The 114,433-nt window shown below is 70.0% G+C and carries 97 protein-coding genes and 16 pseudogenes (2 of these 113 only partly in view); 61 read left to right on the forward strand and 52 right to left on the reverse strand.

Annotated elements, in window-relative coordinates:
- A protein-coding gene (locus ACIP4Y_RS32555; RefSeq protein ID WP_401399338.1) for a hypothetical protein crosses the window boundary here: on the forward strand, nt 1-131 show its 3' end. 343 nt of this gene lie to the left of the window's left edge; the window shows 131 of its 474 coding nt (coding positions 344-474); the start codon falls outside the window, past its left edge; its stop codon occupies nt 129-131.
- 260 nt (nt 132-391) lie between these two features.
- Here ACIP4Y_RS32555 and ACIP4Y_RS32560 read toward each other — a convergent pair whose 3' ends face one another.
- Nucleotides 392-751 carry a hypothetical protein gene (locus ACIP4Y_RS32560; RefSeq protein WP_401399340.1) on the reverse strand — a complete coding sequence of 120 codons (360 nt, stop codon included), beginning with the start codon at nt 749-751 and terminating at the stop codon, nt 392-394.
- Between the two features lie 259 nt (nt 752-1,010).
- Between ACIP4Y_RS32560 and ACIP4Y_RS32565 the strand changes: the two genes are divergently transcribed.
- Entirely contained in the window at nt 1,011-1,586 is a 576-nt protein-coding gene (locus tag ACIP4Y_RS32565) for a GNAT family N-acetyltransferase (protein WP_401399341.1), read from the forward strand.
- On the opposite strand, the gene ACIP4Y_RS32570 is transcribed toward ACIP4Y_RS32565, so the two are convergent.
- The 4 genes from ACIP4Y_RS32570 to ACIP4Y_RS32585 form a co-directional block, all read right to left on the reverse strand.
- On the reverse strand, nt 1,553-4,291 hold the full coding sequence (locus tag ACIP4Y_RS32570) for a GDSL-type esterase/lipase family protein (RefSeq protein ID WP_401399343.1): 2,739 nt from the start codon (nt 4,289-4,291) through the stop codon (nt 1,553-1,555). The genes ACIP4Y_RS32565 and ACIP4Y_RS32570 overlap by 34 nt on opposite strands.
- A gap of 300 nt (nt 4,292-4,591) precedes the next feature.
- Complete coding sequence (locus ACIP4Y_RS32575; protein WP_401399345.1) at nt 4,592-6,340, reverse strand: serine/threonine-protein kinase; 1,749 nt, start codon at nt 6,338-6,340, stop codon at nt 4,592-4,594.
- Between the two features lie 138 nt (nt 6,341-6,478).
- Complete coding sequence (locus ACIP4Y_RS32580) at nt 6,479-9,787, reverse strand: hypothetical protein (protein ID WP_401399346.1); 3,309 nt, start codon at nt 9,785-9,787, stop codon at nt 6,479-6,481.
- Nucleotides 9,788-9,881: 94 nt separating this feature from the next.
- A complete protein-coding gene (locus ACIP4Y_RS32585; protein WP_401399348.1) occupies nt 9,882-10,235 on the reverse strand; it encodes a hypothetical protein in 354 nt (117 codons plus the stop codon).
- A 465-nt stretch (nt 10,236-10,700) separates the two neighbouring features.
- Here ACIP4Y_RS32585 and ACIP4Y_RS32590 point away from each other — a divergent pair, with 465 nt between their 5' ends.
- The 3 genes from ACIP4Y_RS32590 to ACIP4Y_RS32600 all read left to right on the forward strand — a co-directional run bounded on the left by ACIP4Y_RS32590 (nt 10,701) and on the right by ACIP4Y_RS32600 (nt 13,256).
- The gene (locus ACIP4Y_RS32590; protein WP_401399350.1) at nt 10,701-11,537 is read left to right on the forward strand and encodes a hypothetical protein; all 837 of its coding nucleotides are present in this window, start codon (nt 10,701-10,703) and stop codon (nt 11,535-11,537) included.
- Between the two features lie 291 nt (nt 11,538-11,828).
- Nucleotides 11,829-12,452 (forward strand): TetR/AcrR family transcriptional regulator, encoded by a 624-nt coding sequence (locus ACIP4Y_RS32595; RefSeq protein ID WP_401399352.1) that lies wholly within the window; start codon nt 11,829-11,831, stop codon nt 12,450-12,452.
- A 267-nt stretch (nt 12,453-12,719) separates the two neighbouring features.
- Nucleotides 12,720-13,256 carry a cysteine hydrolase family protein gene (locus ACIP4Y_RS32600; protein ID WP_401399354.1) on the forward strand — a complete coding sequence of 179 codons (537 nt, stop codon included), beginning with the start codon at nt 12,720-12,722 and terminating at the stop codon, nt 13,254-13,256.
- A 93-nt stretch (nt 13,257-13,349) separates the two neighbouring features.
- Here ACIP4Y_RS32600 and ACIP4Y_RS32605 read toward each other — a convergent pair whose 3' ends face one another.
- Nucleotides 13,350-14,243, reverse strand: coding sequence for a LysR family transcriptional regulator (locus ACIP4Y_RS32605; protein WP_401399356.1), 894 nt, complete (start codon nt 14,241-14,243; stop codon nt 13,350-13,352).
- A 133-nt stretch (nt 14,244-14,376) separates the two neighbouring features.
- On the opposite strand from ACIP4Y_RS32605, the gene ACIP4Y_RS32610 reads away from it, so the two are divergent.
- Nucleotides 14,377-15,735, forward strand: a complete 1,359-nt coding sequence (locus ACIP4Y_RS32610) for an MFS transporter (protein ID WP_401399357.1) — start codon at nt 14,377-14,379, stop codon at nt 15,733-15,735.
- Between the two features lie 727 nt (nt 15,736-16,462).
- Here ACIP4Y_RS32610 and ACIP4Y_RS32615 read toward each other — a convergent pair.
- From ACIP4Y_RS32615 to ACIP4Y_RS32625, 3 genes are all read right to left on the reverse strand, one after another.
- Nucleotides 16,463-16,645, reverse strand: a complete 183-nt coding sequence (locus ACIP4Y_RS32615; RefSeq protein WP_401399359.1) for a hypothetical protein — start codon at nt 16,643-16,645, stop codon at nt 16,463-16,465.
- Between the two features lie 57 nt (nt 16,646-16,702).
- The gene (locus tag ACIP4Y_RS32620) at nt 16,703-17,278 is read right to left on the reverse strand and encodes a hypothetical protein (RefSeq protein ID WP_401399361.1); all 576 of its coding nucleotides are present in this window, start codon (nt 17,276-17,278) and stop codon (nt 16,703-16,705) included.
- Nucleotides 17,279-17,748: 470 nt separating this feature from the next.
- Nucleotides 17,749-18,615 carry a GNAT family N-acetyltransferase gene (locus ACIP4Y_RS32625; RefSeq protein WP_401399362.1) on the reverse strand — a complete coding sequence of 289 codons (867 nt, stop codon included), beginning with the start codon at nt 18,613-18,615 and terminating at the stop codon, nt 17,749-17,751.
- Between the two features lie 170 nt (nt 18,616-18,785).
- On the opposite strand from ACIP4Y_RS32625, the gene ACIP4Y_RS32630 reads away from it, so the two are divergent.
- The 3 genes and pseudogenes from ACIP4Y_RS32630 (at nt 18,786) to ACIP4Y_RS32640 (ending at nt 22,983) form a co-directional block, all read left to right on the forward strand.
- Nucleotides 18,786-20,990: an MMPL family transporter gene (locus ACIP4Y_RS32630; RefSeq protein WP_401399364.1), complete on the forward strand. Its 2,205-nt coding sequence runs from the start codon at nt 18,786-18,788 to the stop codon at nt 20,988-20,990.
- A 36-nt stretch (nt 20,991-21,026) separates the two neighbouring features.
- Nucleotides 21,027-21,749, forward strand: a complete 723-nt coding sequence (locus ACIP4Y_RS32635) for an LmeA family phospholipid-binding protein (RefSeq protein ID WP_401399366.1) — start codon at nt 21,027-21,029, stop codon at nt 21,747-21,749.
- Nucleotides 21,750-22,133: 384 nt separating this feature from the next.
- A pseudogene (locus ACIP4Y_RS32640) lies at nt 22,134-22,983 on the forward strand (sigma-70 family RNA polymerase sigma factor).
- A gap of 54 nt (nt 22,984-23,037) precedes the next feature.
- On the opposite strand, the gene ACIP4Y_RS32645 reads toward ACIP4Y_RS32640, so the two are convergent.
- On the reverse strand, nt 23,038-23,424 hold the full coding sequence (locus ACIP4Y_RS32645; RefSeq protein ID WP_401399368.1) for a winged helix-turn-helix transcriptional regulator: 387 nt from the start codon (nt 23,422-23,424) through the stop codon (nt 23,038-23,040).
- 102 nt (nt 23,425-23,526) lie between these two features.
- On the opposite strand from ACIP4Y_RS32645, the gene ACIP4Y_RS32650 reads away from it, so the two are divergent.
- Nucleotides 23,527-24,150 (forward strand): NAD(P)-dependent oxidoreductase, encoded by a 624-nt coding sequence (locus tag ACIP4Y_RS32650; protein ID WP_401399370.1) that lies wholly within the window; start codon nt 23,527-23,529, stop codon nt 24,148-24,150.
- Nucleotides 24,150-24,566 (forward strand): nitroreductase family deazaflavin-dependent oxidoreductase, encoded by a 417-nt coding sequence (locus ACIP4Y_RS32655; RefSeq protein ID WP_401399565.1) that lies wholly within the window; start codon nt 24,150-24,152, stop codon nt 24,564-24,566. Before ACIP4Y_RS32650 ends, ACIP4Y_RS32655 begins: the two co-directional genes overlap by 1 nt.
- Before the next feature lie 60 nt (nt 24,567-24,626).
- Here the strand turns inward: ACIP4Y_RS32655 and ACIP4Y_RS32660 are convergent, their stop codons facing one another.
- Nucleotides 24,627-25,694 carry a hypothetical protein gene (locus tag ACIP4Y_RS32660; protein ID WP_401399372.1) on the reverse strand — a complete coding sequence of 356 codons (1,068 nt, stop codon included), beginning with the start codon at nt 25,692-25,694 and terminating at the stop codon, nt 24,627-24,629.
- 445 nt (nt 25,695-26,139) lie between these two features.
- Between ACIP4Y_RS32660 and ACIP4Y_RS32665 the strand changes: the two are divergent.
- Nucleotides 26,140-26,247: pseudogene (locus tag ACIP4Y_RS32665) on the forward strand (IS630 family transposase); the annotation flags it as partial.
- Nucleotides 26,248-26,449: 202 nt separating this feature from the next.
- On the opposite strand, the gene ACIP4Y_RS32670 reads toward ACIP4Y_RS32665, so the two are convergent.
- Nucleotides 26,450-26,914, reverse strand: a complete 465-nt coding sequence (locus ACIP4Y_RS32670) for a hypothetical protein (protein WP_401399574.1) — start codon at nt 26,912-26,914, stop codon at nt 26,450-26,452.
- Between the two features lie 363 nt (nt 26,915-27,277).
- A pseudogene (locus tag ACIP4Y_RS32675) lies at nt 27,278-27,656 on the reverse strand (transposase family protein); the annotation flags it as partial.
- A gap of 263 nt (nt 27,657-27,919) precedes the next feature.
- Here ACIP4Y_RS32675 and ACIP4Y_RS32680 point away from each other — a divergent pair.
- From ACIP4Y_RS32680 to ACIP4Y_RS32695, 4 genes and pseudogenes are all read left to right on the forward strand, one after another.
- A complete protein-coding gene (locus tag ACIP4Y_RS32680; protein ID WP_401399374.1) occupies nt 27,920-28,348 on the forward strand; it encodes a hypothetical protein in 429 nt (142 codons plus the stop codon).
- A 140-nt stretch (nt 28,349-28,488) separates the two neighbouring features.
- Complete coding sequence (locus ACIP4Y_RS32685) at nt 28,489-28,806, forward strand: CU044_2847 family protein (protein WP_401399375.1); 318 nt, start codon at nt 28,489-28,491, stop codon at nt 28,804-28,806.
- A gap of 25 nt (nt 28,807-28,831) precedes the next feature.
- Entirely contained in the window at nt 28,832-32,932 is a 4,101-nt protein-coding gene (locus ACIP4Y_RS32690) for a trypsin-like peptidase domain-containing protein (RefSeq protein WP_401399377.1), read from the forward strand.
- 441 nt (nt 32,933-33,373) lie between these two features.
- A pseudogene (locus ACIP4Y_RS32695) lies at nt 33,374-34,122 on the forward strand (transposase family protein).
- Between the two features lie 448 nt (nt 34,123-34,570).
- On the opposite strand, the gene ACIP4Y_RS32700 reads toward ACIP4Y_RS32695, so the two are convergent.
- On the reverse strand, nt 34,571-35,050 hold the full coding sequence (locus tag ACIP4Y_RS32700; RefSeq protein WP_401399379.1) for a hypothetical protein: 480 nt from the start codon (nt 35,048-35,050) through the stop codon (nt 34,571-34,573).
- A 290-nt stretch (nt 35,051-35,340) separates the two neighbouring features.
- Between ACIP4Y_RS32700 and ACIP4Y_RS32705 the strand changes: the two genes are divergently transcribed.
- Together ACIP4Y_RS32705 and ACIP4Y_RS32710 are read left to right on the forward strand one after the other, a co-directional pair.
- The gene (locus ACIP4Y_RS32705) at nt 35,341-39,039 is read left to right on the forward strand and encodes a helix-turn-helix domain-containing protein (protein WP_401399382.1); all 3,699 of its coding nucleotides are present in this window, start codon (nt 35,341-35,343) and stop codon (nt 39,037-39,039) included.
- Between the two features lie 2 nt (nt 39,040-39,041).
- Nucleotides 39,042-39,293 carry a hypothetical protein gene (locus ACIP4Y_RS32710; protein WP_401399384.1) on the forward strand — a complete coding sequence of 84 codons (252 nt, stop codon included), beginning with the start codon at nt 39,042-39,044 and terminating at the stop codon, nt 39,291-39,293.
- Between the two features lie 307 nt (nt 39,294-39,600).
- On the opposite strand, the gene ACIP4Y_RS32715 is transcribed toward ACIP4Y_RS32710, so the two are convergent.
- From ACIP4Y_RS32715 to ACIP4Y_RS32730, 4 genes are all read right to left on the reverse strand, one after another.
- A complete protein-coding gene (locus tag ACIP4Y_RS32715) occupies nt 39,601-40,092 on the reverse strand; it encodes a hypothetical protein (protein ID WP_401399385.1) in 492 nt (163 codons plus the stop codon).
- Between the two features lie 242 nt (nt 40,093-40,334).
- Nucleotides 40,335-40,691, reverse strand: coding sequence for a hypothetical protein (locus ACIP4Y_RS32720; RefSeq protein ID WP_401399387.1), 357 nt, complete (start codon nt 40,689-40,691; stop codon nt 40,335-40,337).
- A gap of 59 nt (nt 40,692-40,750) precedes the next feature.
- The gene (locus ACIP4Y_RS32725) at nt 40,751-42,070 is read right to left on the reverse strand and encodes a hypothetical protein (protein ID WP_401399389.1); all 1,320 of its coding nucleotides are present in this window, start codon (nt 42,068-42,070) and stop codon (nt 40,751-40,753) included.
- Between the two features lie 353 nt (nt 42,071-42,423).
- Nucleotides 42,424-42,834, reverse strand: a complete 411-nt coding sequence (locus ACIP4Y_RS32730) for a DUF4345 domain-containing protein (RefSeq protein WP_401399566.1) — start codon at nt 42,832-42,834, stop codon at nt 42,424-42,426.
- 91 nt (nt 42,835-42,925) lie between these two features.
- On the opposite strand from ACIP4Y_RS32730, the gene ACIP4Y_RS32735 reads away from it, so the two are divergent.
- From ACIP4Y_RS32735 to ACIP4Y_RS32810, 16 genes are all read left to right on the forward strand, one after another.
- Nucleotides 42,926-43,579 carry a TetR/AcrR family transcriptional regulator gene (locus ACIP4Y_RS32735; protein ID WP_401399391.1) on the forward strand — a complete coding sequence of 218 codons (654 nt, stop codon included), beginning with the start codon at nt 42,926-42,928 and terminating at the stop codon, nt 43,577-43,579.
- Nucleotides 43,580-44,469: 890 nt separating this feature from the next.
- Nucleotides 44,470-45,219 carry an alpha/beta fold hydrolase gene (locus tag ACIP4Y_RS32740; RefSeq protein WP_401399393.1) on the forward strand — a complete coding sequence of 250 codons (750 nt, stop codon included), beginning with the start codon at nt 44,470-44,472 and terminating at the stop codon, nt 45,217-45,219.
- 64 nt (nt 45,220-45,283) lie between these two features.
- Nucleotides 45,284-46,540, forward strand: coding sequence for an acyl carrier protein (locus tag ACIP4Y_RS32745; protein ID WP_401399395.1), 1,257 nt, complete (start codon nt 45,284-45,286; stop codon nt 46,538-46,540).
- Nucleotides 46,537-48,063, forward strand: a complete 1,527-nt coding sequence (locus ACIP4Y_RS32750; RefSeq protein ID WP_401399397.1) for a class I adenylate-forming enzyme family protein — start codon at nt 46,537-46,539, stop codon at nt 48,061-48,063. Before ACIP4Y_RS32745 ends, ACIP4Y_RS32750 begins: the two co-directional genes overlap by 4 nt.
- Nucleotides 48,053-49,315, forward strand: a complete 1,263-nt coding sequence (locus tag ACIP4Y_RS32755) for an alanine racemase (RefSeq protein WP_401399398.1) — start codon at nt 48,053-48,055, stop codon at nt 49,313-49,315. Before ACIP4Y_RS32750 ends, ACIP4Y_RS32755 begins: the two co-directional genes overlap by 11 nt.
- A gap of 10 nt (nt 49,316-49,325) precedes the next feature.
- Nucleotides 49,326-49,601 (forward strand): acyl carrier protein, encoded by a 276-nt coding sequence (locus ACIP4Y_RS32760; protein ID WP_361464873.1) that lies wholly within the window; start codon nt 49,326-49,328, stop codon nt 49,599-49,601.
- Nucleotides 49,598-50,833, forward strand: a complete 1,236-nt coding sequence (locus ACIP4Y_RS32765; protein WP_401399401.1) for an acyl-CoA dehydrogenase family protein — start codon at nt 49,598-49,600, stop codon at nt 50,831-50,833. The genes ACIP4Y_RS32760 and ACIP4Y_RS32765 overlap by 4 nt, the downstream gene beginning before the upstream one ends.
- Nucleotides 50,826-52,001, forward strand: coding sequence for an acyl-CoA dehydrogenase family protein (locus tag ACIP4Y_RS32770; RefSeq protein ID WP_401399403.1), 1,176 nt, complete (start codon nt 50,826-50,828; stop codon nt 51,999-52,001). The genes ACIP4Y_RS32765 and ACIP4Y_RS32770 overlap by 8 nt, the downstream gene beginning before the upstream one ends.
- Nucleotides 51,998-52,699 carry a 4'-phosphopantetheinyl transferase family protein gene (locus ACIP4Y_RS32775; protein WP_401399405.1) on the forward strand — a complete coding sequence of 234 codons (702 nt, stop codon included), beginning with the start codon at nt 51,998-52,000 and terminating at the stop codon, nt 52,697-52,699. The genes ACIP4Y_RS32770 and ACIP4Y_RS32775 overlap by 4 nt, the downstream gene beginning before the upstream one ends.
- Complete coding sequence (locus ACIP4Y_RS32780; RefSeq protein ID WP_401399407.1) at nt 52,696-54,243, forward strand: amino acid adenylation domain-containing protein; 1,548 nt, start codon at nt 52,696-52,698, stop codon at nt 54,241-54,243. Before ACIP4Y_RS32775 ends, ACIP4Y_RS32780 begins: the two co-directional genes overlap by 4 nt.
- Entirely contained in the window at nt 54,240-54,800 is a 561-nt protein-coding gene (locus ACIP4Y_RS32785; protein WP_401399409.1) for a flavin reductase family protein, read from the forward strand. The genes ACIP4Y_RS32780 and ACIP4Y_RS32785 overlap by 4 nt, the downstream gene beginning before the upstream one ends.
- Nucleotides 54,797-56,143 carry an MFS transporter gene (locus ACIP4Y_RS32790; RefSeq protein WP_401399411.1) on the forward strand — a complete coding sequence of 449 codons (1,347 nt, stop codon included), beginning with the start codon at nt 54,797-54,799 and terminating at the stop codon, nt 56,141-56,143. The genes ACIP4Y_RS32785 and ACIP4Y_RS32790 overlap by 4 nt, the downstream gene beginning before the upstream one ends.
- Nucleotides 56,140-57,330, forward strand: a complete 1,191-nt coding sequence (locus tag ACIP4Y_RS32795) for a glycosyltransferase (RefSeq protein ID WP_401399413.1) — start codon at nt 56,140-56,142, stop codon at nt 57,328-57,330. Before ACIP4Y_RS32790 ends, ACIP4Y_RS32795 begins: the two co-directional genes overlap by 4 nt.
- A gap of 134 nt (nt 57,331-57,464) precedes the next feature.
- Entirely contained in the window at nt 57,465-58,184 is a 720-nt protein-coding gene (locus tag ACIP4Y_RS32800; RefSeq protein ID WP_401399415.1) for an HAD family hydrolase, read from the forward strand.
- 325 nt (nt 58,185-58,509) lie between these two features.
- Complete coding sequence (locus tag ACIP4Y_RS32805; protein WP_401399417.1) at nt 58,510-58,809, forward strand: hypothetical protein; 300 nt, start codon at nt 58,510-58,512, stop codon at nt 58,807-58,809.
- Between the two features lie 1,002 nt (nt 58,810-59,811).
- Complete coding sequence (locus ACIP4Y_RS32810) at nt 59,812-61,245, forward strand: hypothetical protein (RefSeq protein WP_401399418.1); 1,434 nt, start codon at nt 59,812-59,814, stop codon at nt 61,243-61,245.
- Nucleotides 61,246-61,258: 13 nt separating this feature from the next.
- Here ACIP4Y_RS32810 and ACIP4Y_RS32815 read toward each other — a convergent pair whose 3' ends face one another.
- Nucleotides 61,259-62,032, reverse strand: a complete 774-nt coding sequence (locus ACIP4Y_RS32815) for an HAD family hydrolase (RefSeq protein WP_401399419.1) — start codon at nt 62,030-62,032, stop codon at nt 61,259-61,261.
- 296 nt (nt 62,033-62,328) lie between these two features.
- Between ACIP4Y_RS32815 and ACIP4Y_RS32820 the strand changes: the two genes are divergently transcribed.
- The gene (locus tag ACIP4Y_RS32820; protein WP_401399421.1) at nt 62,329-63,642 is read left to right on the forward strand and encodes a caspase domain-containing protein; all 1,314 of its coding nucleotides are present in this window, start codon (nt 62,329-62,331) and stop codon (nt 63,640-63,642) included.
- 39 nt (nt 63,643-63,681) lie between these two features.
- On the opposite strand, the gene ACIP4Y_RS32825 is transcribed toward ACIP4Y_RS32820, so the two are convergent.
- The 7 genes and pseudogenes from ACIP4Y_RS32825 to ACIP4Y_RS32855 all read right to left on the reverse strand — a co-directional run bounded on the left by ACIP4Y_RS32825 (nt 63,682) and on the right by ACIP4Y_RS32855 (nt 67,771).
- Nucleotides 63,682-64,014, reverse strand: a complete 333-nt coding sequence (locus tag ACIP4Y_RS32825; protein WP_401399423.1) for a DUF3140 domain-containing protein — start codon at nt 64,012-64,014, stop codon at nt 63,682-63,684.
- Between the two features lie 6 nt (nt 64,015-64,020).
- A complete protein-coding gene (locus ACIP4Y_RS32830) occupies nt 64,021-64,248 on the reverse strand; it encodes a DUF2945 domain-containing protein (protein WP_401399424.1) in 228 nt (75 codons plus the stop codon).
- 191 nt (nt 64,249-64,439) lie between these two features.
- Nucleotides 64,440-64,802, reverse strand: coding sequence for a hypothetical protein (locus ACIP4Y_RS32835; protein WP_401399425.1), 363 nt, complete (start codon nt 64,800-64,802; stop codon nt 64,440-64,442).
- A gap of 64 nt (nt 64,803-64,866) precedes the next feature.
- Entirely contained in the window at nt 64,867-65,151 is a 285-nt protein-coding gene (locus ACIP4Y_RS32840) for a transposase (protein WP_401399427.1), read from the reverse strand.
- 187 nt (nt 65,152-65,338) lie between these two features.
- Nucleotides 65,339-65,932: pseudogene (locus tag ACIP4Y_RS32845) on the reverse strand (IS630 family transposase); the annotation flags it as partial.
- A gap of 115 nt (nt 65,933-66,047) precedes the next feature.
- Nucleotides 66,048-66,941, reverse strand: a complete 894-nt coding sequence (locus ACIP4Y_RS32850; RefSeq protein ID WP_401399429.1) for an SDR family oxidoreductase — start codon at nt 66,939-66,941, stop codon at nt 66,048-66,050.
- Nucleotides 66,938-67,771, reverse strand: a complete 834-nt coding sequence (locus ACIP4Y_RS32855; RefSeq protein WP_401399431.1) for a DUF1990 domain-containing protein — start codon at nt 67,769-67,771, stop codon at nt 66,938-66,940. Before ACIP4Y_RS32855 ends, ACIP4Y_RS32850 begins: the two co-directional genes overlap by 4 nt.
- 327 nt (nt 67,772-68,098) lie before the next feature.
- Here ACIP4Y_RS32855 and ACIP4Y_RS32860 point away from each other — a divergent pair, with 327 nt between their 5' ends.
- Complete coding sequence (locus tag ACIP4Y_RS32860) at nt 68,099-68,821, forward strand: DUF1990 family protein (RefSeq protein ID WP_401399432.1); 723 nt, start codon at nt 68,099-68,101, stop codon at nt 68,819-68,821.
- A 691-nt stretch (nt 68,822-69,512) separates the two neighbouring features.
- Here ACIP4Y_RS32860 and ACIP4Y_RS32865 read toward each other — a convergent pair.
- Nucleotides 69,513-69,773 carry a helix-turn-helix domain-containing protein gene (locus tag ACIP4Y_RS32865; protein ID WP_401399434.1) on the reverse strand — a complete coding sequence of 87 codons (261 nt, stop codon included), beginning with the start codon at nt 69,771-69,773 and terminating at the stop codon, nt 69,513-69,515.
- 383 nt (nt 69,774-70,156) lie between these two features.
- Complete coding sequence (locus ACIP4Y_RS32870) at nt 70,157-71,191, reverse strand: NADP-dependent oxidoreductase (RefSeq protein ID WP_401399436.1); 1,035 nt, start codon at nt 71,189-71,191, stop codon at nt 70,157-70,159.
- Between the two features lie 100 nt (nt 71,192-71,291).
- On the opposite strand from ACIP4Y_RS32870, the gene ACIP4Y_RS32875 reads away from it, so the two are divergent.
- The gene (locus ACIP4Y_RS32875; protein ID WP_401399437.1) at nt 71,292-72,185 is read left to right on the forward strand and encodes a LysR family transcriptional regulator; all 894 of its coding nucleotides are present in this window, start codon (nt 71,292-71,294) and stop codon (nt 72,183-72,185) included.
- 158 nt (nt 72,186-72,343) lie between these two features.
- Here ACIP4Y_RS32875 and ACIP4Y_RS32880 read toward each other — a convergent pair whose 3' ends face one another.
- Nucleotides 72,344-73,513, reverse strand: coding sequence for an MFS transporter (locus ACIP4Y_RS32880; RefSeq protein ID WP_401399439.1), 1,170 nt, complete (start codon nt 73,511-73,513; stop codon nt 72,344-72,346).
- A gap of 290 nt (nt 73,514-73,803) precedes the next feature.
- Between ACIP4Y_RS32880 and ACIP4Y_RS32885 the strand changes: the two genes are divergently transcribed.
- The gene (locus ACIP4Y_RS32885) at nt 73,804-74,640 is read left to right on the forward strand and encodes a helix-turn-helix domain-containing protein (protein WP_401399441.1); all 837 of its coding nucleotides are present in this window, start codon (nt 73,804-73,806) and stop codon (nt 74,638-74,640) included.
- Nucleotides 74,641-74,919: 279 nt separating this feature from the next.
- Here ACIP4Y_RS32885 and ACIP4Y_RS32890 read toward each other — a convergent pair whose 3' ends face one another.
- Nucleotides 74,920-75,060, reverse strand: a complete 141-nt coding sequence (locus tag ACIP4Y_RS32890; RefSeq protein ID WP_401399442.1) for a hypothetical protein — start codon at nt 75,058-75,060, stop codon at nt 74,920-74,922.
- 26 nt (nt 75,061-75,086) lie between these two features.
- Here ACIP4Y_RS32890 and ACIP4Y_RS32895 point away from each other — a divergent pair, with 26 nt between their 5' ends.
- The 4 genes from ACIP4Y_RS32895 (at nt 75,087) to ACIP4Y_RS32910 (ending at nt 77,783) form a co-directional block, all read left to right on the forward strand.
- The gene (locus tag ACIP4Y_RS32895; RefSeq protein ID WP_401399443.1) at nt 75,087-75,575 is read left to right on the forward strand and encodes a hypothetical protein; all 489 of its coding nucleotides are present in this window, start codon (nt 75,087-75,089) and stop codon (nt 75,573-75,575) included.
- Between the two features lie 491 nt (nt 75,576-76,066).
- Nucleotides 76,067-76,618, forward strand: coding sequence for an RNA polymerase sigma factor (locus tag ACIP4Y_RS32900; protein WP_401399445.1), 552 nt, complete (start codon nt 76,067-76,069; stop codon nt 76,616-76,618).
- 257 nt (nt 76,619-76,875) lie between these two features.
- Nucleotides 76,876-77,649 (forward strand): FliA/WhiG family RNA polymerase sigma factor, encoded by a 774-nt coding sequence (locus ACIP4Y_RS32905; protein ID WP_401399568.1) that lies wholly within the window; start codon nt 76,876-76,878, stop codon nt 77,647-77,649.
- Nucleotides 77,646-77,783: a hypothetical protein gene (locus tag ACIP4Y_RS32910; RefSeq protein ID WP_401399447.1), complete on the forward strand. Its 138-nt coding sequence runs from the start codon at nt 77,646-77,648 to the stop codon at nt 77,781-77,783. The genes ACIP4Y_RS32905 and ACIP4Y_RS32910 overlap by 4 nt, the downstream gene beginning before the upstream one ends.
- Nucleotides 77,784-77,847: 64 nt before the next feature.
- Here ACIP4Y_RS32910 and ACIP4Y_RS32915 read toward each other — a convergent pair whose 3' ends face one another.
- Entirely contained in the window at nt 77,848-78,465 is a 618-nt protein-coding gene (locus tag ACIP4Y_RS32915) for a hypothetical protein (RefSeq protein ID WP_401399449.1), read from the reverse strand.
- A 519-nt stretch (nt 78,466-78,984) separates the two neighbouring features.
- Nucleotides 78,985-79,722 (reverse strand): dienelactone hydrolase family protein, encoded by a 738-nt coding sequence (locus tag ACIP4Y_RS32920; protein ID WP_401399450.1) that lies wholly within the window; start codon nt 79,720-79,722, stop codon nt 78,985-78,987.
- Between the two features lie 39 nt (nt 79,723-79,761).
- Here ACIP4Y_RS32920 and ACIP4Y_RS32925 point away from each other — a divergent pair, with 39 nt between their 5' ends.
- From ACIP4Y_RS32925 to ACIP4Y_RS32940, 4 genes are all read left to right on the forward strand, one after another.
- Nucleotides 79,762-80,007 carry a hypothetical protein gene (locus ACIP4Y_RS32925; protein WP_401399452.1) on the forward strand — a complete coding sequence of 82 codons (246 nt, stop codon included), beginning with the start codon at nt 79,762-79,764 and terminating at the stop codon, nt 80,005-80,007.
- 598 nt (nt 80,008-80,605) lie between these two features.
- The gene (locus tag ACIP4Y_RS32930) at nt 80,606-80,968 is read left to right on the forward strand and encodes a MarR family winged helix-turn-helix transcriptional regulator (protein WP_401399570.1); all 363 of its coding nucleotides are present in this window, start codon (nt 80,606-80,608) and stop codon (nt 80,966-80,968) included.
- Complete coding sequence (locus ACIP4Y_RS32935; RefSeq protein ID WP_401399453.1) at nt 80,965-82,398, forward strand: MFS transporter; 1,434 nt, start codon at nt 80,965-80,967, stop codon at nt 82,396-82,398. Before ACIP4Y_RS32930 ends, ACIP4Y_RS32935 begins: the two co-directional genes overlap by 4 nt.
- A gap of 33 nt (nt 82,399-82,431) precedes the next feature.
- Entirely contained in the window at nt 82,432-82,725 is a 294-nt protein-coding gene (locus ACIP4Y_RS32940; protein WP_059130497.1) for a DUF1330 domain-containing protein, read from the forward strand.
- A 352-nt stretch (nt 82,726-83,077) separates the two neighbouring features.
- Here the strand turns inward: ACIP4Y_RS32940 and ACIP4Y_RS32945 are convergent, their stop codons facing one another.
- Nucleotides 83,078-84,034 (reverse strand): hypothetical protein, encoded by a 957-nt coding sequence (locus tag ACIP4Y_RS32945; RefSeq protein WP_401399455.1) that lies wholly within the window; start codon nt 84,032-84,034, stop codon nt 83,078-83,080.
- Between the two features lie 105 nt (nt 84,035-84,139).
- Between ACIP4Y_RS32945 and ACIP4Y_RS32950 the strand changes: the two are divergent.
- Nucleotides 84,140-84,343: pseudogene (locus ACIP4Y_RS32950) on the forward strand (4-oxalocrotonate tautomerase family protein); the annotation flags it as partial.
- Nucleotides 84,336-85,363: pseudogene (locus ACIP4Y_RS32955) on the forward strand (zinc-binding dehydrogenase). The pseudogenes ACIP4Y_RS32950 and ACIP4Y_RS32955, both read left to right, overlap by 8 nt.
- Nucleotides 85,364-85,886: 523 nt before the next feature.
- Here the strand turns inward: ACIP4Y_RS32955 and ACIP4Y_RS32960 are convergent.
- The 6 genes from ACIP4Y_RS32960 to ACIP4Y_RS32985 all read right to left on the reverse strand — a co-directional run bounded on the left by ACIP4Y_RS32960 (nt 85,887) and on the right by ACIP4Y_RS32985 (nt 91,834).
- Nucleotides 85,887-86,300 carry a hypothetical protein gene (locus ACIP4Y_RS32960; RefSeq protein ID WP_401399457.1) on the reverse strand — a complete coding sequence of 138 codons (414 nt, stop codon included), beginning with the start codon at nt 86,298-86,300 and terminating at the stop codon, nt 85,887-85,889.
- A 256-nt stretch (nt 86,301-86,556) separates the two neighbouring features.
- Entirely contained in the window at nt 86,557-87,210 is a 654-nt protein-coding gene (locus ACIP4Y_RS32965) for a DUF6338 family protein (RefSeq protein ID WP_401399459.1), read from the reverse strand.
- 6 nt (nt 87,211-87,216) lie between these two features.
- On the reverse strand, nt 87,217-87,456 hold the full coding sequence (locus ACIP4Y_RS32970; protein WP_401399460.1) for a hypothetical protein: 240 nt from the start codon (nt 87,454-87,456) through the stop codon (nt 87,217-87,219).
- A 55-nt stretch (nt 87,457-87,511) separates the two neighbouring features.
- On the reverse strand, nt 87,512-90,217 hold the full coding sequence (locus tag ACIP4Y_RS32975; RefSeq protein WP_401399462.1) for a CHAT domain-containing protein: 2,706 nt from the start codon (nt 90,215-90,217) through the stop codon (nt 87,512-87,514).
- A 528-nt stretch (nt 90,218-90,745) separates the two neighbouring features.
- The gene (locus ACIP4Y_RS32980; protein WP_401399464.1) at nt 90,746-90,907 is read right to left on the reverse strand and encodes a hypothetical protein; all 162 of its coding nucleotides are present in this window, start codon (nt 90,905-90,907) and stop codon (nt 90,746-90,748) included.
- Between the two features lie 459 nt (nt 90,908-91,366).
- Nucleotides 91,367-91,834 carry a hypothetical protein gene (locus ACIP4Y_RS32985; RefSeq protein ID WP_401399466.1) on the reverse strand — a complete coding sequence of 156 codons (468 nt, stop codon included), beginning with the start codon at nt 91,832-91,834 and terminating at the stop codon, nt 91,367-91,369.
- A 67-nt stretch (nt 91,835-91,901) separates the two neighbouring features.
- On the opposite strand from ACIP4Y_RS32985, the pseudogene ACIP4Y_RS32990 reads away from it, so the two are divergent.
- A pseudogene (locus ACIP4Y_RS32990) lies at nt 91,902-92,777 on the forward strand (IS5 family transposase).
- Nucleotides 92,778-92,977: 200 nt separating this feature from the next.
- On the opposite strand, the gene ACIP4Y_RS32995 reads toward ACIP4Y_RS32990, so the two are convergent.
- The 5 genes and pseudogenes from ACIP4Y_RS32995 to ACIP4Y_RS33015 all read right to left on the reverse strand — a co-directional run bounded on the left by ACIP4Y_RS32995 (nt 92,978) and on the right by ACIP4Y_RS33015 (nt 96,321).
- The gene (locus ACIP4Y_RS32995) at nt 92,978-93,400 is read right to left on the reverse strand and encodes a TipAS antibiotic-recognition domain-containing protein (protein ID WP_401399468.1); all 423 of its coding nucleotides are present in this window, start codon (nt 93,398-93,400) and stop codon (nt 92,978-92,980) included.
- Nucleotides 93,401-93,552: 152 nt separating this feature from the next.
- Nucleotides 93,553-93,714: a hypothetical protein gene (locus ACIP4Y_RS33000; RefSeq protein WP_401399470.1), complete on the reverse strand. Its 162-nt coding sequence runs from the start codon at nt 93,712-93,714 to the stop codon at nt 93,553-93,555.
- A gap of 189 nt (nt 93,715-93,903) precedes the next feature.
- Nucleotides 93,904-94,032 (reverse strand): annotated as a pseudogene (locus ACIP4Y_RS33005) (site-specific integrase); the annotation flags it as partial.
- Between the two features lie 107 nt (nt 94,033-94,139).
- A pseudogene (locus ACIP4Y_RS33010) lies at nt 94,140-94,871 on the reverse strand (IS5/IS1182 family transposase); the annotation flags it as partial.
- Nucleotides 94,872-94,926: 55 nt separating this feature from the next.
- Complete coding sequence (locus tag ACIP4Y_RS33015) at nt 94,927-96,321, reverse strand: MFS transporter (protein WP_401399571.1); 1,395 nt, start codon at nt 96,319-96,321, stop codon at nt 94,927-94,929.
- Nucleotides 96,322-96,474: 153 nt separating this feature from the next.
- Here ACIP4Y_RS33015 and ACIP4Y_RS33020 point away from each other — a divergent pair, with 153 nt between their 5' ends.
- The 3 genes and pseudogenes from ACIP4Y_RS33020 to ACIP4Y_RS33030 form a co-directional block, all read left to right on the forward strand.
- A complete protein-coding gene (locus ACIP4Y_RS33020; RefSeq protein WP_401399471.1) occupies nt 96,475-96,864 on the forward strand; it encodes a winged helix-turn-helix transcriptional regulator in 390 nt (129 codons plus the stop codon).
- Between the two features lie 296 nt (nt 96,865-97,160).
- Nucleotides 97,161-97,421: a hypothetical protein gene (locus ACIP4Y_RS33025; RefSeq protein WP_401399573.1), complete on the forward strand. Its 261-nt coding sequence runs from the start codon at nt 97,161-97,163 to the stop codon at nt 97,419-97,421.
- Nucleotides 97,396-97,653, forward strand: a pseudogene (locus ACIP4Y_RS33030) (IS5/IS1182 family transposase); the annotation flags it as partial. The gene ACIP4Y_RS33025 and the pseudogene ACIP4Y_RS33030, both read left to right, overlap by 26 nt.
- Nucleotides 97,654-97,795: 142 nt before the next feature.
- Here the strand turns inward: ACIP4Y_RS33030 and ACIP4Y_RS33035 are convergent.
- The 3 genes from ACIP4Y_RS33035 to ACIP4Y_RS33045 all read right to left on the reverse strand — a co-directional run bounded on the left by ACIP4Y_RS33035 (nt 97,796) and on the right by ACIP4Y_RS33045 (nt 99,026).
- Nucleotides 97,796-98,224: a VOC family protein gene (locus tag ACIP4Y_RS33035; protein WP_401399473.1), complete on the reverse strand. Its 429-nt coding sequence runs from the start codon at nt 98,222-98,224 to the stop codon at nt 97,796-97,798.
- A gap of 110 nt (nt 98,225-98,334) precedes the next feature.
- On the reverse strand, nt 98,335-98,583 hold the full coding sequence (locus ACIP4Y_RS33040) for a hypothetical protein (protein WP_401399475.1): 249 nt from the start codon (nt 98,581-98,583) through the stop codon (nt 98,335-98,337).
- 143 nt (nt 98,584-98,726) lie between these two features.
- Nucleotides 98,727-99,026, reverse strand: coding sequence for an antibiotic biosynthesis monooxygenase family protein (locus ACIP4Y_RS33045; RefSeq protein WP_401399477.1), 300 nt, complete (start codon nt 99,024-99,026; stop codon nt 98,727-98,729).
- A 391-nt stretch (nt 99,027-99,417) separates the two neighbouring features.
- Between ACIP4Y_RS33045 and ACIP4Y_RS33050 the strand changes: the two genes are divergently transcribed.
- Nucleotides 99,418-100,140, forward strand: coding sequence for a dienelactone hydrolase family protein (locus tag ACIP4Y_RS33050; RefSeq protein WP_401399479.1), 723 nt, complete (start codon nt 99,418-99,420; stop codon nt 100,138-100,140).
- Nucleotides 100,141-100,311: 171 nt separating this feature from the next.
- Nucleotides 100,312-100,636: pseudogene (locus tag ACIP4Y_RS33055) on the forward strand (TetR family transcriptional regulator); the annotation flags it as partial.
- A gap of 247 nt (nt 100,637-100,883) precedes the next feature.
- On the opposite strand, the gene ACIP4Y_RS33060 reads toward ACIP4Y_RS33055, so the two are convergent.
- From ACIP4Y_RS33060 to ACIP4Y_RS33070, 3 genes and pseudogenes are all read right to left on the reverse strand, one after another.
- Complete coding sequence (locus ACIP4Y_RS33060) at nt 100,884-101,156, reverse strand: hypothetical protein (RefSeq protein WP_401399481.1); 273 nt, start codon at nt 101,154-101,156, stop codon at nt 100,884-100,886.
- Between the two features lie 282 nt (nt 101,157-101,438).
- Nucleotides 101,439-102,081: pseudogene (locus tag ACIP4Y_RS33065) on the reverse strand (IS5 family transposase); the annotation flags it as partial.
- 143 nt (nt 102,082-102,224) lie between these two features.
- Nucleotides 102,225-102,404: pseudogene (locus tag ACIP4Y_RS33070) on the reverse strand (IS5/IS1182 family transposase); the annotation flags it as partial.
- Between the two features lie 203 nt (nt 102,405-102,607).
- On the opposite strand from ACIP4Y_RS33070, the pseudogene ACIP4Y_RS33075 reads away from it, so the two are divergent.
- Nucleotides 102,608-102,946: pseudogene (locus tag ACIP4Y_RS33075) on the forward strand (transposase); the annotation flags it as partial.
- On the opposite strand, the gene ACIP4Y_RS33080 reads toward ACIP4Y_RS33075, so the two are convergent.
- Nucleotides 102,939-104,348, reverse strand: a complete 1,410-nt coding sequence (locus ACIP4Y_RS33080; RefSeq protein WP_401399483.1) for a PLP-dependent aminotransferase family protein — start codon at nt 104,346-104,348, stop codon at nt 102,939-102,941. The pseudogene ACIP4Y_RS33075 and the gene ACIP4Y_RS33080 overlap by 8 nt on opposite strands.
- An 83-nt stretch (nt 104,349-104,431) precedes the next feature.
- Here ACIP4Y_RS33080 and ACIP4Y_RS33085 point away from each other — a divergent pair, with 83 nt between their 5' ends.
- The 3 genes from ACIP4Y_RS33085 to ACIP4Y_RS33095 all read left to right on the forward strand — a co-directional run bounded on the left by ACIP4Y_RS33085 (nt 104,432) and on the right by ACIP4Y_RS33095 (nt 111,640).
- Nucleotides 104,432-105,193 (forward strand): metallophosphoesterase, encoded by a 762-nt coding sequence (locus ACIP4Y_RS33085; RefSeq protein ID WP_401399484.1) that lies wholly within the window; start codon nt 104,432-104,434, stop codon nt 105,191-105,193.
- A 323-nt stretch (nt 105,194-105,516) separates the two neighbouring features.
- Nucleotides 105,517-105,774: a cupin domain-containing protein gene (locus ACIP4Y_RS33090; RefSeq protein WP_401399485.1), complete on the forward strand. Its 258-nt coding sequence runs from the start codon at nt 105,517-105,519 to the stop codon at nt 105,772-105,774.
- Nucleotides 105,775-107,932: 2,158 nt separating this feature from the next.
- A complete protein-coding gene (locus tag ACIP4Y_RS33095; RefSeq protein WP_401399486.1) occupies nt 107,933-111,640 on the forward strand; it encodes a hypothetical protein in 3,708 nt (1,235 codons plus the stop codon).
- Between the two features lie 57 nt (nt 111,641-111,697).
- On the opposite strand, the gene ACIP4Y_RS33100 is transcribed toward ACIP4Y_RS33095, so the two are convergent.
- Complete coding sequence (locus ACIP4Y_RS33100; protein ID WP_401399488.1) at nt 111,698-112,498, reverse strand: alpha/beta fold hydrolase; 801 nt, start codon at nt 112,496-112,498, stop codon at nt 111,698-111,700.
- 142 nt (nt 112,499-112,640) lie between these two features.
- On the opposite strand from ACIP4Y_RS33100, the gene ACIP4Y_RS33105 reads away from it, so the two are divergent.
- The 3 genes and pseudogenes from ACIP4Y_RS33105 to ACIP4Y_RS33115 all read left to right on the forward strand — a co-directional run.
- Nucleotides 112,641-113,525: a helix-turn-helix domain-containing protein gene (locus ACIP4Y_RS33105; protein ID WP_401399490.1), complete on the forward strand. Its 885-nt coding sequence runs from the start codon at nt 112,641-112,643 to the stop codon at nt 113,523-113,525.
- Nucleotides 113,526-113,717: 192 nt separating this feature from the next.
- Nucleotides 113,718-113,867, forward strand: a pseudogene (locus ACIP4Y_RS33110) (alpha/beta hydrolase); the annotation flags it as partial.
- A gap of 215 nt (nt 113,868-114,082) precedes the next feature.
- Nucleotides 114,083-114,433: the beginning of an HD domain-containing protein gene (locus tag ACIP4Y_RS33115; protein ID WP_401399492.1), read on the forward strand. It continues 471 nt past the right edge of the window; the window shows 351 of its 822 coding nt (coding positions 1-351); its start codon is at nt 114,083-114,085; its stop codon lies beyond the right edge, outside the window.

Genomic DNA, 114,433 nt, shown 5'->3' on the forward strand with positions numbered 1-114,433 from the left:
CCGTGATCAACCCCGACAGCTCCGTCTCATTGTCCGGCGCGACCAACACCCAGACCACCTGCCTCAGTCACACGGACCTGCTCATCGACGCGACGGTCTACGCCCAAACCCGGGACATGGTCAACCGATAACGTGCCCTTGGCAGTCGGCGGGGACCATGGTCACCACAGCCGCCACCGCGGTCCCGCCGGCACCGTGTCCCACGGCTGTGCCGCAGCAGCCGGTTTCCGTGCGCGGACCACATCCGGACCCATCGGACCGACGACCAGCGACTGCGGCAGTTCCTCCCCAACATGTTCCGGCGCCTGTAGGTGAGCAGCTGCCGCCCCCATGCGGCGCAGGCTCCTGCGCACGGGCAAGCGCCCCAGCCTGATACCGGACCGCGGGCTCCTCAGGCCAGGGGCAGCTGGCCAAGCGGCCGGCCACGGTCGGCCTGCGCCTCCAGCAATGCGGCCACGTCCGGCCCCATCGTGAAGACGGGGCCGTCCCAGCACGCCGGGACCGCCACGGGTGTGAGGCGCACCTCGGTGCCGTGGACGCGCGCGGCGTCGAAGAGGGTCTGCAGCATCTGCATACTGGCCAGGTCGAGCGCGCCGATGCGGGCATGCCATGTCCGGGTCTCCGGATCGTACGAGGCGATCGTGCGAAGCCTGTCGAGTTGCTCTTGCCATTGGGGATCGGCGGCCGGCGCTGTCCGGATGGTGGCTTCCAACACCCGGGCTTCGCTAGGGGAATTCGGCAAACGGGTCATGCAAGGCACGGTAGACGTCGCCACTGACAACTCGCCCGGTCAGGTGGATCCGCACGTTCTCGTCCGCACAGGCGGTGATGACGGGGTCGGGGCCGGTGGGCAGGAGTTCCAGTACGAGGTAGTGTCCGGCGGATCTCCCCGGCGCCGGCCACCGGGAATCCGGCCGGCGCACGTCTTGACGTGTGGAAGAGTCAGACGCCATTGCCCATGCCGGCCGTACGAGCCGAGCCCTGGGATAGAGAGGATCAGGAGTCTTTCCATGTCTGATGAGATCACGCTGCGCCCGGTGACCGCCGACGATCTCGATCTGTTCGAGCGCGAGTTCAATGGGCCGGAAGGGACGGGCCAGTACCAGTGGTTCGGTTTCGGGTCACCGGCCGGCTTGCGTCGGCGGTTCGCAGAGACCAGTTTGCTCGGTCCCGACGGCGACGTGCTCTCCGTCGCGGAAGCGGGCCGCACGGTGGGCCGGGTCGAGTGGTTCGCCAGCGCCTGGGGGCGGCCCGCCACCTCCACCTGCTGGACCCTGGCCATCGGCCTGGTGCCGGCTGCACGCGGCCGCGGCACAGGCACTCAGGCCCAGCGGTTGTTGGCCGAGTACCTGTTCGACCACACCAGGGCCGAACGGCTCCAAGCCTGGACGGACTGCGCCAACCTCGCCGAGCAACGTGCTTTGGAGAAGGCGGGCTTCGTCAGGGAGGGCGTGCTGCGCTCCGCGCAGTGGCGCGGCGGCCAGTGGCACGACCAAGTGATCTTCTCCATGCTCCGCGCGGAGCGGTCCGGCGGCACTTCCGGCGTCGGCGCTCACCCTGTCGTCCGCGTCCAGATGATGCCTTGATACTGCTGGAAGGCCGGGTCGGTGTAGTAGCTGCCCGTCACCACGCAGGCTGCGGTGCCGCAGCTCGACGCATACAGATACTGGCTGGGGTCCTCGCCTGCGTCGGCCGGCAACCGCGTGGGACTGTCCGCCGTCCAGACGCCGTCCGGGGAAGACGCGGAACGGTGCAGAAGCACGTTGCGAGTGGTCTTGGCGGCGGAGTCCCAGTACGACACGAGCGCGGCGCACTGTGACGGCCCACAGCCGACCTGCTCGAAGTGGTTGAAGTAGGGCGGCTGAGGGTTGCGCGTGAGATGACCCGGGTCCTCGTCGGCCACCCAGGTGACGCTGTCGGCAGTGGTCCACAGCACCGTGACGACACGGCCGCCGACGGCCTTGTAGGACCCGGTGAGGGCACACAGGCTCCCACCGCACGACGCCTGCCGGTAGGTCGGACCGGCGCTGTCACCGACACTGCCGAGCGGTGCGGGCTGCTGCACGCTCCATCCGTCCTGCGCGGTCCAGACCCACAGAAGGTTGCGGAAGACGCCCTGCCGACCGTAGTAACTGCCCGGTGCGAGGCATGTGTCGCCGCCGCAGGACATCTGGAACGCCTGGCCGGGATACGTCGTGTCGGCGGGCGACGGCGGCGTTTGCCCCGCGTCCCACCCTGTCGACGGCTGCCAAGTCCAGATGATGCTCCGCCAGTCCTGCTCGCCCAGCCGGTACAGGCCGATCGCCGCACAGACCGAGGAACCGCACGACACAGCCACGTAGTTGGGTTCCAGCGTCGCGCCCGCGGGCAGCTGCGCCTGGCGCATCACCCACTCGGACCGCGGTGTCCACGTCCATAGCAGCTCGTGCGCAACCCCGGCGGTGTCGTTGTAGTGCGCGGTGACGGCGCAGACGCCCCGGCCGCACGCGAACAGCTGGTCCCCCGAATCGGCGTTCTCGTCCGTCCCCGGCGGCAGGGGTGCACTGGCCGCCTTCCACCCGGTTCCCCGGGTCCACGTCCACAGCACCTCGCGCCCGGCGGAGTCCCCGCGACCCAGGTACCAGCCCGACCCACCGCACACATCGATCCCGCAGCTGAGCGAGTTGGGGCCGGACAGCAGCGTGTCCGCGTCGGCGGGCAACGGGGCTTTCTGCGCCGTCCACACTCCGTTCAGCAGTGTCCAGAAGACCTGCGCGGTGGCCCGCCCGGTCGAGGCGTAGACCGTAGTACCCCCGACGCAGTCGCCTTGGCCGTCGCACTGCACGGACGCGAGGTCGACCTGCCCGGCTTCACGGTCCACCCCGGACGGGTAGGGGGCGTCCCTCGTCTCCCAGGCCCCGTCACGCAGTTGCAGCAGGGCATAGTGGCGGTGCCCGCTGGTGTCCGTGTACAGCGCGTGTCCGGCGCACACAGGGCCACCGCAGGACACGGTCGGCACGGCTCCTGACGGACCGCCGTGTCCGGCCGGCAGCGGCGCCCGTGACGACGACCAAGCCCCGGCTCGGGCGGCGGAGTTCACCAGCAGATCCGCGTCGGCCTTGGCGGAGGTGCCCGACGCGTCCACGAAGCGGACGCCGAACTTGGAGTGGCCGCTGCTCTTGGGCACACCGCCGATGGTCGCGCCGCGCAGTGTCAGCCCCAGGGGCAACGCACCGGACGTCACAGACCAGGTCCCGGGACGGTTGTCGGCAGTGGCGAGCCGAGCGGAGTAGGAGCGGCTCGCGACGGCGTCCGGCAGATGCGGCGACGAGATCACGGGGTAGGTCTTGGACGTGGGAACGCCCTTGGTCCGCGCCAGCAGCCTCCCCTCGTGCGCCCAACCCGTCTGGTTGGGGTGATACCAGGTCTTGTACGTCGCCAGGGAGGCGTCGATCACGGGCTGGACCATCCACCGCCCGGTGTTGTTCTTGTTGGCGTAGAGCCCGTGGTAAGGGGGTCCGTTGAACAGGGCCTGCGTACTGACGAACCGGAGACTTCCGCCGGCGGTCGTCGCATTCAGGCTCTTCACGACGGCCGCCTGCATGGCGTCCGCTCGGCTGCCCAGCGTGCGCAGCCGCTGACCCACCTTCACCGTCGGCGCACTGCCGGACTTGAGGCTGTAGCTGCTGTCGCCTTCGAGCAAGGGGTAACCCAACAAGACGATCGAGGCGCCTGCATTGGCCTTCGCCCGGACGTCCTTGAGGACCGTGGTGATCCTGCGCTGGAGCGTTCCGTCGCCCAGCATGCTCTCGGCCCGGCTGAGGTTGGAAGCGCAGTGCGCGGCCGTCCTCGTCTTCGCGACCAGGCAGAACTTGACGATGTCGCTGAAGTAGGCGTCATTGCCTCCGATCGTCAGGAAGATGAGGTCGTAGCTGTGGTCGACCGCCGAGAGCTCCGGTGGCCTGCCGTCCTTGGAGTTGTGGAAGTCCGCAGTGACCGCACCGCTGCACGCCACGTTGGTGACGGCGGTGGGTTGCGCATACGGGCTGGCCCGGATGATCGAAGCGAATACTTCAGCGTAGTTGGCGTGCGAGCGGTAGCAGCCGGCCGCCCCGTAGTAGCCCCCGGCACCGTTGCCGGCCGAGTACGAGTCGCCCATGACGAGGATCCGCATGGTGGGCCGCGCCACGCCCGCGAGACCGTGCTGGCCGTTAGCCACGGGCGGAGCGGTGCTGCCCGGGGGTCGTGGGGCCGGAGTGCCAGGGACCGCGCCTGCTGGAGCAGCCCACGTGCCCAGGAAGAGGGCCGACACCGTCATCATGACACCGCACAGCCGCCGAGCCACAGACCGAGCCGACACGTGGTCCCCCATCCCTCGCCCGCCCCGGACGCCCGTGACCGCGCAAGCGACTCGAAAGCGTCAGATCGTGAGGGGAACCGTAGCGCAGTGTGCGGTGACGGGTACCGCTTCGGCACCATGAGATGAGCAGGGCGAACCAGGCTGAGGAGCGCGGCCTGTTGGGGGGTCTGGATGCTCACGCTCTGCGCCGGCAGGGATGTCGGCACCCGGACGGCCCCGGCCCACCGCCGGACCGTTCGACCTCGCCGCGCCTCAGGAGGTGCGGCGACTGCGGTGAACGGCCTCGGGCGCGCCCGCGGACTGGGCGCCCTCCTCGCCGAGGGTGATGGTGTCGGCGTCGGTGAGCTGGACCACGTACAGGTGGCCGGTCTCGCACTGCAGTGAAGTGTCCGAGCGGTCGGTGGGGTGACTGGTGACCGCTTCGAAGGTGGCCGTCGTGCCGCGCACGGCCCGCAGTGCGAGGGCCTCCGTGCAGCCGACCTCTCGGCCGGTGCCGACCTCGGTGATGTTGCTGACCTGCTTACCGGCCAGTTCGCCCACGGCGGCGGTGTGCAGGGTGAGGGTCACCTTGAAGGAGTTGGTGCGCGGATGCAGTTGGCCGTCGGCGTGCGGGGTGCCCGGGCCCGTGCCGGTCCACACGCCGGCCCACTTGGCGGAGAGGGCAGGAGCGGAGGCGCTGGGGAGAGGCCGGGAGGACGGGGTGCCGTCGCCGCGGGCGGCCGTGTCGAACGGGTGCAGCAGCAGGATGACGGTCGCCACGGCGACGACGGTGAGGGCACAGGCGGCGGCCATCCAGCGGACGCGGCGGCGCGCGCGGATGTACGCGGGGTGGTGGGCGCCGTACGACGGCGAGGCGGACGGTCCGGTGGAGGAGTCCGGGGGCCCGGGCGGGTACGGTCCCGCGATGGCGGCGGGGGGATACGGCGCGGCCGTGTCAGGGGCGGGACGGCCGGCGGAGGGCGGGACCACCGCCTCGGCGGCCGTCGGCAGGCCCGGTATCCCGGGCCCGGGCGCCGTCCGGGCCGTCGAGGCCGGGTGGTCCGGCGGCGCCGCGCACCGGTGGGCGACCTCCGCCTCCCTCGCCAGGAGGTCGGCGCCTAGTCCGGGCGGGAGAACTCGCTCCCAGGCACCGGCCGCCGGCGCAGTCCCGGCTCCGTACGCCCCCGCCCGGGGATCGCCGACGTCCCCCTCCCCCCGCAGCGATGCTGCCAGCTCTGCGCTTCGTGGCCGGTCCTGCGGATTCTTGGCCAGACAGCGGGCGACGAGTTGCGCCAGGCCGGCCGGTACGCCGTCGAGGCGTGCGTCCTCGTGGACGATGCGGTAGAGGAGCAAGGGTGCCGAGGGCTGCTCGCCCGGTAGTTCGAACGGGCCGGTGCCGGTCGCGGCGAAGACGAGGACGGCGCCCAGGGAGAAGACGTCACCCGCTTCGGTGACGGTCCCCTGCACCGCCTGTTCGGGGGCCAGATAACCGGGAGAGCCGATGACACCCCCGGTACCCGTGTGGCGGGAGTCGTCGGCGGCACGGGCGATACCGAAGTCGATGAGCATGGGCCGGGCACGACCGAGGAGGACGTTGGACGGTTTGACGTCCCGGTGGGTGAGGCCGCAGGCGTGCACAGCGGCCAGCGCGGCAGCGAGTTCGCCGGCCAGGACACGGAGAGTGGCAGGCGGCAGCGGACCGTGGGCGGTGACCCAGTCCGCGAGGGCGGGTGCGGCGACGTACTCGGTGGCCAGCCACTGCGGGCGGTGGCCGGGCGGGCTGAAGTCCACCACCGAGACGGTCCACGGAGACCGGACCCGGTCGCTGGTGCGGATCTCCCTGGAGAAGCGCTTCTCGAAGTCCGGGGCGGCGGTGAGGTCGGGGCGAACCGTCTTGAGCGCCAGCGGGCGGCCCGCCGGCGTGCGCGACAGGTAGACCTGGCCCATGCCGCCCGCACCGAGCCGCGCCAGCAGCGGGTAGCCGCCGATCATGGCCGGATCCGTGGACTCCAATGGCTGCACGTACGCCTCCCCCTGGTCACCGCACCCCGTAACCGCAGCAGAATACGGTCTTGTTGACCGTCGGTACTCGGCGGCAGTGCCGCACGGGGTCGCCGCGACTCGATGCCGGTCAGCGGCAACGCCGCAGGGACGCAGACCCTAGCCTTCCGCCAGGACGAGGTGTGCCAGGAGGGGCAGGTGCTCCGCCACCACACCGGCGATCTCCTCGGTCATCTGCTCCCACAGGCCCCAGCACAGCGCCTCGACCAGCACGAGCCGCCCCTGCGGGCAGGGCCCGAGCGACTGGGCGATCGCTGCGAGCGCCTTGCCGCGGTGCTCGGGCGCGGTGAGGGCGTCGGCCAGGGCGCGGGCTGCCGCGCGGGCACCCACCCGGCAGAGCGCCTTGACCACGGCCGGCGTGGCCGCCTCGCGCAGGACAGGGGTGCTGATCTCCTCGAGCAGCGCGGCGGCACGGGCGACGTCCCCCGTGGCTGCGGTGCCCGCCGCGAGGTGGCCGAGGGCGTGCTCGTCTCCTTGCCTGTCGATGATCAGCTCTGCTGCGGCCAGATCACCGGCGTCCACTAGCTTTTTCACGACACCGGTGAGAATTTCGTCGACCGCGTCCTCCGGCAGGCCGCCCTTCAGCCCGAGCACCGCGTCGGTATCGCCCGCCGCGAGGAGCGCTCCGGCGGCGGCGTACGTGTCCCAGCGCCGGCGGGAGGGGCTGTCGGCGGTGCCTGCCCGGCCCAGGATCTCCTGAGCCAGCTCAGCCGCTCCGTCCGGTTTCCCGGTGCGGCCGAATGCCTCGGCCACCCGTCGCAGGCCCTCGGTCCGCTCGGCGGGATCGGCGAGGCTCCGGCTCAGGTGGAGTACGCGGCGCAGGAGTTCGTCCCCCTCCGCGGGGCGATCCGTATGGTGCAGGCCCTCGGCTACCTTCGCGAGCTTGAGGACGCGTGCGTAACCGGAGGAGGCGTCGGCGGCCTGTTCGGCGCGGTGGATGAGGCGGGTGGCATCGTCCCGCTGCCCGGACCGGCCGGCCGCGACGGCCAGCTCGATGAGGGTGCCCACCCCGGGCCCTCGCCCCCTCCGCGCTGCGTTCGTCGCCCGCTTGACCACCTCGTGGGCGTGTTTCTCCTGGCCCGCCCGCAGCAAGAAGTCGGCGGTGTCGGCCGACAGCGCCACCCGCCAGTGGAGGGAGGACACCTCGTCGGTGGCGGCGCGGGCTTGCCGGGCCAGGCGCAGCGTCCGCGCCGGGTCACGGGCCCCCGCCGTCATCCTGCCGGCGGCGTTGAGGACGCGCGCCCGGTAGAGGGGTTCCGTGATCCTCTCGGCCAGGTTCAGGGCCCGGTCGAGGTCACCGGCTTCCGCGGCCGCGATGCCGATCTCGACCAGGCCGTCCTCCGGATCATTCAGGAAACGGCTGACCAAGTCGATCGCCTGCTGGTGGTGTCCGGTCGCCTCCAGGCCCGCAGCGACGTGGGGGTAGACCCAGTTCACGCCGTCGGGGTCGTCGATGTCCGCCGCCAGCCGGGCCGACGTCACGGCGAACTCGGCGGCCTGCGCGGCGAGCCCCGGCGCCGTGGACATCCCCCGGGCGAACAGGGCAAGGTACTGCGCACGCCGGACCGCGTCACCGAAGTCGGCCGAACGGGACAGGACACGCTCCGCCAGCGCCAGGGCCCGGCGATGCTCGCCGAGCCGGGAGAGCGAGGCGGCCAGCGAGGCGCCCAGGACGCTCCGTGAGACGGTGTTGGGCACCGCCATGACCGCGTCGACGGCCTCCAGCGCCCAGGAAACCGCATCGGCGCTCCGGGCACCGGCCTCCTCCCGGGCCGCCGCGGCGTTCCTCGCCGACCCGGCCAGGGCTCCGACGGCGGCGACGAGAGCTTCCGCCCTGCGCTCCGGGTCGCTGATGCGGCGGGCCGGCCGCAGGGCCTCGGCGGGCCGGCCGGCGTCCGCCAGGCCCTTGGCGATCGCCGCCAGGAAGCGGTCCCGGTCTTCGGTGCTGTTCGCTCCGTCGAGCAGAGCGGCCGCCTGGTCCGGGCGCGCGACGACGGCCAAAGCGCCGGCGAGGGCGCTCAGGGCGGCCACCCGGTTCCACGCGTCGCGCTGCGACTCGGCCAGATGAACGGCGCGCGCCGGGTGCCCGCACCGGGCCCACAGGGCGATCAGGTCGGAAGAGAGAGGCGCCGTCCGATCGTGCAGCCCGTCTCGCGCGGCGGCAAGCCGCAGGGCCACGGACACGTCCTGATCGCCGCGGTGCCCGCCGTCTGTTATCACCAGGTCGAACGCGGCCGACATCGCGCTGAGCGACTCCAGGTCCGCCCCGGACGCCCGCCACAGCCGCTCCTGCCACCGGGTGTCGCAGGCCAGCGCCACCAGCCTGGAAGTGTCCCCCTGTTCGCGCAGCAACTGGGTGTAGCCGCGCAACAGGTACTCGGGTGTCCCCTCCGGCCACCCCGCGCGCCGGTAGAAGTCCGCCCAACGGTGCAGACGGCTGCGGTGGGCCGCCAGCTCCTGGTCCGTGACCAGTTCCGCGGCGCCGCGCCGGATCTCCTCGTGCGCGAAGAGAAAGACGGGCGGACCGGCAGACGACCAGTGCCCGGAACGCCGACGGAAGCTGCGGCCGTTCACCGCGGACAGCTCGCGCTCGACCAGCCGCGCCAGACTCCCGGTCAGCTCCGCGAAGTCGGGCGCGCTCAGCCCGCCTCCGGCCGCGACGGTCAGAGCGGCCAGGTCCCAGCCCAGCCCGCCGGAGTCTCGCAGTCGCAGCAGATCCCGCTCCGCGTCCCAGCGCGCCGCGCGGGCGTGCGGGGACGGCTCCAGCCGGTGGTCGATCCGCGTGGTCCGCAGGGGATGGTCCGCGGGCACGTCCCCCGGTACCGGCGGATGCGGACGCCCGGCGACGACGATCCGCATGCCGTGCGGGGGAACACGAGGCAACAGCGCCGCGATGCTGTGGCCGTCGGCACCGGCGGTCACGCCGCGGTCCTCGTCCAGCCCGTCCACCACGAGCACGAACCGCCGGCCGCGCGCCGCGCACCCCTGTGCGGCACGGTGCAGCGCGAGCAGCAGCTGCTCGTCGCGCGTGGCGGGGGTGCTCAGCGGCTCCTCCTCGCCCAGCAACGCGTACACCTGCCGCTGGACGACCTCGCAGAACGCCGTGGCGTCGTTCTGCGCGGCCATGCGGGAGGTGATGAAGAACGACACGACATCGACGCCGGGTGGAGGATGCAGGACGAAGTGCGCCAGCAGGGCGGACTTTCCTGCCCACGCCGGGGCCACCCAGCGCCAGTAGCCGGCGCCGGGACGGCCCGCGGGGACATCGTGCGCGCAGAAGGCGGCCAGCTGGGCGAGTTCGCTCTCCCGCCCCTGGAAGTCGGCGGCGGCGAGGGCCTGTTGCACCTGGAGGGGATAGCCGGAGACGGCGGCCCGCCCCGCGAACACCTGAACGGAGCTGTCAATCATCACGCCGCTGTTGGCGAAGGCCCCTCGCCCCTCGGCGGAGGATCCGCCCGACTTGCGTACCGCGGCGCGGCTGCGGAAGAGCATCGGATGCGCGCTACTCCTGCCGCCGGTAACCGGTGTTCGCGCTGGCGCCGTCCGCCCGCGCGTCACCGGTCTCCCCGATGGAGACCGCACCGGCGGACGAGGAGGCGACGGCACCCGTGTTGGCGTCCCCTCCGCCGGTGGCCGTGGCCCGCCCGGTCCTGGACACCTGCACGGACGTACTCCCGGACGGGCCCAGCAGCGCGCAGACGCCGACCCCCAAGGCGGCCACGCCGACCACCGCGGAGACCACCCCGGCCACCTGGTTCGCCCGGTCCCAGCTCAGCAGCGACAGCACACCGGCGAAGAGCGCGAGGACCAGCACCGTCGTGACCAGGACGGCGCGCCGTTCACCCCGCACAGGCACCCCCTCCACCCCCTTACGCACCGTCGAGCGGCGGAACCGCACCGAGCCCGGTACGGGCCCCGCCACGTGCCGAGCCCCACCATACGGTCAGGCCCGCGTCGCCGTGGGGAAAGCTCAGGGGAGAGCCGTGGAGGAAAAGGGCGCCCCGGAACCGCTGACACCGACCGGGAGCAGGAGCTGCTGGCTCCGCTGATACCGCGGGCCGTCACCGGGTGGCCCAGGATGCGGCATTCGCCAATCCGGGCCCTCTGACCGTCCGAGCGAGGCCCGCAGCTCGGGAACCAACCGCTGGACTCCCGCTTCGCCGTCTACCGGGATAGCCCGTGTGGCGAACTCCTCCGGGCATCCCGTCCTTTTCGGTAAACGAGGACTGGGCGGCCTGGTCACCGCGCGTGGCGGATGTCCGTAGCCCCGGGGAGACGGGACATGATGGGGCAACGGACTCGGTGCGAGGAGGAGTGCGGCGTGCACGGGTTGGGCTCTGGCGGTGCGACACCTGGCAAGTCCCGGTTCGACGACATCTACGTCCAGCCGGATCCGCGTGCCTACTTCACGCGGCTGGCTGCACTGGACTATGAGATTCCGCATCACGCCCAGCCGGTATTCCGGCAGCTGGCGGCGGAACGGGCCGCGTACGGTGACGGCCGGGCCGGCCGGCTGGTGGTGCTGGACCTGTGCTGTTCGTACGGCATCAACGCCGCGCTGCTCAATCACGAGGTGACGCTCGCGGAACTGTACGAGCGGTACACGTCCGACACCGCTCGCCGCATGTCGCCGGAGGAACTGGCCGCCTGGGACCGGGAGTTCTACGCCGAGCGGCGGCGGCCGGACACGTTGCGGGTGTACGGCCTGGATATCGCCGCGCCGGCGGTGCGCTATGCCCGGGAAGCCGGTCTGCTGGTCGCCGGTTTCACCGACGACCTGGAACGGGTGCCGCCCGGGCCGGAGCTGCGCGCCGCCCTGCCGGAGGTCGGGCTGATCACGCTGACGGGCGGCGGCAGCTACATCACCGAGCGGACGTTCGCCGCGCTGCTGGACGGTGCCCGTCGTCCCGTGTGGGTGAGCGCGTTCGTGCTGCGGACCGTTGCCTACGAGCCTGTGGTGCGGAAGCTGGCGACGTACGGGCTGCGCACCACGGTTGATGCGTCGCGGACCTATCCGCAGCGGCGGTTCACGGATGAGGGGGAGCGGCAGTACGCGATCGACGCGGTACGAGCCCTCGGCGGTGACCCGTCGGGGCTGGAGGAGGCGGGCCGTTTCCACAGCGTGCTCTACGACTCCCGGCCCGGCCCGGCACGATAGTCCACTGACACGAGCTCGTGCACACGGGTCGTGCCGGGGTCAGGCCGACGGTCTACTGGTGGGAAACCGTATGAGTCGCGTACGCACGGCGTACGGAACATGTTCCTCTCGCGGACGCATGGAGGACCTGTGGGCAAGGCGGCCAGCCCGCCCGGTCCCCTGGCCGTGTTGACGCACGCGCGTGCGGCCCGATGGGGGACACGGCGGGCGGGAGGACGGCAAGGGTGACGGCCGTGGAGCGGCATGCGTGTCAATTGACAGTGGTGACACCCTGACGGGAGGCTTCGGATCATGCCCAGTGAGAATGCCCCCGCCGGACTGCGCGAACGCAAGAAGGAGGAGACGCGCCACCGCCTGCTGGAAGGGGCCGCGCGCCTGTTCAAAGAACGCGGCTTCGAGGCCACCACCGTCGCGGACATCGCCGCATACGCGAACGTCTCCGTGCGCACCTTCTTCCGCTACTTCGAGAGCAAGGAGGCGCTGCTGCTGCCGGACGGCGTCGAGATCTTCGCCTACGTCGAGGACGCCCTGGCCCGGCGTCCGGTGGACGAGGAGCCCCTGGACGCGGTGTGCAACGCCCTGGTGGAGGCGGCCGAGCCGTTCGCCGCCTCCACTCTGACCGCCCTCAGTCATCCCATCCAAGGCATCGAGAACGTCGTCACGACCCGGCTCGTCCAGGCCTTCTCCGACTTCGAGGAGCGGCTCACCGTCCTGGTCGAGCGCAGGCTGCCGCCGGACACGCCGGACCCCGACCTCACGGCCGCGGTGATCGCGTGCGCCGCTCTGTCCGCGGTCCGCGCCGTACTGCGCACCCGCAGGGCGCGCCGGGCCGCCGGCCTCCCGGACACGGGCCCGGCGCCCCTGCTGCGGGCCTTCGGGATACTGCGCCGAATCGGCTCTCCCGAACAGCCCTGACAGCGGGCGGGCCGATGGCCTCAGCGGGAACGGCGCCGGCACGGCACGTCACGGCGGTACGGCGGCCCCATCGCCGCAGCGGCGGCGCCGCGGTGCCAGCGGATGCTCACGCGACGTCGGTCCCGGCGGCAGCAAGGCCTCACAGCCGCTCGCTCCGGGTCGCCGCGCTGGTTCCAGCGGCCCTGACCGGTCCGCGCCCTGAGCCCTCCCCTCGATTCCCTCTGTGAACAGCAGAGGGGATTCGTGCGATCAGGGAACCCGGCGAGTGTGAGCAAGACTGCACTGCTGGTCATCGACATGATCAACACCTACGACCACAAGGACGCCGACCTGCTGCTTCCCTCGGCTCGCAGGGTCGTGCCGGTGGTGGCGGACCTCCTGGGACGCGCGCGAGACCTCTCGGTACCGGTGATCTATGTGAACGACAACTTCGGTGAGTGGCGATCGCACCACGGAGAGTTGCTGGACGAGGCTCTGAGCGGACCATACGGCTGCCTGGTGCAGCCTGTGAAGCCCGACAGCGATTCCCTCTTCGTGCTGAAGGCCCGCCACTCCGTCTTCTTCGAGACCCCCCTGGAGTACCTCCTGCGGCAACAGGACATCGACCACCTGGTACTCACCGGGCAGGTGACCGAGCAGTGCGTGCTCTACTCGGCTCTCGACGCCCACATCCGTCACTTCGAGGTGACCGTTCCCAGGGATGCCGTGGCGCACATTCACGAAGACCTCGCTCGGGCCGCACTGGAGATGATGAGGCGGAACATGGGTGCATGCGTGTGCACGAGCCAGGACCTGTGGAGGTGACCTGCTCCGGGACCGGCTGGTCGCCCGCCCTCGGCTTGCTGCGAGGTTGTGCTCCAGCGCGCCCGCTCACCGTGTTCTCCCTGCTCGTGTTGTTCAGGGGCGGGCGGCTGCGTAGAGGATGTCGCGAAGTTCGGGCAGGGTCTCGCGGTCCTTGCGCCACACGAGGCGCAGGGTCAGGTCGGGTGCGGCGAGGGGTAGTTGGACGAGGGTGCCCGCACGGAGGCTGTCGGTGACGGCGAAGCGGGGCAGCAGGGTGACGCCGAGGCCGTGTTCGGCCCAGGCGCGCATCACGGGGACGCCGCCGGCTCGGACGCGTTGGGGACCGGTGCCGAGGAGGTGCTGTCCGGCCAGCCAGAAAGAGCATTCCGGGACGTTGACCAAGAGCCGTTCGTCGTGGAGGTCGGTGGGGGTCAGCGCGGGGCGGGTGGCCAGGGAGTGGGTCGGGGCCGCGACGAGGGCCAGGGGCACGGGGTCGAGGTCGAGGAAGGCGAGGGGTTCGGCGGGGGCGGGGAAGCCGAGCCCACCGAGCGCTTCCCCGGCGTCCAGGAGGAGGGCCGCGTCGAGGCGCCCGTCCGCAACGTCGGTGAGGAGTTCTTGGCGGGTGCGGTCGGAGTGCACGTCGACCGTGATGTCGGGGCGGCGTTCGGCCAGCCGGGCGAGGACGAGGGGAACGTGGGAGCCTGCGAGGGTCTGCAGGGCGCCGAGCCGCAGCCGCCGGTGCTCGCCGCGGACATCGTGGACGGCCTGTTCGGCGGTGTCGAGGAGCGTGCGTGCCCAGCCGCGCAGGCGCTCCCCGGCGGAGGTCAGTTCCATGCCTTTGGGGCCACGGGTGAACAAGGCGACGGCGAGGCCGGTTTCAAGGGTGCGGATCTGCTGCGAGACGGAGGAGGGGGCGAGACCGAGGGCGACGGCGGCGTCCGTGACCGTCCGGTGGCGGATCACGGCCTCGAAGGTGACGAGTTGGCGTAGTTCCACGTACGCGCCCAACGCCGCGTGAGCATGCGGAAATTCCGAACGCTGTGTGCGGTTTCACCGGTGGAGCGCCCCGCCCGGTCGGACCGATGGTGGGCGGCGTGACTGATCTGGCTGCTCACCGGAGGCTTCCTCTTCCATGGCTGTTGTGAAACCTGTCGCGCCTACGGTGCCCGCGTCGTCCAGGGCGAGGCGCGCGGGCGCGCTGACCGGCGTATCGCTGGGCTATTTCATGGTGCTGCTCGACACGACCGTGCTGTCCGTCGCCGAACCCGACCTGGCCGCGTCGCTGCGTACGTCGATGGCCGGCCTGCAGTGGGCCACCACCGGGTACACGGTGGTGTTCGCGGCTCTGCTGCTGTCGGCAGGGGCGGCGGCCGACCGGTTCGGCGCCGATCGAATGTTCCGGTCCGGCACGGTGGTGTTCGCGCTCGCGTCCCTGCTCAGTTCCCTGGCCTCGAACCTGGGTGCGCTGCTGGTTCTGCGGGCCGTGTCCGGGGCGGCAGCGGCGGCGTGCGTGCCGGCCTCGATGGCACTGATCGCCCGTCTCTACCCGCAGCCTGCGGCGCGGGCCCGCGCGATCTCGGTGTGGGCCGCGGTCAGCGGGGCGGCCGTCGCGGCCGGCCCGATCGCCGGTGGCGCCCTGGTGGAGGCGGCCGGATGGCGGGCCGTGTTCCTGGTCAACGTGCCCCTGGGGCTGCTGGTGCTGGCCCTGACCTGGGGACGGGCGGTGCGCTGCCCGCGCGGCGCCAACCGCGTCGACTGGTCGGCTCAGGCCGCGGCTGTCGTGGTGCTGGCACTGCTCACGGACGTCCTGATCGCCGCCGGCGCGGGCGCATGGGCCCACGCTGCGTGGTCGGCGGGCGGGCTCGGCATCGCGGTGACGGTGTTCACCCTGCTCGAACGACGCAGCCAGGCCCCGGTCGTGAACCGGACGCTGCTGCGGACGGCACCGGTACGGGCCGGGCTGCTCGCGGGCGCGGTGACCAACTTCGCCCTGGCCGGTGCCCTGTTCGTGCTGCCTTTGCTGCTGCAGCGCGAACGTCACCTGAGCGCCCTGGAAACGGGCCTGGCGTTCCTGCCGCTGACCGTTCCCTTCGCCGCGAATCCACCACTGACTGGCAGGATCGTCGCCCGCACCGGCCCGCGGCCCCCGATTGTCGCCGGCCTGGCACTGCTGACCGCCGGAGGCACGGTCCTGGCCGGCACGGTCTTCGCCGAAGGCGCCTACGTCTGGCTCGCGGCGGGCCTGCTGCTCACCGGCTTCGGCATCTCCCTCATCCTGCCGGCCCTCGCCGCGGCTGTCATCGGCGCCGCCCCGCCAGGCACGGCCGGCTCGGTCGGCGGCCTGCTCAACGCGATCCGCCAGATCGGCGCCACCCTCGGCGTCGCCCTCATGGGCGCCGCCGCGACCGCCGGCACGGGATGGTCACTGCTGCTGTCGGGCGGCCTCTGCGCCCTCGCCTGGCTGACCTTCGCGCTGACACCCGGGGGTCCACCCCAGTAGCAGTCACTTCCTCGTGGCACACCATTGGGCGCAGGGTTCGGGCAGGGATCCGCATCGAGAACGATCTCTCACACTGCAGCTCAGCAGGCGACTTCGGAGGAAGGGAGGGGCGGGATGGGCGACGCGGCGGGGACCGGGGCGCGCTCAGCCGGTTGCGCGTCGCGCGAGGCCTTCGCGCCGTGCCGCCGTCAGTACGGCGGCGCCGCCATGCGGGGAACGTCGGCGGGGGAGAGGTCGGGCCGGGCGCGATGCCGGCGCCACCGGCCGGAGGCGTCACGAGCGACGTCGACGCCGACAAGCGTGATGTCCAGATGCTCCCGGCTGCCCCGCCCGGCGGTGAACGACCGGCCCGCCCCTCGCCCAAGGCTTCTAGGCGTCGGTGAGGCTCTCGAAGACCACGCCCTCCATCCCGACTGACGCCGCAAGGGTCTGAGGATCGGTGGTCGGCGGCACAGCGTCCACGGCTCCGACACGCGGCGAGCGGTGAACACAGACTCCAGCGCGGCCCGCCGCCTGCGGTACGACCACCCGGTCGTGTGCGTCCCGGACAAACGCGAGGTGTCCTGCGGCGTCCCGTACGACCAGTGGACGTCCCGCAGTCTTCGGCAGCCCCCACGTGACCCCCGCGGGCAAGGTCGAAGACCTCGCCGGCCTGCTCACCCGCCAGCCCAGGTGGGGCGGTCCCAGGCCGGCAGGCGGACGGCAGGGACGGTCGCGGTCGTGGCGCCTACGCCGCGCGGACGGCGGGCGCGGCCTGCGCCCGGCGCCCGGGCAGCGCTTCCCTGCCGCGCCCCTCGCCGCCCAGGCTCGGACGGTGTTGCTGGGAGATTTGCAGGACCAGCGCCTCCACCTGGCTCAGTGTGGTCACGCTGGCCTGCGCGGCCTCCCGGGCCTTGGCCAGCTTCTCCATCTGAGCTGGGTGGCAAGGGACGCAAGGACTGTGGCGTCCATGCGGGCCGGGTGTGGGCTAACTCGTCCAGCTGTGGGCCACGTCGACCACGACCCGGTCGTCCAGCTGGATCACGCGGAAGGGCAGTCGGGCGCGTACACCGAGACCGACCTGCGTCTGCCCCTCGAAGGTGCCGCCGAACCGGGTGTCCCGGAAGGAGCTGTACCCGCTGATGTTCACGCCGGGCAGGGCTTGCCCCACTTTCCCCGGGTAGGTCGGCACGCCGGCCTCCAGGTCGTAGCTCCACGCGCCGACGCGGATGTCGAGGATCGCCCCGCCGGCAACTGGTATGTACTGGCCCGAGGGGTCCGCGTAGAACCGGTCCACGTACTGGACGTGGTAGCCGATCTGGTCGCCGCCGCCGGGCACGTCGAACACGATGCGGTCGTAGCATTCGTGCTGTCCGGTCCTGATGTCCTCCAGGTGATCGGCCCCCAATGTGGTACCACCCTTGGCGCCGCTGCCCCAGCCCGTCGGGCAGGCCGCCGCCGTGCGCGGTCCCTCCGCCGGGGCCGCGTCCGCGGTGGTCGCCGTCGTACCCAGCGTGGCGCCCGCGAGCATGAGCACCGCCACTGCCGTTCTGACAGGTCGCATGTTGTCCCCCTTGGTCGCGTAACTCTGATGCTGGGTGAGACAGCCGGCCGCACCGGAAGGTTGTACGCCAGATGGGGGCAAAAAGGGGATCTTGCCGTCCGTGAGATTACCTCGAGGACGCCCGGTTCAATGCACGCCAAGACTCCCGGCACTACACGCGCGGCCGGGCGGACCTGGAGGAGTGGGAGCGCATCCACCAGCTGCCCGTCCGCTTGGGGGACCGCACCGGTGCCGGCTGAGCGGTGGCGAGTGCTAGGCGCCGTACGACGATCGCTGCATCGCCGGACACGGCGGTCTGGACATCGAAGGAACGCGAGGCCCACTCCAACGACCTCGGAGACGACCGTGCGCTGATCGCGCCCACCAACCCGCCTCGTCTCGTCGGCGCGCCCGTTGGCGGCGTGCGCGGTACGCGCCGGTGGGCCGTGCGGGCCCCAGTTCGTGGGCCGGACGGGCCGCACCAGGGCCCCTCAGTAGAGGATCGATGGCAGGTACGCCCCGGCGGGCTCGTTGTAGAGGCCGATGGTCATCAAGCTCATCAGCTGCACCACCTTGAGACCGTTCGCAAGGCCCCATCGCACCAGCAGGCTGTTGCTGGCGGGCACCAGGAGGCCGGGGCCGCCGAAGGCAGGAGCCGAGGCGATCAGGGCCTGCAGGTCAGGAGTGGTCTCGGCCACCGCGTGCGCGAAGAACGCCAGATCCGTGGCGTAACCGGTGATACGCCCCTCGCGCTCGACGACACGTGCCGTGCCTTGTTCAAGCGCGTCGGTGACCTCGCCACCACGGTCGACGCCGTGTATCCGACGGCACACTTCGTTACAGGCGGCGATGTCCGCATCCCTGGCCTCCCGAACGGTGTGCCCAGGCACTGCGCGCAAGATGGCCGGGCCCTGCATACATGCCAGCGTCTCCCTGAACACGAAGCCGAGGCTGGCATACAGCGAGAACGATCGGGTGTGGTACCCGCTTTGCAGCAGCCGGATTCCCGGCACTCTGCGCTCGGCGGATCGGTCCAGCACGTCACGCATCAGCCGGCGGCCCACGCCTCGGTTCTGCACAGCGGGGTCGATGGTGAGGGGCCCGACCCCGACGACGGGCGAGCGCTCGTCGAGGAAATTGCTCCCCACAATCCGTCCGTCGAGCTCGGCGACGACGCTGTAGAACCCTGGGTGGGTCAGGAACGCCCCGATCAGCGCGACACCCACCTCGGGGCTGGGTATGTCGGGAGGAAATTCATGTTCACGGGCGAGCCCGGCGAAGGCCTCGTAACAGATCCTGCCGCATTCTCCGGCATTCTCCGCGGTGCCCGGGCGCAGTACAAGATCCACTGCCGCCATCCCCTTCCTTGCACCGCTCCGCTACACCTATCCCTCCCCCCATCGTCCTCTTGCGGTCGGGAGCGCTGCCGCAGCATCGTCGCAGCAGCAAATGTCACCAGTGACAATTGTCATTCACGACACTTCCTCCTAGAGTTCGTGTCACTCGTGACACTTTCCTAGGAGGCCAGGTGGCCCATCCTCCGCAGCACCCACCCGCGCCGATCGGGGCGCACACCGCCGCCCGTCCGGCGACGGACTCCACCGTGGCTCGCCGCGGACCCGGTCGCCTGGGCGGGTTCTGCGCCCGGCACCCGGCAGCGGTGATCGCCGTCTGGCTGCTGGTCCTCGTCGCCGCCCTGGCAGGACGGCATCTCGCCGCGCCCACCTTCAGCGACCAGGTCAGCCTGCCCGGCACCGCCTCCCACACCGGCACAGATCTCCTTGCCACCTCGATGCCCGAAGCGGGCAGGCCGGGGGGCAAGGTCGTGTTCCACACCGACTCCGGCAGCGTGGCCGACCAGCGGTCGGCACTCGATCGGACCCTGGCCGAGCTGCGCGATCTGCCGCACGTCGCCGACGTCTCCGCGCCCGTGACCAGCGCCGACGGACGCACCGCGTACGCCGCAATCTCCTTCGACGTGCAGCTGAAGACCCTCGGCCACGACTACACCGGGCGACTGGACAAGGCGACCGGCCCCGCCCGGGCGGCGGGGCTCGGCGTCGCCTACGGCGGCGATCTGGACCAGGTGGTCCGTCCACCGGCCGACGACAAGCTGAGCGAGGGCGTTGGCGTCGTCGCCGCCCTCGTCATCCTGCTGCTGGCCTTCGGCAGTGTCCTCGCCACGCTGCTGCCGCTGATCACCGCGCTGATCGGCGTCGGGGTCGGCCTCGGCATCGTGGGCATCGTCGCCGCCGCCCTCTCCTTCGCGACCTCGGCCACCACCCTTGCCGGCATGATCGGCCTGGGCGTCGGCATCGACTACGCCCTCTTTCTGACAACGCGCTTCCGCCAGGACCTCATCGACGGACGCGACCCGGTCGACGCCGCGGCCCGCACCGCGCACACCAGCGGACGCGCCGTCCTCGTCGCCGCTCTGACCGTGGCCGTCGCCATGCTCAGCCTCTACGCCTGCGGCCTGACCTTCATCGGCAAGATCGGCCTCGCGGCCACCCTCGCCGTCGTCGTCACCGCCGCTGCCGCGCTCACCCTCGTGCCGGCGGCCCTGGGGCTGGTGGGCAGGCGCATCGACCGGTTCCACCTGCGCCGCCCGGTCGCCGAGGGCACGACGGCCGGCGACGGCCGGAACCGCTACGCGGACCTCGTCGCCCGGCGTCCCTGGACGTTCCTCGCCGTCGGCGTCGCCGTCCTCGGCGTGTGCTCGCTGCCCCTGCTGTCCATGCGCCTCGGCCATGTCGACGCCGGTGCCGACCGGCCCGGCAGCAGCACCCGAACCGCCTACGACTGGATCGCGCACGCCGACGGGCAGGGCTTCGGAGCGGGGGCGAACGGCCCGATCGTCACCGTTGTCGACGTGAGCGGCGCGAAGTCGGCCGTCGACCGGATCACGGGCGACCTGACCACGGCCCTGAGAGCCACCCACGGCGTGGCCGCCTTCACGCCTGTGAAGGCGAGCGCCGACGGGAGGATCCTCGTCACCACGCTCACCCCGACCACCGGCCCGCAGGACGCCGACACCGGCGACCTGCTCGCCACCCTCTCCGGGCGGACACTGCCCAAGGCTCTGCACGGCACGGGTGCCCATGCCTATCTCACCGGCACCGTGGCCGGCCAGACCGACTTCCGGGACACGATCGGGGCACGGCTGCCCATCGTCATCGGCATCGTCCTGGTCCTCGCCTTCCTGCTGCTCATGACCGTCTTCCGCAGCCTGGTGATCCCGCTCAAGGCCGTCGTGCTCAACCTGTGCACCACGGCCGCGTCCTACGGCGTGCTCGTCGCGGTCTTCCAGTGGGGGTGGGGCGACTCGCTGCTGGGGCTCTCGGAGCCGGTGCCCATCGAGTCGTACGTGCCGATGATGATGTTCGCGATCGTCTTCGGGCTGTCCATGGACTACGAGATCTTCCTGCTGTCCCGGATCGCCGAGGCCTGGCACCGCACCGGCGACAACCGCCTCGCCGTGGCAGAGGGGCTGTCCGCGACGGCGCGCGTGATCTCCGCTGCCGCACTCATCATGACCGCGGTGTTCCTGTCCTTCACCGCCTCACCGACCGTGGTCGTGAAGATGCTCGCCCTGGGACTGGCCATCAGCGTGATCATCGACGCCACGGTGGTCCGCCTGATCCTGGTGCCGTCCGCCATGTTCCTCATCGGGCGGGTGAACTGGTGGCTGCCCCGCCGGCTCGACCGGGCCCTCCCGCACCTGCACGCCTGACCGCCAAAACGCCGACCGACCCGGAGCAGCGACCACGTGAGACCGACCCCCCGCAAAAAGACCCGCCTCATCCTGGCCGTCACCGCGGCGACCCTGGCCGCGCTCACCAGCGCGACCGACCTCCTGGCCGAGCACCGCGCCAAGGAGCGGATCGTCGCCCAGGCCGCGCGCAGGCTGAAGCCGGACGGCCCGGTACACGCCGACCTCACCACCCCCCTCGCGGGGCTGCGCACCCTGGGAGGGGAGGTCGGAGACGTCGACGTGACCGCGGAAGGTGTACACCGTCAGGACGCCGTGCTGGATGTGACCATCCGATTGAAGGACGTGACGACCAACGGCTACAGCGCCGGCGGCACCGCAACGGCCATGGTGGGATACGACCAGGTGACCCGGCGCCTGGGCGCCACGGGCAACGGCCTGAGGGCCGGCGGCAAGGCCGGCGACCTGATCCTCACAGGGAGCGTCGGCCGCCTGGGCCTGCCGGTCACCGTGCGGGCGACGCTGTCCACCACCACACACGCCATCACCATCACGCCCACCACCGTGAGCATCCTCGGCCGAAGCGCGGCCGTCGACGACCTCGCCGAGCTGCCGGCCGCCTCCGCACTCCACGACGAGCTCACTCCCAGGACCGTGACCGTCAGCGCGCTGCCCCACGGGGTCGCGCTCACATCGGCGCACGCCGCCGGCGACGGCCTCGCCCTAGGCTTCTCCATCGCCGCCGGGCCGACACCGAACGCGGGAGGGGCAGCCGTCTGACCGTCCGAGCGGCGCCGCTCCCGGGCGCCCGCCGCTGACGGCCAACAGCAAACTCGACCAATGGCTGCTTCATCGGTACGTCCGGCGAGGCCAGGAACTCCTGAGGGAGCTGCGGGTCGGCGCTGCACGTCCCTCCGTCCGGGTTACTCCTGTCCAACGAGAGTGCGGAGTCATGGGCGTGCTCTACCGGAAGAGAGCACTCGGAGTCGGGTCGGGCCGCCGTCGCCGCGGACGTCACCGACGGGACCGGCGACGCGCCTCCGGCGCCTCCTCGGCCGCGCCCAAGGCGCCGGAGGCGCCGACCGAGCACACTCCATGACGGTCCGACGCCTGCGAGATCCCGCTGGCCACGGGCCCCGCGAATACAGGTGCGGCATCGACGGTATGACCACCGACCCGTTCTTCACCCACCGCAGCCTGCTGTTCACCGTCGCGTACGAGATGCTCGGCTCCGCGGCCGATGCGGAGGACGTGGTCCGGGAATCCTGGCTGCGATGGGCCGACGTCGACCGATCGCAGGTCCGCAACCCGCGCGCGTACCTCGTCCAACTCACCACCCGCCAAGCCCTCAACCGGCTGCGGACGCTGTCACGCAGCCGCGAGGACTACGTCGGCGAGTGGCTGCCCGAACCGCTGCTTACCACCCCGGACATCGCCGACGACATCGAACTCGCCGAGAGTGTCTCGATCGCGATGCTGGCCGTGCTGGAGACACTCAAACCCACGGAGCGCGCGGTGTTTGTACTCCGCGAGGTCTTCGACGTGCCCTACGGTGAGATCGCCGAAGCCGTGGGTAGGTCCGCGGCCGCGGTCCGGCAAATGGCACGACGAGCCCGGCGAGCACGTGTCGGCCCGACGCCCAGGGTGCAGGCGGACCGCTTCGAACGGCAGGCGGTCGTGCAGGAGTTCCTGGCCGCTCTGCGAACCGGGCAGGTGCAGGACCTGATCGACGTCCTGGCCCCCGCCGTAGTGCTGATCGCCGACGGCGGCGAGTCGCGAGCGCCACTGCGGCCCCCGTCCACGGAGCCGGGCTGGTCGCCGCCCTGCTCGCGCGCCCAACCGGGTGGTCTCCTCCGTCCGGCTCAACGGCGCTCCGGCAGGCCTGGTCGAGACCGACGGCCAACTGGCCGCAGTCAGCTTCGTCGTGGCAGGTGGACGGGTCACCCGAATCCACGCGGTAGCCAACCCCGGCAAGCCGGCTCGGCTGAACGAGCCAGGCGCACTCACCAGATAGGCACAACGCGGATGACGGAGTGGGTGTTCATCGGCTGGCCTTGATTACGCCGCATCATCCGACATGGTCGAGGCGGGTGCCCTTGTCATACGACTCGCGGGCGTCGAGCAGTTCGTCCCAGTGCTCCTCCACCCAGGCACACACGACCGCCATCGGTCCGAGCATGCTGCGGCCCAGCGCGGTGAGCTCGTACTCGACATGCGGGGTGGCCTGGGCATAGACGGTGCGCTTGACCAGACCGTCCCGTTCGAGGGACCGCAACGACTGGGTGAGGACCTTGGGGGTGACGCGGCTCAGCGGCACGCGCAGCTCGGAGAACCGGCGCGGTCCGTGCTCGAGGCAGCGGATGATGAGCGCCGCCCACTTGTCGCCGAAGCGGATCGGATTGAGCGCGGATGGGCACAGCTCGTCGAACATGTCGGCGGGCAGGGGTTCCCTCATGCCCTCACCCTAGCCGGTATCCCAGTGGTAACCGCGGCCCCCGATAGCTTCGCGGAACCGGCCGGGGCGCACGGCCCCGGTCCTCCTGAGGGGCGGTTCGTCATGAATATTGTGGTCTTCGGGGCCGGCGGCCGGGCCGGCCGACAGGCTGTCGCCGAGGCACGCCGGCGTGGCCACCAGGTCACCGCAGTGGTGCGCGACCCCGCCGGCCACGGCGACCTGACGGACGTGCGGGTGGTGGCGGGAGATGTCACCGACGTGGGAAGCGTCGAACACGCGGCCGCCGGACATGACGCCGCCATCAGCGCCGCCGTGGACCTGTCCGTGCCACCGCGCGACTTCTTCACCGCGTCGTCCCGCGCCCTGACCACCGGTCTGACGAAGGCGGACGTGCGCCGCCTGGTAGTGGTCGGCCTCGCATCGATCATGCCCGGAGCATCGGGTGCTCCGCTGATGGACGAGCCCGGATACCCGAACGAATACCGCCCCTTCTATCTCGGCCACGCGGCGGGCCTTGCTGAGCTTCGCACCTGCGATCTCGATTGGGCGTACGTGGCCCCCGCGGGCGATTTCGACCATGACGGCACGCCCACCGGCCGGTACCGGCTCGCCGATCACGGCGACCCGGCCAGCCGGATGACGTACGCGGATTTTGCGATCGCGCTGCTCGATGAGATCGAAACGCCCCGGCACCACAGCGCGGCCTTCAGCGTCCGGGAGGCGTGATGACCGAGGTCCATGACAGCCCGCACGCCTGGGTCGCCGAGCACATCCGCCGATTCGAGGAGACCGGCGGCCGACCACGACCAGGGGTGAACGACCTGCTGCTGACGACCCGGGGCCGGAGAACCGGCAATCTGCGCCGCACGGCACTCGTCTACGAACGCGATGGGGACCGCTACGTTGTGGCGGCCTCCAACCGCGGGGCGGACCGCCACCCGGCCTGGTACCTCAACTTGCTCGCCGACCCGGCCGTTGTCGTGCAGGTGGGCAGGCAGACCTTCGCCGCACGCGCTCGCCCCGCCACTGCGGTGGAACGTCCACACCTGCGGCGCCTGATGGTGTCGGCTATGCCGGAGTACGCGGCGTACGAGGAACGGACCACCCGGGAGATCCCCGTAGTCTTGCTGACACGCGGCTGACAACGAAGTGCTGGTCAGCCTTGTGCCACCACAAGTGGGACTGCTCGTTGACCACTCGGGTCAATCCGCGGTCGTGCGAGGCTTCGTCACCCAAAGCCTCCTTTGGGTCGGTTCTTCCGCATCCGACCGGTAGGCAGCGAGCAGCAGCGGCCGATAGGTGGATTCGCTGACCTTGCTGTTCCTGCGCAGAATCAGGGACTTGCGGTCGACCCCCGTGCTGAAGCTGAACATCACGGGCCCGTCGTGCCGGTGCTGGAAGACGCCGCCCTGATTCCTGAAGAAGTGCACGCCCAGCGTCTTGGCCGGCAGCAGTTCCCGGGCGTAGTAGTCGACACGTTCGCTGTTGATGACGGGATCGGTGCCCTCGGCCAGGTGGGCGAGGCACAGCGGGTCCTCCACCACCGCAAGGAGCTTGCACAGCTCTCTTCTCGCCTGCGCGTGCCCGCTTCCCTTCACGTCGTACGGGGGCAGCACCACGGTGAGCCGCTCCAGGCGCTGGAGTTCCATGATCTTGCGGACCTCCCACCACGTGGACGTGCGGATCTCCTGGTGCGGCGGCAGGATCAGGACGATCGAGTGGGCGGCCTCGATGAGCCGGCCGACCGGTTCCTTCCACGCGGTGTGCTCGGCCCGCATGTAGACGAGGCCGCCGGGGGCCAGGGCGAGCCCGGGGTCGACCACCGCGTACGCCTCGGAGGCGTATGCGTCGGACCAGGCTCTGGAGATCACCTGCTCCATGGTGGAGGTGACCTTCATCCCGCCCAGGGCCAGGGACCGCCGTCCCCTGCCGCTGCGCACGATGATGTGCCCGGCGGACCCGAACGGGCGCAAAATCAGGCAGTACCGCGCGCCGGAGGCGACCAGGTCCGGTACGACGTCGCCGATCTCCTTGATGCGGATACGCAGGGTGAAGCGCAGCAGCCACACCATCCTGAGCACGCCGACCGTGAAAAGCGTCAATACCAGTAACGGCAGGACGACGGGGCCGCCGTCGGCGACCAGCACACCGATGAACAGCAGCAGCGCGAGATTGAAAAGCCCGAAGCAGCCGATGTTGCGCCACAGCCGCAGGACGACGGCCCGCGTTCCGGTTTCCCCGTGGAAAGTGCGTGGCTTCGTTCCGGACATGGGGTCATCCCCTCCCCCGACGGGACGCGACGACTACACCGGATTCCGCCCGGCGAGGTCCCGTACGAGACTACCCACCACGGGGTCACGTGCACCGTGGAACGCCGATTGTGGAACTGGATGTGGCAGCTCGGGAGCAAGACCGTCTTTCTGCATGTCCGTCACCGCGACGCCGTGCGGACCGAACCGGGCCTTGACCGCCATCGCGCCGGTGCCGGCCTTCGGGCGGGGAGGCACCGTTCGTCTCCGCCAGTCCCAGCTCCGCCAGCTTCTTTGTCGCCTGCGCACGTACGACCGGCCGTCGGCATCCTCCGCCGTGATCGCCTGCTGACGCGTTCATCGCTGGCCTGCGCCTGCTGACCGATGGGCAGTGGCTGTGGTACTCCGACCCGGCTCACTACGCGGGGCGCTACCATATGACGCTCGATGCATCGTTTGTCGAGCACGCTTCCACCTGCATCAATCCACGAGTTCGTCCTGGCTGAACCTGGTGGAGCGGTGGTTCACCGAGCTCACGCAGAAGAAACTCAAGCGCGGTGTCCGCCGCTCCCTCCAGGCCCGAACGCGACATCCGTGGCTGGGTCGCCGATTGGAACAAGTACCCCAGGCCGTTCGTCTGAGCGAAGACCGCCGACGAGATCATCGACAAGGTCGCGGCCTACTGCCGACGAATCTCCGGCTCAGAGCACCAGCGCCCGTGGACGCTGGCCAAGCGGGGCACTACTGCGGACCACGGACTGTGAGACACGCTCGTATCAGTTATACGGCTTCGGAACGTCCCAGTCACCGCAATCGACTTCCCGTCCGTTGTCGACTCGGCATTCCTTCACTTCGAAGGGTTGCCAAGTGTCGAGGGAGTCTCGGTCCATGTGGTACGTCTCCGTCTTTTCGGTCTGGTACCCGGAGGCGGTGAGCGGTCCGTAGTCCCCGCTGGTCCCTCCCCAGGTCCAACGCCAGTGAAAGTAGACGCGAGCGCTGGCGTGGTCCGCCTTCGAGTCGGTGATGGTCACCGTCGCATAGCTGGTGTATGAACGCGTGTCGATCCAGTAGTCGCCATGCGCCCAGGCCCCCACTACATCGGCTTGGGTGCCCGTCGCGTTCCATGCGGTGGCTGCCTGAGCGGTTCCTGCAGAGGCGAACAATCCCGACAGTGCCAGCGTGCCACTGGTCGCGACAAGCGCCCATCTGCGCGCGATCCTCTGCTTGTTCTCCCTTTTCACACTGAACCTCCCCTGAGTGACATGGGTTGATCATCGTGTTCTGCGGTGCTGCGCCACCAGGTTCGGTCGGAGACGCATTGTTTGGCAGCCTGTTCAGGCGGTCAAACAATGCGGGCTCGTTTCCGAAAGGTAGAGCGCGTTGCTTAGCGTGGCCGCCGACCTGGTGGGTGGCATGGCGTGCCGGGGGTGGGGTTGGCGGGGCGCCGCGAAGCGCCGGTACGTCCGGGGGCGGGGCCGGTGCAGCGCGTTCGAGTTACGCAAGCTGCGGGCGGAGCTGGCGGGATCCACCTACCGGTCGCTGGTGCAGCGGGCCGGGTGCTCACTGAGGTCTTTCAGCTTTGCCGCTCCAGGGTGAGGATGGCTGCGTGCGACGCCACGCTCGACCGGCGCTCGTGCTGCGGACAGTGCTCGGTTGACGGTTTGCTGGGTCGGCGTGAGGTCACGGTTCGGCAGGCGTTTGAGGGGTGTCGTCACCCACGGGTCGGCCCCCATGTAGGCGCGGTCGGCGAGGATGGGAACGCCCTGGCGTTCGCAAATCCGGATGATCCGGTGGGCGAGAGCTGCTGAGATCGTGCGCGCGGCCGGGCATAGCCGGCGAGATCCACAGCCGCCGCCCGACCGGGTCGGTCACCACCTGCACGTTCACCCCGTGCCGGCGGTGTTGGTGGGAGAAGTCGGCCCGGCTGTCGCCGACCCGGTCGCATTCCGCCAGCGTGCCATCCAGCAGGACGTACTCCGGATCCGTTCGACATTCACATGTTGCGGTGTTGATCAATGCTCTATCGGTAACAACGGACCACACAGTGAGGTCTTTCAGCGTTGTCGCTCCATAAAAATGTGAAGTAAACAGTTGAGTGATTTACATCTAAATCGTGAACTGGGTCATAACTCCCGAAGCTGTCACCGCGCCGAAAGCGAAACAGAAGATCGAGATGCAAGAGTGCGCCGCAAGGGTGCAGAATAGCGGAAAAGAGACCTCCTGGCCCCCACTGCTATGGAGTAGCCATGCACGACGTCGGGATCCAACTACCAAAAGCCATACGCAACAGTACGGGTGCTACTCTCTTGAGCTTTGCTCTCATCGCCATGAGTGGTGAGGTTGCCGCGGAGGCGCAACCCGTTACACTTCCCGGCGAACTGATGGGCAGCTGGATTACCGAAGACAAGACCCACTATGCAGAATTTGAATCCGATTCGACTTACGTATACAAGGAAGGAAACTATACCGAGGTCGGGGAGTTCGAAGTCCAGGGGAAAAAAATCACATATTCACCTAAAGAGGCACTGGAAAAAGAAGAGGAGCAACCCCTCCCTGAGTCATACACGGAAACCTGGAGCATGGAAAGGCCCGACAATGGGATCGATAAGCTGACCACTAAAGGAGGAAATGTCAGTTTGACCTATGTTGAGATGACTATAGGTCAGTGTTCGTAGAAATATTCCCATGTGGTCAGGACCAGAAAGGTCATGCACCTGCTTCGTATGGCCCTAGTTCGAGCTGCGGCATATGCCAAGCGTGGTCGATGCTGGCCGGGAATCCCTGGTACACGTCGGGGAGCAACAGAGGAGGCACCTTGACATCCCTGACTCGGATTCCACTGGAGGGCGGTGGCTCCGTCCTGGTCGAGGCACCGGCCGGTGTGGCGGGGCCGGTGAAGGCCGGGCGCCTCGGGGACGTCGTCCGGGAGGTCCCAGGCACTCTGCAGGGCGCTCTGGAGCCGATCACGGAGGCAGCGCAGGCGGCCCTCGATCAGCTGAGCAAGGTGCGGCCCGATCAGATCACGGTCGAGTTCGGCGTGGATCTCGCGGTCGAGGCCGGCGCGGTGATCACCAAGGGCAGGGCCGCCGGCCATCTGCAGGTGACGGTGTCGTGGAAGGGCGACGGTGGCTAGCGCCGGGGGATGGGCGGACGACGGCATGCCGTCGGATCTGCCCAGCTCGGTGGCACAGATCCTCGGGCCGGACGGGAGCGTGGCGGGGGCGGGATTCCTGGTGGCCGAGGACGTCCTGGTCACGTGTGCGCACGTAGTCCGGGCGGCAGGGTCCGGGCCTGGGGAGCGGGTGCTGCTGACCTTCCCCCGTGTGGCGGGTGCCGACGGGCTGGAGGGGAGCGTCGAGGAGTGGCGTGCTCCCGAAGACGAGGACGTCGCCTTCATCCGGCTGAGTGAAACGCCGCCGGGTGCACGGGTGTTGCCGCTGGGCTCCGCCGCGGGACGCAGCGGGCATCGGGTCCGGTCGTTCGGCTTTGCGGCCCAAGCTCCGCCGGACGGGCACTGGGGCATCGGCAAGGTGGCTGATCTGCTGTCGGCCTCGCCCGGCAGGAGCGCGCATCTTCAGCTGACCGACGCCAACGACCTCACCACCGGGTTCAGCGGCGGGCCTGTCATGGACGAGGTGACCGGCCTGGTCGTCGGTATGCTCACCGAGATCACAGCGCCCGACGCGTGGTGGCGGGGACTGGGCATCGCGTACGCCACCCCGACCGAGGTCCTGCGGGAAGTCCAGCCGGAGCTGGCGGCGCAGGAGGTGTGTCCGTACCGGGGGCTGGAGCCGTTCACCGCGGAGCACGCCCGCTGGTTCCAGGGGCGAGGCGACGCGGTACAGCAGGTCGTGGCGAACCTGGCCTTGGGGCGACGGCTGACGCTGCTGCTGGGGCCGTCCGGGTCGGGCAAGTCGTCGTTGATCCAGGCGGGTGTGCTGCGGGCACTGGCGAAGGGGGAGGTGCCGGGGAGCGACCGGTGGCTGCCGGTGCTGGCCCGGCCCCGACAGGATCTGCCGACGGAGATCGAGCGCGCCGGGCTACCCGGGGCGGCGCGGGATGGGATCACGGCGGCGGTCGCCCGCAAGCTAGCCAGCGAGCCCGACTACCAGCGCGTCCTGCTGGTCATCGACCAGTTCGAAGAGCTTCTGGTCCAGAGCACCCATGGCCGACGGCAGGACTTCCTGGCCGTCGTCGACGACATCACCGCGGCGGCCGGGGAGCACGGTCGGCTCAGCGTGATCCTCGTCGTGCGGGACGACTTCTATCCCCAACTCGCCGCCCACGCTGCTAAGTTGCTGGAGGCCGCGACACCCGGGCTGCTCAACGTGCCGGGCGCGCTGAGCCAGCGCGACCTGCACGACATCATCGTGCTGCCCGCCGACGACGTGGGACTCCGCTTCCAGCAAGGGCTGCCCGAGCAGATTATCAGCGACGTACTGGCCAGCAGCCCCGAACTGGCGACGACCCGCCAGGCATCGGTCACCGTCCTGCCGCTGCTGGAGATGACGCTCAGCCAGTTGTGGGACCGCCGGGAGGACGGTCACCTCACCCATGAGGCGTACCGGCGCATCGGGGCGGTCAGCGGAAGCCTGGCCACGTGGTGCGACAGCGCCCTGCAGGAGCTGTCTCCCGGCCAACGACACATCGCGAAGCGCGTCCTCACGTCCCTGGTGCGCCCGGCCGACCCCGGCCGCCGTATCCCGCCGGTCCGCGCGCAGGTGCCCCTCGACGACCTACGCGACCTGGCGGCCGGGCCGGGCAGCGTCGGTGATGGTGAGGGGGAGGGTGACGTCGACACCGTGATCGCCGCTCTCGCCCGCCATCGCATCATCGCCACGCAGAGGTTCCGCGACCCGCAACGCCCCGATGCACCGCCTGGTGAGCCGGTGGCGGAACTGATCCATGACGCCCTCATCCGTAACTGGGGCCAGCTGTCGGATTGGGTGCGTGAGGATCACCAGTTCCACGAGTGGCTCGACCGTACGCGTGAGCGGCAGATTCGCTGGGCCGACAAGCGCGATCCCGGGGATCTGCTCGCGGGGACAGCGCTCGCGGAGGGCATGGACATGTCTCGAGGGCGGGGTTTGCCGGACGACATCGCGGCCTTCCTCTCCGCGAGCCGGCAGCGTCAGGAGGCGATCGCCCAGCGGCGTAGGCACCTCATCACCGTGCTGGCCACACTGCTGGTGCTCGCGCTGCTTGCTGGCGCGGGAGCGTTCTGGCAGTGGCGGACGGCAGTCGGTGAACGGCAGGCGGCGCTGTCACGGCAGCTGGCCGCCCAGTCCGACACCCTCCTCAACACGAATCCTGACCTCGCTGCACTGCTCGCCATCCGGGCCTACCGCGCCAGCCACACTCCCGAGGCCCTCGCGAGCCTCGAAGACGCTGCAATTGTCCCCCTGAAGCAGCGCCTGTCGGGCCACACCGGCACGGTCGGGTCGGTGGCTTTCAGCCCGGACGGACGCACCCTCGCCACCGGCAGCGAGGACAAAACGGTACGGCTGTGGGACGTGGGCACCGGAAAAGCCCGCGCCACATTGACTGGACACACGGGCGATTCCGTGTCGGTGGCGTTCAGTCCTGACGGACGCACCCTCGCAGCCACCAGCGGCAATACCGTGCGGCTGTGGGACGTGACGACCGGACGAACCCGTACTGTCCTCATGGGACACACCGATGCCGTGAATGCGGTTGCCTTCAGTCCCGACGGGCGTACCGTCGCCACAGCCAGCGTGGACACTCGCGTACGGCTTTGGGACTCGGCCACCGGTAACTCCCGCGCCACCCTGACCGGCTCCGCCTATCCCGTGAATTCGGTAGTGTTCAGCCCCGACGGGCGCACCCTCGCCACAGGTAGCAGCGACTCCACAGTGCGGCTGTGGGACGTGACCACCGGCAAATCCCACGGCACCCTGACCGGCCACTCCAATCCCGTTCTTTCGGTGGCGTTCAGCCCGGATGGGCGCACCATCGCCACCGCCAGCAACGACTCCACAGTGCGGCTGTGGGACGTAAGCACCGGAAGAACCCGCGCATCCCTGGAAGAAGACCACCTCGGGCGAGTGTTCTCGGTGGTGTTCAGCCCCGACGGACGCACCCTCGCCACCGCCAGCGAAGACAAGACGGTGCGGTTGTGGGACGTGACCACCGGAAAGTCCCACGCCATCCTGTCCGGCCACACCGATGGGGTGTGGTCCGTTGCGTTCAGCCCCGACGGACACACCCTCGCCACTGGGAGCGTAGACACAACTGTGCGGTTGTGGGACATGACGACCGGAAGTACCCGTGCCCCCCTCACCGGCACCGATCCAGTGCTGTCGCTGGCGTTCAGTCCTGACGGGCGCACCCTCGCCACCACCAGCGGCGATACCGTGCAGCTGTGGGACGTGAACACCAGAAAGACCCGCGCCGCCCTGTCCGGCCACACTGACGGAGTGCTGTCGCTGGCGTTCAGTCCTGACGGGCGCACCCTCGCCACCACCAGCGGCGACACCGTGCAGCTGTGGGACATGAAAACCAGAAGAACCCTCACCAGCCTGCGGAGCAGCGATGCCGTGGGCCCGGTCGCGTTCAGCCCTGACGGGCGCACCCTCGCCACCGGCGGCGATACCGTGCGGCTTTGGGACGTGAACACCAGAAAGTCCCGCGCCCTCCGACCCAGTCCCGCTCGTGAGATCTGGTCCGTTGCGTTCAGCCCTGACGGGCGCACCCTCGCCACCGGCAGCGAGGACAATAAAGTGCACCTGTGGGACGTGGCCACCGGAAGAATCCGCGCCACCCTGACCGGCCACACCGGCCGGGTATGGTCGGTTGCGTTCAGCCCCGACGGACACACCCTCGCCACCGGCAGCGCCGACGAAACCGTGCGGCTATGGGACATGAACAGCAGGAAGTCCCGCGCCACCCTGACCGGCCACACCAGCAGGGTATGGTCCGTAGCGTTCAGCCCCGACGGACACACCCTCGCCACCGGCAGCGACGACTACACAGCGCGGCTGTGGGACGTAACCACCGGCAAACTCCGCACCACGCTGACCGGCCACACCAACGCGGTGACCTCGGTGGCATTCAGTCCCAATGGGCGCTGGCTCGCCACCGGCAGCGGGGACACCACCGTGCGGTTTTGGGACGCTTCCTTGCACGAGCCCGACGCGGCGATCCAAAAGATCTGTCGGTCCGTCAATCGCGACCTGACTGCAGACGAGCAGGCATCGTACCTACCTGGCCAATCCGGGCACGCGTGCCCATCAGGATGATGCCCCACCACGCGTGGAACGTCGTTGACACGGTCTACGACATGATGGGGTCAGAAACAGAATGGCGTGACGCCCTCGCAAAGCACGGCATGGGGAGCCGATCTTGTTGAGCCAAGCATCGTTCCTGGCGTGGACTAGCCTCGGGTCCGTGGACTGTGCGTGGACGAGCCTTGTCCCGCCGATCAGTCGGGCGCCTGTGACGTGCTCAGACGCCCGGGACCGAAAGGCCCTCCGGAGCCATGTCGGGCAAACTCGAATCAGTCGGCCACCAGAGGAAGCGGCTGCACCAGCAGCGGCGGCGTCAAAGTGCCGTAACGTCACTCACGGAGGTCCTTCAGCGTGGCCTCTGATCGGGTGCGGGCTCGATGCCCGCAACGCACGAGGCTCCCGTGCCGTTGGTGGAGGTGTTCGAAGTCTCAACCCACAGGCACAGGAGCTGCGTTGGTTCTGTATTCTGCCGCACTCGATCTGCCTCACGCCCTGGTCGAGTGGGTCACCATGCTGATCGTCACCCGCGAGGGTGACCGCCGCTGCAAGCTCCCACCGCATCAGCGTGCCCTGGTTGGCCTGGTGTACCTGCGCGGGCACGACACCCTCGCTCAGCTCGCCGCCGGGTTCGGCATTTCCGTCGGCACCGCCCACGCTTACACGGCGGCCGTCGTCGACCTGCTCGCCGACCGCGCACCGGGCCTGGTGCGCGCTCTGCGCGAGACGGATCCGGAGTACGTCCTGCTGGATGGCACGCTGGCGGAATGCAACCGGGTCGGCGACAGCCGGGCCGACTTCTCCCACCAACACCGCCGGCACGGGGTGAACGTGCAGGTGGTGACCGACCCGGTCGGGCGGCTGCTGTGGATCTCGCCGGCGATGCCCGGCCGCGCGCACGATCTCACTGCAGCTCGCGCCCACCGGATCATCCGGATCTGCGAACGCCAGGGCGTTCCCATCCTCGCCGACCGCGCCTACATGGGGGCCGGCCCGTGGTGACGACACCCCTCAAACGCCCGCCGAACCGTGACCTCACGCCGACCCAGCAAACCGTCAACCGAGCACTGTCCGCAGCACGAGCGCCGGTCGAGCGTGGCGTCGCACGCTTGAAGTCCTGGTGCATCTTCCGCCGATGCCGGTGCAGCCCGAATCGAATGACGTCAATCTCCGCAGCCATCCTCACCCTGGAGCGGCAACGCTGAAAGACCTCACTCACGGCGCTGTCACAGGCAGCGGCCGGCATGCAGTTGCCCACCTGCTGGTCGCGCGTTGGCCTACGTGCCCGCAGGGGCAAGTCCGATGAGCCGGAAGAACTGCGAGTACCGTCAACGCCCCCAGCCACGCTCGGCACACAACCCCGGCCCGCACACCCTGACCTCACTGCCCGACCTGCTCACATCTCCTCTCAACGCATGCACAACACACCAGCGTCGGCCACCGCCCTCAACACCAACCAGAACCCCCAAGGCGGGGCCGCCTCACGCGATCCGCGGCCGGGTCGGCTGACCCGGCCGCAGACTGGACTCGCTGTTCGCCGACCGCGGTCACGGCACCCGTCCGGGCACCTACCGGTGGGTGGTCGAGTAAACCATTACCCGGCTGCGCAGGTCCTATTGTCAGGCCCTGTGAAAGCGAGGTGGCACAAGATGGTCAGGCGTCGTTACGCACGACCTGCTTGCCAGACGGACCGTGGGAATCCCGGTACAAGAACACTATCCGGCTGCCCTCGCCTCCGAGCTTGTTCGGACTGGTGCTGTCCTCGTAGAAGTCTTTGTTGCACACAACGGTCGAATCCCGGTACCACTCGCCGTAGCAGTAGCCCTGCCGGTAGATCTTCCACTCGCCGTACTTGTTCCGCAGCTCGTTCCACCACTCCACGCGGGGTGTGCCGTCGGTCGTATCACCGACGTTCACATAGAACTTGTCGCCGGTCCGCTCGAAGCAGCCCCAGCCCGGTGTCTGCCACGGGTCCGCTTCACCAGTGACCCCGTAATCCTCGCACCAACTACGCGTGGTCAGCACGCCGAAGTCTTCCTCCAGGCGAACCTCGGCGTGCGAGGAAGTGGCCACCGAAACAGGCAGCATGCACGCCGCGGCCGCCAGCGTGACTGCCCGCACATAGCGATACATCCTCATTTGCGTGTCCCTTCCATGAACCTTCGAGGTGGGCTCCCCGGCGCCCGCATTCCGATTCCTTCGCAGGCGTCGCTTAATGCTCTGTCGATCGGTCGTCGAACATGCTCCGAGGACGGGTACGTGGCCCATCCCCGGGCTTGCACCACTAATTTCAGGGCTCGTCGCCTTGTTCGTCAGCCCTCTTCGGCCGCCGAACAATGACTCGATGGGGTCTGCCGGCCCGGAGTGACCTTGCGTAGGTTGGCCGATGGTCTGCGTCTTGGTGTTGAGGGAGATGGGGCGGTGTGGCGGGTCGGCGCGAGGTGCCGGTGGATCCGGCCGCAGGGCCGGTGCAGCGGTTCGCGCAGGAGCTTCGCAAGTTGAGGCAGGAGGCCGGCGGCCTCACCTACCGGGTCATGGCTCATCGCGTGGAGTATTCGGTCACCACGCTGTCCCAGGCGGCGGCGGGCCAGAAGCTGCCCTCCTTGGAGGTGCTGCTGGCCTACGTGCGCGCCTGCGACGGGGATGAGGATGAGTGGCGGGAGCGCTGGCGCAAGGCGGCCGCACAGGCAGCGGCTGCGTCCGGCGAGGGGGGTGCCACGGACCCGCCTCCCTATCGCGGCCTGGCCCGCTTCGAGACGGTGCACGCCAAGCTGTTCTTCGGCCGTGAGGGGTTGACCGGCCGACTAGTGGACATGGCCCGTAACCGCCGCTTCACCGCCGTATTCGGCCCGTCCGGCAGCGGCAAATCCTCGCTGCTGCGCGCCGGGCTGATTCCCCGGCTCCGCGAAGGCGATGACTCTGCCCTGCGTCCGGCGGCGATCCGCGTCCTGACTCCCGGCGAGCATCCGGTGGGCACCCACGCGTCCCGCCTGAACCCGGTGCCTGACACGGACGCGGAAACGTGGCTGATCGTGGATCAGTTCGAGGAACTGTTCACCCTGTGCCGGGATACCACCGAACGCACTGACTTCATCGAGCGGTTACTGGCCGCCGCCGCCCCTGGCAGCCGGCTGCGCGTGGTCGCCGCGGTTCGGGCGGACTTCTACGCACACTGCCTGGAACACCCAGGCCTCACCGCGGCGCTGCGGGACGCCACCGTTCCGGTCGGGCAGATGAGCCGTGAAGAACTACGGCAGGCGATCGTCAGACCGGCCGCCGCGTCCGGGCTCGTCGTGGAGCGCTCTCTGACTGCCCGACTGCTGGACGAAATCGAGGGGGAGCCGGGCGCGCTGCCGATGCTGTCGCACGCGCTGCTGGAGACTTGGCACCACCGCACCGGACGCACCCTGACCGAGGCCGCCTACGAAGCCGCCGGCACCCTGCACGGTGCGATCGCCAAGACCGCCGAAGATGTCTACAGCCGCTTCACCGAAAGCGAGGCAGGCACGGCCCGCCGTCTGTTGCTGCGCCTGGTCACTCCTGGCGACGGCACCCCCGACACCCGTCGGCCCGCAGAACGTGCTGAGCTGCAGGCCACCAGCGGTCAAGAGACCCCTCAGGTTCTGCAGGCTCTGTCCGCCGCGCGCCTGCTCACCTTCGACAACGATGCCGTTGACCTGGCCCACGAGGCCCTTCTGACCGCCTGGCCCCGGCTGCGCGGCTGGATAGAGACCGACCGCGAACGTCTCCGCGCGCACCGGAAGCTGACCGAAGCCGCCCGCGCATGGGAAGAGCTGGGTCGTGACGCTGGGGCTCTATACCGGGGTACCCTCCTTGACACCGCGCAAGAGCACTTTGCGAGTGAGTCTGCGGAGGACCTGACTGATCTGGAGCAGGACTTCCTCACCGCTTGCATTACCGGACGCGAGCAGGAGGAACACCTCGCGGTCCGCACCATGCGGCGACTGCGCGCCCTCACCGCGACGCTGTCCGTCTTGTTGGTCCTGGCCGTCACGGCGAGCTTGCTCGCCTGGCAGCAGAGTCGGGACAGCGACCGGCAGCGGCAGAAGGCCGACGCTGAACGGCAGACTGCCCTGTCCCGGCAATTGGCCGCCCAGTCCGCCGCGCTCATCAACACGAACTCTGATCTCGCCGCGCTCTTAGCCATCCACGCCTACCGCAGCAGCCCCACCACACAGGCCGTGGAGAGCCTCTACGCCGCAACGACTATCCCCTTACGCCACCGTCTCACCGGCACCCACGGCTCCGTGGTCTCGGTGACGTTTCGTTCGGACGGCCGTCTGCTGACCGCCGACGACGACGGCACAGTACATCTGTGGGAACCCCCTACCGGCCAGCTTCGCAAGACCTTCCCAGACAGCGTTTACGTCCCCGCGGTGTTCAGCCCGGACGGCCGCACCGTCGCGATCACCGACAGAGCCGGCGGCCTGACACTGTGGGACACCCGCACCGGCCGCGCCCGCAAACGACTGACGGCTTCTGACACCTCACCGGCGGCGTTCAGCGCAGACGGCCACACCCTCGCCACCAGCGACAGAACCGACAGCCTGACACTGTGGGACACCCGCACCGGCCGTCACCGCTTTAGCCTGCCCGCCGGCTCGAGCATGTCGTGGGCATTCAGCTCGGATAGCCGCACCCTCGCCACCGGCGACAACGCCGGCGGAGTGACACTGTGGGACACCAGAACCGGCCGCAGCCGTCAAACCCTGCCATCCCATGCGTCCCCGGTCAGCGCGCTGGCGTTCAGCCCGGACGGCCACGCCCTCGCCACCAGTAGTGCCGGCACGGGACTGGAACTGTGGGACACGGACACCGGCCACCGCCGTAAGACCCTGGACGCGTACACAGCCCCCGTGGCGTCCATGGCGTTCAGCCCGGACGGCCGAACCCTCGCCACCGGCAGCAACGATCACGTCGTCAGACTGTGGGACGCGAACACCGGCCGCCTCCGCAGCAGCCTGACCGGACACACCGGCGCGGTACTCGCCATGGCGTTCAGTCCCGATGGCCGCACCCTCGCCACCGGCAGCGCCGACCGCTCCATCAGGTTGTGGGACACACCAGCCGAGCAATCCCGGATCCTCTTCTCCGAGCACTCCAAGAAGGCGGCCTCAATGGTGTTCAGTCCAGACGGACGGACAGTAGCCACCAGTAGCAGCGGCCATCAAGCAGTGCAGCTGTGGGACGCCGACACCGGCCGTCTCCGCACGGCTCTGCCCTGGCCTGGGAAAACTGGTGCACTTCCCGCGCTGGCCTTGAGCCCTGATGGCCACATCCTTGCTACCAGCAGCCCCGCCCGCGGGGTCGAGCTGTGGGACGCGGACACCGGCCGTTTCCAAAAGAGCCTGGTCAGCTACATCGGTGAGCCGTTCACCTTGAAGTTCAGCCCTGACGGCCGCGTCCTTGCCACCAGCAGCTTCGCCCGCGGAGTCGATCTCTGGGAAGTAGCCACCGGCCGTCTTCGCAGCAGCCTGACCGGACCAAAGGTAGCGGTGCCCGCGTTGGCATTCAGCCCGGACGGGCACACACTCGCCACCGGCAGCGCGGAAGGAACCGTGCGGCTATGGGGCGCAAGAAGCGGTGAACCCGGCCGCGCGCTGACCGGGCACACCGGAGCAGTACTTGCAATGGCGTACAGCCCGGACGGCCGCACGCTCGCCACCGGCGGTGAGGACCGCACGATACGACTGTGGGATCCGACCACCGGCAGCAACCGCAGCAGCATCCCCGGGCACACCGCCCCTGTACTCGCGGTGGGGTTCAGCCCGGATGGCCGCACGCTCGCCACCGGCGGTGAGGACCGCACGATACGACTGTGGGATCCGACCACCGGCAGCAAGCGAATCACGTTTTCGGAACTCACTTCTGCTGTCAGCACCTTCGTTTTCAGTCCGGACAGCCACGCTCTGACCTCCATCAGCGACGACAGCACGATACGGGTCAGCAACGTCGCCCTTCCCACCCCCGGCACAGCGATCAACAAGCTCTGCCGAGCCCTGGACCGCAACCTCACCCGGCAGGAACGCCGGATGTACCTGCCGGACCAACCTGCGCGTGCCGCATGCCCCCACCAAGCGCGTCGTCGCCCTCATCGCTGACGGTGCTGCGCCAGTTCGGAGGCGGCATCGACGACGCTCATAGACGAGGCCACCGCACGTTCCTCACCAGCTGCCGCGTACTCGGAGAAGTCGTCGACATCACCCGCGAGCCATGGGCGCGGATCGCGCCGTTGATCGACGCGAGGGCGTTCAAGTACCGCACCGGGACACCGTGGATGGATCTGCCCGAGCGCGGCGGGTCATGGAAGGGTGTGCACAACCGGCTACGGCCCCGGGCAGCCGACGGCACCTAGGAACGCAGCCTGACCGCTCTGCTCGCCGAGGGCGACCCTTGCGGGCACCACCCTCCACCCGGCGCCGTGCCGGCTCCCTGCCGAGCGGTACGACGGACCGGCCGGCACGGGCTCGCCACCGAGGACGGGAGAAGCGCGTACCCCTTGCCCGGCGGAAGGGAGCGCGGTTCCTGCGGCAGCGGGGCTCACGGCCTGCGGGCCACGCTGCGGTGGGCGGTCACCCAGTGGCGGCGGTCGGGTCGGTGCCAGGGCCGCACTTCGACGCGTGCCCAGTCGTGGATGCGACGCCTGACCACCCGCCTCACGGTCAGCCGGTCCGACGGGCTTCGTCCGGCCACACCACGTCCACGGGCATTCCCTGCGCCCGTGCCCGGAGGACCACGTCCGCCGTGCCCCCGCCCTTTCCGCTGGGCGGCTCCCCGTTCCAGACGGCCACGAGTCGATCGGCGTGTTCCAGGAGGGCGGCGTTGGCGGCGTCGTAGGCAGCACGGTCCGCCGTCTCGTGCGGCATGATCACGACCTCGTCGGCGGCTTCGACGAGGTGGTCGAAGAGGGGCGCGTGGCGTGGGCCGACAACGGTACGGCGGTAGTCGCGGGAGGGGATGATCGCGACCAGCCGTCCGCCGTTGGCCAGTACGGACTGGGCGAACACCGAGTCGGAACCCTCGGCGATGCACGAGACGCCGACGAGTGCGCCGTCGCGGGCGTACCGCCGGAGCAGCCCGTCCAGGGCGGCGCGGATGGCAGGGACGCTGTCCGCGGCCAGATCCATGTGGCCGGTCACCGCGATGGTTGTCATGGACCGTCCCCTTCACCTCGACAGAGGGATCCTATCCACCGAGGGCCCTGGCACCGTCCTTGCCGCCGGACGGTGGGCTCACCTCGTCACCTCGTCACCACGGCCCCGAAGGCCACGAGGTACGACAGCGCGAAGACGACCGGCACCCACTGCTCCACGTGCGTCAGCGGCATGTATGTGCGCCAGTCGCGGCCCTCGCCGAGCGCGCCCCACTCCGCCCGCGAGTACGCGTAGGCTGGGAGCTACGCCTCGAAGGCACCGATCACCGCGTACTTGGCCGCGTTGAGTTGCCGGTACGAGCGCACCATCACATACCAGGCCATGCACTGGGCGAGAAGGATCAGCAGTCCTGCCACCAGTACCCACGCGGAGGAGTGCGGCAAACCCGCGCCGGACCCGACGGCGAGGGCGCCGACGACCGCGGTGTTGAGCGTGAGGAAGAAGGTGTTGGTGAGATTGCGCCGGGAACTGACCCGGTCGGCCATCTCGACGCACAGCTTGTACTGCTCCAGTATCGCCGCCTGGTACTTGGCGGTGGCGTCGCAGAAGTCCGACGGGCTGACGCCCTCGTTCCAGAGCCTGTCGTCGATGCCGGCCATGCGTTCATGATGGCCGAACTCCCGTTGCGGCCGGATTGATTCCGCCAAACGGGTTCGGCTCAGTCTCCGCAACCCTGTTGACCGGGCGACGGCTCCGCCGGGCGCTCCCAGGGCTCCCATGCCGGAAGCCGGTCGAGCACCGGGCCCAGTTCTTTTCTCACCGACCCCAGCACCCGGTCGCGGTGCCTGGTTCCCGAAATCTTGTCGCTCCCGAAGAAGACGAAGTGCGGGCTCCCGCCGTCGTCGAAGTAGACCGCGCCCTTCAGCGAGAGCTTGTCGGCCGGCTCCCCTTCCGGATAGGGCGGCAGCGCCGGGGGTGGCCAGGGAGCAGGGACGCCATCCCCTGTGGGGCTTCGGGCCGCCTCGGCCGGGGCCGTGCCGGCCGCGGCGCGAAACTGCTCGTAGGTCTCCCGGCCCGGGACGAGCAGTACGAGGCGCCGTGCGGGCAGCAGCCGCACCGCCTCCGAGAATTCCCACTGCAGTCCGGCACCGGGACCGACCGCGATGACCACCAGTCGGGCCCGCAGCATCAGGTCGCGCACCGTGTCCTGCCAGTCGTCGATCGGCAGGTACAACCGCCGGGCTCCCACCAGAGGGAGCCTTTCTCCGGGGCGGCCCACGGCCACCATCGGTGCCACGGGCTTGAGCACCTCGGCGAGTTGCTCTTCCTCCGTAAGGCCGGACAGGCGGAAGTCCGGCAGCACGGCGCCCGGTCCGGGAGCTCGGTGCTCGGTCTGCTCCAGCATGGTGCGCTGAAGGTCGTCCTCGAAGGACCTCAAGTAGAGGGAGTAGGAACCGCTTCGCAGGTCCCTGGGTGACTGGATGACCTCGGAAAGGTGCTGTCGCCCGAGCACGGCGAGTTGCCGGGCGCCGGACAGGAGCGTGTACCCGGATGCCGAGGCCAGGGGAATCAGGAGGTCGAAATCCCACCAGGGCACCGAGAGGTCGTCCCGCCAACTGCTGTTGACCGCGTTGAAAGCGGCGATCGCCAGGAACAGCCGCACTGGAACGAACGTGTTCCCGGTGGGAGGTCTGCGCAGAATGACCGCCCGGTAGACGACAGCCAGGACTGCTCCCGCGGCGACCGCGCCGGCCAGGGCCGCCGCCAGGTACCACCACTCCTCGTGTGCGTCGGCGAGTAAGGGCCCTTCCGGCAGTCTTGTCTGCTGCCAGTGGTGTACGGCCACGAGTGCCAGGGCGGCGCCGACGGCACCAGTCGGCCACGCGATGATTGTGAGGAACCAGCCCCAGGCGGCCGATTGCCGGGGCGCCGCGGGAAGTGCCGCGCGGGCCGAGGCCCCCGACGAGCGTGATGTCTGTGCCGTACGGCCGGTGTCGCACCCGTCGGCGTTCGCGTGGTCCGTGTTCTCCTTCGACATACTGCCGCCCCCGTCCCAGGCGACCCTCGACCAGGCCGGCCGACCACCGCCCGCTTGTCCACCAGGATGACAGATGGTGCGTCAAGTCAGCCTCGTTGTCAGGTCGTTGCCGGTTCTTCCCGGTAGGCGGCGAAGGGAGGACTGGCCCCTTCAGTCCTTACTGATGGCGCCGGACCCTCTCGTGTCCCGGGCGACAGGGCTCATTCGGCAGGTGCTGCAGGCCGCTGCGCTTGGGCCCGGCCGAACACGTACAGCACGTCCAGCACGGTGCCGACCAGCCCGTCCTGGCGCTCGCCCGCCTGGTGAAGTCCAGCGAGCTCCGACGTATACCCGTTTCGACGATCACGCGTTCATCAGCCGGCGGACGCGGCCTCCACGTCGCTGGGCACGGCCCTCTCCTCTGCATGTGCCAGCCAGAAGAAGACCGGCGGCAGGCTGAGCTCGATCACCGCCAGCGCGATCTGGAACCACTGCGGCCACCCGTGCACGGCGAGCGAGAGCAACCGGCCCACGCCGCCCAGCAGGAACACGCCGGCCAGCCACCGCACCGCCCGAGCCGGGATCGGACGCTGCTGCGCGGCCCAGAGCCAGGCCAGCCCGTAGCCGACGAAGCTGGCGCCCATGAAACGGCCCCAGCTGTCGACCGTGGCACCGGGGGAACCGGCTCCGGGAATCGCCGCGTTGCCGAGTGCCACATGGAACAGGCCGATCGCCACGCAAGCCCAGCCCATCAGCTGCGTGAGTACGCGCAGAGCCCTGGCCATAATCCCCCCAAGCCGTATCGTGCAGAGCTTATTTGACATGTGTCTACTACCTTGGATGCTCTAGTAGACGCATGTCAACTAGGCTTCATGCGTGCCTCCTCGCCAGCGACTCTCCCCCGCCGACCGCCGTGCCCAACTCCTCGCCGTCGGCGCACGGCTCTTCGCCACCCACCCTTACGCCGACGTGCTGATGGAGGATGTCGCGGAAGCGGCCGGTGTCTCCCGGGCCCTGCTCTACCGTCACTTCCCCAGCAAGCAGGCCCTCTTCGCGGCCGTTTACCAGCAGGCGGCGGACCAGCTGCTCGCCGAGACCCGGCTCGACCCCGCTGCCTCCCTGGTGGAACAGCTCGAACAGGGTTTGGACGTCCATCTCGACTACTTCGTCGCGAACCGCAACGCCGTCCTCGCCGCCAACCGGGTCCTCGCGGGTGACCCGGTGATCCAGACGATCATGACGAACGAGCTGGACGCGCTCCGTACGCGGCTCCTGGCTGTACTCCCTCTTGCGGACGAGAGTGCCCACGAGGCTGTGTCAGGCGTCCTGAAGAGCTGGCTGGTCTTCGTCCAGGTCCTTTGCGTCGACTGGCTCACCCACGAGACCTGTACCCGCGCCCAGTTGCGTGACGTCTGCATCGGCGCGGCGATCGGCGCCCTCCGGCCGCTCCTCGCAGAGGACCCCGCCCCCGACTGGCCCCAGCAAGGGCCCGGTGCGGGTGCCTCCGGCCTGCCGTACCGCAATGCGTAGGGAGCCCAGCCTCGCCACCCTGGATCTGACCCTGATCCACGACACAGGCGTCGCCGCAGGGGGTCGGTTGCGGTGGCGAAACAGGTTCCGGTGGGACTTGCCCGGCTCCCGGTCTTCGTTCGCCTCCGGAGCCGTGTCGCCCCCCGGAGTGCTCGGTCCGCCAGCGACATGGGCGTCACCGCTCCACTTCCTCCTGAAGGTGGAGCCGTTCAGGCCCGCGTCCGGAAATACGCTGCCGATGCCGCACGCGTCGAGTCGCCCGGGAATCGCCGGGTTTCCGCTTCGTGCGCCGCAGCCGTCCCGGGTCCGCATGGGCAACACAATAGACGGGGGGACGAGGGGTTACAAGTTAAAGAAGGTTGGTTATTTAATTGACCATTGGGATAGGCTTCCTTTACCGAACCCTTTGATTGTCGAGCGTCGGCGAAGAATGGGGTGGCCTGATCTGCACCCTGACGGCTTGTGACGCAAGTCACTCGCCAGGAGTGGCGGGGAGAGGGAAGTGGTGCGGTTGAGCTGCCGGGTTCGTTTCTGGAGGTGAGCCGGGGCGGTCGGGCGGAGTGCCGCCACCGGAGGGCTCAACGGCTCGTTGCCGAGATCAAGCCACTCTCCGACAGCCGGGCTTGGCTTGCCTCGTGAGGGGAAATCGGGACCGTTGACCTGCGCGCGGGGTTGATTGACAGAAGACAAGGTGGCCGTTGAAATGACATCAACGGGCTCCGCTTGCCGCGCCCGGTCATTGCAAATCGGGGACAGAGCCTGAGGCTCATCCGTTTTCCTGTCACGAATGAAAAGTCCCCTCATTCATCAGCCCTCAGCGACCGGCGAGCCGTCAGGAGTGAATGGTGACGGAAACTACGTGCCGCCCCCTGCGCGCATCCACCTCTCTCATGTCCGCCTTCGGCCGCCGCCCCGGCCCCCTCACAACCCTGTTCCTGCACCCGTCGGGCGGTGGGCTGGGCCAGTACATGGCCGTGATCTCCCGCCTGAGCCGTCGCGGACCCGTGTACGGGATCAGAGCGGCCGGTCTCCAGCCGGGTGAGACGCCCGACGACAGCGTCGAGGCCATGCTCCAGCGGTACCTGCCCCTCCTGCGCACGCTTCCCGGGCCGCCCGACCTGCTGCTGGGATGGTCGCTCGGCGGCGTGCTGGCCTGGGAGCTGGCCGTCGCGCTGGCCGCCACCGGACACCGTCCCGCCGTGGTCATGGTGGACAGCTTCGCCGAGCCGTGGTCGGCCTGCCACACGGGCCCGGGGGAACTGCTGGGCCGGATCCTCTCCCAGTCCTCGTCGCCGGAACCCGGCGCCAAGGAGCGGCTGGAACGGACGGCGACGGCACATCTCAAGGCCTCCGCCGAGCACCACGCCTCCCGCCACTACGACGGCCACGTGCTCCTGATGCCCTGCGCCGGGGGCGAGCGGGAGGCGCAAGTGGCCGCCTGGGCACGCAGATCGCCGCGCCTGGTCACGCGCGACCTGCCGTGCGGCCACTTCGAGGTGTTCCAGCCGGGACACCACCGCCTGATGACGCGTCACCTCGACACCTTCCTCAGCGAACTGCCCCGCGGCAGCGAGCCCTCTGGCGAGAGCCGGCCGTCCGCGGAGAGCCGACTGTCCACCGTCGCCGGGAGGCACGGATGACCCCACCAGTCCGAGGAGTACCTATGACACGGCAGCCCGACCGGACGCGTACGGGAGAGCGCGGATGACCGCCTCCGCCGGGTACGCGTTCCCCGCCCACCTCTTCGACTGCCTGCAAGTGAACCTGGCCGAACGGGCCGACCACTGGCACGGCCCCGGTACCGCCCTGCGTCTGGGCGCGGTCCTGCGTTTCCGCCCGGCCACCGCAGTCCCGTCCGTCTCGGTCCCGTCTGCCGACGCATCGGGACTGCCCACTGTCGAACGCACCGCCGCGCAACAGCTGGACGACGCCCGGCGGTATCTCGGCCTCGCCGTCCGCAGCGTCGACCACGGCTGTCCGTTCGGCGCCGTCCCGCCCGGCGAAGGCCGTTACGTGGTGGCCGACGCCTTCTTCCTGCCCTGGGTGCCGTACCACCGGCGGCAGCACATGGACCACAGCTTCCTGCTGCTGCCCGGCGAGGGTGGGCGCGGGGCCGTGTGTGTGCGGGACGGCTACCTCAACGACACTCCCTGGGGCAGCGCGCGCCCCGGGGTGTGGCGGCTCGACCGCGCCGCCCTCGCGGATCTGGACACGGTCGGACTGAGCGTCGACCTCGCCCCGGCCGAGCCCTCCCCGCTCCCGCCGCCCGTGCCCGTACTGGACCTGGCCGGCGAGGAGGAGACCGACACGTACGTCACGGCATACGAGCAGCACCCCCACCGGACCGCGGCACTGCGGCGGCTGACTCTGGAGACATGGCTGCTCGGCCGGGGCCGTGAACTGCACGCGGCCTTCCTGGCGCGGTACGCGGCCGGCGGGGTCACGGAGCGGGTGCGGGAACACGTGACGGCGTGGAAGACGCTGACCGAGCAGGTGTACCTGGCCTACCGCCGGGTCGAGCGGGGCCGTGCGGAGCCCGTCGGGCCGCTTGGGCGGCTGCGGGAGCTGCTGCTCGCCGACCCCGGCGTGTTCGCCCGCCCGGACAGCGACGTCGTACCGGCGGCACGGCCGGACGACACGGCGGCGGGCACCGGGTGTGAGGTGCCTGGGCGCGGGGCCGGCGACCCGCGCGCCGTCATCGCCTCGGTGGCCGCGGAAACGCTGGGCGCCGATCCGGCGGCCCTGCTCGCCGGCGCGTCGCTGAGCGAGCTTCCCGAATTCAACTCCTTCCGGATCGTGGAGCTGGTCGAGCGGCTGGAGGAACGGTTCCGCATCGAGTTCCGCGCCGACGACCTGGTCCCAGAGAACCTGCGCCGCGTCGACGACCTCCACCGGGCCGTCGAGCGGGCGACCCCGGCCTCCCCGACCCTGGCCACCGCACAAGCGGAGAGGACACGATGAGCCCCCAGTCACCGCCCCCGGCTCTGCTCCACGACCTCCTCGACCACGCGGCCGAACGCCGGCCGCACGCCCCCGCGTTCACCGTCGCGGAGCACACGCTCGGCTACGCGGAGCTGGCCCGCGCGAGCAGGCACGCGGCGCAGTGGCTCCGGTCGGCGGGCCTGGACCGAGGCGACCGCTTACTGCTCGACGCCCGGCTGAGCCCCCTGCTGCCCGTGCTGGTGTTCGCCGCCGCACGGATCGGCGCGGTGTTCTCCCTGATCCACGAGCAGGTGCGCGGGTCGCAGCTGGAGCACATCCTGGACGACAGCGAACCGGCCCTCTTCTTCTCCGACACACTTCCGTCCCTGGACATCGCCTCGCGCAAGGGCGTACGCACCATCAGCAGCCCCGACGTCACCGCCCTGCTCGGCTCCCGGCACGGCGTGGTACCGGAGCCGGTCACCCCGCCCCTCGCGGTCGACCCGGTCTGCATGATCTACACATCCGGCACGACCTCGCTGCCGAAGGCCGTGGTCAGCACCCACCAGCAGATGGTGTTCGCGGCCCAGGCCATTCAGCAGGTGCTGCGCTACGACGGCGACGACGTCGTCTACAGCCCCCTCCCGCTGTCCTTCGACTACGGGCTGTACCAGATCTTCCTCAGCGTGCTGGGCGGATCGCACCTGCACCTGGCCACGCCGGGCGACGCCGGACCGGCGCTGGTGACCCGGCTGACCAGCTGCGGCGCCACGATCCTCCCGGCCGTGCCGTCCCTGGCCGAGGGCCTGGCCGCGCTGCTGCGGCGCCGCCCGGGCCGCGCCCCGCAGACGCTGCGGATGCTCACCAACACCGGCGCGGCGATGCCCCAGCAGACGCTGGACGACCTGAGGGCGGCCCTGCCGCGGCTGCGGGTGCACCTGATGTTCGGGCTGACCGAGTGCAAACGCGCCACCATCATGCCCGCCGACGGGGATCTGGAGCGGCCCGGCTCCAGCGGCAGGGCCCTGCCCGGGACCGAGGTCTTCGTGATCGACGAGGAAGGACGGCGCTGTCCTCCCGGCGAGACCGGCGAGATCGTCGTACGCGGCCCGCATGTGATGAGCGGCTACTGGCGCCGGCCGGAGGCGACCGCGCAGCGTTTCTTCCGCGCCGACGGACTGTTCCCGCAGCTGCGCACCGGTGACTACGGCTGGCTCGACGACCAGGGCTACTTGTACTTCACCGGCCGCCGGGACGACCTGTACAAGGCGAACGGCTTCCGGGTCAGCGCCGGCGAGGTGGAAGCGGCGGCGCGGCGGACGGCCGGGGTGGAGAGCGCGGCAGTGCTGCCGCCGGCGCAGGACCGGCCCGTCACGCTCTTCGTCACCGGGGCCGTCCGGCCCGAGGAGGTCCTCCTCGCCTTGCGCGAGGAGATCGAGGACTTCAAGATCCCCGCACGGTGCGTCGTCCTCGACGCGCTGCCGCTGACCGGAAACGGCAAGGTCGATCGCGACGGCCTGGCCGCGGCCCTCCGCGCGGAAGGGCACGCCCATGCCGGTTGAGTCCCCCGCCCCCGTGCTGCCGGCGCAGGTGCTCACCGCGGCACCCACCCCGGCCTACGTCTACGACCTGGCGGCCGTCCGCCGCAACCATGCCCTGCTGCGGGCCGCGTTGCCGCAGGAGAGCGGCCTGTACTACTCGCTCAAGGCCAACCCGCACCCCCTGCTGCTGGCGGAGCTGTGCCGCTGCGGTGCCCGCGCCGAGGTCTGCTCCACCGGCGAACTGCGCGCCGCCGTCGAGGCGGGATGGCCGGCGGCGGAGATCCTCTACACCGGTCCCGGCAAACGCGACGCGGAACTGGCCGAGGCCCTCGACCGGGGCGTCCTTCTCTTCTCGGTCGACACCCCGCACGCCCTGGACCAGCTGGACCGTCTCGCGGCGGAACGGGCGGTGCGCGCCCGGGCGCTGCTGCGGGTCAACGACGACCAGCCCGTCCCCGGGCAGGGGCTGGCGATGACCGGTGTGCCGTCCCAGTTCGGCGCGGACACCTCCTGGATCCTCGACGAGCCGGAGCGCTTCGGCCGGCGTGCCCACACCGACGTGGTGGGACTGCACCTGTACATGGGGACGAACCTGACGCGCGCCGACGACCTGCTGGGGCAGTTCACCCGGTCGGTGCGCACGGCCCGCCGCCTCACCGAGGCCCTGGCACCGCACGGCATGCGGCTCGACGTCCTCGACCTGGGCGGCGGGTTCGGCGCCCCGTTCGCCTCGGCCGGGGACACCGTGGACCTGTCCGCGCTGCGGCCGCGGCTGACGGCCCTGCTCGACGCGGAGGTGCCCGGCCGGCGCACCGGCGCGACGGAGGTGGTGTTCGAGTCCGGCCGCTATCTCGTCGGCACCGCCGGGACCCTGGTCACCTCGGTGCTCGACGTCAAGCGCTCGCACGGCCGGGACGTCGTCGTCCTGGAGTCCGGCATCAACCACCTGGGCGGGATGTCGGGACTGCGCCGGCTGCCGCCGCTGCAACCGCACCTCGTCGCCGACCCGGCGACCGACCGCGGCGGCTCGCTCAGCGCGCTCGTCACCGGGCCGCTGTGCACCCCGCTGGACGTGTGGGCCCGCAGCGCCGAACTGCCCGCACTCCGGCCCGGAGACCGCGTCGCCGTACCCAACACCGGGGCCTACGGCCTGTACGCCAGCCTCGTCGCATTCCTAGGGCATCCGCTGCCGGCGGAGGTCGTCCACGACAGCGAACGGCCCCGGCAGGCGCCGCACATCAGCCACTTGACCCTGACCCGCACCGCTGACTGAGGAGCACGGCATGGACCAGCGTTTCATCGACGTACTCACCCCCTACCTCAGGTTCCACAACGGCGAGCCGATCGGCCCCGACTCCGACCTGCGGGCCCTGGGCCTCGACTCCATGCAGGCCATCGAGGTGCTGTTCGCCATCGAGGACGCCTTCGGGGTCGCCCTCCCGGACGACGCGATGAACGACACGACCTTTGCGACTGCCGGCAACCTCTGGAAGGAAGTGCAGGCAGCGCTGACCGCCCAGGACAACGGCTCCGGCGGGGTACCGGTGAGCGCCGCATGACCACCTCGCTGCTCACGGACCCCGACATCGGGGCGACCACCCGCACGGATGCGGACACGGCCTCCGCGCGCGCCCGGCGCCGGCACCGCTTCGCCGAACCAGCGGCACGCGTCGCGGCCGTCGCCGCCGAACACGCGGCACGGGCCGACACGGAGTCCGCCTTCCCGTCCCAGGCGCTGGACGAGCTGCGCCGCACCGGGCTGCTCGGACTGATGGTGCCCGCCGCCCACGGCGGACTCGGCGGAGACATCGCCGACATGGTGCAGGTGAGCACGGACCTCGGCCGCGCCGACATGTCCGTCGCCATGATCTTCGCCATGCACTGCCAGCAGGTGGCCGCGATCGTACGGCACGCCCGCCCGGCCCTCCGCGACCGGCTGCTGCCGGAGATCGCCGCCGGCCGGCGCTACCTGGCGTCGGTGACCACCGAGGCGGCGACCGGCGGCCACCTGCTGAGCGCCCAGTCACCCCTGGCGGCCTCGGACGGCGCGCTCGTTGTCGACCGCTTCGCCCCGATCGTCACCGGCGGCGCCCACGCCGACGGCTTCCTGATCACCATGCTCGCCCCCGACGCGGCTTCCCCGGCACAGGTCAGTCTCGTCTACGCCGACCGCGAGGAACTGGACGTCGCCGCGCAGGGGGACTGGCAGGCCATGGGAATGCGCGCCAGCCACAGCCTGCCGCTGCGGCTGACGGGCCGCGTGCCCGAGGACCGGGTCGTCGGCGAGGCGGGCGACTTCAGGACGGTCATGACCTCCACCTTCGCCCCCATGGCCCACCTCGGCTGGTCCGCGGCCTGGCTCGGCACCGCCGCCGGCGCCCTGTCCCGGGTGCTGCACCTGCTGCGCTCACCCGCCGGCCGGGCTCGGACGGACCTGCGGTCGGAACTGCTGCTCGGCAGACTGTCCCAGGCCCGCCGCCGGCTGGACCAGGTGCATGCGCTGCTGACCCAGACCCGGACGACGGTCGAGCAGGCCGAGGACCTCAGCCGGCCCGCGGTGCAGTTGCAGCTGAACGCCCTGAAGATCACCGCCTCGGAGGAGTGCCGCCGGGCCGTGGACGACCTGATCGAAGCGGTCGGTATGCGCCACGGCTACCTGAAGAACTCCCCCACGCGACTGGAACAGGCCCTGCGGGACCTGCGCTCGGCGAGCTTGAACTACCACAACGACCGGCTGCACCTGGCCGACGGCAAACTCGCCCTCCTGGACCCGGAGGTGACCTTTGCCTGAGCAGACCGCCCTCCGCCCGCCCGGCCGGCACCACGCGCGACGCGATCCCGTGGACGACGGATTCCGTACCGTGCTGGCCCGGGCCCTCGACCAGGTCACCGAGGGCGGTGACGCCCGTACGGTGTGGGAGGCCCTCGGGGACCACGGCGTGCTGCGCGGCCTGTACCGGGACACGGACACGGGCGGCGCGACCGTCGACCCGGCGCGGCTCGGCGCGCTGCTGCACGCCGTGGACGAGCGGGGGGACAACGGCGTCACGCTCACCGTGCTCGTCCAGGCAGCCAGCGCACTGCCGTTGCTGTGCACCGGCACCACCCGGGCCTGCACCGCGCTGCGGGAGCGGGTGCTGGACGGGCGGGCGACCGTGGCGCTGGCCGCGACCGACTCCGCGGCGCCGGGTTCCGAACTCACCGCGCTGGGCACCGAGGTGCGGTGGGACGAACGGACACTGCACCTGAACGGGGGCAAACGGTGGGTCTCCGGAGCGGGTTCGGCCGACCACCTCCTGGTCCTGGCCCGGCACCGGCCGGGACGGCACTTCACCAGCTTCACGTGGGTCCTCGTACCGGCCTCCGCCGCCGGCGTGCGGATCGAGCCCGCCGACACCGGAGGGCTGCTGGCCTCCGCGGCTCTCGGGCACGTCCGCCTGGACGACGTCCGGCTCGACGTGGACCACCTGGTCGGCCGGCCGGGCCGGGCGATGGCCTCCTTCGCCCGGCACATGGCCACCGAACGGCTCGCCGGCGCCCAGTGGGCGGTGGCCCTGCTGCGCCGCACCCTGACCGCCACCCGCCGGCACCTGACGGCCCGGCCGGCCGGGGAGGGAACGCTGTGGCACAACGCCGCGATCCGGCAGGACTTCGCCGCCTGCCTGGTACGGACGGAACAGCTGCGTGCCCTGGTGGAGGCGACCGTCCGGACCGCCGACGGCAGACCCGACCTGAACGCCGCCGCGCTGCTGAAGGCGGCCGTGGGCCAGACCGCCGACGACGTCCTCAGCCGCTGCGCGCAGCTGCAGGGCGCGGACGGGATGACCGCCGGCGGCGCGCACCACGTCCGGGCGGAGGCGGCGGTCCTCGGCCTGGGCGGCGGGGCCACCGAACTGATGCTGGCGCACGTCGCCGACGCCGCGGACGTCCTGCTCGACGGCCCTGGGCCGGTCCCGTGACGGTACTCAGCCCCGCCCCGGACGTCTGGGTCCTCATCGGCCCCCGGCAGCGCTGGACCGGGCTGCGCCCCGCACCGGCGGACCGCACGGCGGCGGACGGACTGCCGCCGGCGCGGGCCGCCGAACGGCTGGCCGGCCGGGCGGCCCTGCGGGAACTGCTGCGCCTCGCGCGACCGGAACTCGCCGACGCCCCCGTGGTCACCGACCCGCGCGGCAAGCCCTGGCTGGCCGGCCACCCGGAGGCGGGCATCAGCGTCTCCCACGACGACGGGACGGTCGCCGCGGCGCTCGCCCTGCGCGGACCGGTGGGCGTGGACGTGCAGCACGCCCCCCTCGCGGCGGCCCCCGGCATGGTGCGCCGCTGCCTGGGCCGGCACGCGCCCTCCCTCGACCGGCTGCTGCCCGCACAGCGGGCCCGCGAGCTGGCCTGGGTGTGGAGCGTGCAGGAAGCCTGCGTGAAGGCCGCCGGCAGTGGCCTGTCCGGCCGCCCCTGGACCATCGACGTGCCGGCCGGCCGCACCCGGGGCCGATGGCGCGAATACCGGTGGTTCAGCTTCCGCGGTCAGTCGGACACGCCTCTCAGCTGTGCCTTCTTCGACCCGGCCGCTCCCGGCCCGACGGTACCCGCCCGGCTCGCTCCCGCCCCGGCCGTCCTCGCCCCTCCGCCGGCCCACGCCCCCCACGTACGGAAAGGATGATCGTGCACGCAACGCTGTACGCCTGGTTCGAGGCGAGTGCGGCCCGATACGGCGACCACACCGCGCTGGAGGTGGGCACCGACCACCTGACCTACCGGGAACTGCGGGACCTCGCCGGACGGATCGCCGGCTCCCTCGTGGCCGCGCAGGGCACCGTGCCCCGCACCGCCGGGCTCGCCGCGACCCGGAGTGTCCGCAGCTATGCTGCCTACCTCGCGCTGCAGCGGCTCGGGACGGCGGTCGTGCCCCTCGCGCCCGCCGCGCCGCGTGAGCGCAATGCCCGCATCGCCGCGGCCGCGGGCCTCGACGTCCTGCTCACCGACGACCCCTCGGTCCGGGCCGGCGACGTCCCGTCCTTCCCGCTGGACAGGGTGAGCCCCGCCGCCGGTGCAGCCGAACCGCCCCGCGGCGACCCGCACCCGCAGGACACCGCCTACGTCCTGTTCACGTCCGGCTCGACCGGGGTCCCCAAGGGCGTCCCCATCACCCATCGCAACGTGTGCACCTACCTCGCCCACGTACGGGAGCAGTACGCCCCGCAACCGGGCAGCCGGCTGTCGCAGACGTTCGACCTCACCTTCGACCTGTCGGTGTTCGACATGTTCGCCGCCTGGGCCGGCGGCGCCACCCTGGTGGTACCCACGCAGCAGGACCTGTTCGCCCCCGTCCGGTGGGCGGCCGACCGTCGGCTCACCCACTGGTTCTCGGTGCCGTCCCTGGTCTCCTACGCCAAGCGCATGCGCAGTCTGCGCCCCGGGGCCCTGCCCGACCTGCGCTGGAGCCTGTTCTGCGGGGAACCGCTCACCCTCCAGCAGGCCGATGCGTGGGCCACCGCCGCCCCCGGCAGCACCCTGGCCAACCTGTACGGGCCCACCGAACTGACCATCAGCTGCGCGGCCTACGTCCAGCCCCGCGACCCGGCGGCCCGGCCGGCCACCGCCAACGGCACCGTGCCGATCGGCACCGTCCATCCCGCCCTCGAACACCTGGTGGTGGACGAGTCGGGCCGGCCGGCCACGACCGGTGAACTGCTGGTACGGGGACCCCAGCGCTTTCCCGGTTATCTCGACCCCGCCGACAACACCGGGCGCTTCGCCTCCTTCGACGGTGACCGCGCCGTTCCCGTGTCCGCCGCGGAGGGTCCCGGGGAGGAGCACTGGTACCGCACGGGCGACCGGGTGACCCGGGCCGAGGGGAACCTCGTGCATCTCGGCCGGCTGGACCAGCAGGTCAAGGTGCGCGGTTACCGGGTGGAACTCGGCGAGGTGGAGGCCGCGCTGCGCGGGCAGCCCGGGGTCCACGACGCCGTCGCGGTCACCGTGGAGGGGCCGGGCGGCGACCTCGTGATCGAAGCGGTGTGCACGGGCACCGCGTCTGCGGACGACCTCGTGCGCGCCCTGCACGCGGAACTGCCCGCCTACATGGTCCCCCGCAGCGTCACGCGCTGGGACGAGCTGCCGCTCAACGCCAACGGCAAGATCGACCGACGGGCGGTCACCTCCCGTCTCACCGCACGGCCCCACCAGGAGGCGAGCCGCTCATGACCACCCGCACCACTCCGCCGGCCGCACCCGCACCGGCCCACGCCACTCTGCGGTCGGCACCCGGTTCCGTTCCGGCCCGCACCGCGCCCGTCGCGCCCGACGCCTACCGGGACGCCATCTCGCTGCTGCCCACGGGCGTCTCGGTCGTCACGGCCGTGCGATCGGGCGCTCCGGCCGGCTGCACGGCGAACGCCGTCATGTCGCTGTCGCTGGATCCCCCGAGCCTGCTCGTCTCCCTGACGACCGGCAGCCGTACCCTCGCCGCGGTCACGGAGGCCGGGACCTTCGCCGTCAACGTGCTGGCCTGGCCCGACCGGCACCTCGCCCAGCGCTTCGCCACCGCCGCACCGCACGAACGCTTCGAGGGCGTCACCTGGTCCCTCGCCCACGGAGCCCCCGTACTGACCCGGTCCACCCTCACCGCGGTGTGCGAGGTCAGCGAGGCGGTTCCCCTCCTCGACCACACGATCGTGGCCGGCGCCGTGACCTGGCTGCGCACGGAGAACACCGAGCCCACCGTGCTGTACCGTCACCGGCAGCACGTCCTGCGCCCATGACCGACGTCACCGAATCCGCACCGCGCACGGGCGGCCCCCCGGCACTGCCCGTCTACCTCACGGCCGCCGCCCTGGCCCGCACGGCCGACGAGGGGGCCCGCGTCGCGCTCGTCATGCTGGCCGCACAGCGTGCCGACAGCCCGGCGCTGGGCGGCGCGCTGGTGGCCGCGCTGATGGTCCCGCACGTCGCGGCGGCGCCGGTTGCCGGGGCCCTGGCCGACGCGGTGAGACGGCGCCGCCTCTTCCACGGCGGCGGGGTCGCCCTGTACGGCGTGGCGCTCGCCGCGCTCGCCGCCCTGGTGGGCAGGACCGGCGATCTCGTGGTCCTCGCACTGGCCGCCGCCGCGGGATGCGTCGCACCCCTCCTCACCGGTGGACTGACCAGCCTGCTCGGGGAGTTGCTGCCCAAGGACCGGCTCACCCGGGCGTTCAGCGCCGACGCCGTCTCCTACAACCTGGCCGGCATCTGCGGGCCCGCTGCTGCCGCCGCCCTGGGTACGGCGACGAGTGCCGCCCTCGCCCTGGCCGTGCTGGGCGCCGGAGCGACGGCGGGCGGCCTGCTGCTGTTCTCGCTGCGGCTGCGGCCCAGGGCCGGGATGCGGGGGCGCGGGGCCCGGCCCCGGCCTGCCGGCCTGCTGAGCGGGGCGGCCGTACTCGTCCGCGACCGCCCGCTCCGGTCGGTCACCTGGGCGAGCAGCCTGGGCCAGCTGGGCGTCGGGGCGCTGCCCGTCGTGAGCGTGCTGCTCGCCCGCCGGTACGACGCCCCCTGGGCGACGGGCGGCCTGATGACCGCGTTCGCCGCGGGTGCCCTGGCCGGGTCGCTGGGCTACGCCTACCGCCCCGTGGGCGAGGAACGGCCGGAGCGCGTGGTCCTCTGGGGCCTTCTGGGCACGGCTTTCCCGCTCGCCGCGGTGCCCTGGTCGGGCCACGTCCTGGTGGCCACGGTCCTGTTCGCCGCCGCCGGATTCTGTACCGGCCCTCTGTTCAGCGCGCTGCTGGCCAGCCGCGAACGGTACGCGCCCGCGGCCGTCCGCACCCAGGTCTTCACCCTCGGCGCCGGACTCAAGAGCACCTTCGCCGCCGCCGGGGCAGCCGCGGCCGGCGCCCTCAGCGGTCTGGGAGCCGCGCCCCTGCTGCTGGGCACCGCCGCCTGCCAGGTGGCCGCCGCGGCAGTGGGCCGTGTCCTGCTGACGGGCCGCCGTGCCCAGGGGACCTGCCCGGCACCCGCCCCGGTGCGGAACGCTCCCTCCCGCCCTGCCGGCACCCCGTCGGGCACCACCCCATCGGACACCACCTCGGACCCCTCGGACCCCTCGGACCCCTCGGAGAAAGGCCACCCGTGAAGATCCTCTTCGAACCCCTCGGCGGCGCCCTCGGCATCGGAGCCATCACCCGATGCCTCGCCATGGCCCAAGCCGCCGTCATGCGCGGTCATCAGGTCGCCTTCCTCGCCCCCGAGGGCTACCCGCTGATGGACGAGCTGGCACTCGGTCCGCGGTTCCCGGCTCCCGCGCCCGTACGGCCCCCCGAGCTGGTGGGCACCGGGGAGGCCGACGGCTTCACCGAGGCCGTCCTCATCCGGGGCATGGCCCAGCCGGACTACGCGGACCGGGCGATCGCCGCGGAGCTGGACGCCTACCGCACGTTCGCCCCCGACATCGTGGTCACCGAGATGCAGCCCACCGTGCCCATCGCCGCGCACCTGACCGGCATCCCCTTCGCCTGCACCATCTCCAGCCCCAACCTGTCCCTCTTCACCGGGCCCCCGCGCTCTCCCGGCCGACTGGAGGAAGTGGAGGCGACCTACGCGAGCCTGTGCGAACGGCACGGCCTGCCCCCGATGCCGCTGGAGGAACTGCTGCACCACCGGGCCGCCCTCAACATCGCGCCGACCGCGGAGATCCTGGAACCGGCGCTCGGCGCGGTACCGCGCACCCGTTACGTCGGACCCGTGCTGTTCCCCTCCCTGGAGCTGGCACCGGCGCCCTCCTACCCGGCGGGCACCACGCGGATCCTGGTCTACCTCAGCTTCGGCGCGGTCAAGCTCGCCGAGTTCCTGCCGGTGGTCGGCAAGGCCTTTCCCGGCCCGGAGTTCAGCGTCGTCGTCGCCGCTCGCGAGCCGAGCGTCGCCGGGCGAGCGGTCCCGTTCCAGCAGGACAACATCGTCGTCGCGCCGACACCCGGGATGACCCGCCTGCTCAGCGACACCGACCTGCTGATCACCCGGGGCGGCCAGAACGCGCTGATGGCCGCGCTGCTGGCGGGCGTACCCGTCATCGGCACCCCGGGCCGCAGCCCCGAACCCATCTACAACCTCGGAACGCTCCAGGCACACGGCGCGGCGCGCACGCTCCTCGACGAGCCCACCGCCGACGACCTGGTGCAGGCGGCACACGCCCTGCTCGACGGGAAGGCTGCTCGGCGTGCGGCCCGTCTCGGGGATCTGCTGCGCCGTCACGGCGGGGCGACGGAAGCGGTGCAGGCGCTGGAGGAGACGGTCCTCCACCGCACGCCCGCCCCAACTCCCTGACCCTTCCCGCTTCTCCACGGGGCAAGGGGGAACACAGGACCGAGTACAAGAGCAAGCACCACACCAAACAGGAAACCGAGTTCGCACCCGGCTCCGGGCCCCTCCCCGGAGCCGAAGACGGCCCAGGGAGCCCCATGTCCGCCCACGGTGACGCCGGCACACCCGTCACGGCGAGAGCCGCCCTCTTCGACCTCGACGGCACACTGATCGATTCCGAACCCAGGAGCCGGGCACTGTGGCGACGGCTCTTCGCCGGCCACGGCATCGAGTGCGGGGAGGACATGCTCGCCGGCTTCAGCGGGCGGCGCAGCAGGGAGGTGATCGAGGAGCACCTCCCACGGTTCGGCAGGCACGCCACTGCGGACCAGGTGAGACAGGAACTCACCGCGCTGAACGGCGAACCGGACCTGCCTCCCGTCCGGCTGGTCCCCGGCGCCGACCGGCTTCTGAAGCGCCTGCGCCGGCACGGGGTGGCGCTGGCCGTCGTCACGTCCGGTGGCCGTACCTACGCGGACGACCACCTGACGCGGTGCGGCATCGCCGGCCACTTCACCACCGTGGTGAGCGCGGAGGACGTCACCCACGGCAAACCGGACCCCGAGGGTTATCTGCTCGCCTGCCGGCGGCTGGGCGTCGCACCCGGCGAAGCGGTGGTCTTCGAGGACTCTGCAGCGGGCCTGCAGGCAGGCCGGCGCGCGGGCGCCCGATGTTTCGCCGTGGGCCAGGCGGCCAGGACACCCGCCCTGCGCCGGCTGGCCGACCGCGCGGTCGAGGACCTGGCCCAGGCGCCGGTCACCGGCCCCACCGACACGGACGCGAGCCGGCGCCGCACCGGTACGGGTGCGGCCGGGTAGCCGACGGCGGTCCCGTCTCGCCTGCGTGCGGCCGGCCAAGGTCGTCACCGGCACCGAGAACGTGGACCGGCTGCTCGCGGCCTTGCCCGCCAGTGGGGTGTCAAGGCCGGTCAGGCCATCGAGGGCCTAACACAGGGTGAGCCGTCGCTACCGCTGGTGACGCAATGCGGACAGGACTCCGATGCCTGCAGTGTCGTGAGTGTGCGGGGCATGCGGACGGGTAGGCGCGCCGTCTGGCCGTGACCGCACCACTGCCGGAACACGTGTCACGCGTCGTCCCACCGAGACGGACAGGGCGACGCGGTCCGGCAAGAAGGAGAAGATCATGCAGATGACTGGACGGATCGCGATCATCGGCGCTTCCACGGTGCTCGCCGCAAGCGCCCTGGCGATCGGCAGCGGTCCCGCGACGGCGACCACGGCCCAGACGCCCGAGCACCATCCGGCCGTCGGCGTACCGGGGGGCGCTCAGCACTCCCCCGACCGCCACCCTGCCGCCCGGCAGCCCACGGACCCGTGGATCGAGGACCAGCTGGCGACCTTCTACCCGTCGTCCAAGCAGCGGCTCGCGGTGTTCGACCCCTGGGTCAAGGACCAGCTCGCGCTGTTCCAGACCGGCCGGTGAGTGGGACGAACGGCCACGTTCGAAACTCGGCGGCGTGACGTACGCGGACATGGCGGGGGGCAGACCGTCGAGCGAGGCACCTGCGCAGGTCAAGATCAGCCAAGACGTGGGCCATCCGGTCCCAGGCTCTTTCCCTGCTACGGCGGGTGGGCATTTGTATGCCTTGGCGGCGTGGTCACCGGCGCCCTGGCCACGGCAGCAACCGATGTGCCCATGGCGCGGCTGGCGATCCGGGGGCCGGTGCGCGTGGCACGGCACCCGGTAAGCCGAGGGCGCGTGGAAGGGGCACTGCCCAGTCCGGTGGGTCGGCCGCGGGCACGCACTGGTGCCCAGGGCGCACCCCGCCCAGGCCACATGCCAGGCACTCGAATGGTCTCCGGCGGCAGGGTGCCGGAGACGTGACCTCCCGCCCGCCCAGATGTCGGGCCGACGACCCGCGCCCGGGGGTGACGCCCATGGCGCCGACGGTCTGGTCCAACCCCCATCATCCGGCAGTGTTCGCGCGGACTGCACCCGCCGGCGATTTCCACTCACCGGTCAACGGTCAGCCAGCGAGTGGACCTGCGCCATCGGCATCCCTCCCGTCCACGACGAGGTAACGGGCAGCAGGCCAGAGGTCGGGGTGGATGCCCGCGGCGGGTCCGTTCCACTCGCCATCAGATGGCATGCGCGTTCGACGGCCGGCGTCGGCCGGGCGTGCCCGCTCACGCCGTGGAGCAGGTGAGGGCGAGGGATCATCTGGTGGCCGTACGCGGCTCATGCTCGCGCCGTCACCCGTCCGGCCGTCATGTCATTCGCCCGATCCTGTGGGGGTGCGCACCGGCCAGGGCCCTGGACAGCCGCCTGTTCGGCCGCCACGGCCCACCGACCGGAGGGGCCCACCCGCCTTGTTCGAATTGACGCCGGGCGGCCACGGCCTCGTACTGAACACGACGGGCTCCTGGCGACAGTTTCCCCGTCAACTTCCATCATCTGCAACCTCTCCCCTCTCAGGGAGCCACCATGACGGTGCAGCAACAGACAGCAACGATCCCGACGGTTCTCGTGTACGAGGACGACCCCGGATTTCCTCCCCGGGTCAACATGCCCGTACCGCATCCCGTCCCCCAGCTCGACACGCAGCCGTTCCCGATGGCCATCGCGGACAACGCGCCGCAGCCTGACGGTGCCGGGCCGGGCACCGAGGCGTTCCGCTACTGGGTGGCGGCCGATGCCCTCAGCAGGGCCGCCCAGACCTGGGGTCCGCTGGTTCCCACCGGAACCCAGTGGCACACGACGGTCGGCCGCGCCCTCACCACGCACCTCAACGCGGGAGTCGACCTCAACGCCTACTACGACCGCAAGGGCCTGTGGTTCTTCCGCAGCACGGTGGCCGGGGTCACCGTCGCCGCCTGCGAGAGTCCCGAGGTCGTCGCGCACGAGACGGGGCACGCGGTCCTCGACGCCCTGCGCCCCCAGCTGTTCCACGCCGCGAGCGCGGAGACGGCCGCCCTGCACGAAGCCTTCGGCGACATCAGCGCACTGCTGACCTCGCTCCGGCTGGAACAGCTGCGGATCGCGGTGCTGGCCGAGACACAGAGCGACCTGGAGCTGTCCTCGCGGGTGTCGAGGATGGCCGAGCAACTGGGCGCCGCGATCCGGCAGGGACACCCGAACGCGGTCGACCCGGACTGCCTGCGCAACATGTCGAACAACTTCTTCTACCGCGACCCGGTCCATCTGCCGCCCAGCGGGCCCGCGAACACGCTGTCCAGCGAGCCGCACTCGTTCTCCCGGGTGTTCAGCGGCGCGTTCCTGAAGATCGTCGCCGGGATCTTCCGCCAGCAGGACCTGCAGGACCAGGCCGGCCTGGCCAGGGCGGCCGAGATCGCGGGACAGCTGCTGGTGGACGCCGTCGTGGCCGCGCCCGTGGTGTCCGCGTACTACGCGCAGGTGGCGGGTCACATGATCGCCGCGGACCAGCGCCGCAACGGCGGCACGTACGGCCCGACCCTGCGCTCGGCGTTCGTCCGCCACGGCATCCTCTCCCTGGAGGCCGCCACGGCCATCACGGAGCCGGAGGTGGCTCGCCGGGGCGCCGGTATGGCGGAGGCGACGCCGGGCGGCAGCGAGGAGGAGGGGCTGACGGCCGTCACGGTCCACGGGGCGATGTACGGCATCACCCAGCCCCTCACCCTGTCCGCCCCCGCACAGGAACGACGCTTCGGCATCGCGAGTTCCGACCCCGCAGGCGGCTCGGTGCGGCCCGCCGACCCCGAGCAGGTCGCCACGTCGTACCTCGAGGACCTCTTCCGGCGGGGCCGCGTCCACGTGCCCGAGGAGAACCGGACCGCCACGGCGATCGTCGACGACAGCCCCTCCCGGCTGAAGACCCACGAGATCACCCGGAGCACGACCGGTGAGGGTCTGGCCCTGGTCCGGCGGTGCTTCGACTGACTGCTCCACCGGGTCAACGGAAGCGCAGGCGGCGGACGGTGAGCCGTCCGTCGTCCTCGCACGTGACGATGTGCGTGGTACGCGGCGTGGGCTCCTCGCCCTCGTACACCGCCTCGCCCCGCGCCAGCAGATCACTGATGAACTTTTCGGACGCCCGGCGCTCGGCGTCGTCCATCGGTGTGCCGTCCACCGGTTCCTGCAAGTCCACCGGGAAACCGGCGCGTTCGAGCGCTTCGGCGCCCCGCGCGGTCACCATCGTGAGCACGAGCCGTTCGGAGACGCTCCGCACCACGACGGCCTCCGTGTCGTTCACGGCTGTGGTCAGCTCGGGCAGGCCCCGGCCGTCCGGCAGCTCGATCCGCGCCCGGTGCACGGGACGGTTCTCCGTCGCGGCGCGCGCGAACACCGGGTCGGCCGCCGTGCGCATCCCCGCCTCGCGGGCGAACGCGCGCTCCCGGGCGTCTTCGCCCACGAAGACACAGTCGCCTACCGTGGCTTCCCCCGCGCCGGCGATCGCGCGGTCGAAGATCTCGCGACCGTCCTTCGCCCCCCAGTGCACCAGTGCCTCGTCCGTGAACCGCCCGGGGAACGCCGCACGCAGTGCGGCCGCGGCACGTGACGCGGCATCGTCGCCCGGTCCGGGGTCGGAGATGATGCCGGTGCGTACGTCTCGGAGGGCGTCGAGCACGGCCATGACGCGCGGTCGGGGGCGCAGTGTCAGAGAGCCGTCGGGTCCCACACGGGCGTCCGCCAGCGTCGCCCCGACGTCGAAGAAGATCACAGGCATGTGGAGTGCCTCCCCACGACGGACGCTTCCGAGTCGGCCCACCCGGGTGAGGCGTCCCAGGCCGGGTCCGACACATGCTCTCTGCGAAGCTTCGATGTCCGAGACGGCAGGAGGGGTCATGGGGATCGAGCCGGAACTTCACGGCCGTGGCGGGATCGCTGCCAGGTGGTGAACGGCTTGCTCTGGCGGTTGCGGGCTGGCATGTTCATCATGGCGCCGGCCGTGCAGGTCCGCCGGACAAGTGATCCGCAGGCGTTGATCAGGGCGGCCGGGCGGCTGCCGGAAGGTGGGGAGGGGTGGGGCAGAGCGCGCCGCGCTTTCCCGACGGGGCCGCTTCCCGGGCGGTCCTCATCGGGTGCAGCGACTTTGACGACATCGATCTGCCCGCGATTCCCGCCGTGAAGTCCAACCTCGCGGACCTTCGCTCCGCGCTCACGCAGGACACACACGGCATCCTGCCGCCGGAACACTGCCGGGTGCTGGCCGATCCGGCCGATCACCGCAGCGTCGGCATGGCACTCGCCCAGGCCGCAGGTGAGGCAGACGACCTGCTGCTCGTCTACTACACCGGACACGGACTGCTCGACGAGGACGGGCTGCTGCACCTCGCACTGTCCTCCACGGACCCCGGTCACGTCGGCTTCACCGGTGTCCCCGCCGAGTTGGTCAAGCGCCACCTCGGCCGGGCCCGGGCCCGCCTGCGGGTCCTGGTGCTGGACTGCTGCTTCTCCGGCCGCGCGGTGGCCGCCATGACTGAATCGGGCAGCCTGTTGTCGGCCCAGCTCGACATGAGTGGCACCTACACCCTCACCTCCACCACGGCCACCGCACCCTCACACGCACCGCCCGGGCAGCGTCACACCGCCTTCACCGCCGCGCTGTTGGACGCTCTGAACCAGGCGGAGCCGCTCACCCTGGACGGCATCCATCAGCACATCGACTCCAGGCTGCGGGAGGCGGGGCTGCCGCGGCCGCAGCGGCGCTCCGTCGACGCCGCCGGGAACCTCGCCCTCGTCCGTGGTCCCGTCCAGCCGCACGGAGAGCCACCGACCGGCCATGAGGGAGAGATCCGCTTCCGTCAGCAGCCGCCCGAGCCGTCGGTCGACCGCCGCCGCGACACCGTCGTGTACGTCGTGCTGCTCTCTGTCCTCGTCGCGGTGGGCGTGCTGTTCGCGGGGTGGTTCGCGACCTTGATCGCCGCCGGCGGTATCGCCCTGTTCGTCGGTCTGGTCCTCCTCCTGCTCTTTCTGCGCAGAGGTGTCCACTACGACCTTGTCGTCGACAGCCACGGATTGGGCACCGAGCACGGGACGCATTCGGCTCACGTACCGTGGAAGGACATCGAGCGGGTGGGCGTACTGCGCAGGGCGCCGGGGACGGTACTGATCTCCAATGTGCTCATCGTGCGGCTGAAGGCCGGCGCGCCGCGCCCGCCAGGGTTCCACAAGAGGCTCAACCGACGTCTGCCCGACCAGCGCTACGTGATCCTCGGAATGCTGAGTACCTACGGAGCCGACCCCATGCGCCTACGCTCGGCGATCGAACACTTCGCCGGCGGCATCTACCGCACCGACCAACAACTACTGGAGATGGACCCACGGCTGCGCTGAGGAGCCGGGTCGGCACAGTGCCGATCCGGCAGGCCGCCGTCATGCCAGTGGATCGTGGCCCCAGTTCATCAGGGAGTGCCGCCATCTGGTGTCCCGTACGTCGCCCGGGGGCCGCTGGGCCAGGTGCCGGCGGATGTATCCGACGACCTTGCGCATGTGCAGGTAGTCGTCGTCCGAGAGGTCGCCCTTCTTCGCCCGCAGGATCTGCACGATCCGGCGGCCGGAGGCGTGTCCGGTGGACTCGCCTCCGTCCTGGTGCTGCCCTGCACTGCGTGACTGGTCGGAGGCGAGCCACTTCTCCAGTTCGGCCGGTGCCATGTTCACCAGCTCACGGAACGCCTCACCAACCTCTTTGCGCTCGTCGCCGTTCACGTCGGCTCATTTCTTCTTCAGCGCGGAGGGCTTGTGCACCGCCGTCCTGCCCGACTTCTCGCTGCGTACCTCGTACTGCGGGTCGTCCGGAGAGGCGTCCACTGTGCGGCCCGCGGCCTCGGTCCGTTCGGTGATCTCTCTTTCCACCTCGCCTTCGGCCTGGCTTCCGTGACTGCGCCAGGTGACGTGATCGCCCTTCTTCAGTTCCTTCTTCGTATCACGTTTCTTCGCCATGCCGCGACTCTCCTTGGCACCTGTGCCGACGGTCTGCTTCCGCTCTTCCAGCGTGGGCGTTTCCGGCCGATTCCGCGACGCAGAGCCCGCCCGTGCGGATACGCCGCGCTACTGAACTTGAACTCGTGATGTCGGTCGGCTCGTGGTGACGGCGTCAGGGTCCGAGACCGCCGGCTGTTACCGGCTCGGGTTCAGGACGATGGCTGTAGCCAGCGCCGCGCCGCGGCGAGACTCACCTCGACGTCATCGCTCCAAGAGCAGACCTCCAGCCATGAGAGGTAGCCGCCTTGCGCGAAGACCAGGACCTCGCCAGGGCACTCGCCGGTTTCGGTGAACAGCTGCACGTCGGCAGCCACGACGGTGCCGGGGCCCGTTGGCGCGGGCTCCACCGCGTCGGCGTCAAGGTCGAAGTAGGCAGTGCCGCAACCGCACTCACAGCGGGATTGCACCCTGAGTTGGGGCACCTGCCGTCGGAGGACGACGTGAATAGGCTCGTCCGGGTTCAGGACGAGGTCAAGCACGTCGGCTACGTCCTCGGGCAGGCTGTCAGTCATGCCGCCACCGTAGCCGACCAGCAGCTTTGGGCTTCGCCCAATTTCGGGTCCGTCGACCCTACGCTCACAGGTCCAGGGCCAGGTCGGTTCCGGCGAGGCAGTCGTCGATGGCCTCCGGTCGGTACTGCAGCATCTTCAGTTTGCGCTTCACCGCGCGGGTGATCTGGCCGAGGTCGGCCGCAGCGAGGTTGCCGATGTCACGCTTGACCAGCGACCCGACGCCCTCGGTCGGGTTGAGGTTTGGGGCATAAGTGGGCAACTGGAACACGGTGAGCCACTCGGCGTTCGCGTCGATGAACTCGCGCATGCCGACCGTCAGGTGCAGGAGGACGTTGTCCCAGACCAGCACGATCGGTCCGCCGAGCTGGATGCGAGCGCGGACGATGAGGTCGCGGAAGTCGCGCCAGCCAAAGCCCTTCGGCTCGTCCTTGCGGCCGCGGTACCCGCGGATCGCGTAGATCAGCCCGGGACCGCTGGCCCGGCTTGTAGCAGGCCATACCCGCCATCGACACGCACCCCGAGCCCCGGCCCCTCACCCTCACGACCGGGGTCAGGCCGATCCGACCCCAGGTCCTGGCGCGCGGCGGAGTCATCGACTGCCCGGCCTCGTCCTCGAAAACGATCCAGGCCCCGCGCTCCGCCGCGGTGCTCTTACCCGCGGCCAGGTCTCCCTTCTTCCACACCTCGACCGCGTCGTCATCGCGCTCGATCGCGCGCCTGGTGGGCTGCTGCCAGCTCCAGCCGTGGCGCTTCAGCAGCCGCCAGGTGCCCTCGACCATGTAGGAGACGTGGAAGAGCCGGCCAATCAGCGTCTTGATCCGTGCCAGGGTCCACCGCTGGTCCGCCCAGCCGTGAGCCAGTGGACCACGCTCCCACTCCCGCTCCAGCCTGGCGATCTGGGCGTCACTGAGTCGAGGTCTTCCCTGCGACCCCTTCGACAGGACTCCCGCCTCGCCGCCCTCGCGCCAGGCCCGGCGCCACCGCTCGACCGACCGCACGCTGATCCGCAGGGCAGCGGCAATCTCCGCGTTCTTCTGCCCGCCCTCGAAACGCTCCACGGCCTGGAGCCGTAACCGCTCCCGCGTGGTCCTCTCGGCGTCGGTCAGCCCGCCGCCCTGCGCATACCTCACACCCAACGGCTATCGGTGCTTACGGCCAGCTGTCAGGCGAATGGCACCGACATCACTCAATCAAGTTCAGTACCGCGGCACGCTTCCGCTGCCGTTCGGCGCCGTGGGCAGGGGATCAGCCCGGTCCGCCGCCGTCCGGTGCGCCCGCGGAACGATCGGCCCGTCCGCCGGCGCCCAGCCTGCCCGTGGCACGCAGCGGCCGCCCGGCGTCCCAGCGGGGCAGCTCGTGGCGGGCCAGCCGTAGTACCACGGGTGGCAGGGCCCAGCGCACGGGCTGGACGAGACGCAGCCACCCCGGGATGTAGACAGCGGTACTGCGGCGCTCGACGGCGCGCGCCAGTCGGACGGCGACCGCGTCGGGCGGATGGATGTTCCGGACGCCGGGGGGCATGTGCACGCGCAGTTCGTGCAGGGCCGCGAAGCCCTCGGCCTCGCGGATCATGTCGGTGTCCGCCCAGGCGGGATAGGCGATGCCCACCGCGACCCCCTCGTGCGCCACCTCGGCCTGCAGGACGTGCGCGAAGGCTTCCACACCCGCCTTGGAGGCACAGTAGGCGCTCATCATCGGGGTGGCTCCGAGTGACGCAAGCGACGCCACCTGCAGGAAGTAGCCCGCCGTCGCGGTCAGATCGGGCAGGAACGCCCGGGCCGTGTGGGCACTGCCCGTCACGTTCACGTCGATGACACGGCGCCATGTGGCGGGGTCAGACGTCGCGAATGGGCCTCCCTCGGCGATTCCCGCGTTCGCCACGACCACCGACGGCCGACCGAGGTGGCCGCGGACCTCGCCTGCCGCGTCGTCCAGCGCGAAGTTGTCGGTGACGTCGACTTCGACCGCAAGCGCCGCGGTGGGCAGGGATGCCGCCAAGGCGTCCAGCTCGGGCCCCTCATGACCGAGAAGTGCCAGGCGCGCCCCGCGCCGGGCCAGTTCGTGCGCCAGCGCCGCTCCCAGCCCGCGTGCGGCTCCGGTGATCACGACGGTCCGGTCCTGGAGCGGGCCGGCCGTCACCTGCCGTCCCTGCCGCGCTCCCGGCTCGCATCCGGCTCACCGACCCTTCCCGCCGGCGGTGCCTCCTGGCTCGGCGCCTCGCCCGAAGCGCTCTTCCCTGCCGGGGCCAGCGGGCGTACCGGAGTCCTTTCCGGCGATTCGAGCCAGCGGGTGGAGATGTGCACCCCGTCGACCGGTCGGCCCCCCGACACCGCGGCGGCGGACAGGCAGAACCGGACCCACATGTTGAGCTGAATCTCCTTTGCCAGGCGCAGGTGCGAGTACAGGAGGTGGACCAAGCGGTTGCCGGGACATGCCCAGAGCTCGATTTCGAACACCAGCAGGCCGTCGTCCTCGCGCGCCCGGAACTGCACCTGACCGGCCTCCATGTGATCGCGCAGGGTCACCAGGTGCAGACGGTCGACGTCGCGGTGGACGACCTTGACGGGTCCGTTCCAGGGTCCGGGCATCTCCACGAGTAGCTCGTCCGCGACGTCCAGACCTTGGTCGCGGAGCTCACCGGTGTGGACGTCGACCACCTCGGAGGGCACGAAGCGCTTGAAATCGCAGCAGATCCATTCGATGAGTCGGCCCGGACCGATGTCGGCATCGGCGATGCGCACGCGGAAAAGGCGGTGGAACAGGGGGCCGCAGCCGTGCTCCGGCAGTTGCACCCGGCTGTCGACCGCTTCGGCCGGCAGCTGCGGTGGAAGGTCCGTCTCGTCCCCCCGGCACTCGCCGCCTCGGTACAGAGGCGTCGTCTCCCACAGATAGCGCCACGTGACCAACCCTGTGCCCAGAAGCCACCGCGCGAGGACGGTGAGTGTCCGAGAGCAGTGTGGTCGCGTCATCCGCGCCCCCTGAAGTGGTGAAACTGCCTGAAATATCATCATCAGGTGTATACCCGCGCAAACGGGTACACAAATGGAAATACTGGTACAAGCAAGCGACCCCGGAGGCCCCCATGGTGGTCCGGCTCCTGCACCGTGCGGGTGTGCGGAGTGCTCATCTGCACCTCGCCTCGCTGGCCTCCGTCGGTCTGTGTTTGACCTTGTGGATACGCGCGAAGACCGTCGACCAGGAGCAACGGGGGAACGCCGAGCGGCGCGCGCTCTTCGTGGGGCTGTGGCCGCCGACGCTGTGGCTGATCGGCGACTCGCTCGAAAGTCCGAGTAACGTTGGGTGACTGGGTCTTCGGACGGCTCGACGCCACACAGGTGTGGCGGGACCTCGCAGACGCGCGCGTGAATTACTCGGTCGACGAGGTACGCCGACCGTCCTGGAACATCGACGTCCACCGCACCGCGCTGCCCGCGGAGCGTCCGGGCCCGCCGGAGCCGGGAGGTTCGTGGGAACAGGCCTGCCGCCTGGTCCGCGACTACGAGTTCTCGCCGCCGGAGATCGTGCGAGCGCTCTACGACCCGGCCGCACCGCTGCTCGGCCGCGACATGCTGCTGGAGGCGCGATTCCACGGCATGCACTTCTACTGCGGTGTGCGCGTCACCGAGGTGGTGGACGAGACCCGCGACAGCGCCGACCGCGTCTGGGGATGGGCCTACGAGACCCTGGAGGGCCACCTGGAACGCGGCCAGGTCACCTACGAGGTCGTGAAGCGGCAGGACACCGGCGAGGTGCTGTTCGTGGTGTCGTGCCATTCGCAGGGTGCGCCCACTCTGGACCGGATCACCTTAATCGGATGGCGCCTGTTCGGCCGCCGCACTCAGCTGCGGTTCTATCGCAGGTGTGCCGAACGGCTGCGCCTGTTCGTCGAGGCCGCGCTGCGCGGCGAGCACCCGCTGACCGGTCCTCCCTCCGCCGTCGGGCGTCTGGTGTGTGCGCCCTCCGACGCAAGGATGCACCGCTGGGACGCGTTGGCGATCCACCGTGTCGCCCCGGGCTGAAGCGCGAGGGGGCGCAGAAGGCGTCTGCAAGCCATTCACACCGGCACGCAGTACCCGCCAACCGCTCTTTCGCTGCCCGTGCCCGCCTTGCCCGCTACACCGACGGTCTGGTGGAGGGGTGGGCGGCGACGAGCTTGTCCGCCGGACGGCGAGACAGCGCCACTGCTCGAAGCCGGTCGGGCGACCGTCCGCGCGGTTTCCCGGGCATGGCCCAGGGCCCCTGTACGTCTCCCCCGCCGCCGGACCGGGCTGTTCGCCGAAGATCACGATCTCTGCCCTTCTGGCATGTGTCGCCGACGGCGCCCCCTCCGGTCACCCCGTCCCGCTCCGCCCCGGCCCGCCGGCTACGCCCTTCCTCGGCCGCCGCCGTCACAGGGCTCGTCCTCCAGTTCAAGCCGTTGGCCGAGGCCATGCGCCGGGTGCAAAACGAGGCGCGGAAGGCATAGAAGGCCGCCCGGTCCGTGTGCGCCGGTCCTTGACCGACGTCCGGAGCCGCCACCCTGCCGGCCGTGACTGGCCCGGGCGGCGACTCGCAGATCGTCGCTTCGGTGGCGGACAGCCCGCGAACGTCGCTGACCGGCGGACGAGCTGGGCTCGGTGGCGTGGACGGACGCGGTACGGCGTACTCGTCCGACCGTGCGCCTCCCCTGCGGACTGCGCGCGAACCGCTGGAGTCGCCGGAGACCTCCCTCTATTGACCGAGGGCAGGCAGCCTCGGCGCAATGCCGTCTGCAGACGTCCCGGAGTTCTGGCCGGCAGTGCCGGTGCGGGAATCGCCTCCCCGTGCCCTGAGGGGCACGCGGGCTTCGGTGAGCACGCGATGCACGAATCCGTAAGACCGGCCATGAGCCTCGGCTATGGCACGGATCGACCGCCCCTCGCGATACTCCTTGACGAAGGTTTCGGTCAGCTCCTTGCGCGCACTACCTGTTATCCACTTGCCCTTGTGCACGGAAAGCTCCTCTCGCGTCGTCGAGTGATCATCGGTTTCCCGTGTCGACGCGACCCATGTACACGAGCTGCGCATGGCCGTGCGGCCGTGGTCGCCCTCAGCAGCGGCCCCTTCTCGCTCGGCCGCCGTCTACGCCGCGTTGTGGTGTGTCGGTCCACTGCTCGGCTGCCTGGTGCCCGACTCGGCCGACGCGCGCCGCCGCGCTGGGGTCATGCAACAGCCGGGTGAAGTCGTGGACGACGATGGGCACCCGCCAGGGAAGACGTCTCCGGCAATCCCGCGGCTCCTACGACGCCTGCCAGGTGCCCTGCGGATCCTCCCTGGCACTCCGGCAGCGCTTCGAAACCGTGCAACTGCCGGGCTGGTCCGAGGCCAGGGGGGCGCTACTCCGCGACAGTGAGTTCTTTCGGGCTTTCCATGCGGTCGCGCACGATGATCTTGCCGGTGTTAGCGCCGCGCAGCATTGCCAAGAACGCGTCCACGATGTGCTCGAACCCGTCAACCACCGTCTCGTCCAGCGCGAGTCGGCCGCTCTGCAGATGCGGTACCGCGAACTCGTACAACTCCTCCTGCACGTCGCGGTGGTTGCTGACCAAGAAGCCCTCCATGCGGAGGCTCTTCTCCACGATGTCCGCGTAGTCGAAGCGCGGTGGCGGCGCGTCGGGGGTGTTGTACTGGCTGATCGTGCCGATGCGGACGATGCGCCCGAACTCGCGCATCGCTCCCACCGCCGCGGCCAGCTGCTCGCCACCGACGTTGTCGACGAACACGTCGATGCCGTCCGGCGCGACCTTGCCGAGCAGGTCGGCGGCGGGCCCGTCGTGGTAATCGAAGACGGCGTCATAGCCGACCTCCCGCGTGAGGTGGCCGGCCTTCGCTGCCGATCCCGCGCTGCCCACGAGGCGTCCCGCGCCGAGCAGCCGGGCGAACCGCCCGGTCGCCGTGCCGACCCCGCCCGCTGCGGCCGACACGAACAGGTCCTCGCCCTCCTGGAGCCGGGCGATCCGGGTCAGGCCCACATAGGCGGTCAGGCCGGTGCCACCGAGAATGCCCAAGTACGCGGTAGGCGGCACCCCGCCGAAGCGGGGCAGCTGCCGGACCTCCTCCGGCGTGACGACGGCGTGCGTGCGCCAGCCCTGCCGATGGAACACGGTCTCACCCTCGGCCAGTCGAGGCGTACGCGAGGCGATGACCCGCCCGATCGTCCGGCCCTCCAGCGGTGCGTGGAGCCCGAAGCCGCCGGGCACCTCGTCCATCATCTCGCGGTGATAGGGGTCGACAGACCAGTAGAGGTTCTCCACGAGCGCCGTGCCGACTACGGGTTCGGGGAGCGCGGACTCGACGAAGGCGAAGTGCTCGGCGGTGGGAAAGCCGTGCGGGCGGGCGGTCTGGTGCACGGTGAGCGCGGTCTCGTTCATGATCGGAACATAGGGCGGGAATGCGCCTGGTGGGCAGCCGGTTGGGCTCATGCGACACCCCGTTCCATGAGCAGTTCTCATACCTTGAGGTGAGCGCCCCGTGGCCCGCACGACCGACTCCGATCTCGCCCCCCACGAGCTGCGCGTCCTCGTGGCGGTCGCGGACACCGGCGCCTTCTCGGCCGCGGCCGGGACACTCGGTCTGACCCAGTCCGCGGTCTCGCACTCGGTCCGCGGCAGCGAGCGCAAGATCGGTGCCGTGCTCTTCGAACGCGGCCGCACCGGCGCCCGCCCCACCCCTGCCGGAGAGAAGGCCGTGGCGCACGCGCGCCGCATTCTGCGCCTGCTGGACGTCCTGACCGCTGAGGCGCTGGGTGCGGCTCGGTCCGATGCTGCGGAAGGGCCGCTGCGGATCGCTGCCTTCCGCAGCGCGGCCCTCCACCTGCTGCCGCCCGTCCTTCAGCGGCTGCGCGCCCGGCATCCCGGGATCGAGCCGCGGGTGCGAATCGTGCGCGAGGTGGGGCGCGGCACCGCGGGTGAAGTGGCCGACGGGAAGGCCGACCTAGCCATTGCCACGCTGAGCGGCTCCGTGCCGCTTCCACCGGGTCTGGTCACGAGCGGACTCTTCGAGGAGCCGTATGCCCTGGTGCACGCGGCGGGACACGCCGCCCCGCGTTCGCTGCCGCTGGTCGACTGGGCTGAAAACTGCGGCTCGTACACCCGCGACTGGTGGGCTGCGCAGGACTGGATCCCGAAGGCGACCGTCGAGGCCGAGGACGACGGGGCGGTGCTCTCCTTGGTGAGTGGAGGTCACGGAATGGCGATCATGCCCGCGCTCTCCTTGGCCGGAGCACCGGACTCGGTCCAGATCGCCGATCTCGGTCCGCAACGCCCCACACGCCAGGTCGGCTACGTCACCACCTCGGAACTGGCCGGATCCGCTGTCGTACGCGCCTTCGTGAGGGAACTGCGGGCCACGGTCCCCACGGTGTGAACGCCCAGACTCACTTCGCCTCTTCGGGGTGATGGATCACGGCCGGACCAACTCCCCTCCACGCCGATGTTCCTCAAGTCGCAGCCTCCCTGTGCGGGGCGCCTGTTCCGGAAGCGTTCTCGGACCACGGCTGCACGGCTGACGTACCGGACCGCGCCTCAGCGACAGCGTGCCCGGCCCACCGCCGCGGCCGCCGTCAGGGGGACGGTCAGGAGGGCCGCCAGCCCGAACAGGAGCCGGTAGTGGTGCGCCTGAGCGGTGGAGGCCGCCAGCCCGCTGGCCAGGGCGCTGCCCACGTACAGGGCGACACCGAACATGGCCACGCCCGTTGCGCGGGCCCTCGGGGACAGCGCCGTCGCCCACGACTGGATCGTGGAGTGCAGGAAGGACCAGCCACTCCCGAGGAGCAGGGCGACTACGACGAGTGCCCCGGTGGACTGGCTGCACCCGGCGAGCAGGTACGCCACAGCCGTCTGCACCCCGCCGGCCACGATCAGGCCCACCGGGGACCACTGCCCGACGAGCCGCTTGACCACCTGGGCCGCCGCGATGGAACCGACCCCGTACAGGCCCGCGACCGCGCCGGCCAGGGTGGTGGGAACTCCCCGCCCCTCCAGGGCGGGGGCCAGGTAGGTCAGGAAGCCGAGGAGAACCGCCCCCTCCAGCATCGCCACCGCCATCACGTACCACTGCCACGGCGCGGACAGGACCACGCGGAAAGGCGCCAGCAGTGATCCGGAGAGGGCCCGATCGGGCTCGGGCAGGCGGCGCAGGGCCACCGCGAGGTAGGCGGCGAGGACGCCCGGCAGCGCGAACACCAGCCGCCACGTGAGGTAGTGCGCCACGGCCCCGGCGACGACCGTGGCCACGGCGGTGCCCAGCGCGAACGCGGTCATCAGCTCGCTGAGGGGGCGTTGCCGTATCGCGGCGGGCACCGTGTCGCCCACGTACGTCAAGGAGGAGGCGATGGAGGCGGCGAAGAACGCGCCGGCGAGGGCGCGGGCCGCGATCAGCACGGGAGCGTCGGGAGCGAGGGCCGAGGCCAGGGCGGCCGGCGCCGCGCCGGTGAGCGACACCCGCATCACCCGCACGCGGCCCCACCGGTCGCTGGCCACCCCCCACACCGGCTGCATCAGCCCGTAGGCGAGGTAGTAGGCACTCGCGGCCAGTACCACGGTCGGGAGCGGGGCACCGAGCCGGGGGCCGATGAGAAACAGCATGGGGGCGATGCAGAAGCGGTCGAAGTTGCTGACGAAGCCGGCGGTGCGCAGCAGCCGCAAGGAGGACGCGGGCAAGGTCGCCACCGGTGTCGGCGCGGTGGTGGTCACGGGGTGGACGCTTCCTTCCGAGAAGGCTCGACGAGAACGGGTGACAGAGACGGACCGGACCTTGACGGAAGCGGTCCGTCACCAGTTCAGCACCGGGCCCCGCGGGGCGGAGACCGCCGGCTATTACCATCACTGACAGCCTGCCGGTCCGGCATCGCGCCTGGTGGCGGCAGCATCACAAGAGGGCGCTCGCGGTCGGGGCGGACGCCCGCTGTCCGGAGGAGCAGCACCATGACGCGCGGCAGGTTGTCTTCCTCGCCGGCCGCGGCCGGCCGCCGGCGCGGTGGTCGGTGAGCACCGCGCCCACACCGCCGGGCGAGTCCCCCCGCCGTGAACTGGGGGCCTTCCTGCGGTCCCGCCGTGAACGGCTGACGCCGATGGACGTGGGCCTGCCGGACGCCCCGGGCCGCCGGACACCGGGGCTGCGGCGGGCCGAGGTCGCGGAACTCGCCGGCATCAGCGTCTCCTGGTACACGTGGCTGGAGCAGGGCCGGGTGCGCACCTCGGCGCAGGTGCTGCGCGCCGTGTCGCGGGTGTTGCGGCTGGACGCCGCGGAAACCGCGCACGTCCTGGCGTTCGTGGAGGAGAGCGGGCCGCCCGCCGACGCCCCCACCTGGGTGTCACGCAACCTGCTCACTCTGGTGCAGGCCATGACACCGCACCCCGCCGTGGTGCTCGACCCGCACTGGGACCTGCTGGCGTGGAACGCCGGGTACGCCGCACTGCTGACCGATCCGGCACGGCTGCACCCCAAGCAGCGCAACCTGCTCTGGCTGGTGTTCCGATGGCCGCCGGCCCGCACCCTGCTCGCCGACTGGGAACAGGACGCTCGCGCGCTGCTCGGCCAGTTCCGGTCCCGGGCGGCTCGCCGGCCGAACGATCCGCGGTTCGCCGAACTCATCGGCGAGCTGCGGTCCGACGGCGACGCAGCCCGCTGGTACGAGCGCCGGGAGACAGCCGGATTCCAGCCCTCGGTACGCCGTTTCCGGCACCCGGTCGTGGGCGAGCTGCGCTTGCGGTACGTGAAGCTGGCCGCCGTGGACGAGCCCGGCCACCACTTCCTGGCCTACCTGCCCGACGACCGGAACTCCGAGGACGCGCTGCGCCGCCTGCAGACAGGCGGATGAGCCCCGGGCGCCCGGTCGTTCCGGGACACGGCCCCGCGAGGCTCACCTCGGCGTGCCCGGCGCGACTGGTCAAGCGGCTCCCGAACGGCATGCGCGGCTGATCGGCACAGCTGCTGCTCTCCCGCGCCACGGAGGGAGCGGCCGAGCCCTACGGCGCCGCCGGTGACGGCGCGTCCAGGACCACACCGCGACAGCTCACGGCTCACCGGTCACGGCGGGGAGCAGCAGCCCTTGCTGATCGAGGAGTTCAGCAGCCGCGCTCTCCTGGCAGGCGACTCCCTAGTCGACCGTATCGGCATACACCGTACCGGTGAGCGGCAGCGGCGGTACGTCGCCGGTGCCGTCCGGAGCTCCGATCCACGCGGCGAGGAGAACAGCATCCGGTGCCGTACCAGTCGCCTCGGTGACGTGCAGGTACACCGCCCTGACGACCTCCGGAGCGGTGTGTGACCGACCTCCCGGCGGCCGTCCGGACGCCGTCGTCGATGCCGTTTTCCGGGGCAGGTCTGCTCAGCGCGAGGCCGAGCCGGATCCACGGCCAGGGCTTCTCCGGTGCCCTGGTCATCTGGTCCTCGGCCAAGCGCCGGGCCGTACCGCTCTCTTCGAACAGCCGGGCGCGGTCAACCGGATGGAAGGCGCTCCAGACCGAACGGCCTTGGACCGAATGCGGCCCGGCCCAGAGTGGCTCGGTATCCGGCCAGGTCCCGTGCCGGGCGGTCGTCACGGAACGTCGTATCGACGTGTCGGCGCGGCGGGCCGACCGCGCCCGACAGCCATGTTTCGGCGAATTCGGCGACATGCTCGGCATACGGGTGCAGGTAGTGCAGGTGCCAGCCCGTGCGGTGAGCGATCACTGCGTCCGGGCGAGCAGTGCCACGTCGTCGGGGACAGGTGTGCGCCCGGCCCAGCCGGCCGCGCGTTCCGCCATTGAGTAGGCGTCCAGCGTGTCCTCGGCAGGCCGAACCGTGTACGGCCGAAGAAAGTGGGCGATGCGACCGGCCCCCGTCGGCGCACGACGCGGACCTTGCGCTAGCCACACCGAACCCGGAAGGCCCGCACTCACACGTACCGCGGCTTGTGGCAGTCACTCGATCGGCTGACTCAGCGTCTCCCCGATCATTCCGCCTACGCGTTTTTGCGGCCGCTTCCCTCTTACAGGTGTCGGGAGCTTCCCGACGCGAGAGCGACGGTAGAGGAGAAGACTACGGTGCTCACAGTCTGGGGGTGGGCGTGTCTGACGACCGGTGTCGGCACGGCAGCCGGCATCGCGGCACGTGCCTTTGCCTATGGGATCCGAGAGGCAGTCCGGCGTGAAACGCTGAGGGTCGTGCTGGACCAGCTCTCCTCCGGCGGAGGTTCCGTCGAGGTCACGGACCAGGACGGTGTCTCATGGGCCGTGCGGCTCCCCGACAACGAGCAGGAATAGATGCCTGGACACACATCCGAGGAGGAGTTCAACGCGGTGTACCGAGAGTGGTACCCGCGACTGCTGGCCAGAGCGTCCATGGTGTGCGGTGCCCAGCGCGCTTTGGCGTCCGACGCCGTGCAAGAAGCGTTCACTCGGTGCTGGCTCCGCATGAACGACCCCGACTCCACCCCGGTGCGGAACTGGGGTGCTTGGCTCGCCAAGACAGTGCTACGCCAGGCAATCGACCTGCGCGATCGCCACTCGAGCACCGCTCCCCTCGACGACTTCGAGCAGCTGGAGCGTGGCCCGGAGCTGGCCGAGCTCATGGATGTGAAGGAGAGCTTCGTCCAGGTGTGCACGGCGATCGCGAGTCTCCCCGCTCGCCAGTGCGAGGTCGTGGCGCTCTACTACTTGGCCGGCCTGTCCTATGCCGAGATCGCCGACATGCTGCGGATCGAGGAATCAACCGTGCGGAAGCATCGAAGCGACGCAAGCAAGAAGCTCGAACCGCTCGCGGTCAGACTGAAGCAGCAGGGACTGCTCGACAGAGAGGGAGGAGACCAGCAGTGACGAAAGACCAGCAGGAGCAAGCTGCTTCTCCCCCGCCGACGGAGCACGACCCGGTCCGGGACATGCTGGACGCGACCGAGGCGGCGCTGACTCAGGCTGTGTCGCCAGCGGAAACGGAAGCATCTCTGGCTGCGCTGAAGGAGCGACTCCGGCACGAGGCGCCCGCCCCGGCGGCTCTGGCAGATGACAGGGCCGCTCGGGCAGCGGTCACCTCGTCCGCTCAGGCCTACGCGGAGCAAGCGTCTCGGACCGCGGCGCTGGGCACCACCGCGATCGACGTGAAGTCGCCTGTTTCATCGACCGCGGGCGGCGGTGTTCGGCGTCCGGCGGCTACCTCGCTCGACGAGCTGTGGCGGTCGTACAAGGCGACGGGGGACGAGCTGCTGCGCGAACAGCTGATCCTGCACTACTCGCCGCTCGTGAAGTACGTGGCAGGACGGGTGAGGGTCGGCCTGCCGCCTGACGTCGAGGAGGCGGACTTCGTCAACTCGGGGGTCTTCGGGCTGATCGATGCCATCGAGCAGTTCGATGTCGACCGGGGGATCAAGTTCGAGACATACGCGATCACCCGGATCCGCGGCGCGATGATCGACGAGCTGCAGGCGCTGGACTGCATTCCCCGGTCGGTACGGCAGAAGGCGCGCACCGTCGAGCGGGCGTACGCGACGCTGGAGGCACGCCTGCGGCGGACCCCCTCGGAGACCGAGGTGGCCGCCGAAATGGGGATCACGTTGGACGAACTCCACGCCGTGGTCGTCCAGTTGTCGGTCGCGAACGTCGTGGCTCTGGAGGAGCTGCTGCATGTCAATCCGGTGGAGGTTGCGGAGGACCGTGAGCTGCGGCGGTTCCTGGCGCGGGCGATCAACACCTTGCCCGAGCGGGAGAAAACCGTCGTCACGCTGTACTACTACGAGGGGCTCACGCTCGCCGAGATCGGGAACGTGCTCGGGGTGACCGAGAGCCGGGTCAGTTACATCCTCACGAAGTCGGTGCTCCAGCTGCGGGCGAAGCTCGCGAGGTTCGGGCGGTGAAGAGCATGCACGCCGCGCAACTGGTGGAGGGAAGCGCAGCCTGGCAGGAAGAGATGCACGTCATGGACCACGCCCCGTTCCACGTGACGGCCTGCCCGGTTGCACTGCTGCGCAGGGTGTCCGCCCAGCCGTAGTGACAGGGCACCCTGCGCCGGCGGTACGGACCGACACCGGTCGTGGCACGGGGCGCCGCACTCCTCACGCGGCAGTCGTCTTGCGGCGGCGCCCGCTGCGGGCCAGGGCGTCGATGAGCTCCTCGCGGCTCATCTTCGACCGGCCGGGAAGGTCCTGGTCCGTCGCCCGCTGGTACAGCTCCGCCTTGCTCAGCTTCTGCAGCTCCCTCTTGCCACCGGCACCGCCGCTGCGGGCCCGCGCCACCCCCGCCTTCTTCGGCGGAGCCTTCCGCGCCGGCGGCTTCACCGACGTACCTGCCGCCGACGACCGCGTAGCCGCCTTCCGCGGCGCGGCCTTACCCTCGCGCCCGTCAGCCGACTCCCTGCCGCCGCGGCCGGACCGGGCGGCCTGCAGGCTGCCCTCGAGGACCTTCATCAGGTCGATCACGTTCGTCGCCTCCGGCGGCTCCTCCGCCGCCGCGATCTCCTGGCCCTCGGCCTCGGCCTTGACCAGCTCGCGCACCTTCTCCTGGTAGGTGTCGCGGTAGCGGGAGGGATCCCAGTCGGAGCTGAGCGCGTCGACCAGGTCCAGCGCCATCTCCAGCTGCTTGCCCCGCCCTGCGCGGCCCGAGGGCAACTCGGGAAGCTCCTCGGCCGGGTCGCGGACCTCATCCGCCCAGTGCAGCGTCTGCAACACCAGCACTTCGTCCTCCGCGCGCAGCGCGGTCAGGTACCTGGGGGCGTCGCAAGGGCATGGCCCGAGCCGTGGAGCAGCTTGCGGTCTGGCCATTGATCGCTGACCTGCTCTCATGCCGGAGAAGGGCCCAAAGCGATCAAGTAGGCGAGCAAGCAGGACCTGGTAGGACTGAGTAAAAAGAGCGAGCGACTTAACCTCGACAGGGGACGTGAGCCTGGATGGGGTTCAGCCGAGATACGCGTCAAGGGGCAATGAGTAGACGTTGATGCGGCTTTACGCGTGGTCAGCACAGTGACGCCGCAGTAGATGCGTACATCTCGCCCTGAAACCGGAACGGTCCGCCGCAGGTCGCGACGATCACGGCCAGGGCTCCGTCGCACTAAATCCGGTATTTACTGCGGCACTTGTGAATACGTCTCCACGATCGCACAACTGGCCGAATGTGGTTCTGCTGGGAGGGCTTGCGGGGAGGAGACTGTCAGTGTGCGACGCTGACCAGTCCTGGCGCCAGCATGTTTGCCTGGGTCATGCCTCCAGGTCCTCTGTTACGGGCAGGCACTCGGCGAGCAAGTCGACGACGTCGCGCCAGGCTCGCTGCGCGTGCCGTGGGTGGTAGCCGACGCCGGGCACCACGGGGTGGTCGACCGGCGGGTGGTGGAAGGCGTGCAAGGCGCCGCCGTAGACCGTGAGGCGCCAGTCGACGCCCGCGGCCTGCATCTCGGCGGTGAACGCGTTTCGTTGCGCGGGCGGCATGATCGGGTCTTCCGATCCGACCCCGGCCCACACCGGGCAGCGGATGCGCGCTGCCTCGCCCGGTCGGCCCGTGGTCGTTGCGTTGACTGTCCCGATCGCGCGCAGGTTGACGCCGCCTCGTCCGAGTTCCAGCGCGATGGCGCCCCCGGTGCCGTAGCCGATGGCGGCGATCCGGTCGGGGTCGGTCCGGGGCTCGGTGCGCAACTCGTCGAGCGCCGCGTGGCCGATGCGCCGCATCCGGTCGGGATCAGCGAGCAGCGGCAGGCAACGGGCCAGCATCTCCTCAGGATCACCCAAATAGCGCCCGCCGTGAAGGTCGAAGGCCAGCGCTACATATCCCAGCTCGGCGAGAGCATCGGCCCGGCGGCGCTCGACGTCGCTGAGCCCCATGCCCTCTGGTCCGAGCAGCACCGCGGGCCGGCGGTCGACACCGGCCGGGAGCGCGAGGTGCCCGATCATCGTCAAACCGTCGGCCGGGTACTCGACCGTACGCGTCGTAATCGTCGTCATGAGACTGGACTGTAATGATCGTCGAGCCCGGTCCGGCCGGTGTTCTGCCGCTGGCAGAACAATGCGACGGGGTCTCTGCGAGCGATCCTTCTTGAGCATCCCCCCAAGACCTGTTCCCGCTCTCTCGTCCTGATCAAGCGAGCCGACCGGGAAGTCGAGCACTTCCTGCTCGACGTGCTGCCGGAAAACTTCGACCGGCTTGAGGACATCGCCGGCGAGGCTCTGCTCACCTTCACGCGCTGGGCACTGATGCAGATTCCGTTGAGTCCCCTTCCTACGGAGTAGCAGGTTCAGGTACTGCTCCGTGGCGTCCAGCCTGGTGGTGACCGCCAGTGGCCACCAGAGACGTACCGGCTCCAGGTGCCTCCGGCTTCGGAGGCCAGCCTGGCCGTGGTAACCCGGTGGTAGGTCAGAGCCTCCGCGACGACCGGGGCGGGCATCTCCAGCACGTGCTGACGGATCGCGGCAGCGCGGCCGGCGGTGGTCGGAATGCCGAGGTCGTTGAGGAGGGCCGCAAGGACATCGGGGTGGAGCGGTTGCCCGGCTCGGCGGCCCGGGAACAGCCACCGGCAGGCGCGGTTGGTCGCGCTGTTCATGTTGGAGGCGGACAACGCGGCTGAGGGGCTGGGCGTAGAGCAGGACGATGCTGCGCGACGACGCGCGCGGCAGGTTCCTGCCGCGCACCGAGCGCGATGGCCGGCCGCCGTCGCGGGTGCGGATCGAGGCCGCCCGCGGCAGTCTCGACCATTTCCATAAACAATGAATATAAAAATGCTATGCTTCGAGCATGAGTCGTCAAGACACCGCTCCTGGCGCGTCCGCCGCCATCGGGGCAGCCCTCTACGGCCTGGCCACCAGGGCCGCGCGACGCCTGCCCCGGGACATGAGCCTGACGTCCGCCGCCACCCTGGCCACCCTGGACCGGACCGGCCCGCGGCGCATCACCGATCTGGCCGCGGTCGAGGGCGTCACCCAGCCCGCGATGACCGCCCTGGTCCGGGTGATGGAGGAGTCCGGCCTGGTCGAGCGGCGGGGCGACGCGTCCGACAAGCGGGTCACGCTGGTGTGCCTGACCGAGGCCGGCGCCTCCTATGTCCGGACGCGGCGCCAGGCGGGCGTCCACGCGTTCGAGCGGTTGATCGGCGAGCTCACCGGCGACGAGGTCGAGGCGCTGGTGGCGGCCCTTCCGGCGCTGAAGCATCTGGCAGAGCTGGAAAGCCAGGACCGCGAAGGGCCGAGGCAGTGACCGGGCAGCCGGTCGGCGGGGTCGCGGTGGAGGCGTTCCCGGTGGCGCGTTCCGAGGCGCGGCTGCTGATCCCCGCCCTGATGTTCATCGCTCTGGTCGTGGCGGCGGTCGCCAGCCTCGGGACGCCGCTCATCACCAGCGTGGCGACCTCGTTCCACGTCTCGCTCGGCAGCGCGCAGTGGACGCTGACCGTCGCGCTGCTCAGCGGCGCCGTCGCCACGCCGGTCCTGGGCCGGCTCGGAGCCGGCCCGCACCGGCGGGCCACGATCCTCGCCACGCTGGCGGTCGTCGTCGTCGGCAGCGCGCTCACCGTGCTGCCGCTGCCGTTCGCGTGGCTGCTGGCCGGCAGGGCGGCCCAGGGCGTCGGGCTCGGGCTGACGGCGCTGATGATGGGCGTGGCCCGGGACCACCTCCCCGAGGAGCGCAGCGCGGCCGTGATCGCCCTGATCTCGGTGGTCTCGATCATCGGGGCCGGCGTCGGCTACCCGCTGGCCGCACTGCTCGCCGAGCTCGGCGGGGTACGGGCCGCTTACGGCCTCGGCCTGGTCGTCACCGCCGCCGCCCTCCTGACCGCGTGGCGCTCCATGCCCGAAGCCCCCGAAGGCCGCTCCGCCCACGTGGACGTGGCAGGCGCGGTCGTCCTGGCCGCTGCGCTGCTCCTGGTGCTGTTCCTCGCCGGCGAACGGAATCTGTGGAACCGGCACCTCGCCGTGGCGGCGGGCCTCGCCGTCGTCGCGGTGGTGCTGCTCTGCGTCTGGGCCGTCATCGAGCTGCGCAGCACGACGCCCCTGGTCGATGTGCGGGCGGTGCGGCACCCGGCGGTCGCCGGGGCGAACCTCGCCATGTTCGCCGGCGGGATCGGCATGTACCTCCTGCTCACGCTCATCACCCGGTACGCGCAGACGCCGCACGGCGCCGGCTACGGCTTCGGGCTGACGACCTTCGTCGCCGGGCTGGTCCTCATCCCGTTCTCGGTGCTGGGGTTCGTCGCCGGCAAGCTCACGCCGCGGGTCCGGACGCGGATCGCCGACCCCCTGCTCCTGGCCGGCAGCGCCGTCGTGGTCGGCGGCGGGTTCGCCCTGTTCGCGGCGGCCCGGTCGGACCTGGCCGAACTGTTCGCGGCGATGGGCGTGCTCGGCTTCGGCGTCGGCGGTTTCTCGGCCGCGATGCCCGGCGTCATCCTGGCCTTCACCCCCAAGAGCGAGACGTCGAGCGCCATGAGCTTCAACTACGTCGTCCGCAGCGTCGGATACTCCCTGGGCAGCGCCATCGGCGGCCTGATCCTCGCCGCGGGCACCGGCCCCGGCCACCTCTTCCCCGACGACAGCGCCTACACCACCGCGGCGCTGGTCGGCATCGGCGCCATGGCGATCACGACGCTGACAAGCCTCGCTCTCGCCCGCCGACGCTCGTCCGAGACCAACCCGTAAGTCAGAGGCACACATGCCAACACTGGAGGTTCCATGCCCAAGGGCTACTGGGTCAGCGCCTACCGCACCATTTCAGACCCTGAGAAGCTGGCTGCTTACAACAAGCTGGCCGGTCCGGCCGTCGAGGCCGGGGGCGGTCGGATCCTCGCCCGTGGCAGTCGGGTCGTGGCGCATGACGCCGGAATCGCCGAGCGCACCGTCCTGATCGAGTTCGACAGCTTCGAGCAGGCCGTCGCGGCGCACGAGAGTGCGGCCTACCAGGAGGCGCTGGTCGCCCTCTCCGACGGCGTCGAGCGCGACTTCCGCATCGTCGAAGGCATCGACTGACCGAGGTCCGTCGGATCTTCACTGAAGGACTCCGTCGGGAATCTTGAGGACGGGCAGTTAACGACTGTGACGTTGAGTCAGGCTCTTAGGAACATGATGCCCATGTTCCCGGGGAGCTCGATATGTCCCTCCAGTCCCAGCCCGGATCGGAGGTGCCGCCGCTGACCGCGCTGGTCGCCCGCGCCGGCAACCCCCACGGCACTACCGCGATGTGGATCCGCGACCGCCTCGGTTGAATACGCGAGTCCACCAGTATCGACCCCCTGATAGAGGCGCGGACCCGTCGGTCCCCGATGCGCGGCACCTTCCCTGTGCCCCCACGCCGACGCCGAGCTTCACACCAGCCCTCGGCTCACATGCCTACCGTGGCCCTGCGCTGCGCCTGTTCGAACTCGGTCAGGGGGTCGCCGCCCATCTGCCAGGGCCAGTCGGTGACGATCCCACCGATCGCCTCGAACACCGCCCGTGCCTCAACGCGTCGGTCGCCGGCCATCAGCGCGTAGGCGAGAAGGTTCAAGTCGGCAAGGGCCTTGGCATGACGGAGGAATCCCGGCTGTGCCCATGTGTGGGCCACGCGGTCGAGTGCCTGGGCCGCAATCCCCTGGGACCAATGGGTCCGTGCCACCAGTGCTTCGTATCCGCCCCGGCCGAGAATGGCGTGGTACTGGAAGACCTGTGCAGTGAGTTCCGTTGCCACGCAGGGCGCGTTGGCGGGCACACGGGCGCCCAGCCCGTCGACGAACTCCAGAACCTGCAGCCGAGAGCCTCCCTCCTCCGGGGTGAGGTAGCCCAGCATGTTCATGTACGCCTCGCGGTTCCAACGGTCACGCGCGAGCACCTCGTTCCACACCCCGAACACTTGGGGCTGCGTCCAGCGTTGCCGACGTGCCACCTTGAGCAGGGCCACCCAGGGGGTGGGATCGTCCGGTGTGAGTTCGGCGGCGCGCAGACAGCTTTCCACTGCGTCATCCGTGGCGCCCGGATCATCCTGGGCGCCGGTGTGCGCGGCCTGGGACCAGGCATGCAGTACGAGCGCGGTCGCATTACGGGGCTCGCGCGCGACCCACAACCTCGGCAGACGCGATGCAGCGAGGAAATCCGCCAGAACGCTGATGCGGTGCGTACGACGATCCCAGTCCCCCGGATGCTGGTCCAGGAGCCGGGAGACCTGAGCCGTGCACAGGTCTGTGGTGGCGATCGTACCCGTCCTGGTGGTCGCCAGCAGGGACTTCAGCAGTCTGCCCAACTCCCGGTCGTCGAGTTCAGGGGCGAGACGTGCCCGCTTACGGCGGCTTGAAAGAAATCCCATGACCGGAGGCTAAAACGGATCACACCACCCACAAGGGCTCGGTCCAGATCGTTATCGATCACACACCCTACGTGATCATCTCTGGTTCACAGGGCGACGTCGTCGGCGCAGCGGCGCAAGGCCGGCCTGGTCCAGGACGCGACGACGACGGTCCTGTCCGCCGCCGGTCTGGCTCCCGAGGACGCGCTGCGCGTGTGGGTCCTCCTGCGCGAGCAGCCGGACGGGACGTGGGGCGCGGGCAGCTCCGTCATCCGGTACGCCGACCTGGTCGACCTGGCACAGCAGGGCACGGAGCAGGCCGATGCGTGAGTTGACGTACGTCGCCCGCCGCACAGTCGAGTGGCGCGAGGCCCCGGATCCCGAGCTCGGCTCCGATCAGGCGGCGGTCGTCGCGCCGGTCGCCGCGACCTCGTGCGACGTGGACTCCGCGATCCTGGCCGGGCACGGCTTCATCGGCCCGCCGTTCGCCCTCGGGCACGAGTGCGTCGCCCGCGTCACCGACGTCGGCGACGACGTGACGACCGTGGCTCCCGGCGACCTCGTCGTCGTGCCCTGGTCCATCAGCTGCGGCACCTGCGACCGCTGCCGCACCGGGCTCACCGCCCACTGCACCTCGGTCCCGCACATGGCGATGTACGGCGCGCCGATCGGCGGCACCTGGGGCGGCCTCTTCTCCGACCTGGTCCGCGTCCCGTACGCGGACACCATGCTCGTCCCGCTACCAGCCGTCCTCGATCCGGTCGCGATGGCCTCGGCGAGCGACAACTGGTCACTGTCCTGGCGCCTGGTCGCGCCCCACCTCAAGGCCCGTCCCGGCGCCCGGGTACTGGTGGTGACCCGGGGCAGCATCGGCCTTTACGTGTGCGACATCGCCCGTGCGCTCGGCGCCTCCGACGTCCTCTACGTCGACCCCGACCCGGAGCACCGCAAGCTCGCCGAGGGCTTCGGTGCCCGCACCGCCGAAGCGATCGAACCGATCCGCCACGGCTTCGACCTCGCCGTCGAGGCGACCGGCCGCGTCGAGCAGCTCGCCCTCGCCGTAAGTCCCTTGCACCCGAGGGCGTCTGCGAGTCGGCCGGCAACCATTTCCGCCCCGGTGAGCTGCCGCTGCTCGACATGTACCTCACCGGCGTCACCCTCCGCGTCGCCCGCGACAACGTCCGCAACCACATCCCCGACGCCCTCGCCCTCGCCGCCTCCGGCACCGTCGCACCCGAACGCGTCATCTTCCACGTCCTCGACTGGGAACAACTCCCCGATGCCCTGCCCGAAAAGCACCTCAAGCCCGTCTTCGTCCGTGACATCACCCCGCCCCGGGCCGCATCCTGACCACCGCACCGCGGCCAGGCGATGACGCACACAGAGACGCCTGATGAACCCACCCCCTCACCGACCCGAGCACCGCGTTCGCCGCGCAGGTGGACGAATTTCCGCACGGATTACGGACATATCACCAGTCTTCTGGAGGCGCGCGTTCTCCTCATCGAAGGAGGGTTCGCGGGCGATCTCCAAGCAGAGGGGCCCGCTCCGCTCCGCTTCCTTCTGGGCAGCTTCATCGGGTACCTCAGAGCCCGGCACGCACAATTGGCCCTCTTCGGGATCATCCTGAACTACACGAAATGGACCGCCTTCATCGACCCGCGGCTATTGCCCTACCGCCGTTCCGCCGAATACATCCGGGGTCATCGCCCGACTCAGTCGCGGACGTTGGCGGCTGAGGCACCGACGAAGTACGGGCAGCCCGTCTGCGTCCGACAGGACGTACGTGGCTGGTGAGCGCACCCTTCGCGTCCTCGAACCCACCTGTGCGTTTACCCGGTACGAGAAATCGATCCCTTTGATCGGCCCTATGTCACATACTCGGTCGTGTCCGCAATTGACGCATGAGTTCTGCAAGCGCCAGCAGGCTGATCAAAGGCGCGATGGCGGCGAAGAGCATGCCTACCGTGTCGTCCTCCTTGTTGAAAGAGGCCCACAGGCTCCAGGCCAGCGCGGCTGCTGCACCCGTTACGGTGATAGCCCAGGAAGATATTTCGCGGCGGCCCTCGATGATCGCTGCTGTGACGCCCAGTCCTCCGCACACCATAAGACCCATGACCAAAGCCGCATGGCCCCAACTGGGTACTCCGAGTGTTCCGTCAAACGCCGGTGCGTCGTGTAATTGCCGGTAGGTGGCCCACAAACTGCCGAAATAAACCACCATGAGCGCCGACAGGCTCAACATTCTGATCAGCTGTCCCAGCGCGCTGCGCTGCCCTCTTGCCACTGTGCCCCCACCGTTGCGCCGCTCGTCGCGAGGAACCCAAGGATGCCAGCAGCAGTCGGATGCCGAAAGAGGAATGCGTCATCTGATTGAGTTCCGCGACGCAAGGAGGTGGGGCAGAGAACGGTCCGAGGCCAGGAGTCGAAAGGTTTCTCCACCGAAAGGAAACACGGGCGGAATCGCCGGTTCGGTCAACCGGCGGTCCCGTGCCATGTCGCTGCACTTCCAGGTGGCTGCAGCCGCTGCGTGGTGCGGGCACTCAATTTCGTGGGCCGCGATTCACGAGGACCGCGGTGATCTCGATGAGCCGGATCTGTCCGCCGGGGATGATGACATAGTCCGCGTCCGAGGGCCGCGGGCGGTCCTCGTCGGGGCCGCGGATCGAGATGGGGTGGTGCAGGGCGACGTCGCGGTAAGCGGTGTCCCGCTCGTCGGAGACCATGTGTCCGCTGCCGTACACCATCGTGCCGTCGTCCATCAGCACCTGCACTGCGGGATCCGCCTCGCCGCGCCGGGGCTTGAGGAGTTCGGCCCACACCGTGCCGGGTATGGCGGACCAGCTGCTGGCGCCACGGTGGCGACCGCGCAGCTCCCCCAGCACGATGCAGGCGAGCGTGCTGAGGATGAGGATGAGGACGCCGGACCGCACAAGGTGCCAGGCGTGGGAGCGGGCGTACGCCGCTCCGGACAGGGTGCCGTCGAGCGTGGCGAGGCCCGGCACGTGCTCGGCCAGGGCCAGGACGCCTCCGGCGGCGGCCAGCGTCGCGAAGGTGCCGACCGTGAAGAGTTCGGCGATCTCCCGTGCGGCGCTCGGGTGTTCGCGCAGGCCGTGGCGTTCGTAGCGGACGAGGTAGAGATAGCCGGGCACGGCCGCGTACAGCAGGGCCGTGAGCCCGGCGAGGTTGGAGGGCACGGCCGGTCACTCGGCGGGTGGCGGAGTGGGTGGGGCGGACGGCGCCGGCGGGGGCGGTGTCGGTGGGGCCGGTGGGGTTGGCGGGGACGTGTGGCGGTCGGCCGGCTCGTACGTGCCCTTGAGGCTGCCAAGGGGGCGGTCCTCGCCCGGTTTCGCGTCCTTCTTCAGCCGGTCGCGCAGCGCCTTCGCCTGCTCATCCGCGGAGAGCGCGGCTGGTGTCGGCTGCGGTGCCGTCTCGTCCGTCATGGTCGTCCCTCCCGTTCGTCGTCGAGCGTCATCGTCGTCCTCCAGGAGTTGTGGTTCACCTTGCTCCGTAGGCCGTGATGCCGGCCCACTGGTCGGTCTGCTCAGGAGAGTCCTCTTCGTCCAGCAGTGCCACCGCGGCCCGGCGGGCGGCTTCCAGCGGGGCGCTGCCGTGGCAGCGGTGGACGAACCATGTGACGCAGTGCTGGGTGGCGAGCACCGACCACACCCGGAAGGGGCTGGCCAGGACGAAGGCCGCTCCCGCCTCGTGGAAGGCGTGGACCAGCGCGTTGGCGACGTCACCGGCCAGTTCGAGGGGGCGGGGCGTCCGGGGTGTCGGCCCGGCGAGCGCCCCGTGTCCGCCGCTGTGGTCGGCCGTGGCGCGCGCGCCGCTGCTGCACGCGGTGAGCAGCACCTCTTGGAAGCACATCCGGCTCATGAGGACTTCGCCTGCTCCCAGCACCTCGTCGGTCATCTGTACGCCGGCACCGAAGGGGGCGCCGGGTGCCGGCAGTCCGTGGGTGATGATCTGGAGCACCTCCGTGCGGCTGCGGAGGGGAGGCCCGGAGTTCAGCATGCTCCGCAGTGCCGCGGCCGTGGCGTCGTCGCCGGTGAGAGGTTCTCCGCGCAGTCGTTCCGCTCCCAGGTACTCGGACAGAAGGCCCACCACCTGTTCCACTTCCAGGAGCGTCTCGCCGTCGGGCTGTCGGGAGACGCCCAGCAGGGTGGCCCGGACCGGTCCGCCGGGCCGGTGGTCCAGGAGCGGCACACAGGACAGGTTGGGGACGATGCCGATGGCCGTTTCGCGAATCACGTGGCGGCCATGGTGGCGGACGACCGTCCAGGGCAGGGTGTGCAGGCGTCCGTGCGGGGCCAGCAGGCACGTGCCGCTGTCCGCGATCGCGTCGGCGAAGGCCGGGGGGATCAGGTCGGCCAGACCGATGCCGTGATGACGCCAGAAATCCAGGAGCACTGATCTGCCTTGGAGCTCGCGCTGGTGTGCCTCCAACGCGCTGAGGGCGTTCCCGTCCAGCCGCCGGACGCCCATGCGCAGCTTGCCGTCCGGCGTGGCCAGCAGGGCCAGGATGCCGTCGGGGCGCTCGTACAGGCTCAGGGCCACGCAGCGGCCGGGGTTGCTGCCTGGCGCGGAGGTGCCGTAGGCGGCCAGGAAGCGGGTGAGCCGGTCCGGGTCGAAGGGTGGGTCGTCTCTGATGAGGTGCCAACGAGGATCGGTCGCACGGATTCTGCTCAGCAGCTCGGCCCGCTCGACGCGCAACCGGTCGACTTCCTTCGGATCGCCGTGTCGCTCGGCGTCCGCGACCCGTTCGGTCAGTTCGGCGAACGCGCCGTGGTCCGGTCCGTGCCGTGTTGCGCGCTCGGTGGCGCCGGCGGAGGCGTCCGGCGTGTCCCGCACATCCGAGCGGGCCAGGGACAGCCGGGCCGAGAAGGCCCGGGCCTTGAGCAGATCGGTGACGACCGCGCACAGCCGTGCGTCGCCGGTCTCCTCGGCGAAGGTCAGCGCTTCTTCGAACAACTGCCGGCGGAAGCGCAGATGCAGCGTGTCGAAGCGGTGGCCGAGCGGCACCCGCAGCACCCGGTCGAGGGCGAGGGCCATCTCCTGGTAGGCGTGCGCCGCGCCGGCGCGGTCCCCACGGGCGTGGTGGGCCCGGGCGCGCTCGACGTGCAAGCCGACCGCGAGGGAGTCGTCGGGGTGGTCGGCCGTGCAGCGCTCCCCGCGGTCACACCAGTGCAGCGCTTGCTCCCACCACCCGTCCGCCGTCGACAACCGCGCCACCTCCGCGCGCATGCGGCAGTACTCCGCGCCGCGCACCAACCGCAGATGTGCCCGCATCGAGGTCCGGTCCTCGGCGTAGACGCCCTCGAACAGCGCGGCGGCCAGGTCCAGCCGTTCGCATGCCTCGGCCACAGCGCCGCGGTCGAGCGCGCAACGGGCCAGTTGCAGCTGTCCCGCTTCCGGCAGGCCGGACGCCGTGTACAGCGGCATGCGCAGCAGGTAGGCCCGCTCGGCCGCCTCCGGCCGGCCCGTGTCCCGTAGCGCGCCCGCTTTCACATCCAGCAACCGGAAGTAGACGGTGGACGCCTGAAGCAGCCCGGCGGCCGTCGCCGGTCCGTCACCGCCGCGCGCGAGGTGGGCCACGAGAGGGCGCATTGCTTCGGGGTCGGTCTCGTCGATCGGCCCGTCGGGGAGGACAGCGGCGAGTTCTCTCTCCAGCGGCTCCAGGACCTCTAGGGCGGTTTCGGCGTCGTACAGTCGGTACAGGGCCTCGGCCCGAAGGATCCGAAGGTCGCCGTAGAAGGCGGGCGATGTGCCGTGCGGTGGCCGAGGGAGGGCGTGCGGCAGGCGGGCGGCCCGGTCCACGAGCGCCAGGGCCTCACTGACCCGGCCCTCCTGGAGCTCGTACTGGGCCTTGCCCGCCAGGAAGGTGCGAAGCTGGTCGGGGGCCGCGTGGAGGGTGAACTCCTCGGCCGCCGCCCAGTGCTCCTTGACCTGCCGGTACGTGCGGACGCCGGACTGGTGGGTGGTCAGCTCGCGGCCGTAGGCGTCCAGCAGGATGCCCGCGACGTCGGACGCCCTCACCGGACGTGGTGCGGAGCCGCCGGGACGGCCGAGAACCGCCAGGAGCCTTCGTCCCAGGATGGTCAGCTCCTGGAAGAGCCGTCCGGTCAGCAGTCCTGCGTCAGCCGCCTCCCAGTACTGCGCCTGCAGCTCGAAGAAGCGCGCGGCCAGGTTGTCGAGTTCCACCACGCGCCCCCTGAAATCCCCCGGTGTCCCCGATCACCCGATGCCGCCGACCGCCGGACGTCGCCTGCGCCTCCGAAGTCCGCAGTGCACCTCGGTCGTCCCGGTGGGCCCGGTTGGTCCGGGCGCATCCGGACGATCTGGTCGACCACCGTACGACCGTCAGGGCCGCAAGGGAACCGTCACAGGGAGCCGCCGGCGCGTGCGGCGCGGCGACGCGCGCCGCACTCCTTGCGCTGTGCGCCAGGCAAAGGTCAGTTGTTCACCGACAGGACCGGCGCTTGGATCGGCTTGCAATCGAGCGCTTGCCCACGTTGCGGTCATCCTCGTCAGCGGAGACGGCCTTCGTGCAAGCGGGCGTGTCGTCGGGGTGGTGCTCATGGCACCACTTTGCGGCCCGCTTCGCTGGTGCCCGACGTGCTCGTGAGGTGCTTCGCGCACTCCGGCGGCCCGTCGTTGCCGCCAAGTGTGGCCCAGTCGACGACACCCAGGAGGGCACCCAGGACGACGAAGGCACAGACGAGAAGGTGATCAGGCGGGGGTCTTCTCGCGCCACTTCTCACTCTCGTGCGTGCAGTCCACTGCCTTGTTGAGTCCCTCGCCGCCGTCGTTGTTCCACTCGGCGAAGTGCTTGTAGCAGTCGGGCCGGACGTCGTCGGTGGCCGTCTTTACGGCGCCAACGAGGTGCAGCACGAGGAAACAGCAGACGCAAGATCGCCAACCCGTCGGCGTCACCGGGCCGGGGCGGGCTCGACGACCACACGCTCGGAGACCGTGATGGGAGGCATCCGAGTTCCCCTAAGGGGGCCGGGAAGGCCGAGGGCCCGACCGGATGCCGTGCTGACGGACCGCCCGTATTCGTCCCGCACGATCCGGGGGCCCCTCCGCCGGCGCGGCGTCCGTGACGTCATTCCAACAGTCGTCCGATCAGGTGGGGCCACCGTCTGCGGCCAGGCCGCGCAGGCGTCGGCCGCCTGCGTCTGACGCCGAGACAGGCAAGCAGCGCAACGCGGTCGAACGATGCATCAACCGGCTCGAGCAAGGGCGTGGCCTAGCCATACGGACAGACAAGCTCGCCTTCGCTTACCAGGCCGCACTCCATGTCGCCGCCATCCTCAGCCGGGCGCGGTGCTGACCGAGCAGAGATGACTGTCAGCTGTCGTAGAAGAACAGCTCGAGATCCTCCATGGACCCTGGACCGGTCAGGAAACCCTCGGCCTGGGCGATCTCCTTCTCTGGTGGTACCCGGCCCTCTCGAAGAAGCTCCGTCATCCATTTCTCGCCCTGCTCGCCGATCGCGTAGATGCCAGACAGCAGCTCGGCCATACCCGCAGGGTGCTTCGGACGACGCCCGACGACAGGTTGGAGTTCCCATCCCCCTGCCCGGGCGGCAAGCCGAAGGACCCCGGCCCAATTGGCGATCCGCCCGATACGTACGTGCCATGAGTCCTCGGTGAACGGCGCCGATCGACCCCCGTGCAGGGCATTCGTCGCGGCCATGATGTCCGCCAGCACCTGCCGCTCCACGGCATCACGCACCCAGCGCCCCTCCTGCGCTTCTTCAATAGCTGCCGACCACCACTCCGATGCGTCGTCCAGCCGGGCTGTGAATGTGTCCATCTGCAAAGAATCCCACGTGTTGTCGTCAGCCTTCAGATGGAGGCCGAGCTGTGCATGATCTCGGTTTATGGGTCGGGGAGATCTCACGGACGAACAGTGGGCGGTGCTGGAGCCGTTGTTGCCGAAGGGCACGAGGGTCGGGCGGCCACCCATCTGGCCTCGGCGGCAGTTGATCGACGGCATACGGTTCCGGGTCCGGACCGGTGTTCCGTGGCGGGACGTGCCCGTCGAGTACGGACCGTGGGGCCGGATCTACGACCTATTCCGTCGATGGCAGCGGAATGGCATTCGGCACCGGATCCTCACCCCTCTCCAGTCCCTGGCCGACGCGGAAGGTGCGATCACATGGGACCTGAGCGTCGACTCCACGGTGTGCCGAGCTCATCAGCATGCGGCCGGGGCCCGCAAGCAGGGTGACCTGCAGAAAGAACCACCGGGTGGCGTGTTAACCGAGCCCGGCGATCACGGGCTGGGACGTTCGAACGGCGGGTTCACCACCAAGCTGCACCTGGCTGTCGAGCACGGTCAGAAGCCCATGGCGATCGTGGTCACGGCCGGTCAGCGCGGCGACTCGCCTCAGTTCGAGCCCGTGCTGGGGAAGATCCGTGTGCCTCGCATCGGGCCGGGCCGGCCACGCCTCCGCCCCGACCGGGTGCGGGCCGACAAGGCGTACGCCTCCCGCAAGAACGGCGCCTACCTGCGCCGACGCGGGATCCGCTGCACCATCCCAGACAAGGCCGACCAGGCGCGCAACCGCCGGAAGCTCGGCTCCCGCGGCGGCTGACCGCCGAGATTCGACCCGGCCGACTACCGCGAGCGTCACGCGGTCGAGTGCGCGATCAACCGCCTCAAGAGACATCGCGCTGTCGCCACGCGGTACGACAAGCTCGCCGTCCGCTACGAGGCGACCGTCCTCGTCGCGACCATTACCGAGTGGCTGTGACCCGCGGTCTCACGCAGCGGGATCCACGTTCCACGCAACGGGCAGATCGCTCTTGCAGAAGACGCAGACGAAGTCGTCCTCACGCACGATGTTGCCTCGGCACCAGCCCGAGACCCCGGTCTCTGCTTCCTCCTCCCAGGGGCTGCGACAGCCCCTGGGCGTGAACCCCGCCCATGCATGTCCTGGCCGGTGTCGCCCGACTACACCGAAGCCTCGGCCCCTGCGCTGGGGGCGAACCCGCTCCCCTGCTCGGCGAACACCTTGATCGCGGCGCCCATGAACTCCACCATCCCGGGGTGGTAGGAATCGTGGAACGCCCTCATGGCCTCGTCCTCGGCGTAGAAGAGCGACATGCCGACGTAAGCCTCCCTGGAGGGGGTGTAGAACCGGCTAACGATGTCGAAGTGCCTGCGGACGAGCTCCTGGACCTGCTGGTCCCCTGGCAGGGAGCCGCCGTCCAGGAAAGCCGTGATCTCCCGGTACAGGACGTCCCAGTCCTGGTGGACCCGCTCCCTGTCCACATGTTCCCAGTCGTTGGTCCCGGCAAGGCTCTTCGCCTGCTCCTCGGCCAACGACCGGCGACACTCGTCCTCGTAATTGTTCCCCACGGCACCGGTTCCCATCGTTTCGTCACCTCTCCGGTGGATCCCGAGAGGCCGCCGACATGTCGGCCTGGACCGGCCGCCGATGATCAACTGCCGGTCCAGGCCGAACGGTGACACACAGCCACCGGGTCGGCAAACCATTTCCTGGACCCTCCGGCGCTCCGTCCCGGTCAGCCGGCGGCGGAAAGGCGCAGCTCGAACGGCGAGCCGTCGAAGCGGGGCGTCCAGCCGCTCGACCGCGCGGCCCGGATTGCCGCGGCGACCTCGCGCGGCAGGACGAGCTCGGCCGGCACCGGGTCCGGTTCCATGACAGCCGGTCGACCGGTCTCCACGACGGAACACCGGTTCGGGCGCGGAACCGTATGCCGTCGATCAACTACCGCCGAGGCCAGGTGGGTGGCCGCCCGACCCTCGTGGCCTTCGGCAACAACGGCTCCAGCACCGCCCACTGTTCGTCCGTGAGATCTCCCCCACCCATGAACCGAGATCATTCACAGCTCAAGATCCACTTTCGATACACGGCCTAGAAGCGGCACCAGATGGAGCCGGACTTGTTCCTCGTACTTGTCGAAGGTGCGGAGCCTCCGTCGGGGCTTGACGACGTGGTCAAGCCAGTACGGCAGCGCCTCAGCGAGCTTGGCCGACTTGGAAACGTCCGTCCTTGCGCTAAGAGCGTCCCGCCAGTAGGTCACCGGATGCGCGGGCTTCGTAGGCGGTTGGGCCAGCGATAGAGGGGCCAAGCAGAAGTCGATGCACACGCGGCGACGTTCGGTGCACCGGCCGAGCTTGCCGAAGTTGTTCATCCACGAGTGCGTGCGCTGCACGACCCACCGTCCGTCGGTTTGGATCGGCGTCTGTTCGCCGCGTTTGGTGATCCTCGCGGTGATGCCTCGTGTGTCGAGGTCGGCGTGGACCGGCCGGTAGTCGTAGCCCGCGTCCAGGCTCAGCGCCGGTCGTTCGGGAAACGGGCCCAGCATCTTGGCGAGGGCGTCGTAGCGGTTGAGGGTGGCGGGCAGCAGGGTGTGGCCGCGAATGTTGGCTGGTGCGGGCTCGGCGACCAGCGGGATGCCGTAGGCATCGGTGAGCTGTGAGCTGTGAGCGTTTGACACCTTGTTTGGCCCGGTCGAAGGGGCTTTTGCCCGCGCACTCGCCGCCCGAGGGAGCCTTGGTCTGGCAGCCATCAGCGGTGAGTTGTTGCAGGCCGAGGCCGATCATGCGGTCGTAGGCGGAAAGCGCGGCTAGGCGCAGGGTCATCGCCCGCACCGGCGGCTATCCACTCGTCACGGCGCCTGCGCAAGGTGGTCGCCGAGCACGTCGCGTCCGCCACTCGCTCGTACCCCATCCCGGACACCACGAGCTTGTCGAAGATCACCTCGTCCGGGATCCGTCGGCGATGGCATCCCGGCGGATGGGTGGTGACCCGCATCGGCAAGGACGCAAGAAACTCCTCGCGGATGGGAGCGATGATCAGCGATGGCACGACAGGCACATCTCCTCCTGCGAACACAGAATCCTCCCCGGCCTGGGGTGGCGTCGCCGCCTGGTCAGCGAGTGGCGTTCTCGGTGACCGGCTTCTCTTCGGCGGCTGGACGTTGTGTCGTGGTGGTGGAGCGCAGCAGGGTGGCGGCGAGGAGGAGAGCAGCGGCGACGATGCACGAGCCGATACGGAAGGCAAACTGGTAGCCACCCGTGAGTGCTGAGGTGGTGTTGGCCCCGTCGTCCAGCAGGGCATTGGTGTGTGAGGCGGCGAGGGTGCTGAGGGCCGCGAGGCCGAAGGCGCTGCCGATCTGCTGCATGGTGTTGAACATGCCGGAGGCGATACCCGAGTCCTGGCGCGTGGCCGCTGACATCGCGAGCGTGGCCAGTGACGGCATCGCGAGGCCGAAGCCGATACCGAGCGGCAGCAGTGCAGGCAGGACGTCCGCCGCGTAACTCCCTCCTGTCGGTACGCGGCCGAGGACGGCGAGACCTGCCGTGATCAGCAAGAGCCCTGGAAGGAGTACGGCACGGGGGCCGAAACGTGAGATCAGTCTGGGTGAGAAGCCGAGCGACAGCGTGCCGATCGCGCCCGAGACCGGGAAGATGCCGAGGCCGGTGTGGACCTCGTCGAAGCCGAGCACCTTCTGCAGGTAGAGAACGCACAGGAACTGGAAGCTGAACATCCCGGCCACCATGAGGGCCTGTATGCCCATGGCTCCTGAGACGTTGCGCGAGCGGAACACACGCAGCGGCAGAAGCGGGTGACTCGCCTTCGCCTGGCGGGTGACGAATGCCAGGAGCAGGGCGAGTGCCGCAGCGCCGAAGCCCAGCGTGTGCGCGGAAGCCCAGCCGTAGTTGGTGGTGTCGACGATCGAGTAGACACCGAGCATCAGTGCGGAGGTGACCAGGAGTGCGCCCACGGCATCGACCCCTTTGCCGAGGCCGACACCGTGCTCGGACGCGAGCACGCGACCGGCCAACAGCGCGGCCACGATGCCGATCGGCACGTTGACGAAGAAGATCCAGTGCCAGCTGATGGTCTGGGTCAGGACACCGCCGGCGAGGAGGCCCAACGAGCCACCGGCTGACTGGACGAAGCTGTAGGCGCCGATGGCCTTGGCCCGCTCATCCGACTGCGGGAACAGCGTCACGACCATGCCGAGGGTGACGGCGGAGGTCACCGCGCCGCCGATGCCCTGGACGAACCGGGAGGCAAGCAGCATCGCCGAATTCTGCGACACACCGCAGAGAAGCGAGGCGGTCGTGAAGATGCTCAAGCCGGTGATGAAGACGCGCTTGCGCCCGATCAGGTCGCCGAGCCGACCGGAGAGCAGTAGTAGACCACCGAAGGGGACCAGATAGACGTTGACCACCCAGGCCAGAGCCGACGAGGAGAATCCGAGGTCTTGCTGGATCGCCGGCAGTGCCACGTTCACGATGGTTCCATCGAGGATGACCATCAACTGACCGGCGCAGAGCACGGCCAATGCCGCCCAACGAGGTGTCTGTGCTGATGAGACGGTTCTGGGCACAAGGCCCCCTTCCAATGGTGCACGACTTGTTACAGCAGTCATCTTCTGTAACCATGGCGTGCGGCGGAAGGAGGCACTTTCGTGTCACGCAGTCACACCGATGTGTCCGACCAGGTCAGCAACGAGGCGTGCCCGCTCACCGAGGTCCTCGACCATGTCGCGGGCAAGTGGAGCATCGGGATCCTCGTCGCCGCCGCGAACGGGCCGGTGCGGTTCACCGAGTTGGAACGCGCCATCACGGGCATCAGCCGACGCATGCTCACCTTGAACCTGCGCAAGCTGGAACGCGACGGCCTGCTTGTCCGGACCGTATACCCCACCGTGCCGCCCAAGGTGGAATACAGCCTTACGCCCATGGCCCGCGAACTCCACGCGACCCTCACCGGGCTCGTCGGCTGGGCAGAACGCCACCGAGCCGACATCACCACCGCCCGCGCCGCCTACGACGCTGCGACCCCATCAGCTAGGTGACGCCGGCGGAGAGACAACCTGGCAGGCATGGAACGATCACCTAGTGGCGGACGCCCTAAGGGGTGTCGCGTAACTCTTGGCCATGGGGCTGGATGATCTCGATGTGGCCGGTGTGATCACGGCGTCAGGGCCGTCCTATCCCCGTTCACCGCACTGAGCCCGCGCTGCTTAGGGAGTTGGTGACCGCGCCGCGCCGCGAGGGGGTGGACGCGGGCCGCACGTGGCGGCCTTGGGGGCTTCCGCTGGAGGACCGGGTGCTGCTTGATGCTGGCACCTACCGACGGGCGCACCTGACGATGCGCCAGCTCGTCCCGATGTTCGGCGTCTGGAAGTCGACCGCGCACCGGATCATCGACCAGCTCGGTCCACTCCTCGCGCTCCAGCCCAGGCAGCGTTTGCGAAGGACACCGTGCTCATCGGACGGCACCCTGGTACCCGCCCACGACCACACGCTCGCCGGACAGTCCAACTACTACAGGTTCTCCGCCAACCCACCAGGTCGTCATCGACGCCGACACCCAAGTCATCGTCGTGATCGGCCAGCCCCTGCGGGGTAACCACAACGACTGCAAGGCGTGGGAAGAGCGGGGACAATGCCGCCGTCGGCAAGACCATGACGATCGCCGACGGCGGCTACCCGGGCACCGGACTCGTGATGCCGTACCGCCACCGAGCCAGCCCGGACCTACCGACTGGAAGCAGCAGCACAACCGCTCACACAAGCAGGTCCGTTCCCGCGTCGAGCACACCTTTGCCCGGATGAAGACCTGGAAGATCCATGGCGACTGCCGCCTGAAGGGCGACGGTGTCCACACCGCCATGCTCGGCATCGCCCGGCTGCACAACCTCGCCCTTCACGGGATGACTTCCGCCCTACACGAGATCCGAGCCCAAGCTAGGCAGCTCCCCACCTCGCTGACTCCGAGGATGCTCAGTCAAGACAGAACTCGTTGCCCTCGATGTCCAGCATTGGGATGCACGCATCATTGCCGTCATACAGTGTTTGCACGTGTACCGCGCCGAGCGGGACCAGTCGTGCGCACTCGGCCTCGAGTGCGGCGAGGCGCTCTTCCCCCGTGAGTCCGGTGGCTACCCGCACGTCGAGATGCAGCCGATTCTTGGCTGCCTTCCCTTCGGGAACGCGCTGGAAGAACAGTCGCGGGCCCACACCTGAGGGATCAATGCACGCGAACCATGCGTCCTGCCGTTCAGGTGGCAGCGAGCGCTTGAAATCGTCCCAGGTGGCAAACCCCTCCGGCGGTGGTGGTACGACGTACCCCAACACCTCGCACCAAAAGCGAGCAAGACGCTCCGGCTCCGCGCAGTCGAAGGTGACTTGGAACTGCTTGATCGAGGACATCGGCGCACCCTACCAAGGGGGCTCTGTTGCTCATTTCCCCAGGTGGACCCCCACCGTCGAGAGGCCGGCCCGACCCCGGCGAGTCCTGGGACGGCTTGGACACCAGTTGATCAAACCGAACAGCCCACGAGAACGACGCAACCCTGGCCGACATCAATACCGCTAACGACACCCTCGAACAGGTTCCCTTCAACCAGTTCGTCAGCGTGGCCGTCACCGAGCTCCAGAACATCGGCAAGTTTCTGCGTGGCGAGCGCCGAGCGTCCCACGGGCCGGCCACGCACGAAACTCGACAGCCTCGCGGCCGAGAAGGGGTACAGCAACAGTCCGTACCGCACCAACCTGCGGCGCCGCAGCATCCCAGGGAACACCGTTGAGCAGGCGGTCAACAGGCAGGCAGTCCCGGGCCGTGGCTACGCGCCATGACAAGCGCGGCTACTCCTCCTCGACACTGGCATTGCGGCGGCTCTGGTCATGTGGCTCCGCACAGGATCGGCCGGACCTAATCACGGGGCTCTGCGAGAAGGTCGTCCACCACATGACATCGAATTGTGGGGAGGTGCTCAGCGATCGCCTCACTCATCATGGCTTCCCCTTCGGGGTCCACGTCTGGGCACCCCTCGCGGGTGGCGGCATCCGGCCACCGGGCGTACGCCACCCAGGTGCCGTCATCGGCCTGATGCAGGCGTGATCCGTAGCTGCCGCAGTGCTTGTGCATCGCCTGTGTCACGCGGTGCCAACCAGCTGCGAACTGCTCCTCCTTGCCTTCGTGCAAACGCCATCGGTAAATCACTGCGAACATGACACGACCTCCCCCTACGACCTCCGCGCCTCTGGAATCCGGCGGGCGTGCCTCGCACACCCACCACACTCCAGATCGGACTGTACATGTCAGCCCTTCTCTTTGGGGGGTCTCTGACGATCGCAACAGGGCTTACGCCGCTGGCCCCCCGTCAGTACGCCGAGCATGCTTTGCGGATGGCATGTCGCCATGGCAGCCGGCCACCGAACCGCCGCAAAAAACTTGTTGGCGGACCACGGCGACCGCTGTTAGCTTGCCGGAGGCCGTGCGACAGAAGGAGGAGGTGGTACCCGTGAACGCTGTATCGACATGGGTGCTCCCCTCCGGGGTCACGGTCGGGCGATAGGTCGTCCGGGAGCGCCGTTCAAAAGCACTCCCGAAAGGCACGACCATGCGATTCACTTCTGAACAGCACCTCGACGACGGCGTCCTCGAACGCGAATTCGCCCTCGACGAGATCCCCGGTACCCTGTGGATGCCTGAATCCGCCGCACCGGCCCCGCTGATCCTGATCGGCCACAACGGCGGCTTGCACAGGCGGGAACCCCGGCTGGTGGCTCGGGCCCGGCAGTCCGCGGCGTACGGTTACGCGGTGGCCGCCATCGACGCCCCCGGGCACGGGGAACGCCCCCGTTCCACCGTCGACGAGCAGGCTCGCGCCGACCTCCGCCGGGCGATGCAGGCCGGCGAGCCGGTCGACGAGATCTTCGAGTCCTTCGTCGGCCCGCTGGTCGAACGGGCGGTCCCGGAATGGCGGGCCACCCTGGACGCCCTCCTCTCGCTGCCCGAGATCGGCGGCCCGGTCGGGTACTCCGGGATGACCGCCATCGGCATTCGGCTCGCGGTGGTCGAGCCGCGCATCGTGGCCGCCGCTTTCTTCGCCGGGGGTTTCGTGCCGCGCGCCCAGCGTGAGGAGGCCCGCCAGACGACCATCCCGCTGTTGTTCCTGCTGCAGTGGGACGACGAAGGGAACCCCCGACAGCGGGCCCTGGACCTGTTCGACGCCTTCGGCACCAAGGAGAAGACGCTGCACGCCAATATGGGCGGGCACGCCGGCACCCCGTGGTTCGAGGTGGACGACGGGGACCGGTTCTTCGGCCGGCACCTGAAGTGAGGCCGGGCCGTCAGGTCGGCGGAAGACGGTAGGCGTTGTCCGCCGGGATGCCGCTCACCGAGGACAGGTCCCGGCCCTACTCGGAAGCGGTGGCCGGCAGATGCACGACCGCCCCGATCGCGGTACCGGCCATCGGGGCGGTACCGCCGCTCGGGTCGGCACGTCTCCGGTGCTCTGGTTTCGTGGCTGCGCGACTGTGTTGCCTGGACAACCGAGTACCGGGGCGTGACCGCACTGATGGCCGGCCGCCATCGAGGCACCGAATCCGCGCTCCGTACTTCATCCGTCATCCTGCGCACAGCCGGAGCGCTGCTTCTCAGCCCCGCCAGGCCGCAGCATGGCACGGGGGGATATCGAAGGCGTCGATCTGTTCGCGCTGATAGCGGCACTCGCGTGGCTCAGCGATCAACTCTCACTCGCACCACGGGCCGATCACCTCTTCGATGTTGTCGCGAGCGCGATCGTGGCGGATTCAGCGAGAACCGCCACCGAGGGCACGCCGCCCACCGCTCCGGTAGACGAAATCGTCGCGTATGCGGACCGGCGAGCCCGGCCGCACGCCTCTCCGATCCGGGTTCGGTTCCGGATGCGGCTGCCCCAGTTGGTCGTGGAAGTCGGCGTCGACATCGCCCGCGACAGCACCGACCGCCGGCGGCGCCCCGCACGATGGCACCGGCCGCGCACCGACTTCTCCCTCGAAGACGTCGCACCCTTCGGCAGCCCTGACGAGGCCGGCGACCGGGTCAGGGGCTGTCGCCGGACCAGTCGAAACGGCTGCGGTCGCCCGGCCGCGGGTCGTACTGCGCCCGGCCGCCGGGCCCGAACTGCCCGAGGTCCGTCAGCAGGGAGACACCGGTGTCGATCTCATCCGGTGTCCAGCCGGTGATGTCCAGCAGCAGCCCGTCCAACGGGCCGCCGACCAGTTCCACGTAGCTCCGGCTCGGGAGCGGTCCCGGGTGGTCGGGGTCGGCTCCGTAGACCCGGCCGCGCAGCAGCTGCTCGTCGTCGCTGTTCATGCCATCCAGCGTTCCAGCCACCACCGACAATGCCGATTTACGCGGAGCGCCAAGGGCTTCCCGCGCTGCTGGTGGAAGGCTTGCCCACGTCAGGTACTGGAAGCGGGAGAGCCGGCCGCCAGCCTTCCAAAGGCCCGGCCTGTTACTCCGCGCCGGGCGGAGGAGCTCATGCTCCTGGCGCGCGCCTTCGTCGCTGCGGGATGTTGCTCGGCTACGACGGCCCGGCTCTGGCAGTACCATGGTGCGTTCGATCGCCCAGCGGTGTCGGCCGAGTCGTTGTCAGGTCTCGACACCTTTGCGGGCAATGCGGTGCCGGATGCCACGCTGAGACAGCCATTGCCGCAGGTGGCGATAGTCGTAGCCCTCGTCGGCATGAAGCTTGCCAGGCCTGCGGCGGCGGGGGCCTCGGCGGGACCGGATGGGCGGTATGCCTTTCACTAGCGGAACCGTGGCCTCGCTGTCATGAACGGTGGCGTCGGACATCCCGACAGACAGGGGCAGACCGGTCCGCTCGGTGATCAGATGGATCTTCGAGCCGTACTTACCTCGGTCGACAGGATTCGGACCCGTCATGTCCCCCCTGTAGGGCCCGCATGTTCACCGAGTCGATCGCGCACCTCGACCAGTCCAGGTCGCCTCGGGAGCCGAGTTCGTCGAGGACCAGGCGGTGGGGCTTGGCCCACACCCTAACCTTCATCCACTCGGGTAAACCTGCGATGGGTCGTGGCGCCGGATGGCCCGAACGACGCAGCAGGCAACTGCTGCCACGTACAGCCTGACGTCGCGACGAACACGATCGCCGCCAGCACCTCGCGGTCACCGTAGCGACGCCGACCACCACCCTGCGGCCGCGATGGCACTTCCAGAACCACCCGCTGAACAACTGCCACAACTCACTCGGCACCAGCCGCTCAACGATCCCCACACCGGAAGGCTACCGACCTCAAGGAGAAGGACCGTAGTCAGCGGCCCATTCGGCGCTGCTCGTCGAACCGAAGCAGCACTCGTACCAGACGCCACACTCCGGCCATCGCTCCGAGCAGCGCGCCCCCCACCAACACGTTCTTCTCCGCTGACCAATACGTAGATGATGGCCGCGAACAGCGTCTCATCCGGGGTGTTGGCTGTTCCGCCGCCCTGCGGCCGTGTTCGTTGCTCCGGGATCAGCGGCTTCGCGATGTCCCACAGCCCGTCCGGCACGGTCCAACTCCACGTTCCCGCCCCGTACCGGGTTACCGTCCGCTTCACCACGTAGGACACGGTCTGCGGTCATGGCAGCGGTGCAAACGGCGGCAGCCGCCCAGCCAGGACATCGTGCACTCAATGGTCCAGCCGGGTGGGGGACTCGTTGCCCTTGCGGGCGATGCGGTGCTGGATGCCACGCTGCGTAGCCATCGGCGCAGGTGGTCGTAGTCGTCCCCTTGTCCGAGTGCAGCTTGGCGGGCCGTCGTCTGCGGGGCCGCGGCGGGAGCGAATCGGCGGGATGCCGCGCACGAGCGGCTCGACCACAGCGGCTGTTCGCCGACCGCGGCTACGACTACGACGAGTACCGTCAGCTCCTCCGCGCTCGTGGCATCACGCCTACGATCGCCCGCAAGGGCACCGCCCACGGATCCGGCCTAGGCAGGACGAGGTGGGTCGCCGAGCGAACCTTCGCCTGGCTACACCAGTTCAAACGCCTGCGGACCCGCTACGAGATACGAGCCGACCTCCACCCCGGGCTGATTCGACTCGCCTGCAGCATCATCTGCTTACGACGACTCCGAACCTCATTTCGAAATGTCACTTAAGGCTGGCCACCAGCTCCTGGACCGTACTGAACAGTGCGTCGAGAGCAGGCCGGTAGGCGTGTTCGGGTGGGGCCGCGAAGCCGATGAGCAGGCCTGCCGGGCGCCCGCGCGGATCAATGTGGAGTTCGGACAGGCCGCGCAGTGCGAGTCCCTGCCGGGCGCAGAGGGAGAGGACCTGGTCTTCAGGTGGCCAGTCGGCGGGGAGGGTCACGAGGGTGTGCAGACCGGCCGGGACGCCGTGGGCGGTCAGTCCCTTCACACCGGACAAGCGGGTCAGGAGCAATTCCCGTCGCCGGCGGTAGCGCAGGCGGGTGGCGCGGATGTGGCGGTCGTACGCGTGATTGGTGATCAGGTCGGCGAGGATGAGCTGGGAGAGGCTCTCGGTGTAGAGATCGGCTTGCTGCTTGGCTTCGACCACCGGCTTCACCAGCTGGGGCGGCAGGGCCATCCAGGCCAGGCGCAGCGCCGGGCCGAGGGTCTTGGAGGCGGTGCCGCAGTAGACGGTCCGGTCGGGGGCGATGCCCTGGAGGGCGCCGACGGGTTGGCGGTCGTAGCGGTACTCGCCGTCGTAGTCGTCCTCGACGATCAGTCCGCCGGTGGTGCGTGTCCAGGCGCCGGCGGCCTGGCGTCGGCTGGGATGAAGAGGGACACCGGTGGGGTACTGATGCGAGGGTGTGAGCAGCATGGCGTCGACCTCGTGCGTCAGCGCGTCGACGCAGGCTCCGTGGGCGTCGACGGGCATGGGCGCGGTGGCAAGGCCGGCGTGTTGGACGACGCCGCGGAAGACGTTGTGGCTGGGATCCTCGACGGCTACCGCTCTGGCTCCGTTCTGGGCCAGCACGGCGCTGAGCAGGCGCAGGCTCTGGTAGTAGCCGGAGGTGATGACGATGCGGTCGGGGCTGGTGACCACCCCGCGGGTGCGGCCGAGGTAGTCGGCGAGCGCGGTACGCAGTTCGAGCCGGCCTTGCGGGTCTCCGGCGCCGAGCACCACCGAGCGGGAGCCCGCCACCACCCGGCGTGTTGCCGCGAGCCAGGCCCGGGCGGGGAAGTCGCTGACGTCGGGAAGTCCTGGGCGCAGGTCATGGCGGGGACCTGCCGGTCTCGGTGTGGCTGACGGGGAGGGCACGGTCTCCGGCGGTATGTCGGCCACGGTGGTGCCCGACCCGGGCCGGGTGGTCAGGTAGCCCTCTTCGACCAGTTGGTCGTAGGCGGCGGTCACCGTGCCGCGGGACAGTCCGAGTTCGGTGGCCAGCCCCCTGGTGGAGGGCAGGAGTGTCCCTGCGGCCAGGCGCCCCTGGCGGATCGCGTCGCGCAGCGCCGACTCCAGAGCCGAACGGCGGCCTTTCGAGGCGTCGAGGTCTATGTGCAGGTCGATGCGCGAACCGGACCAGGTTTTCCGCATAGAACCGGATCTTACTCATGGGCCGGTGTCCTCCTAGCCTCGTCCCAGGTGATCAACAGGCCGGGAGTGACAGGACATCCTCGATGATCGTGATAGCCCACCTCAGCGACACTCACATCGACAGTGAGCCACGCAGTATCGAACGCACCCGAGCGGTCATGCGGCACCTGGAGGAGCTGCCGTACGACCTGGACGCGGTCCTGGTGACCGGAGACATCACCGATCACGGTCTGCCGGCCGAGTACGAGCAGGCCCGTCGGCTCTTCTCCTCGCGGCACCCGGTGATGCTCTGTCCCGGGAACCACGACAGGCGTGATGCCTTTCGAACTCACCTTCTCGGGCAGGCGAGTTCGACGTCTCCGGTCAACCAGGTGCATCGGAGCGCTGACGCGGTCATCGCGATGTGCGACTCCTCGGTGCCGGGCAAGGACGAGGGTTTCCTCTCGGACGAAACCCTGGCGTGGCTCGAGGACGTCCTGGCCCGAACCTCCGACGGAACGCCCGTGCTCGTCGGCTTCCACCACCCGCCGACGCAGTTGCACGTCCCGTTCATCGACGGCATCCGCCAGTTCGGAGCCGAGCGGCTCATGGTCCTCGCCGACCGACACCGCAATATCGCAGCATTCCTCTGCGGCCACGCCCACACAGCCGCAGCGACCGTCTTCGCCGGGCGCCCGCTGCTCGTGGCTCCTGGAGTCGTCTCCACTCTCCGCCTTCCCTGGGAACACCGCGCGCACCCCCAGGACCACGTCCACCTGGACCACCCACCCGCACTTGCCTTCCATGTCCTCGAGGACTCCGGGAAGTTGACCACGCACTTCCGGCACGTCAGCACAGCCCCATGACTCATCACCGGATCGGTGACGCAGGGATCTGTCCGTACTGGAAGGCTCGACTCTCTCGCCGCCCCCAGGCAGGCCCACGCTGACCTGCGGCCGCGCAAGGAGCTCCAACGGCGGGGCCTAAGCACGTGCCCAGGCGATGCTGCACCGTATAACCGAAACCATCGAGGCTTCGACGACCTCGCCGAAACCTTCGCCGCGGACAAGAACGTCCGCCGTCCACGACGACGGCACCATGGACGGCTACACTGAGATCCTGCTCCCCCAGGGTGCGCCGCCGCGGGCCCAGCAGTGGCAGCGCCGAACTCAGCACCTGGACCGTCACGATGGTTGCCGGTGCGACCGGCCCCGAGCACGCCATCAGCCGTGAACAGGTCTGGACGGTCACCGCGGGCGCCCTGGAGGTGACCTGCGACGGCCGGACCCAGAAGGTCTCGGCCGGCCAGACCCTGGTCCTTCCGCCAGCCCTCGCCCGCCGGATCCACGCACCCGAGCGGGCCGGGGCCCATGTGTCGATGCGCTCCGACGGAATTGCCTCCGTGCTCGGCGCCGAGGACACCCGCGAACTGCCCTGGGCTCTGTAACCGCCGCTGCTTCGCACGCCAGGCGGCTCCCCGACTTCCGGCGAGCCTCCGGCACCTGCCACGCAGCGTCGTTTCCTGCGGACCGCCGCCTGGAACGTCCTGGTGTGCATGCCGCGAACCCGTCCAGGATTTCCTTGACCAGCCAGGTGACCACCACGGGTGCTGGGGCGGCGATCAGGGTCACTGCCAGGTATCCCGTCATCATGACGGGAGTGGCTCGGACGCCGAGACCGAGAGCCGACATCACGGCGTGATGGAGTGGCGTCGTACGGGGCGGAGCGGCAGACCCCAGGGCGGGGCTCATACTCGCCCGGCCGGTACGGCGGTGAGGACCGCGTCTCCGACGGCGGCCACCGTGAGCGGTTTCCCCGTCCGGAGCCGAGACGGCGAACCGGGATGGAAAGGCGTTGACTCCGAACGCAGTGGTGCAGGGTCCGTCGGGTTCCTCTCGTACGACCCGTGCCACGGAAGCGAGGCGCTCGGTCATCTCCCGGACCTCTTCCTCGTGCTGCTGCTCGGCGCTGCTCGACACCACGACGGCGATGATCTGACGGCGGCCCTGGAGCCCGGTCGCCTTCTCGACGAATCGGGGCAGTTTGTCCCGGCGTCGTCGGTAAGATCACGTTCCGTGAGCCGCATTCCCTCGGAGCACTGGGTGCTGAAGGGTTCCACGAGCGCACCTACAGAAATACCGCCCTCCTCGGTGAGGGCCGGGACGGCGGACGGCCGGTCCAGGAGCCGGCGGAGGGCCGCGAGCGACAGCGTGAGGTCCCGTGCGCAGAGCGCGGCGACGATCACGAGGGCTGTGGCCAGGTAGACCATGGTCGGCCTCTTCTCGGTGGAGGGATCAGATGCTCGTCCGGGTCGGGGCGGTGGGGACGGGTCGCAGCAGCGCCACCAGTACGTCTCCGACCACCAGGACGAGAGCGGCCGTCGGCCCCGCACAGCCAGGCTGCGAACCGGGCCTGCCAGGAGAGGTGTCCGCTCTCCGTCACTCCGGGAACGGCCGCCACCGCGACGACGAGGAGCACGGCGTTGCGTACGAGTTGGGGCGGTCCGACCGGGCCGGCCGAGGTGCCGAAACACCGGCGGACCACCGGTGTTCCGGTCCGCAGGGCGCGGGCGACGGCATAGGTGAACGAGGCCGGCAGGCGATCGCCGCCAGGAGGCCGATCACCGCCGGCAGTCGGTCGCCGTGTGGCCACGGATCGGTCCGGAGCAGCACGGTTGTCGCTTGCGCGACAACGACTGCCGCCGTGAGGACACCCGCCCGGGCAATGGGTAACCGGCCCAGCGTCGCCACAGCATCATTGAACGCGCGGAACGACGTCGCGTTCCTGATCTTGCCCAGGACGGCCGCTCCGAAGACCAGGACAAGCAAGACCTGACGCAATGCCGACACGAGGATCAGGAACTCGCCGTCTCCTGCGGGACCAGGCGTTCCAGTATGCGGTCGGCCAACCCGCGTACCCTCTTCATGGTGTGATGTCCCTTCCGTCGGGTCTGACTGGTGATCACAGCGGGGCGCCGGACCGCGCGTGGCGGTTCTCTGCGCAGCGGATCGGCATTCACCGGCAGTCCAGTGCGACGTACGCCGATTCCGCTTCCCCGGTCGAGCCCCTGACCGTCCGGCAGCGCGTCGCCGGACGGCGTCCTTCCGGGGCTCTCCCCAACGAGTTCAGCGACCGTCGCATTGTTTGGCAGCGCAGGTCAGGCGGCCAAACAATGAGCCCTTTCCAAGGCGCCTGGACAGCCTCTTGTGGCGTCGACCAAAGGGATCGTGAAGAAGAGATCTGGGGTCCACCCCCGACCGAGCGCCATGACAGACCAGGCCCGGTCGGTCGCACCCGCACTCACGCCGTGGAGGCCATCGGCCAGGGGCCGAGCACCGCACCACCGGCCGGCTCGCCCAGCACTTGAACGTCTCCCCGGCCGCTCCGGGGGGCGCGCCACCGGTTTCAGCGGCCGGCTTCTTCGTTGGCAGTGCAGGTCAAGCGGCCGAACAATGGCCGGACGCAATCTTCGCGGGTGTGGGGTGGCTCCGTAACGTGGCTGGCCTGTCCAGTGCAGAGGCAACTGCCGGGGGTGGCACGTGGCGGGTCGTCGTGAGGCACCGTTGGATCCGGGGGCCGGCCCGGTACAACGGTTCGCATTCGAGTTGCGGAAGCTTCGCGCCGAAGCCGGCGGGATCACCTATCGCGTGCTGTCGCGTCGGGCTGGGTATTCGGTGACGACACTCTCTCAGGCGGCCGCCGGCGAGCAGTTGCCGACTCTTTCCGTGACGTTGGCCTATGTGCGGGCGTGCGGAGGCGATGGGGCGCAGTGGGAAGCCCGGTGGAAGCAGACGGTGGACGAAATCGCCGCCTTCTCCGGGCAGGACTGCAACGGGGAGGGCACGGAGCCGCCCTACCGAGGGCTCGCCAGGTTCGAGACAGTAGACAGCAGCGTGTTCTTCGGTCGCAGCCAGCTCACCGCTGACCTGCTCCAGTTGCTGCGTCGTCGACGGTTCGCGGCCGTTTTCGGCCCCTCTGGCAGCGGCAAGTCGTCCCTGGTGCGCGCCGGTCTCATCCCCGCCCTGCAGGACACCCGTGATACGAGTCTGCGCCCGGCCGCCATCCGTATCCTCACCCCCGGTGAACGCCCGGCACACACCCACGCCGACGTGTTCACCCCACGCAGCACCACTTCCAGCCCTGCGGAGGACACGTTCGTCGTCGTCGACCAGTTCGAAGAGGTTTTCACTCTCTGTCAGGACTCGGCCGAGCGTGCCCGGTTCATCGATCTGCTGCTGGCCGCCCGTCGGCCGGCGAGCAGGTTACGAGTCCTCATCGCGGTGCGGGCCGACTTCTACGGCCACTGCGCGGAACATCGCGACTTGGCCGACGCGCTGCACGACGCGCACCTACTCGTCGGGCCCATGAGATCGGAGGAATTGCGCGAGGTCATCGTCAAACCCGCCATCGCAAGGGGCCTCACAGTGGAACGTGCGCTGACCACCCGGCTGGTGGAGGAGAGCACCGATGCCCCGGGCGGACTGCCGCTGCTGTCGCACGTGCTGCTGGAGACCTGGCGTCGGCGTCGTGGCAAAACGCTCACCCTGACCGGCTACGAGGCAGCCGGCGGACTCGCCGGTGCCATCGCCAAGACCGCCGAAGAGGTCTACGGCCGCTTCAGCGAAGACCAGGCAGGCGCGGCGCGGCGTGTACTGCTGCGGCTGGTCACCCCCGGCGACGGCACCCCCGACACCCGACGGCCCGCCACCGCGACGGAGTTGCAGGACATCGGCGGGCACGAAACCGCACAGGTCCTGGAGGCTCTCACTCGAGCCCGGCTGCTCACTGCGGACGACGACACCATCGACCTCGCCCACGAGGCTTTGCTGACCGCCTGGCCACGGCTGCGCCGCTGGATTGATCAGGACCGCGAGCGCCTTCGCGTACACCGCACGCTCACCGAAGCAGCACGCGCCTGGAACGAGCTGGGCCGCGACCACGGGGCTCTGTACCGCGGCACCCGCCTGACCATCGCTCAGGACCATTTCGGATCCGGACCGTCCGCAGACCTCACCAGCCTAGAACGCGCTTTCCTCACCGCCAGTCTCACCGCGCGCGAGCACGAGCAGCGGGCCTCGGCGCGCACCACCCGACGCCTGCACCGGCTGAGAGCAGGGCTGTCAGCCCTGGCGGTGCTCGCGCTCCTTGCCGGTGTGATTGCCTGGCAGCAGAATCGGTCTCAGAAGCTTGAGCGGCTGAGGGCTGAGGCCCGCAGGATGACGGCGTTGGCAGAGGGGATGCGCGCCAAGGATCCCCAGACGGCCATGCTGCTGAGCGTGGCGGCTTGGAAGCACGCTGACCTCCCGGAAACCCGTTCCGCCGTCCTGGCTGCAGCTTGGCAGAGGGAAGAGGACGCGTTCACGGTGCCTGATGGCGACCCTTTCGCAGCCCGCTCCCTCGGCCTTGACGGCCGGACCGTCATCAGCGTGGGCAGCCGTCACGTGACGGAATGGGACCTCGCCACGCACCGGAAGGTGGCGTCCTACGAGGGTCTGGGGTCGTACGCCAGCGACTACCCCGAAGTCAGCATCGAGTCGCGCACAGTTGTGCTGACCACAAGGGACAACGTCCGGCTGTGGGACTTGTCGGCCGGCAGACCGATCCGCAGCCTGCCGTTCCGGCACATGGCCGGTCAGATGAATCCCAGCGGGCGCACTTTCATTGTTTACGGTGAGGACCGCAGTATCCAGCTGCGGGACATCGCCAGCGGCCGTCTGCTCGCACAGCGCCACGGCGCCCTCCACGCCCGAGGACCAGTGCGGGCACACGTCAGCACCGATGACCGTTTGCTGGCCGTGTGCGGGGGCACGTCGGCACGCCTGGAGATCTACGACCTCCGCGGCCGGCACAGTCTGACGGCGTCACGACTGTCTGGAGCCCGGCTGAACTGCCGCGGTTTGATGACGTTCACCTTCAGTCGGGACAATCACGCCCTGCTCACTGTCACCGACGGCAAGGTCCAGGTGTGGGACGTTGCCTCTGGCCGGCTGCTCCAGACTGTTCCGTATGCGGGCGTCGTTCAGGCGGTCCTCAGTCCGAACAGGAAGTTCGTTGCCGCTACTGACTCCCACACGGTCCTTGTCTGGCGCCTCGCCGACCCCTCTCGCCCCGTCTTCCGGTACCCCCTCGTCAGCGAGACCATCACCGCGCTGCAGTGGACACCCGACGGCCATACGATCCGCTACCTCTCCGGAGTGACTGGTTCCACGGTCAGGTCCCTGGACGTGGAAGCTGCCACGAATCCCCACTGGGCCGCCCGACCCCTTAGTCAGGCGGCCTTCAGCGGCGACGGAGGAATCCTGGCCACAGCACAGTCCTCCGGCCGCGGAGTCACCTTCCGGCTTCGCGATGTACGCAAGGACCAGGACCTCGGCGCCACGAACGTCGCCTGTCCCGCCACCGAGGTGAGGCAACGGGGGGTCAGACACTGCACCGGGTCGTTCGCGCTGACGCGCGATGGCCGCTCCTACGCTGTCCTCGCCACGGACAGCGCACAACGAGCAACCGTCACCGTCAAGGGGCCTCACGACACCGCCACACTGGTCGTTCCGAGCACCTGGCGAGGAAACGAACCGCGCCAGGGCATCGCGCTCAGCCCGGACAGGCAAGTGATCTACCTGCAGCAGCCCAGAGACGAAAGCAGGAGAACCAACGTTCAACTCGTTCCCGGCGACCGAGGGACCGAGGTCTGGAACGTGCACCGGCGGCGAAAAACCCGAGTCCTTACCCGTGTGAGCGGGGACGTCCTGGCCCTGCGACCGGACGGCAAACTCCTGGCCACCTCTTCCGGACAGCTGGTCGACCTCCCGTCCGGCCGGGTCACCCTCCGCTCACTCGGAGAGGACACGATCCGCTCACTGGCCTTCAGCGCCGCCGGGCAGTATCTGGCAGTCGGCGATGCCTCCGGCAAAGTCACCGTCTGGGACAGCCGCACCAGACAGCGCCTTGCGGTCCTTGCCGGCACATCCAGCAGCACCGGCACCGGACCGGAACCCGCCTCGGCGCTGTCCTTCTCCCCCGATGGCCGCACGCTGGCCGTAGCCGGAACCAGTGGCACCACCCAACTGTGGGACATCAGCACTCAGCTGCGCTACGGTTCCGCCGTTCCTGGTACGGGAGACGCGATCCTGGCTCTCGCATTCAGCCGGGACAGCAAAACACTCAGCATGGTTGGTGACCACACACCATTGCGAACGTATGTGGTCAGCCCTGAGCTGGAGGCTGCACATGTGTGCCAACGAGTCGGACACAACCTCTCGACCAACACATGGCACATCCTGCTGCCCGGCGTGCCGTACCGGAAGGTCTGCTAGATATCGGGTGCGGACTCAGGTGGCCATGACGACCGCCAGGCCGGATGGCTCGTGCGGTCAGTGCCGGAGTATCTGAAGGAAGTCTCCGAGAGCGCTCGCGACGGCACCGGGGGTTTCCACAGGGAGCAGGTGGCCGGCGGCGGGGACGGTGACCAGGGTTGCGTGCGGGATGTGCGGCAGGAGGCACTCGCGCAGGACGCGCGGCGGTTCCACCACGTCGTTCTCCGCGGCCAGCACGGTCACCGGAACTGCGATGCGGCGCACGGCGCGGGTGATGTCGTACGCGATTCCGCGCAGTGGCCACTCCTGCCGGGCCTCGGGGCCTGCGGCGAGGCTGTCGCGTACTGCGGTGGCCCGCGCCGTCTCGCGCAGCGGTGTCGCGGTCAGGACGTGGTCGAGGGCGTGCCGCACCGCCCCGGGCGAGTCGTACGCGTGGGACAGTCCCTGCCGGTACTCCTCGGTCACCGTGACGGGCGGCTCGGGCGGTGCGGGTGCGACAAGCACCACGCCGGCCAGGCCGGCCGGCCTTCGGGCTGCGACGAGCTGGCTCACCTTGCCGCCCATCGAGTGGCCGACGAGGACGAACGGCCCCGGCACGCACGCCTCGACGACGCGAGCGAGGTCGTCCGCGAGCTGATCGAGGTGGTAGGGGCCGGGCAGTACCCGCGAGGTGCCCCAGCCGCGTTGATCGAAGCGGACCGTCGCCTGCCCGGGCGACAGATGACCGATCACGTCGTTCCAGGTATCGGCGGAGCCACCCCAGTAGTGGACGAACACCAGCGCCGGTCCGGTACGGCCCCCGACCCGTACCTCCAGAGCCCCGCCCACCACCGGCACCATCCTTGTCTTTTCCATCATCGCTCCACCTTCCAGTCGGTTCGTAAGGCGACCGGCTCGTGGGGCCGCAGCCTCGAACGGGTCACCTGATCTCCCGGTCACGTGCATACTCGACGGTAAGGAAGACGCGGTCCGCTCCCTGATGGAAAGGAGCACAACACTTGTGGAAAACGGACACCATGCTGTGCGGCAACTGCGCTACTCGCCTGCCGTCGGCTCGCCCCACGGCGTGGAGGTCCTCGACTTCGCCGCGCTGCGCTCCATGGACACCCACCGCCGTCGCGTACTCCCCCAGCGCCCCGACTTCCACGTCCTCGCCCTGATCGCCTCCGGCACCGGCGCCCACGAAGCGGACTTCCACCCCCACCGGCTGGCGGAAGGAAGCGCCGTGTGGATCCGGCCCGGCATGGTGCACAGGTGGACCGCCATCGACGCCTGCGACGGCCCGCTGATCCTCTTCCGGCCGGACTTTCTCCCCGGCTTCAGCACGGCGGAGGCCACCACCCCGGCATGCTGGCACCTGGACCAGCAGCGTCTGGGCCTGGCCCTGCTCGCGGCCGAACACCTCGGCCGCGAACACGACACGGCAGCGCGCACCCCGCACCTGGCATCCCCCGCACTGCTCTCCCACCTGCTGGCGGCACTGATTCTGCGCACACTGCCCGACGCCCCCGCCCGGACCGACGCGGCCCCGGCCGGCAACCGGTCCGCGGACGTGTTCCGCGCCTACCAGGCCGCCGTAGAAGAACATTTCACCGACTGGCACCACGTGGCCGACTATGCACGGGCACTCGGCTACGACGTGCGCACCCTCACCCGGGCGACACGCGCCGCCACCGGCACGGGCGCCAAGACCTTCCTCGACCAGCGCATCCTGCTGGAAGCCAAGAGACTGCTCGCCCACACCGACCTGCCGGTCGCCGGCTGCGCCCGACGCCTCGGATTCCGGGACGCCGGCAACTTCACCACCTTCTTCCGGCGTCAGACAGCCACGCCCCCCGCCGCCTGGCGCACCGCTTACGGCCCAGCCGGCACCCGTCAGGCCTGACCTCGCCACGGCTGGCCCCGATCACGGACACCGGGTCGGCTCCCAGCACAGCGAGTCCGCCGCAACGGCACGGCGGGATCCGGTTCGCTCGGCGGCAGTGGCGGGCCTCGCCACTGCCGTACGGCGCCCCTGCCATGCGGCCGAGGCAGCGCGACCGAGCCCCGCCCTCCCGCCATGCGGCTACGGCGAAGCTACCGGGCGGTCGCAGTCAACGTGCTCGGCTACGGCCGCTCCGCCAAGCCCGCCGCGACGCACGAGTACCGCATGCTCGACCAGGTGGAGGACAGCGTCGCCTCGGTGCGCGCCCTCGGCAAGTACCGGGCGCTGACCGTCGGGCTCGACTGAGGATCCGGCATCGCAGCGACGTCAGAGGCGGTGAGCGGCCACTGGATCCAGCAGGAACGCCCGGAGGAGGTCAACGGTCTCCTGACCGCCTGCCGTGTAGACCCTGCTCCTGGCAAAAAGCCGTGGATTCCCGGCAATTGAGCTACTGCCGGGAGAGGCAACACCATTCATACGCTGGTGGCGTCCAACCCCCGACGGAAAGGCGGATACTCATGTCTGAGAGGGCCAATGAGGCAAAGAACATCACCCGGCGCACGATGCTGGAGCGTGGTGCCGGTGTTGCTGCGGTCGGCGCAGCCTCCGCGCTCGCCGCCGCACTGTCGAGTCCGCCCGCCGTTGCCTCGGTTTCAGGAGCACAAGGGCGGGACGCTTCCTCGAATTCGCGTGGTGCCACCCTGCCGACGGTCGTGGCCGGGGTGCGCTTCCCCGACAGCGAACTGGCCCGGGCCGCCGTGGTGTTCGCGAGAAAGGTCTCCTCCGGGGCGCTTTTCAACCATGTCATGCGGACGTACCTGTACGGCTCCCTGTTGTTCGACCGACGCGGCGTCCGCTACGACCGTGAA

The sequence above is a fragment of the Streptomyces sp. NPDC088810 genome (assembly GCF_044750305.1).
GTDB lineage: Bacteria > Actinomycetota > Actinomycetes > Streptomycetales > Streptomycetaceae > Streptomyces.

Bases quoted from the DNA above. Each gene is read 5' to 3' on its own strand.
- ACIP4Y_RS32785 (WP_401399409.1), top strand. From the start codon at position 54,240: ATGACCACCCGCACCACTCCGCCGGCCGCACCCGCACCGGCCCACGCC.
- ACIP4Y_RS33085 (WP_401399484.1), top strand. From the start codon at position 104,432: ATGATCGTGATAGCCCACCTCAGCGACACTCACATCGACAGTGAGCCA.
- ACIP4Y_RS32660 (WP_401399372.1), bottom strand. From the start codon at position 25,694: ATGTCCGGAACGAAGCCACGCACTTTCCACGGGGAAACCGGAACGCGG.
- ACIP4Y_RS32740 (WP_401399393.1), top strand. From the start codon at position 44,470: ATGTCCGCCTTCGGCCGCCGCCCCGGCCCCCTCACAACCCTGTTCCTG.
- ACIP4Y_RS32995 (WP_401399468.1), bottom strand. From the start codon at position 93,400: ATGGGAACCGGTGCCGTGGGGAACAATTACGAGGACGAGTGTCGCCGG.
- ACIP4Y_RS32970 (WP_401399460.1), bottom strand. From the start codon at position 87,456: ATGACGGACGAGACGGCACCGCAGCCGACACCAGCCGCGCTCTCCGCG.
- ACIP4Y_RS32745 (WP_401399395.1), top strand. From the start codon at position 45,284: ATGACCGCCTCCGCCGGGTACGCGTTCCCCGCCCACCTCTTCGACTGC.
- ACIP4Y_RS32715 (WP_401399385.1), bottom strand. From the start codon at position 40,092: ATGACAACCATCGCGGTGACCGGCCACATGGATCTGGCCGCGGACAGC.
- ACIP4Y_RS32700 (WP_401399379.1), bottom strand. From the start codon at position 35,050: ATGTATCGCTATGTGCGGGCAGTCACGCTGGCGGCCGCGGCGTGCATG.
- ACIP4Y_RS32760 (WP_361464873.1), top strand. From the start codon at position 49,326: ATGGACCAGCGTTTCATCGACGTACTCACCCCCTACCTCAGGTTCCAC.
- ACIP4Y_RS32730 (WP_401399566.1), bottom strand. From the start codon at position 42,834: ATGGCCAGGGCTCTGCGCGTACTCACGCAGCTGATGGGCTGGGCTTGC.
- ACIP4Y_RS33080 (WP_401399483.1), bottom strand. From the start codon at position 104,348: ATGCGGAAAACCTGGTCCGGTTCGCGCATCGACCTGCACATAGACCTC.
- ACIP4Y_RS32725 (WP_401399389.1), bottom strand. From the start codon at position 42,070: ATGTCGAAGGAGAACACGGACCACGCGAACGCCGACGGGTGCGACACC.
- ACIP4Y_RS32815 (WP_401399419.1), bottom strand. From the start codon at position 62,032: ATGCCTGTGATCTTCTTCGACGTCGGGGCGACGCTGGCGGACGCCCGT.
- ACIP4Y_RS32855 (WP_401399431.1), bottom strand. From the start codon at position 67,771: ATGACGCGACCACACTGCTCTCGGACACTCACCGTCCTCGCGCGGTGG.
- ACIP4Y_RS32920 (WP_401399450.1), bottom strand. From the start codon at position 79,722: ATGACGACGATTACGACGCGTACGGTCGAGTACCCGGCCGACGGTTTG.
- ACIP4Y_RS33015 (WP_401399571.1), bottom strand. From the start codon at position 96,321: ATGGTCATCCTCGATGGAACCATCGTGAACGTGGCACTGCCGGCGATC.
- ACIP4Y_RS33060 (WP_401399481.1), bottom strand. From the start codon at position 101,156: ATGAACAGCGACGACGAGCAGCTGCTGCGCGGCCGGGTCTACGGAGCC.
- ACIP4Y_RS33040 (WP_401399475.1), bottom strand. From the start codon at position 98,583: ATGCTGCGGCGCCGCAGGTTGGTGCGGTACGGACTGTTGCTGTACCCC.
- ACIP4Y_RS32690 (WP_401399377.1), top strand. From the start codon at position 28,832: ATGCCGTCGGATCTGCCCAGCTCGGTGGCACAGATCCTCGGGCCGGAC.
- ACIP4Y_RS32940 (WP_059130497.1), top strand. From the start codon at position 82,432: ATGCCCAAGGGCTACTGGGTCAGCGCCTACCGCACCATTTCAGACCCT.
- ACIP4Y_RS32945 (WP_401399455.1), bottom strand. From the start codon at position 84,034: ATGGGATTTCTTTCAAGCCGCCGTAAGCGGGCACGTCTCGCCCCTGAA.
- ACIP4Y_RS33100 (WP_401399488.1), bottom strand. From the start codon at position 112,498: ATGATGGAAAAGACAAGGATGGTGCCGGTGGTGGGCGGGGCTCTGGAG.
- ACIP4Y_RS32650 (WP_401399370.1), top strand. From the start codon at position 23,527: ATGAATATTGTGGTCTTCGGGGCCGGCGGCCGGGCCGGCCGACAGGCT.
- ACIP4Y_RS32835 (WP_401399425.1), bottom strand. From the start codon at position 64,802: ATGACTGACAGCCTGCCCGAGGACGTAGCCGACGTGCTTGACCTCGTC.
- ACIP4Y_RS32780 (WP_401399407.1), top strand. From the start codon at position 52,696: ATGATCGTGCACGCAACGCTGTACGCCTGGTTCGAGGCGAGTGCGGCC.
- ACIP4Y_RS32800 (WP_401399415.1), top strand. From the start codon at position 57,465: ATGTCCGCCCACGGTGACGCCGGCACACCCGTCACGGCGAGAGCCGCC.
- ACIP4Y_RS32560 (WP_401399340.1), bottom strand. From the start codon at position 751: ATGACCCGTTTGCCGAATTCCCCTAGCGAAGCCCGGGTGTTGGAAGCC.
- ACIP4Y_RS33090 (WP_401399485.1), top strand. From the start codon at position 105,517: ATGGTTGCCGGTGCGACCGGCCCCGAGCACGCCATCAGCCGTGAACAG.
- ACIP4Y_RS33035 (WP_401399473.1), bottom strand. From the start codon at position 98,224: ATGTCCTCGATCAAGCAGTTCCAAGTCACCTTCGACTGCGCGGAGCCG.
- ACIP4Y_RS32930 (WP_401399570.1), top strand. From the start codon at position 80,606: ATGAGCCTGACGTCCGCCGCCACCCTGGCCACCCTGGACCGGACCGGC.
- ACIP4Y_RS32810 (WP_401399418.1), top strand. From the start codon at position 59,812: ATGACGGTGCAGCAACAGACAGCAACGATCCCGACGGTTCTCGTGTAC.
- ACIP4Y_RS32645 (WP_401399368.1), bottom strand. From the start codon at position 23,424: ATGAGGGAACCCCTGCCCGCCGACATGTTCGACGAGCTGTGCCCATCC.
- ACIP4Y_RS32680 (WP_401399374.1), top strand. From the start codon at position 27,920: ATGCACGACGTCGGGATCCAACTACCAAAAGCCATACGCAACAGTACG.
- ACIP4Y_RS32565 (WP_401399341.1), top strand. From the start codon at position 1,011: ATGTCTGATGAGATCACGCTGCGCCCGGTGACCGCCGACGATCTCGAT.
- ACIP4Y_RS32615 (WP_401399359.1), bottom strand. From the start codon at position 16,645: ATGGAGAAGCTGGCCAAGGCCCGGGAGGCCGCGCAGGCCAGCGTGACC.
- ACIP4Y_RS32790 (WP_401399411.1), top strand. From the start codon at position 54,797: ATGACCGACGTCACCGAATCCGCACCGCGCACGGGCGGCCCCCCGGCA.
- ACIP4Y_RS32750 (WP_401399397.1), top strand. From the start codon at position 46,537: ATGAGCCCCCAGTCACCGCCCCCGGCTCTGCTCCACGACCTCCTCGAC.
- ACIP4Y_RS32765 (WP_401399401.1), top strand. From the start codon at position 49,598: ATGACCACCTCGCTGCTCACGGACCCCGACATCGGGGCGACCACCCGC.
- ACIP4Y_RS32985 (WP_401399466.1), bottom strand. From the start codon at position 91,834: ATGGACACATTCACAGCCCGGCTGGACGACGCATCGGAGTGGTGGTCG.
- ACIP4Y_RS32595 (WP_401399352.1), top strand. From the start codon at position 11,829: ATGCCCAGTGAGAATGCCCCCGCCGGACTGCGCGAACGCAAGAAGGAG.
- ACIP4Y_RS32870 (WP_401399436.1), bottom strand. From the start codon at position 71,191: ATGAACGAGACCGCGCTCACCGTGCACCAGACCGCCCGCCCGCACGGC.
- ACIP4Y_RS32720 (WP_401399387.1), bottom strand. From the start codon at position 40,691: ATGGCCGGCATCGACGACAGGCTCTGGAACGAGGGCGTCAGCCCGTCG.
- ACIP4Y_RS32805 (WP_401399417.1), top strand. From the start codon at position 58,510: ATGCAGATGACTGGACGGATCGCGATCATCGGCGCTTCCACGGTGCTC.
- ACIP4Y_RS32830 (WP_401399424.1), bottom strand. From the start codon at position 64,248: ATGGCGAAGAAACGTGATACGAAGAAGGAACTGAAGAAGGGCGATCAC.
- ACIP4Y_RS32655 (WP_401399565.1), top strand. From the start codon at position 24,150: ATGACCGAGGTCCATGACAGCCCGCACGCCTGGGTCGCCGAGCACATC.
- ACIP4Y_RS32755 (WP_401399398.1), top strand. From the start codon at position 48,053: ATGCCGGTTGAGTCCCCCGCCCCCGTGCTGCCGGCGCAGGTGCTCACC.
- ACIP4Y_RS32620 (WP_401399361.1), bottom strand. From the start codon at position 17,278: ATGCGACCTGTCAGAACGGCAGTGGCGGTGCTCATGCTCGCGGGCGCC.
- ACIP4Y_RS33025 (WP_401399573.1), top strand. From the start codon at position 97,161: ATGCGCCAGCTCGTCCCGATGTTCGGCGTCTGGAAGTCGACCGCGCAC.
- ACIP4Y_RS32625 (WP_401399362.1), bottom strand. From the start codon at position 18,615: ATGGCGGCAGTGGATCTTGTACTGCGCCCGGGCACCGCGGAGAATGCC.
- ACIP4Y_RS33050 (WP_401399479.1), top strand. From the start codon at position 99,418: ATGCGATTCACTTCTGAACAGCACCTCGACGACGGCGTCCTCGAACGC.
- ACIP4Y_RS33045 (WP_401399477.1), bottom strand. From the start codon at position 99,026: ATGTTCGCAGTGATTTACCGATGGCGTTTGCACGAAGGCAAGGAGGAG.
- ACIP4Y_RS32900 (WP_401399445.1), top strand. From the start codon at position 76,067: ATGCCTGGACACACATCCGAGGAGGAGTTCAACGCGGTGTACCGAGAG.
- ACIP4Y_RS32580 (WP_401399346.1), bottom strand. From the start codon at position 9,787: ATGATTGACAGCTCCGTTCAGGTGTTCGCGGGGCGGGCCGCCGTCTCC.